The organism is Brucella sp. RRSP16 (assembly GCF_052246815.1).
Lineage (GTDB): Bacteria > Pseudomonadota > Alphaproteobacteria > Rhizobiales > Rhizobiaceae > Brucella > Brucella intermedia.
Map to the genome: position 1 here is coordinate 55,845 of NZ_JBQQAM010000009.1, position 112,537 is coordinate 168,381.

Consider the following 112,537-nt stretch of genomic DNA (forward strand, 5'->3'; position numbering starts at 1 on the left):
GCAAGCTTCAGCATTGGCGAGACGGCCTATACCGACGATGGCGTGATGATCAATTCGCGCTTCCTCGACGGGCTTTCGCCGGAAGCCGCCTTCAATGAAGTGGCGAACCGCCTCGAAAACACCACGCTCGGCAATCGTCCGCAGGCAAGCCGCAAGGTGCAGTTCCGCCTGCGCGACTGGGGCATTTCCCGCCAGCGCTATTGGGGCTGCCCGATCCCGATGATCCATTGCGAGGCTTGCGGCGTCAATCCGGTGCCGCGCGCCGATCTGCCGGTCAAGTTGCCGGATGATGTCGAGTTCGACCGTCCGGGCAATCCGCTCGACCGTCATGCGACCTGGCGTCATGTGAAGTGCCCGAAATGCGGCGGCGATGCGCGCCGCGAGACCGATACGATGGACACGTTCGTCGATTCGTCCTGGTACTATGCCCGCTTCACCGCGCCATGGGAAAACGAGCCGACGGATCGCGCGGTTGCCGACCGCTGGCTGCCGGTCGACCAGTATATCGGCGGCATCGAACACGCGATCCTGCATCTGCTCTATTCGCGTTTCTTCACCCGCGCGATGAAGGTCGCCGGTCATGTCGGCATCGACGAGCCGTTCAAGGGCCTGTTCACGCAGGGCATGGTCGTGCATGAAACCTACAAGGCCAATGGCCAGTGGGTGACGCCTGCCGATATCCGGATCGTGGAAACCGACGGCAAGCGCGTGGCGAGCCTGCTCTCCACGGGCGAGCCGGTGGAAATCGGCTCTATCGAGAAGATGTCGAAGTCGAAGAAGAATGTCGTCGATCCGGATGACATCATCGCTTCCTACGGCGCCGATACGGCGCGCTGGTTCATGCTGTCTGATTCGCCGCCCGAGCGTGACGTGATCTGGACAGAGGCCGGGGCCGAAGGCGCTCACCGCTTCGTGCAGCGCGTCTGGCGTCTGATCTCGGAAGCTGCCGAACAGTTGAAGGACGTTGCGCCCAAGTCCGGTACCGAGGGCGAAGCCCTTGTCGTTTCCAAGGCTGCGCACAAGGCGGTCAAGGCTGTCGGCGACGATATCGAGAAGCTGGCCTTCAACCGTGGCGTTGCCCGTCTTTACGAACTGGTCAACACGGTTGCGGGACCGTTGCAGCAGGTTGCTTCGGGCAATGCGGATGACGCGTTGAAGGGCGCTGTCCGCGACGCCACGGAAAAGCTCATCCTGATGCTGGCGCCGATGATGCCGCATCTGGCCGAACAGTGCCTTGCAGCGCTGGGCGGCAAGGTTGCCGGTCGTGAAACGCTGGTCGCCCGCAGCGCCTGGCCGGTGTTCGATCCGGCATTGGTGGTGGAAAACGAGATCGTTCTGCCGGTGCAGATCAACGGCAAGAAGCGTGGGGATTTGACAATCGCACGCGACGCTGATCAAGCTAGCATCCAGCAGGCGGTGCTCGAACTTGACTTCGTCAAGGCTGCGCTCAACGGGGGCTCGCCGAAGAAGGTTATCGTGGTGCCGCAAAGGATCGTCAATGTCGTTGCCTGACCGCTTTTTCTCCGCAATCAAAGCTTTCCGCGTTGCGATTTTCGCACTCGGGGCCGCGGTTCTCATGGCTGGATGCACCGTGCAGCCGCTTTATTCCTCCGGCGCTGGCGCCGGTGGAACCATAGGCGGCAGCGTGACGCCGGACATGCGCACCAAGCTTGCTTCGGTGGCGATCGATCCGGCTGGCGACGTCTTCAGCCAGCAGGTCCGCAATCGCCTCATCTTCCTGCTCGGCGGCGGTGCGGGTGAGCCGGCCAATCCGGCCTATCGGCTTGGCCTTGGCCTGAGCAGCTACACGCTTGCCGCGGTGAGTGTGGACATTGGCGACCAGACCGACCGTACCGGCCGTCCATCGTCCGGTATCGTCAAGGCGACGTCGAACTTCGTGCTGCGTGACAAGGATGGCAAGCCGCTTGCCGCAGGCACCCGCACGGTCGGCGCTTCCTTCGACCGTCCGCGCCAGGAATTTGCGAACCTGCGCGCCGAACGCGACGCGCGCAAGCGCGCCGCGGAAGAACTGGCCGAACAGGTCTTCCTCGCTCTTGCGCAGAAGTTGTCGAAGCTCTGATTGTTGCGATGGCGTGACACGACACAAGGCGGTACTCTCGGTGCCGCCTTTTGTTTTTTCAGGGGCATTGCTGTCCAGTGTGAATTATCTCGCGGAGAACGCTCCAGGGAAGAATTATGCGGCTCGTTTCATTCTCCGCCAAAGGCTATCGCTCGCTGCGTTCCGTCCGTGTCGATCTCGGGCAGGTAGCGGTTTTTGTGGGTGAGAACGGGGCCGGAAAATCCAATCTCTATCGCGCCCTGCAACTGGTGAAGGCGGCCGCCGAGGGCAATTTCTCAACGGAAATCGTGCGTGAGGGCGGGATGCAATCGGCCATGTGGGGCGGAAACCGCCGCAAGCACGAACCGGCGCGCATCATTCTGGAAGCCCATTTCGAAGATGAAAGACTGGCATCGCGTCTTGCCTATAGCGTCGAGGCGGGACTGCCGCCGCCGGTTTCGGGCGCCTTTCCCTTCGAGCCGCAGATCAAGGAAGAAAGTCTCAGCCTTGATACGGGGCGCCGTCCTGTCGACCTGATGGACCGGCGCGGACCGGTTGTCTTCGCGCGGGACGGGGAAGGGCGGCGCATGGAACATCCCGCACGCTTGCTGACTTCTGAAAGCGGGCTGGCGGTGCTTGGGCAATCCGGCCATTATCCCGAGATCGGCGATTTGGCCGCGCAGATGCGAAGCTGGCGCTTTTATCATGGCTTTCGAAGCGACCGCGATGCACCGGCGCGTCAGCCCTCCATCGCCGCGACCGCTGCTATGCTGGACGAGGATGGCGGCAATCTTGCCTCGGTCTTCGCGACACTTGCCCATATCCGGCAGGATACGGTCGATCTGGACCGACTGGTGGCCGATGCGCTGGATGGTGCGGCGCTGGATATTCCCTTTCCGGGCGAGACGGCGACGTTCGGCCTGAATTTTCCGGCCTTTCCACATCGCGTGTTCCGGGCCGGAGAATTGTCCGACGGGCAGATCCGCATGCTGGCGCTTGCCGGTGCGCTGCTTTCCTATCGCCTGCCGCCGCTGATCGCGCTCAACGAGCCGGAGGCGAGCCTGCATCCCGATATGCTTCCCTCGCTTGCCCGCATGATTGCCCAGGCATCGGAGCGTAGCCAGATATGGGTGGTGACGCATTCCGCCACACTTGCAAGCGCCATTGCAGAACAATGCGGCGCGTGGCCGATCCGGGTGAGCAAGCAGGACGGGGAAACCGTGCTGGAATAAAAAGCGGGCCGATGGCCCGCCTTTCACACGTCTGGCAAGGTCGCCGATCAGGCGATCTTCTGGCCGGTTTTCGCCCAATCGGCGAGGAAGGTTTCGAGGCCCTTGTCGGTCAGCGGATGCTTGACCAGTGCCTTGAGCGTTGCCGGCGGTGCGGTCACGACATCGGCGCCGATGAGGGCTGCTTCCTTGACGTGATTGACGGTACGAACCGAAGCGGCAAGAATTTCGGTGCGGAAATCGTAATTGTCATAAATCGTGCGGATTTCGGCAATCAGTTCCATGCCGTTGATGCCGGTATCGTCGAGGCGGCCAATGAACGGCGAAATGAAGGTCGCGCCGGCCTTTGCCGCCAGAAGCGCCTGATTGGCCGAGAAGCAAAGCGTCATGTTGACCTTGTGACCTTCGGAAGACAGGGCCTTGCAGGCTTTCAGTCCGTCCAGCGTTACAGGCAGCTTGATGCAGATATTGTCAGCGATCTTGGAGATGACGGCTGCTTCCTTCATCATCTGCTCATATTCCGTCGCGGCAACCTCGGCGGAAACCGGGCCCTTGACGATGTTGCAGATTTCCTTGGTCACTTCGATAATGTCCCGACCCGACTTCAGGATGAGGGACGGGTTGGTGGTCACGCCATCGACCAGCCCAAGGTCATTGAGCTCACGGATTTCCTTGACGTCCGCAGTGTCCACGAAAAACTTCATAACAGCGTTCCTCCATAATGAGCGCGGGTGGATTTGAGGAATTTAAAACCATTTAATTCCTGGAAGGTGGCTTTTCTTTAGCGCAAAGCCGCGCCAAGGTCACGCGATCATGTCGAAAGATTCGCACGATATTGCAAACCCAATTTCTGGTCTGTTTCCGGAGCTCGCGCCACGGGTGGTTCCCGTGCTCGTGCCCATGCCCGCGGAGCGGCCTTACTCATATATGGTTCCGGCGGGTATGAACGTCCAGCCCGGATCGATCGTGCGCGTGCCGCTTGGACCGCGTGAGGTGGCGGGGATCGTCTGCGAGGGTGAAACCGATGCGGTCGATGCCAGAAAATTGCGGGAAATTTCCGAGGTCTTCGATTGTCCGCCGGTGGGCGCCGACATGCTGCGCTTCATGCGCTGGGCAGCGGACTACACGCTGTCGCCGCCCGGCATGGTGGCGCGCATGGTCCTGCGCGTGCCGGCCGCATTCGATCCCGAGCCATCGGTGCCGGGCCTTCGTTATTCCGGCGGTGAGCCGGAGCGTATGACCGAAGCGCGGTCGCGCGTGATGGAACTTGCCCGCGACGGGCTTGCCTGGACCAGATCCGGGCTTGCCCATGCGGCGGGCGTCTCGATGACGGTCGTGGACGGGCTGAAGGCGCAAGGCGTTTTCGAGGAAGTCATGCTGCCGCCGCCAGCCGTGGTGGCAAGGCCGGATATCGACTATGCGCGCGCCACGCTTTCGGAAGACCAGCAGGCGGCGGCTGAAATGCTGTCGGAAGCGGTTGAAGCTGGCGGTTTCTCGGTTTCGCTTCTCGACGGCGTGACCGGTTCGGGCAAAACGGAAGTTTATTTCGAAGCGGTCGCCAAGGCGATCGAGCAGGGCAGGCAGGTGCTGATTCTCCTGCCCGAAATCGCGCTGACCCAGCAGTTTCTCGACCGTTTCCATGACCGGTTCGGGGCAAAGCCCGCTGAATGGCATTCCGACCTTGCGCCGCGCACCCGCGAGCGTGTCTGGCGGCAGATCGCGGAAGGGACCGTGCGGGTTGTGGCGGGCGCACGGTCGGCGCTTTTCCTGCCCTTCAAGGAACTGGGGCTGATCGTCGTCGATGAAGAACACGACCCGGCCTACAAGCAGGAGGACCGGGTTTTCTACAATGCCCGCGACATGGCGGTGGTGCGCGGCCACATCAGCGGCTTTCCGGTGGTGCTGGCATCGGCCACGCCCTCCATCGAAAGCCAGGTCAATGCGGAGCAGGGCCGCTACAAGCGAATCAAGCTCTACGGACGCTATGCGGAAGCTGCACTTCCCGACCTGAAGACCATCGACATGCGGCGTTCTCCACCGCCGCCGGGCCGGTTTCTGTCGCCCGCACTGACCGAAGCTGTCGGCAAGACGGTGGAGCGCGGCGAACAGGCGCTTTTGTTCCTCAACCGGCGCGGCTATGCGCCCCTGACGCTGTGCAGGGTCTGCGGCCATCGCTTCCAGTGCCCGCAATGCTCGAGCTGGCTGGTGGAGCACCGCTTTCGCGGGCAGCTCATGTGTCACCAGTGCGGCTATCACGAGCCGGTTCCGCAGGCCTGTCCCGAATGCGGTACGCTGGATCATCTGGTCGCCTGCGGTCCCGGCGTGGAACGCATTGCCGAGGAAGTGGCCGGCACCTTCGACAAGGCGCGAATCATCGTTCTTTCGTCTGATATGGCGGGGGGCGTGAAGCGGCTCAGGCTGGAACTCGATGCTATCGCAAAAGGCGAGGCGGATATCGTGATCGGCACCCAGCTTGTCGCCAAGGGGCACAATTTTCCCAACATGACGCTGGTAGGGGTGGTGGACGCCGATCTGGGGCTTGCCAATGGCGATCCGCGCGCCGCCGAGCGCACCTTCCAGCTGCTCAATCAGGTGACGGGCCGCGCCGGGCGAACCGGGCGCAAGAGCCTTGGCCTTCTCCAGACCTATCAGCCTGACCACCCGGTGATGCGGGCCATAGTCAGCGGCGACGCGGAGGCGTTCTACGCCCGCGAAATCGAGGAGCGAGAGCGCAGCGCGCTGCCGCCCTACGGACGGCTTGCGGCGCTGATCATTTCCGCCGACAACCGGCCCGACGCTGAAAACCATGCGCGGGCGCTGCGTCGCGCCGCACCTTCCTCCCCGGAGGTTTCAGTGCTGGGGCCTGCCGAAGCGCCGCTTGCGCTAGTGCGCGGGAGGCACCGTTTCCGCATTCTGGTGCACGGGACAAAACGCGCGGATATTCAAGGATTTATCCGTGCCTTGCTCGCCAACGGGCCGAAGGAAAAAGGCTCGATCAGGGTGCAGGTGGATATCGATCCGCAAAGCTTCCTGTAGAGCGCATCCGGAAAAGTGGGGACCGGTTTTCGGATAAGACGCGCGATAAACAAACAGATAGAGCATTTCCAACGATTCAGGAAAAACAGGACATGCTCTAACCAGAATCCGAACAGCCTGCACAGGATGGAACGTGACGCCAAATTCCGTTATATGGCCTGAAACGACGAGGGTGCCGAAAGGGGAAATGCGATGGAATTCTATCTTCCTGCCACGACCGGAGAATGGCTCGCCTGGGGCTCTGCGGCCCTGACGGCGCTGGCCGGTCTTGTCATGCTTTTTGCGCCCGGCATAACCATGAAGCTGCTGCGGCTTCAGCCGATCAACGGCCGTCCCGAAGGTTACGGTTCCATCCGCGCGACGCTCGCCGGTCCTTATCTTGGCGTGGGGCTCGGATGCCTTATCTTCGCGCAGCCCTTTCTCTGGGTCGTTCTAGGCGCCGTGTGGGGATTCGCTCTGTTCGGACGCTTCATTTCGATGATGTCCGATGCGGGCGGGCGCAGGGGCGGACCGACCGGCGGGCGCTTCTATGGCAGCCTGGCGGCACTGGTCGAATTCGTGCTGGCCGCCGGTCCGCTGCTCTACGCATTCGGCTTCATTTCCTGAGCGGAACCGGACGGGTTTTGCACGTCAGGCGTGCAGGCTGTGTGAGGGAAGAGTGCATCGCCCAAGCAGATGCGACTTTTTTGACCGCGAAAGGCGGCAAATCTTACACAAAAGTGCCGGATTCGCGTGTTGCGAGTCCTGTTCGTCTATGCTAGACGGCAATCACATTTCGGTGTTGATGTGCTCGCGCGTCAGTGGTTTTCCGGAAACATTCAATAAAATCATCGGCTTGGCGTCCTGAGCAAGATTGGACCCCAAAAGGATGGTTTCAACGTAGAGAGCAGGTTGTTCGTGGCTGAAACGTCTTCGCTCATTTCAGGTGTCGCACAGCGTTACGCCGGATCTCTTTTCGAGCTCGCGCTCGACGCGAAATCCGTTGCAGCTGTGGAAAAAGATCTTGACCGTTTCGAGGCGCTTCTGAGCGGAAGCGAAGACCTCAAGCGACTGATCTCCAGTCCGGTATTTTCCTCGGAAGATCAGCTTCACGCCATCGGCGCTCTCGCCGATAAGGCGGGCATCAAGGGTCTGGTCGGAAATTTCCTGCGCGTCGTCGCGCGGAACCGCCGTCTTTTCGCCCTGCCGGGCATCATCGCCGCTTTCCGCAAGATTGCTGCCGAGCATCGTGGCGAAATCTCCGCCGATGTCGTCTCCGCGCACGAATTGAGCGCGGCGCAGCAGAACGAATTGAAGGCAACGCTGAAGGGCGTGGCCGGCAAGGACGTGACGATCAATGTCACCGTCGATCCGTCGATCCTCGGCGGTCTTATCGTCAAGATGGGTTCGCGTCAGATCGACACGTCCCTTCGCACTAAACTTTCTTCTCTCAAGCTTGCACTGAAAGAGGTCGGCTGATGGACATCCGCGCCGCGGAAATTTCCGCTATCCTGAAAGAGCAAATCAAGAACTTCGGCAAGGAGGCTGAGGTCTCCGAGGTCGGTCAGGTTCTGTCCGTTGGCGACGGTATCGCCCGCGTCTACGGTCTGGACAATGTTCAGGCCGGTGAAATGGTCGAATTCCCCGGTGGCATTCGCGGCATGGCGCTGAACCTTGAAAGCGACAATGTCGGCGTCGTTATCTTCGGTGCCGACCGCGACATCAAGGAAGGCGACGTCGTCAAGCGTACCGGCGCAATCGTGGACGTTCCGGTCGGTCCGGAACTGCTCGGCCGCGTTGTCGATGCTCTCGGCAATCCGATCGACGGCAAGGGCCCGATCAAGGCCAAGGAACGCCGCCGGGTCGACGTCAAGGCGCCTGGCATCATCCCGCGCAAGTCGGTTCACGAGCCGATGTCGACCGGCCTCAAGGCCATCGACGCCCTGATCCCGGTTGGCCGCGGCAGCGCGAGCTGGTCATCGGTGACCGTCAGACCGGCAAGACCGCCATCATCCTCGACACCTTCCTGAACCAGAAGCCGATTCACGATAACGGCCCGGACAAGGACAAGCTGTACTGCGTCTACGTCGCCGTCGGCCAGAAGCGTTCGACCGTTGCCCAGTTCGTCAAGGTTCTCGAAGAACGCGGCGCTCTGGAATATTCGATCGTTATCGCGGCTACCGCTTCCGATCCGGCTCCGATGCAGTATCTCGCACCATTTGCGGGCTGCGCGATGGGCGAATATTTCCGTGACAACGGCCAGCACGCCCTCATCGGCTATGACGATCTGTCCAAGCAGGCCGTTGCTTATCGTCAGATGTCGCTTCTGCTGCGTCGTCCTCCGGGCCGCGAAGCTTATCCGGGCGACGTTTTCTACCTGCACTCCCGTCTTCTCGAACGCGCTGCAAAGCTCAACGACGAAAACGGCGCTGGCTCGCTGACGGCTCTGCCGGTCATCGAAACGCAGGGCAATGACGTTTCCGCCTTCATTCCGACCAACGTGATCTCGATCACCGACGGCCAGATCTTCCTCGAAACCAACCTGTTCTATCAGGGTATCCGTCCGGCTGTTAACGTCGGTCTGTCGGTTTCGCGTGTTGGTTCCTCGGCCCAGATCAAGGCCATGAAGCAGGTTGCCGGTTCGATCAAGGGCGAGCTCGCCCAGTATCGTGAAATGGCTGCCTTCGCACAGTTCGGTTCCGACCTTGACGCTGCAACGCAGCGCCTTCTGAACCGCGGTGCGCGCCTGACCGAACTCCTGAAGCAGCCGCAGTTCTCGCCGCTGAAGACGGAAGAGCAGGTTGCTGTGATTTTCGCCGGTGTTAACGGCTATCTCGACAAGCTTGCCGTCAGCCAGGTTGGCAAGTTCGAAGAAGGTCTTCTCGCTTCGCTGCGCACCGAGCACAAGGATGTGCTCGATGGCATCCGCAACGAGAAAGCCATTACCGATGACCTCAAGGCCAAGCTCAAGGCAGCGATCGACGCTTTCGCCAAGTCCTTTGCCTGAAACTTGTGACGGGATGAACGGATGCCTTCACTAAAGGATCTGAGAAACCGTATCGCCTCGGTCAAGGCGACGCAGAAAATCACCAAGGCGATGCAAATGGTCGCCGCGGCGAAGCTGCGCCGTGCCCAGGAAGCTGCGGAAGCCGCAAGGCCTTACTCGCAGCGCATGGGCGCCGTTCTCGCGAATATCGCGCAGAACGTCACCGGCGAAGATGCGCCGGCCCTGATGGCCGGTACGGGCAAGGACGACGTGCATCTGCTCGTCGTCTGCACCGCAGAACGTGGCCTTTGCGGCGGTTTCAACAGCCAGATCGCGCGTCTTGCGCGCGATCATGCCCGCAAGCTCCTCGCTGAAGGCAAGACGGTCAAGATCATCACGGTCGGCAAGAAGGGCGCGGATATTCTGCGTCGCGAATTTGCCAGCCTGCTGGTCGATCATGTCGATCTGCGCGAAGTCAAGCAGCTCGCTTTTGTGCATGCCGACCAGATCGGCCACAAGATCATCAAGCTGTTCGAGGAAGGCGCTTTCGACGTCTGCACGCTGTTCTACTCCGAATTCAAGTCGGTGATCTCCCAGGTTCCGACCGCACAGCAGCTGATCCCGGCTTCGGCTGGCGACAGTGCGGGCGGCGAGACCGCAGGCGATGCGATCTACGAATACGAACCTGATCCCGCGGCGATCCTGTCGACGCTGATCCCGCGCAATATCTCGGTCCAGATTTTCCGTGCTCTGCTGGAAAATGTCGCGGGCGAGATGGGCGCGAAGATGAGCGCGATGGACAATGCGACGCGCAATGCGGGCGACATGATCAACAAGCTGTCGATCACGTACAACCGCCAGCGTCAGGCGCAGATCACCAAGGAACTGATCGAAATCATTTCGGGCGCGGAAGCGCTCTAGAGTTTGGTTTACCGCATGATTTCCCGGAAAGTCTGCAACTTTTCGGGATCATGCTAACGGAAGGTAAGGATCGATGGCAAAAGCAGCGACCCCGAAAACTACCGCCGCGGCCGAAGCAAAGCCAGCGGCGAAGGCGCCTGCCAAGAAAGCGGCGCCCAAGACCACCGCAGCAGCCAAGTCTGCCGCTCCCAAGACTGCAGCCACTGGCACAGTCGGCCACATTACGCAGGTCATCGGCGCTGTCGTCGACGTCAAGTTCCCGGAAGGCCAGCTGCCGCTGATCCTGAACGCGCTTGAAGTCGACAACCAAGGCAACCGCCTGGTTCTCGAAGTCGCCCAGCACCTCGGCGAAGACACCGTGCGCACCATCGCCATGGATGCGACTGAAGGTCTGGTTCGCGGTCAGGAAGCACGCGACACTGGCGAGCCGATCATGGTTCCGGTCGGCGTCGAAACGCTTGGCCGCATCATGAACGTCATCGGTGAGCCGGTTGACGAAGCCGGTCCGATCAAGACCACGGCAACCCGCGCCATCCACCAGAGCGCTCCGGAATATATCGAGCAGTCGACCGAAGCCGAAATTCTGGTCACGGGCATCAAGGTCGTTGACCTTCTCGCTCCTTACGCCAAGGGCGGCAAGATCGGCCTCTTCGGCGGTGCAGGCGTTGGCAAGACCGTTCTCATCATGGAACTCATCAACAACGTCGCCAAGGCGCACGGCGGTTACTCCGTGTTCGCAGGCGTCGGTGAGCGTACCCGTGAAGGTAACGACCTTTACCATGAAATGATCGAGTCGGGCGTTAACAAGCTCGGCGGCGGCGAAGGCTCCAAGGCAGCCCTCGTTTACGGTCAGATGAACGAACCCCCGGGTGCCCGCGCTCGTGTTGCCCTTTCCGGTCTGACGGTTGCTGAAAACTTCCGTGACCAGGGTCAGGACGTTCTGTTCTTCGTGGACAACATCTTCCGCTTCACGCAGGCAGGTTCGGAAGTGTCGGCTCTTCTCGGCCGTATTCCTTCCGCTGTGGGCTATCAGCCGACGCTGGCAACCGACATGGGCGCCATGCAGGAACGCATCACCACCACAACCAAGGGTTCGATCACCTCGGTCCAGGCGATTTACGTCCCTGCCGACGACTTGACCGACCCGGCGCCAGCCACCTCGTTCGCCCACCTGGACGCAACGACCGTTCTGTCGCGCTCGATCGCTGAAAAGGGTATCTACCCGGCTGTTGACCCGCTCGACTCCACGTCGCGCATGCTCGACCCGAAGGTCGTTGGTGACGAACACTACGCCGTCGCCCGTCAGGTTCAGTCGATCCTGCAGCGCTACAAGGCCCTTCAGGACATCATCGCGATCCTGGGCATGGACGAACTGTCTGAAGAAGACAAGCTCACCGTCGCCCGCGCCCGCAAGATCGAACGCTTCCTGTCGCAGCCGTTCTTCGTGGCCGAAGTCTTCACCGGTTCGCCGGGCAAGCTGGTCGATCTCGCCGACACCATCAAGGGCTTCAAGGGCCTTTGCGCTGGCGATTACGATCATCTTCCGGAAGCTGCCTTCTACATGGTGGGCAGCATCGAGGAAGCTCTCGAGAAGGCCAAGAAGCTGGCAGCAGAAGCTGCTTGATGAATTGAATTTCCCGGTGGGCCGCAAGGCCCGCCGTGAAAGCCAATCATTTTGTTTAAGCATGACTTTTCCGAAAACCGGTTTAATTTTCGGAACCGTGCTTTTGAATTCAAGTGAGAACCATGGCTCAAGCTTTCCAATTCGAACTCGTGTCGCCTGAACGGCTCCTGCTTTCCGCGCAGGTGACGGAAGTCGTCATTCCGGGTAGCGAAGGCTATCTGACGGCTCTCGCCGGTCATTCGCCGCTGATGACGACGATCATGCCGGGTGTCGTTTCGGTGAAGCTTGCCGACGGCAAGTCCGACTCCTACGTGGTCTTCGGCGGTTTCGCTGATATCACCCCGCAGAGCTGCACCGTTTTGGCTGAATCGGCCACCCATGTGGACGATATCAATCCGGCAGACATTCAGCGCCGCATCGAGGAAGCCCGCAAGCATCTGGAAGATGCCTCGACAAACGAGCATCGCACCAAGGCGGAAATCTTCCTGCACCAGCTGATGACGCTGCAGGGAACGATCATGCCGGCCTGATCGGCTGCAATTCTATCGTTTTCGTGAAAGCGGGCTTGTGCCCGCTTTTTCTTTTTCAGATCACTGGCACGGCAGTGAATTTGTTCGCAGAACTGTCATATTGGCGTTAAATCCCATCACGCTTGCGTGAGTTCAGGAAGTTCGCTTGAAAATGGTTCGGCAGCGATCTATCCAAGTTCGCAATCATTAGTTTACTAATATATAAGGCGATTGGCATGGATACGGCGGACCTCAGAGCTGAAATGATTGATGCCATGGCGAAGGTTAATCGCAGGCTTCGCACTGTCTTCGACGCACGGGTGAAGGAGCGGGGCCTGACATTGGCCCGTGCGCGCACCCTGCTTGCGCTGATGGAACAGGAAGGCCTTTACCAGAAGGAACTGGCGGAAGCGCTGGAAATCGAGAATGCGACCATGGTTCGCCTGCTCGATGGTCTGGAGCGGCAATCCTTCATCGAACGGCAGACGGTCCAGGGCGACCGCCGCGCCAAGCGCGTCGTCATGACGGCAGAAGGCAAGATTCTGGCCGAACAGGTCGTGAAGCTTGCCGGAGACGTGCGCGAAGACCTTCTCGAGGGCGTAAGCGACGAGGAGCTGAACATCGCGCTCAACGTGCTTCGCAAGATGTCGGATTCGATGAACAAATCCCATTAATGTTGCCAGTCTCAACAATGACCGGAAGCCGAAGCGACAGCTTCGGCTTTTTCTTTGGCTGATTACGATTTCGTGAGCTGGCGTCTCGAAATTGAACCTGCCGCGCCATCTTTCCGTCGCAGCCGAACGGTCCAATGGTCGCGGTCAATCTCGGAAAGTGTGACGAGCGTGGAAGCGTGATGGGAGCGTTCGAGATGCGTCATTCATCTCAGGCTGTCGTGGGTTTGTGCGCGGTGCTTGCGGTCGCGGCGGTGCAGGCAAAGGATATGGCGCGCGGGACACGGCATGCCTATGCCCAGGCCTTGAATGACGTGAATACCGATGACGGGCTGATCTTTGATACGGCTTTTGCTGCTGCCGTGAATGTGCGGAGCAATGAGCGGTCTCGTCGGTCTTCGCGGGCACGCTGAGCCCCGGGGCCGGAAATCAGGGGGCGAGCGTCCGCAGATAGGCCATGAGTTCGCTGGCCGTGTCGCTCGCCCGTTCCGGCTGGCGGGAAACGATCGCTTCAATCAATGTTGCGTGGGCATTGGCCGAACCGGCTATGCCGCTCGAGGGGCGGAGCCGGTACCAGAAGCGGCGGCTGTGGCTCTGCAAGGGAGCGGCGATACGGGCTGCGTAGGGGTTGCTCGCAGCCGCACCCAGAACGATGTCGAATGCCTTGTCGGCATCCAGAAACAGCGCCACATCTTCATCGGGAATTGCCTGCCGCATGGCTGCTGCCGCCGCTTCGAGCCGTTCATAGTCACGCGGGCTGCCGAAGCGCGCCGCATCGCGCGCCAGAACGCGCTCGACGCCTTCGCGGGCATCCAGCACCTTGATGAAATCTTTCGGGTCGATTGCCGCGATGGCAATGCCTGAACGCGGGCGCACTTCCACAAGGCCCTCCCAGGCGAGCCGTTGAATGGCCTCGCGCATGGGCGTGCGGCCCATGCCGGTCAGCTCGATCAGCGTGCGCTCGTTGACGACCGTCCCCGGTTCCAGTTCCAGCGTGACGATAGACCGTTCCAGAATGCGATAGGCCTGCTCGGCGAGGCTTTCGCTACCCCAGCTGTCCATGGTGGCCAGCGGCATGTTTGCCGGGCTCCGCGTCAGCCTGTCTCGAACGTTCGTTTCTTCCATGCCGTTCATGCCTTGTGGTTACGACGATTGACATAGTTCAATCCTATAGATATATCTCTGATATATCAATAAGAGGCGATTTGCATTGTCGATCCCTAACTTGGCCTTTGTGGCTTTTTCAAGCGATGGCAAGCTTTCAGCACAGCGTCATTCCAAAAAATCGATGGACAGAAATCGGGTGCTGGCGTTGAACATGGCGATTGCCGATTGGCCGAAGCGACGGTCTCTGCCGGTTTTTCGGCAAGACACAAGGCAAAATTGAATCCGGTGGGGAGCCGTATACGATGAAATCTGATCCGCAGGGTCAGCAGGATGTTCTGATTATCGGCGGCGGTATCGTCGGCGTCGCCACTGCGGCCTTGCTTGCCGAGGCGGGGCGTCAGGTTCTGGTTATCGACAGAACCGGCATTTGCGAGGAAACCAGCTCGGGCAATGCCGCGGCGCTTGCTTTCTCCGACATTCTTCCGCTCGCCTCCAAGGGTGTCATGCGCAAGGTGCCGGGCTGGTTGATGGACCCGCTCGGTCCGTTTACGATCCGTCCCTCCTATTTTCCAAAAATGGTGCCCTGGCTTTATCGGTTCTGGCGCGCCAGCAGCGCGGATGCTTTGGCAAGAACCGCGATTGCGCAGGCCGACATCATGCGGCTTGCCGGCAGCGAGATGATGGGCCTGATCGACAGGGCGGGCCTGCGCGATCGCTTGCGCGAAAACGGCAACCTGGAACTTTACGAGAGCGAAGCCGAGCTTGCGGCCTCGCAGCCCGGCTGGGATGTTCGGGAAGATGCCGGAATTGCCTATGAACACGTGCGCGGTGATCGGCTTGCCGAATTGCAGCCGGGCCTGAGCCCGCGTTTCGTAGCCGGAACTTTCGTTCCGGGCTGGAAGAATGTCAGCGATCCGAAGCTGTTCGGCAAGGCGATCTGGGCCTATGCGGAAAGCAGGGGCGCACGCTTCCTTCAAGCAAAGGTCGCGGATGCAAGGCCGGGCAATGGCGGGGCGAGCGTTCGTCTCGATGACGGGACCGAAATCCGGGCGGCGCACCTTGTCCTGATGACCGGTGCCTGGTCACGTGATCTCGCCAAAGGTTTTGGCGATGCAGTGCCGCTCGACACGGAACGCGGTTACAATACGACCCTGCCGGTCGGCAGTTTCGATGTGAAGCGCCAGCTGACTTTCCCCGGCCACGGTTTCGTCATCACGCCGATGGAAACGGGCCTGCGTGTCGGCGGGGCCGTGGAATTCGGCGGGCTCGACCTGCCGCCCAATTTCGCGCGGTCCGAAGCCATGCTAAAGAAGGCTTCCATGTTTCTGCCGGGCCTGCGCACGGAAGGCGGGCGGCAATGGATGGGCTATCGGCCATCCATGCCGGACTCCGTTCCGGTCATCGGCCGGGCCTCGGCGGGCGGCAACATCTATTACGGCTTCGGCCATGGCCATCTTGGCCTCACGCAGTCGGCGGCGACAGGGCGGCTTATCCGCGATCTCGTGACGGGTGCCGCGCCGGCAATCGACATCGAACCTTTCCAGCCACAACGTTTTCGGAACTGACCATCATGGCAAGACATTCCTTCTTCTGCGTCGACGGGCATACCTGCGGCAATCCGGTGCGTCTGGTGGCCGGCGGCGGGCCGAACCTCGAAGGTTCGACCATGATGGAAAAGCGCGCGCATTTTCTGGCGGAATATGACTGGATCCGCACGGGGCTGATGTTCGAGCCGCGCGGCCACGACATGATGTCCGGCTCCATTCTCTACCCGCCCACGCGGCCTGATTGCGATGTGGCGGTGCTTTTCATCGAAACGTCCGGCTGCCTGCCGATGTGCGGCCACGGCACCATCGGCACCGTCACGATGGCGATAGAGCAGGGGCTGGTGACGCCGAAGACACCGGGCAAGCTCAATCTCGATACGCCTGCCGGTCTGGTGGCCATCGAGTATGAGCAGAACGGCCAGTATGTCGAGCGCGTTCGTCTCACCAATGTCCCGGCCTTCCTTTATGCCGAGGGGCTTGAAGTCGAATGTCCAGACCTTGGAAGTCTCAAGGTCGACGTGGCCTATGGCGGCAATTTCTACGCCATTGTCGAGCCGCAAGAAAATTACACGGACATGGAAGATTATTCCGCGTTGCAGCTGATCGCCTGGAGTCCCGTCCTGCGCCAGCGGCTGAACGAGAAGTACAAGTTCCAGCATCCGCTGCTGCCTGACATCAATCGTCTGAGCCATATTCTATGGACCGGCAAGGCCAAGCATCCGGAAGCGCATGCCCGCAATGCAGTCTTTTATGGCGACAAGGCAATCGACCGTTCGCCCTGCGGTACCGGTACGTCTGCGCGCATGGCGCAGCTGACTGCCAAGGGCAAGCTGAAGCCGGGCGACGAGTTCGTGCATGAATCCATCATCGGCTCGCTTTTCCATGGCCGCGTGGAGCGCGCCGCGGAAGTCGCCGGGCGTCCTGCGATCGTGCCGTCAATCGCCGGTTGGGCGCGCATGACTGGCTACAACACGATCTTCATCGACGATCGCGATCCCTTTGCACACGGGTTCACAGTCGCGTAGGGTCTAATGGGGAAACAGGTTTTGGCGCTAGGTATGGGTGAAAATTCTCCAGTTCGGGAACCAAATCCAGCTCAGCCGCGCTTGCAGGCTGGCGCCCCAAAGACCATAAAGTGGGTACGGTCGGTAATTTTCTTAACGACCTCCCTATTTTTTGGCTTTCCGGTCGTGCAAAAAATGTGGAATAAGGCGCCTCGGGTAGGAGAAAAAAACATATACAGGACGTTTGTTAGGGGACATAACTAGTTTGTGGAAGGATGATGCCCTTAGTCTTTTGTCGGAGACAAAAGGGGCTTGCATTCCTCTATACAGCCGTTAGGTGTAAATAGCCGGGAATAAAATGAAGGCGCACGAAATAAAGATGCGTCAAAAAAACCCCGGACGGTAAAATGGGTGGCTTCTCGATGGAATATTTCTTCCAGCAGGTGATCAACGGGCTCGCGCTCGGCTCGATCTATGGCCTGATCGCCATCGGCTACACGATGGTCTATGGCATTATCGGCATGATCAACTTTGCTCATGGCGATGTCTTCATGCTCGGCGCCTTCATGGCGCTGATTGTTTTTCTCATCATCACAACATTCATCGGTGCCTTGCCGATTGCGCTGATGCTTCTTCTGATGATGATCGTCGCCATGCTGCTGACAGGCTTGTGGAGCTGGACGATCGAACGCGTGGCCTATCGGCCGTTGCGCGGTTCGTTCCGCCTCGCGCCGTTGATCACGGCTATCGGCATGTCGATTGCCTTGTCGAATTTCGTTCAGGTTACGCAAGGCCCGCGTAACAAGCCGGTGCCTCAGCTTCTGAACGGCTCCTTCAATCTCTTCGGTACGAATGTGACGATTTCGCTGAAGCAGATCGTTGTCATCGTGGTAACCGCGGTGCTGCTGACGATCTTCTGGTATATCGTCAACCGCACCTCGCTCGGCCGTGCGCAGCGCGCCTGCGAGCAGGACCGGAAGATGGCGGCGCTTCTCGGCATCAATGTCGATCGCGTCATTTCGCTCACCTTCGTGATGGGTGCGATGCTCGCGGCGGTGGCCGGTACGCTCTACCTCTCCTTCTATGGCGTGATTTCCTTTGCCGACGGCTTCATCCCCGGCGTCAAGGCGTTCACGGCAGCGGTTCTGGGCGGTATCGGATCGCTTCCTGGCGCTGTGGTCGGTGGCCTGCTCATCGGTCTCATCGAAGCGTTGTGGTCGGCCTATTTCTCGATCGATTACAAGGACGTTGCCGCGTTCTCGATCCTCGCCATCGTGCTGATCTTCATGCCGTCCGGCATTCTTGGCCGTCCTGAAGTCGAAAAGGTATAATCATGGCTGCACAGTCGAGTTCACGCCCGGATTCCCTTTTTGGCCGGGCCATTCGTGAAGGGTTCTTCGCCGGTCTTCTGGCGCTGGGCCTCTTCTGCCTCATCATCGGTTTCAAGACCGATCAGAACATCAACAATGAACTGGTGCTGCAACAGCGCTGGGGTGCGCTGGCCGTCATCGTCGTGCTGGCCGCCATTGGCCGTTTCCTGTTCGTTGCCTTTACTCAGCCCTGGCTGGAGGCGCGCAAGCTTGCCAAGAGCAAGCAGCAGCCTGCCCTTGCGGTCGAAAGCCCGTCTTTCGTGCGCCGCAACTTCTCGCGCCTCGGCGTCGCCTTCCTTTTCGTCTATCCGATCCTGATCGTCGCCTTCCTCGGCTGGCAGGGTTCGCTCAAATGGGTCGACAATTTCGGCGTCCAGATCCTCATCTATGTGATGCTGGCCTGGGGCCTCAACATCGTGGTGGGCCTCGCCGGTCTTCTCGATCTGGGTTACGTGGCCTTCTATGCAGTGGGCGCTTATTCCTACGCTCTGCTGTCATCCTATTTCGGCCTGTCCTTCTGGATGCTGCTGCCGATAGCGGGCATTCTGGCGGCGACATGGGGCGTCATCCTTGGCTTCCCGGTTCTGCGTCTGCGCGGTGACTATCTCGCCATCGTGACGCTGGCATTCGGTGAAATCATCCGTCTGGTGCTCATCAACTGGACGGATGTTACACGCGGCACCTTCGGCGTTTCCGGCATTGCCAAGGCCACCTTCTTCGGTCTGCCTTTCAATGCCAGCAAGGACGGTTTTGCAGCCTATTTCGGCCTTACCTTCTCGGCCGCGCACTACAAGTTCTTCCTCTATTACGTCATCCTTCTGCTGGCGCTCCTGACGGCCTGGGTCACCATCCGCCTGCGCCGCATGCCGGTTGGCCGTGCGTGGGAAGCGCTGCGCGAAGACGAAATCGCCTGCCGTTCGCTCGGCATCAACACCACCACGACCAAGCTCACGGCCTTTGCCACGGGCGCGATGTTCGGTGGTTTCGCCGGTTCCTTCTTTGCGGCACGCCAGGGCTTCGTCAGCCCGGAATCCTTCGTATTCCTTGAATCCGCCGTCATTCTGGCCATCGTCGTTCTCGGCGGCATGGGCTCGCTGGTTGGCATCGCCATTGCGGCGATCGTCATGATCGGCGGCACGGAAATCCTGCGTGAAATGGGCTTCCTGAAAGCTGTCTTCGGACCGGATTTCACGCCGGAACTCTACCGCATGCTCATCTTCGGTCTTGCCATGGTCGTAGTCATGGTCTGGAAGCCGCGCGGTTTCGTCGGAAGTCGAGAACCGAGTGCATTCCTGCATGAGAAGAAGATGGTGTCGGGTGCCTTTACCAAGGAAGGGCACGGCTGATGGCGGAGATAAACACTATGTCTGGCACTATGTCCGGCAACACTCAGAAAGACACCATCCTTCAGGTCGAGCATCTCTCGATGCGCTTCGGCGGCCTCGTCGCCATCAACGATCTGAGCTTCAATGTGAAGCGTGGGGATATCACGGCGATCATCGGCCCAAACGGTGCAGGCAAGACCACGGTCTTCAACTGCATCACCGGCTTCTACAAGCCGACGGGCGGGATGCTGACGATGAACCGGAAGACGGGCGACAAGTTCCTGCTGGAACGCCTGCCCGACTTCCAGATCACCAAGCAAGCCAAGGTCGCGCGCACGTTCCAGAACATCCGCCTGTTCTCGGGTCTCACCGTTCTGGAAAACCTGCTCGTTGCGCAGCACAACACGCTGATGCGCTCTTCCGGCTATACGATCCTCGGCCTTCTGGGGCTGCCGGGCTACAAGTCGGCGGCGAAGGAAGCGGTTGAAAAGGCGCGTTACTGGCTGGAAAAGATCAACCTGATCGACCGTGCGGACGATCCGGCAGGCGATCTGCCCTATGGCGATCAGCGCCGTCTGGAAATCGCCCGCGCCATGTGCACCGAGCCGGAAATCCTCTGCCTCGACGAACCTGCCGCCGGTCTCAATCCGCGCGAATCGGCGGAGCTCAATAAGCTTCTCCTCGATATCCGCAAGGAAACCGGCACGTCGATCCTGCTGATCGAGCACGACATGTCGGTCGTCATGGAAATCTCCGATCATGTGATCGTGCTGGAATACGGCACCAAGATTTCCGATGGCGCGCCGGAAGAGGTCAAGAACGATCCGCGTGTTATCGCCGCCTATCTCGGCGTCGATGACGAGGAAATCGCCGAACTCATCGAAGAGGCGGACAAGCCTGGTGTTGTCGATCCGGCGCATCTGGTCGCCGCCCAGCTCGCCGAGGAAGCCATCGAGGAGGAAATTGCCGAAGAGAAGGGCGAAACGCCTTCCGCAGGCGTTGACGCAACCGATGATCCGACCGGCGACAAGACTGCTCCCGCGAAGGCTGCTCAGGGTGAGGCTGCCAAGGGTGGTGCGAAACGCGCCAAGTCCCCGGCAAAAGCCTCAACAAAAACTCCGGGCAAGCCCAGGAAGGGAGGCGAATGATGCAGGCTGAAACCATGCAGAAAAAGCAACCGCTTCTGGCCGTCGAGAAGGTTGAAACCTATTACGGCAATATTTGCGCCTTGAAGGGCATCGACCTGACTGTCGACGAGGGCGAGATCGTGGCGCTGATCGGCGCAAACGGCGCCGGCAAATCGACGCTGATGATGACGATTTTCGGCTCACCGAAGGCGCGTACCGGCCGCATCCTGTTCAATGGCAAGGATATCACGTCCATGCCGCCGCACGAGATCGCCAAGCTGCGCATCGCGCAGTCGCCGGAAGGCCGTCGCATCTTCCCGCGCATGACCGTTCTGGAAAACCTCCAGATGGGCGCAAGCCTCGACAATCAGCAATATTTCGATGAAGACGTAAAGCTGATGTTCGACCTGTTCCCACGGCTGAAGGAGCGTATCAACCAGCGCGGCGGCACGCTTTCGGGCGGCGAACAGCAGATGCTGGCAATCGCCCGCGCACTGATGGCGCGTCCGAAGCTCCTGCTTCTGGACGAGCCGTCGCTCGGTCTGGCGCCGCTGATCGTGAAGCAGATCTTCGAGGCGATCAAGGAACTGAACCGCACGCAGGGGCTGACGGTATTCCTCGTCGAGCAGAACGCATTCGGTGCGCTGAAGCTCGCAGACCGCGGTTATGTGATGGTCAACGGCTCGATCACCATGAGCGGCGCAGGCCGCGAACTGCTGGCCGATCCGGAAGTCCGTGCCGCCTATCTCGAAGGCGGAAGGCACTAGGAGGAAATCATGCAAGGTATTCTCTACGAAGAACCGTCATTCTGGTTGTTTTTCCTCATCACCTGTCTGCTTGGCGGCTGGGCTGCCTGGATGACGGGGCGTGCCTGTGCTTCGACCTGGCGCACCTATCCGCAGCTGCTGATCTACCTGATCCCGCTCGGCGCTGCGGTGCGTTTCATCCACTTCGCACTGTTCGAGGGGACGCTTCTTTCGTTCCACTACTATCTGGTGGACACGATCGTCCTGATGATTATCGGCACGGTCGGCTTTCGCTACACCCGCACCAAGCAAATGGTGCGGCAGTATGGCTGGCTTTATGAGAAAGCTTCGCCACTGAGCTGGAAGGCAAAATAATTTCAAAGCTTCGCCGCCATGCGGCGAAGCTTTTTTACAAGATCACGTTGACAGTAATAAGATTCAGCGTAGATATTGCTGAGTAATCAGCAAGAAAATAAGGCGATGCAAAACATCGTTCGGGGTAAATACAATGATGGGAGTTCCAACAATGAAGAAATCACTTTTGGCAGGTGTTGCTCTTGCAGCAGTAATGTCTTTCGGGGGCTCGGCTTGGGCTGATGTAATTCTGGGTATCGGTGCACCCTTGACCGGCCCGAACGCCGTTTATGGCGCACAGATCCAGAAGGGGGCGGAAGCCGCCATCAAGGAAGTCAACGATGCGGGCGGCATCAATGGCGAGAAAATAACGATCTCGCTCGGCGATGACGTTTCGGATCCGAAGCAGGGCATTTCGGTTGCCAACAAATTCGCAGCCGACGGCGTGAAATATGTCATCGGTCACTTCAACTCGGGCGTTTCGATCCCGGCTTCGGAAGTCTATGCCGAAAACGGCATTCTCGAAATCTCGCCTGCCGCGACCAATCCGGTCTATACCGAGCGCCAGCTGTGGAACACGTTCCGCACCTGCGGCCGTGACGACCAGCAGGGCATCGTGGCTGGCCAATACATCTTCGACCATTTCAAGGATGCGAAGATCGCCGTCATTCACGACAAGACCCCATACGGTCAGGGCCTTGCCGACGAAACCAAGAAGAAGCTCAACGAGCTTGGCACCAAGGAAGCCCTCTATGAAGGCGTCAACGTTGGTGAGAAGGACTTCTCCGCTCTGATCGCCAAGCTCAAGCAGGCAGGCGTGACGGTGGTTTACTGGGGCGGCCTGCATCCGGAAGCCGGTCTCATCATCCGCCAGATGGCCGATCAGGGCGTGAAGGCCCAGTTCATCTCGGGCGACGGTATTGTTTCCAACGAACTGGCTTCGATTGCCGGTCCGGCTGTCGAAGGCACGCTCAACACCTTCGGTCCCGATCCGCGCAACAACCCGAACAATGCCGAACTGGTGAAGAAGTTCCGCGACGCCGGTTTCGAGCCTGAAGCCTACACGCTCTATTCCTATGCGGCGGTTCAGTCGCTGGCGCAGGCCTCAAAGGCTGCCGGCAGCAACGACCCGCAGGAAATCGCCAAGGCGCTGAAGGAAAAGGGCCCGTTCAAGACCGTGCTCGGCGATCTCTCCTATGACGAAAAGGGCGATCCGAAGCTCCCAGGTTACGTCATGTACAAGTGGGAAAAGGGCGCTGACGGAAAATATACTTACGTTCAGCAGTAAGTTACGCTTATATTCTTTGCCGATCAGAGGAAATGCCCGGCTTTATGCCGGGCATTTTCGTTTGCGGCGCTCTGTTCCGCATAAAGTCATGCGTGAAACGCAGAATATAGACGAAATCATTACTTTACTTTCAGTCGGAAAGGGAATCTATCTACAATTGCATCCAGATGTAGGGCGATTCTCTATGTTTGGTCTTGCAATCTGGTGGGAGGACCAGTTTCGACGCGGGCAGTTCGAAGCCCAGATAGCGTTCCAAAGGCTGATGTCGGTCTCCCATTCGAATATCGGGTTGTGCGCGGTGCTTCGCTGTGGCTGCGCAGGCCTGCAAAAACGGCGGTCGTCCGATCGGATCGGAACGCCGCTCTGAATGACTATTTTGATGCGCGTTCCGGGAACGGTCAAATTTCCGGGATGCGTTTAGTGGGAGCAACTGAAATGAAGAAATCCTTATTCTGCGGCGTCTGCCTCTCGGCACTGGTTGCAATGGGCGGCGTATCGTTTGCCGACATCCAGCTTGGCGTCGGCGCACCGCTGACCGGCAGCCAGGCGGCTTTCGGCGAGCAGATCAAGCGCGGTGTCGAAGCGGCAGTCGCAGAAGCCAATGCCAAGGGCGGCATGAATGGCGAGCAGATCACGATCGTCTACGGCGACGACGCTGCCGATCCGAAGCAGGGCATTTCGGTTGCCAACAAGTTCGTCGGTGACGGCGTCCAGTTCGTCATCGGTCACTTCAATTCCGGCGTCAGCATTCCGACTTCGGACATCTATGCCGAAAATGGCGTGCTGATGATTGCACCCGGCACCACCAACCCGACCTTCACCGAGCGCGAATTGTGGAACACGTTCCGCACCTGCCGTCGCGACGACAAGCAGGGAATTGTTGCTGGCAAGTACATGGCCGACAATTACAAGGATGGCAAAGTCGCGATCCTTCACGACAAGACGCCTTATGGTCAGGGCCTTGCCGACGAGACCAAGAAGTCGCTTAACGAAAGCGGCATGAAGGAAGCGCTCTATGAAGGCGTGAACCAGGGCGACAAGGATTTCTCGGCGCTCATCTCCAAGATGAAGGCTGCCGGAATCACTGCAGTTTACTGGGGTGGCATGCACCCGGAAGCCGGCCTGCTCATTCGCCAGATGGCTGACCAGGGCCTCAAGGCCCAGTTCATTTCCGGCGACGGCATCGTGTCCAACGAACTGGCCTCGATTGCCGGTGATGCGGTAGCTGGCGTGATGAACACCTTCGGTCCCGATCCGCGCGACGACAAGTCGAATGCCGATCTGATCAAGACTTTCCGCGACAAGGGCTTCGAGCCGGAAGCCTATACCTTCTACGCCTATGCGGGCGTGCAGTCGCTGGTTAATGCCGCCAATGCAGCCGGAAGCAACGATCCGCAGGAAGTTGCAACCGCGATGAAGGAAAAGGGGCCGTTCAAGACCGTGCTCGGCGACATCACCTTCGACGCAAAGGGCGATCCGAGCCTTTCGCCCTATGTGATGTTTGAATGGCGCAAGGGCGAAGACGGCAAGTATAATTACTTCCAGAAGTAATGGAGCATTTCCAGCAAAAGCGCGAAGCGGTTTTGCGTTGGATAATGCGAGAACACAGATGCTTAGAGCGGTTCTGATGATTGCTTCATAATAGGAGCCGCTCTTGTGCCTGATATATTAGCATAATGTGCTGCAAAATTCATCAATCTGCCCGGCTTTTGGTCGGGCATTTTGTTTTTATCTCCCGGTTGCACAGTTTGTTTGCGCTCGTGTCTATTGCAGGTTAAGCAATGGCGCCTTTGTCATTGCAGTTAGGGAGATCTGCCTTGTCTTTCGCCCAAAAGCCTATCCGGAAAATTCTGGTCGCCAACCGATCTGAAATTGCAATCCGCGTATTCCGCGCCGCCAATGAGCTGGGGCTCAAAACGGTGGCCATATGGGCCGAGGAAGACAAACTTTCCCTGCATCGCTTCAAGGCCGATGAAAGCTATCAGGTCGGTCGCGGGCCGCATCTGGGTCGCGATCTCGGTCCGATTGAAAGCTATCTTTCCATTGATGAAATCATCCGCGTTGCCAGGCTTTCGGGCGCCGATGCGATCCATCCGGGCTACGGCCTGTTGTCCGAAAGCCCTGAATTTGCCGAAGCCTGCGCCGAAAACGGCATCATCTTCATCGGTCCGAAGCCGGAGACCATGCGCCGCCTCGGCAACAAGGTTGCCGCGCGCAATCTCGCCATCGAAATCGGCGTGCCGGTGGTTCCGGCCACCGATCCGCTTCCCGACGACATGGAGGAAGTGAAGAAGCTGGCGAGCCAGATCGGCTATCCGCTGATGCTGAAGGCGAGCTGGGGCGGCGGCGGTCGGGGCATGCGCGCGATCCGCGCCGAAGCCGATCTCGCGCGCGAGGTGACGGAAGCCAAGCGCGAGGCCAAGGCGGCTTTCGGCAAGGATGAGGTCTATCTCGAAAAGCTGATCGAACGCGCGCGCCATGTCGAAGTGCAGATATTGGGCGATACCCATGGCAATGCGGTCCATCTTTTCGAGCGCGACTGCTCGATCCAGCGCCGCAACCAGAAGGTCGTGGAGCGGGCGCCAGCACCGTATCTCAATGATGCGCAACGCCAGGAACTGGCAAGCTATGGCCTGAAGATTGCCCATGCCACCGATTATATCGGTGCCGGTACGGTCGAGTTTCTGATGGATGCCGATACGGGCAAGTTCTATTTCATCGAGGTCAACCCGCGTATTCAGGTTGAGCATACCGTCACCGAGCAGGTGACTGGTATCGATATCGTCAAGGCGCAGATTCATATCCTCGAAGGCTTTGCCATCGGAACGCCGGAATCGGGCGTGCCGCGTCAGGAGGATATTCGTCTCAACGGCCATGCGCTTCAGTGCCGCATCACCACGGAAGACCCGGAACAGAATTTCATCCCCGATTACGGGCGCATTCAGGCTTATCGCTCGGCGTCGGGCTTCGGCATTCGCCTCGATGGCGGCACGGCCTATTCGGGCGCGTTCATTACCCGCTATTACGATCCGCTGCTCGTCAAGGTGACGGCTTCGGGCGCAACGCCTCTTGAAGCCATTCGCCGCATGGACCGGGCGCTCCGCGAATTCCGCATTCGCGGCGTGGCGACGAACCTGACCTTCCTCGAAGCGATCATCAATCATCCGAAGTTTCAGGCGAACGACTACACCACGCGCTTCATCGACACCACGCCGGAACTGTTCGAGCAGGTGAAGCGTCAGGATCGCGCCACCAAGCTTCTGACCTATATAGCCGATGTGACGGTCAACGGTCACCCGGAGACCAAGGGCCGGGCAAAGCCGGCCAAGGATGCCGCAAGGCCGCGCGTGCCGTGGTTCGGCGATAAGCCAGTGGCGGATGGCACCAAGCAGCGTCTGGACCAGCTTGGACCGAAGAAATTCGCCGAATGGGTGCGCAATGAAAAGCGGGCGCTGATTACCGATACCACCATGCGCGACGGGCACCAGTCACTGCTTGCCACCCGCGTGCGAACCTATGACATTGCCCGTATTGCCAATTCCTATGCGCAGGCGCTGCCGAACCTGTTCTCTCTGGAATGCTGGGGCGGCGCGACGTTCGACGTCTCGATGCGCTTCCTCACGGAAGATCCGTGGGAGCGTCTGGCGCTGGTGCGTGAAGGCGCCCCGAACCTTCTTCTGCAGATGCTTCTGCGCGGTGCGAACGGGGTTGGCTACAAATCCTATCCCGACAATGTCGTGAAATATTTCGTGCGCGAGGCAGCCAGAGGCGGCATCGATCTGTTCCGTGTTTTCGACAGTCTCAACTGGGTCGAGAACATGCGCGTGTCGATGGATGCTGTGCTGGAGGAAAACAAGCTCTGTGAAGCGGCGATCTGCTACACCGGCGATATTCTCAATCCGGAGCGCGCCAAGTACGATCTTAAATATTATGTCGATCTGGCGAAGGAAGTTGAAAAGGCTGGCGCGCATATCATCGCGGTGAAGGATATGGCGGGCCTCCTGAAGCCCGCCGCCGCCCGTGTTCTGTTCAAGGCGCTGCGCGAGGAAACCGACCTGCCGATCCATTTCCATACGCATGATACGTCGGGCATTTCGGCGGCGACCGTGCTTGCCGCAATCGATGCGGGCGTCGATGTCGTTGACGCTGCGATGGATGCGCTGTCCGGCAACACATCTCAGCCTTGCCTTGGGTCCATCGTCGAAGCCCTGCACGGTTCCGAGCGTGATCCGGGGCTCGATCCGGATTCGATCCGTCGCATTTCCTTCTATTGGGAAGCGGTGCGCAACCAGTATGCGGCCTTTGAAAGCGACCTCAAGGGACCGGCTTCGGAAGTCTATCTGCATGAAATGCCGGGCGGCCAGTTCACGAACCTGAAGGAACAGGCGCGCTCCCTCGGACTTGAAACTCGCTGGCACGAAGTGGCGCAGGCCTATGCAGACGTGAACCGCATGTTCGGCGATATCGTCAAGGTGACGCCGTCCTCGAAGGTTGTCGGCGACATGGCGCTGATGATGGTCAGTCAGGACCTGACCGTTGCCGATGTCGAAAATCCGGCCAAGGACATTGCTTTCCCGGATTCGGTTGTGTCGATGATGCGGGGCGATCTCGGCCAGCCGCCATCGGGTTGGCCGAAGGCGCTGCAGAAAAAGATCCTCAAGGGCGAGGAGCCGTTTACCGTGCGTCCCGGTGCTCTGCTGGAGCCTGCCGATCTCAATGCCGAGCGTGAGGGGTTCGAGCAGGCGGTCGGACACAAGATTTCCGATCAGGAATTCGCATCGGCGCTGATGTATCCGAAGGTGTTCACCGATTATGCAGCGGCGCAGGAAACCTATGGCCCCACGAGCGTTCTGCCGACACCGGTCTATTTCTACGGCCTCAAGCCGGAAGAAGAGGTTTTTGTCGATCTGGAACGCGGCAAGACGCTGGTGATCGTCAATCAGGCGATGAGCGAGACGGACGAGAAGGGCATGGTGACGGTGTTCTTCGAACTGAACGGCCAGCCGCGCCGCATCAAGGTGCCGAACCGCGCCAAGGGCGCCTCTGGCGGTGTCCGGCGCAAGGTGGAGGCGGGGAATGACAAGCATGTCGGTGCGCCGATGCCGGGTGTCGTTTCCACCGTTGCGGTCGCCGCCGGACAGACGGTTTCTCAGGGTGATGTGCTGCTCTCCATCGAGGCGATGAAGATGGAAACCGCCATCCATGCCGAACGCGATGGCACTATCGCGGAAGTGTTGGTGCGTCCGGGCGAGCAGATCGATGCCAAGGATTTGCTGGTCGTGTACTCGTAACCGTTATGGGCTTCAGCCGAGTCTGATCGATCTTCGGATCGCGCTCCAGGTCTCCCTTTCCTCATCCTTTGACAAGCTCAGGATGAGGGAGAAGCGTAGCGGCCCATCAGACCGAAACTGTCGCTTTAAAAGCGTCAGAAACGCAAACGCCGCGGCTGTCAAACGCCGCGGTATTTCTTTGCGCTTGCGCGGGAGGCAAAATCTGATATGCATGTTTATGCCTATTTTTGCATGATTGTGCATGTTGAGGGATAATGGCGACAGAGCTTCTGCTTCACGAAAGACAGGCACGCATCCAGCAGTTGCTGCAGCAGTCGGGGCGCGTGCTGGCGGCTGAACTGGCGGAAAGTTTCGGCGTGTCGGAGGATACGATCCGGCGCGATCTGCGTGAGATGGCCGCCGCCGGGCTTTGCAGGCGCGTCTATGGCGGTGCGCTGCGGGCCGTGCCGGAACCTTCGCCGCTTGCCGAACGGGATTGCGAACGACCGCAGGCGAAGGCCGCGCTCGCCGCGGCGCTGGCGCGGCTGGTAGAACCCGGCATGACGGTGTTTCTCGACGCTTCTTCGGTTAATACGGCGCTGGCGCGGCTTATGGTCGAGCGTGGCGAAGCCATTACCGTCGTCACCAATACGCCGTCCATCGCTGCGATTCTCATGGGTTCGCCCGAGATCGAGCTGATCATGATCGGCGGGCCCATCGACCGGCGCGTGAGTGCCGCAGTCGGCGCGCGCGCCTTGCGCGACGCGGAATTGCTGCGACCCGATCTTTGCGTCTTGGGGGCATGCGGGATCGCCGCCGAAATCGGCGTGACCGCGCTGCATCTCGACGATGCGGAATTCAAAAGGGTGATTGCCGGACGCAGCCGGATGGTGGCGCTTGCCATTACGAGCGACAAGCTCGGCACGGTTGCAGCCCATGATGTTGTTCCCTTGAACGATGTCGGCGTCATGGCTGTCGAATACGATGCGGATGAAGCGGCGCTTGCGCCCTATGCGGCGTCGGGTATGAAGATTTTACGTGCGGCAGCGGACCGCAACTGAGGGACAGATGGAACAGGTTTCCGGACGCGAAGATGCGGCGCCCACGCGTGCGCCGATTGTAACCAGAGAGCGGATCGCCGTGGCGCTCCTCTTCCTGATGAACGGTTATGTTTTCGGCGGATGGGCTCCGAAAATCCCGGAATTCGCCGCGCGTCTGGGTCTCGACAGCGCCGGTATGGGGCTAATGATCCTTGTCTTCGGTCTCGGTTCCCTGGCCATGATGCCGGTCGCGGGTGCTCTTTCGGCGCATCGCGGCTCGGGCATTGTGGTGCGCATGTTTGCGCTCGCCTTCATTCCGGCGCTGCTCATCATCGCAGTGGTTCCCAACGTGGTCACGGCTGTGATCGTGATGTTCTATTTCGGCGGGACCATGGCCGCGATGGACGTGTCGATGAATGCCAATGCGGTCGCGGTCGAGAAAAAGATGCGCCGGGCGATCATGTCGTCCTGCCACGCCTTCTGGAGCCTTGGCGGCCTGATTGGCGCTGCAAGCGGGGGCTTTCTCATTGCGCAATTTGGATCGACCGTTCATGCGCTGGTGACGACCGTTGTCGCCGCCATCCTGATCGCGGTTGCATGGCCTTCGATCATAGCGGACACGGTGCATCATCATTCGGGGGCTGAAAAGCAGAAGCTCACCCTGCCGCGCAATCCCCTGCCATGGCTTGTCGGCGTCATGGCGCTGTTTTCCATGGTGCCGGAAGGCGCGATTATCGATTGGGGCGCTTACCATATGCGTCAGGATCTGGGCGCTTCGGTCACGGTGGCAGGCTTCGGCTTCGCGGCGTTTTCAGGGGCCATGGCCATCATGCGCTTTGCGGGCGATCTGGTCCGCGACCGGTTCGGCGCGGTCAAAACCCTGCGCGCCTGTACGACTATCGCCATTATCGGCATGTTGATCGTCGGTCTCGGAAACAGTTCCACAACGGCGATCATCGGCTTCGCTATCTGTGGGATTGGCATTTCCAACATGGTGCCGATAGCCTTCTCGATGGCAGGCAACATGCCGGGCGTCAACCCGAGCGTCGGCCTGTCCATCGCGACGACGCTTGGCTATTCGGGAATGCTGGTGGCGCCGTCGCTGATCGGTTTTGTCGCCAAGCATAGTGGTTTCGGCGTGGTGTTTCTGGCGCTTCCGGTTTTGCTTCTGGTCGTGCTGGCCTTCTCAAGCCTGGCCCGATACGCCGACCAAAAGCATTAAGCTTTCTTATGCCGTGCATCTTATCCGAAAACCGGTTCCCACTTTTCGGGATGCGCTATCCGGCCGTCCAGCCGCCATCGACAGGAATGGCGGCGCCGTTGATCTGCGCCGCCGCATCGCTTGCGAGGAAAGCGGCGATGGCGCCGATCTGCGCAGTGGTGACGAATTCCTTGGTCGGCTGCTTGTCGAGCATCACTTCGCGGATCACGGTTTCACGATCCATATGATAGGCCTTCATCTGGTCCGGGATCTGCGCCTCGACGAGCGGGGTCAGTACATAGCCCGGGCAGATGGAATTGGCGGTGATCTTTGCGGTCGCAAGCTCCAGCGCCAGGGTCTTGGTGAAGCCGACAATGCCGTGCTTGGCGGCGACATAAGCCGATTTGAACGGCGATGCCACGAGGCCGTGCGCGGAGGCGATGTTGATGATGCGGCCCCAGCCCGAGTTGCGCATATGCGGGATCGCGGCAGCGGATGTGTGGAAGGCCGAAGTCAGGTTGATCGCGATGATGCGGTCCCATTGCTCAGGCGGGAACTCTTCCACCGGTGATACATGCTGGATACCGGCATTGTTGACGAGAATGTCCACGCTGCCGAACTGTTTCACGGTGGCCGCGATGAGTTCCCGGCAGTGGCCGGCCTTCGACATGTCGGCTGCGATATAGACCACGCTCACGCCGTGCTCTTCACCGAGTTTCCGCGCAAGCGCGTGATCCTCGTCACGGTCGGTGAACGAGTTGATCACGACGTTGTGTCCCGCCGCCGCCAGCGCATGGGCTATACCGAGGCCGATCCCGGAATTCGATCCGGTGATGATTGCGGTCTTGCGGGCAGATGCATCGGTCATTGGCAGACTCCTCCTTGTCGTCACGACATAATGAGAGGGCGACATTGCCTCGGCAAGCGATTATATAAACCGAAAGCCGGATATACGCGGGCCGTGGAAATGCAGACGTTGACATTCGCGTCGCGCTGCGCCACCTGAAAACAGGTACAGTTAAGAACAGAGCAAAATGTCTTCCGAGACCGTCAGCTATTTTTCGCATCCATTTCCCCGCCGCCAGTCGGTTGGTGTCAGTGTCGGTGGCGTTGTCGTCGGCGGCAGTGCACCCGTTGTCGTGCAGTCCATGACCAATACGGACACGGCGGATGTGGACTCCACGGTGGCGCAGGTGGCGGCACTGCATCGCGCCGGTTCGGAAATCGTGCGCATTACGGTGGATCGCGATGAATCGGCTGCCGCCGTGCCGAAAATCCGCGAACGGCTGGAGCGTCTTGGTCATGATGTGCCGCTGGTCGGCGATTTCCATTATATCGGCCACAAGCTGCTCGCCGATCATCCCGCCTGTGCGGAGGCGCTTGCAAAATACCGCATCAATCCGGGCAATGTCGGCTTCAAGGACAAGAAGGACAAGCAGTTCGCGGATATCGTCGAAATGGCTATCCGCTATGACAAGCCGGTGCGCATCGGCGTGAACTGGGGTTCGCTCGATCAGGAACTCCTGACCACGCTGATGGATCGCAATCAGGCCGAAGGCGCACCGCTTTCCGCGCAGGAAGTCATGCGCGAAGCAATCGTGCAGTCGGCGCTCATATCTGCCAATCTTGCCGAAGAGATCGGGCTTGGCCGCGACAAGATCATCCTGTCGGCCAAGGTCAGTCAGGTTCAGGACCTGATTGCCGTCTATACGATGCTGGCGCAGCGTTCCGACCATGCGCTGCATCTCGGACTTACCGAAGCCGGCATGGGCACCAAGGGCATCGTTGCCTCCTCCGCCGCCATGGGCATTCTGCTGCAGCAGGGCATCGGCGACACAATCCGCATTTCGCTGACCCCGGAGCCGGGCGGCGACCGCACCCGCGAGGTGCAGGTTGCGCAGGAATTGCTGCAGACCATGGGTTTCCGCCAGTTCATTCCTATCGTTGCAGCCTGCCCCGGTTGCGGCCGCACGACCTCGACCGTGTTTCAGGAACTGGCGCAGACCATTCAGGACGACATCCGCCGCAACATGCCGGTCTGGCGCGAGAAATATCCCGGCGTGGAAGCGCTCTCGGTTGCGGTCATGGGCTGCATCGTCAACGGGCCGGGCGAATCCAAACATGCCGATATCGGGATTTCGCTTCCCGGCACGGGCGAAACGCCGTCCGCACCGGTCTTTGTCGATGGCAAGAAGGTCACGACGCTACGTGGTCCTGCCATCGCCGAAGAATTCCAGAAGATGGTTGCCGATTACATCGAAAACCGCTTCGGGCTTGAGCAGAAGGTGGCATCCGGCCAGAACTAAGCCGTACGGATGACCGCGCGTGTCGCGGCTTCCGGCGTGGTTTTCAGTGTCGCCGCCCAGAAGATGAGCGTGACGAGGCTGATGCCTGCGCCAAGCAGGCAGACACCGTTCCAGCCTGCATGCGCATAGATCCAGGTTGAAATCGCCGAACCGCTGGCACTGCCGATGGAATAGAAGACCATATAGGCGGCGGTGAGCCTGTTCTGCGCATCCGGGCGCACGCGGTAGATCATCGCCTGATTGGTCACGTGCACGGCCTGAAGGCCGAAGTCGATTACAAGCACGCCCGCGATCAGCCAAAGCAGCGAATGTCCAAGCAAGGCTATCAATCCCCACGAGACGAACATCAGCATCAGGGCGAAGCCGGTCATGCGCTGGGCATGGCCGCGATCGGCGGCGCTTCCGGCGCGGGAGGCGGCGAGTGCTCCTGCTGCACCCGCAAGACCGAACAGCCCGATCTGGGCATGGCTCAGTTCAAACGGCGGGGCGCTGAGCGGCATGACCAGTGGTGCGAGCAAAGTGGTGATATTGGCGAAGATCAGCATGGCGATGATGGCGCGAATGCGCAGCACCGGCTCGGAGCGAAACAGTGTCACGAGCGACAGAATGAGTGCGGCATAGCGGACGCTGGTCGGCTGCCGCTTCTGGTCAGGCAGGCTGCGCCAGAGCAGGAGTGCGATCGAAAGGGTGAGAACGGCGGAAACGAAATAGACGCTGCGCCAGCCGCCAATATCGGTAAGGGCGCCCGCGATGGCGCGCGCCAGCAAAATGCCCAGCACGATACCGCTCGTTACGATGCCGACCACATGGCCGCGCCGCGCAGGTTCCGCCAGACTGGCTGCATAGGCGACGAGCGCCTGTGTGACGACGGCGAGCAGGCCCATGATGGCCATGGCAACCAGAAGCACCGTAGCATCGGCCGCAAAGCCGATTGCGATCAGCGACAGGACCGAGAGCAGGAAATGGGCGAGGATAAGCTTGCGCCGGTTGAACAGGTCGCCGAGCGGAACCAGGAAGATCAGGCCAAGCGCATAACCGATCTGGCTGGCGGCGACGATAAGGCCCGCTGTCGATCGCTTGAGGCCGAGATCGTCTGCCATCACATCGAGAAGCGGGTGAGCGAAATAGACATTGGCCACCGCCAGCCCGCTTGCGGCGGCGAACAAAAGAAGGGTAGCCGAAGAAAGCGGACGTGCATCAGGGTTCGCGGACAGCGCTGCTGCCGCGTCGGTTGAAGGGTGCATGGGTGTGCTCCTGCAAAATGGTTTTAAAATGAAACCATTTTGCTTGTAGCGAAAAAGGTTTTATATTGCAACCAGATTGCAATTTGTGGAGTGAACATGGTTCGAAAGAAAAGCCTGAAAGGCGACTATTGCCCCAGTGCCCGGGCGCTTGACGTCATCGGCGACTGGTGGTCGCTGCTGATCGTTCGCGAGGCTTTTGATGGCGTGACCCGTTTCAGCGCCTTTCAGAAGAATCTGGGGATCGCCCGCAATATTCTTTCGGACCGTCTGCGCAAGCTGACGGGGGAGGAAATCATGGAATCCGTGCCGGACCCCAACGGAGGTGCACATCAGGAATATCGGTTGACGGCAAAGGGACGCGATCTGCTGCCTGTCGTCGTGTCGCTCCGGCAATGGGGAGAAAAGCATCTTTTTGCGCCAGGCGAGACGCATTCACGCCTCGTCGATAGCGTTTCGGGCGAGGATGTGGCTCTGCTTGAGGTGCGCGCCCGGGATGGGCGCAGGCTTTCCTCGGATGATGTCGTCATCGTCAAGGTTCGCGAGGACGATCTTTAGCGGACTGTTTTCCGCATGTCTTATCCCGAACCGGTTTCCGCTTTCGGGCGATATGCTCTAGCTCTGGCGTTGGGCAATGAAGCGGGCGGCCTGCTTCAGAATATCGGCGTCCTTGCCGAAAGGCGCCAGCAGGCTTTCCGCCTGGGCAACGAGGCCGGACAGCTGCTTGCGCGTCCAGTCGACGCCATGAAGTGAAACAAGCGTGGCTTTTCCGGCAGCGGCATCCTTGCCGGTCGCCTTGCCCATTGCCTCGGCATCTGCGGTCACGTCCAGAAGATCGTCCGCCAACTGGAAGGCGAGGCCGATGGCCGAGCCGAATTCGGCCATGCGTTCGCGATCTTCGGTGGAGGCGTTGGCGATGATGGCTCCCGCCTCGCAGGCAAAGCGGATCAGCGCTCCGGTCTTCATCGCCTGCAGCGTGATGATACCGGCTTCGTCGGGCTTGCTGGTTTCGGCCATCAGATCGAGCGCCTGTCCGCCTGCCATGCCGCCGAGGCCCGATGCGCGGGCAAGTGCAGAAACCAGCCGCACGCGGATTGCCGGATCGAGATCGGTTTCATCCGACGAGACGATATCGAAAGCGTAGGTCAGCAGGCTGTCGCCAGCCAGAATGGCGGCTGCTTCATCGAATGCCTTGTGCACGGTCGGCTGGCCGCGCCGCAGGTCGTCGTCGTCCATGGCCGGCAGGTCGTCATGGACAAGCGAATAGCAGTGAATGCATTCGAGTGCGGCGGCAACGCGCAGAACGGCATCCCCGCCCTTGCCGAAGAGGGCGGCACTTTCGACGACCAGAAAAGGCCGGAGGCGCTTTCCGCCGTTCAGGACACCATGGCGCATGGCGGCGAGCAGCCTTTCCGGCCGGGCGATTTCTCCCGTCCGCAGGCGCTGGTCCAGAAGGCCCGTCAGTGCCATTTCCACTTCCATGGCGCGAAGGTTGAGAGCGGCGGTGAAATCGGTCGACAGCTTTTCCATGGCAAAGGGGATGGACGAAAGCGCCGGATTGGTCAACTGGCCACGTCGATCAGCACAGGCTTTTTCATTTGAACGTCATGAAACGGCGCGTTTCGACTTGTTTCCCCGGTCCGATTATGGAATCCGGTTCAAACTTATTAAGGAATGGTTTATGTCGCTTGAGGAAGGTAGCAGGCGGTGGCAGTGGCAAAAATCATCATCAAGAGCAAGGATGGACGCAATTATCTGGCAGATCCCGTCTGGGGTGCCCGGATTGCTCTGGCGCTCAAGATTCTTGTGATTCTGGCCGTGCTGCCGATTTTCCTGCTGCTGGTCTATTCACTGCCGTTCGTCCGCCCGATCTCGACCTTGATGGTCAAGGACTATGTTCTGCTGCAGGACGTCGATCGCCGGTGGGTCAGTATCGATGATATCGCGCCGGTTCTGGTCAATTCCGTGATGATGGCCGAGGACGGCCAGTTCTGCAGCCATGGCGGCGTGGACTGGCACCAGTTGGGGCTGGTCCTGGACGATGCGGGCGAGGGCGGTCCGAGCCGTGGGGCTTCCACGATAACCATGCAGACGATGAAGAATCTCTTCCTCTGGAACGGGCGTTCCTATGTTCGCAAGGGGCTTGAATTCCCACTGGCGCTGGCCGCCGATGGGCTTCTGTCCAAAAAGCGCATAATGGAGATCTATCTCAACATTGCCGAGTGGGGGCCGGGCATTTACGGGATCGAGGCCGCCGCCCAGCATTATTTCAATCGCCCGGCGGCAAAGCTCAACGCCCAGCAAGCCGCATTGCTTGCCGTCGCCCTGCCCAACCCGGCATTGCGCAATCCCGCCAAACCGACACGCAACATGCAGCGCATTGCCCGCATCGTGGCCGGACGCGCGGCGCGGTCGGGGCCCTATGTGGTTTGCGTGCAATAAATCGATGATACGAAAAAAAGATAAGACTCCCGCTGGTCAAACGCCGTGAGAGCGTGTATAGGCACGTGACTTTCCGGAATTTTGTCCGATGTGACAGGCTCTTCGGGGCCGTGCCGGACGTTTATTGACCGATCAGTGGAGCTGGATCCATGGCAGTACCAAAACGAAAAACGTCTCCGTCGAAGCGCGGCATGCGCCGTTCGGCTGACGCTCTCAAGGCCCCGACCTATGTCGAGGACAAGAACTCGGGCGAACTTCGTCGTCCGCATCATATCGATCTTAAGAGCGGTATGTATCGCGGCCGTCAGGTCCTCGAAGCCAAGGAATAAGTCTGACGCTGCATTGCAGCCGAAAGATGGTTTTCAAAAACGCCGTTCCCGCCTGTCGGGAGCGGCGTTTTCTTTGTGGATCCTGTGCAAGGCACATGAAAAAGGCTGCATGAAGCAGCCTTGATCGCGTGGTTGGTTCAAGGTCAGCCTGCGTCCGAGGCGAAGCCTGCACCTTCGATACCGGCGATGGCTGCAATTTCGTCATTGTCCGATGTGTCGCCGGAAATGCCGACTGCGCCGAGAATCTCGCCCGCTGCGTCCTTGATCAGGACACCGCCCGGAACGGGCACGATCTTGCCGCCCGACACGCCTGACAGTCCTTCCAGGAAATGCGGACGGTCCTTCGCCTGATTATGCAGCCAGCGTGAACCTGTACCGACCGCCAGCGCACCGAAGGCCTTGCCCGAGGCAATTTCGAAGCGCAGGATTGAGGTTCCGTCCTGCCGCTGGAACGCTTTCAGATTTCCGCCTGCGTCAAAGACCGAGACGGCCAGCGGCTTCAGTTTCAGTTCTGCTGCCTTGGCAAAGGCCCCGGCGATGATCGTATTGGCTCGTTCGAGCGACAATGAAGGCATTGGATATCTCCTGATATATAGCTGAATGTAGTCTAGCGATCATGACCGCGGATGCACACTCCAATGCTGCTGTCGGCGGGCAAAACACTTTATCGATTTTCATGAAGACGGCTGGAGCGATGCAGCAAAGCTTGCCAAGGGCAAAAATTTGGTCTTTGTGTTGCGCAACATTTTATGGAGGAAAGAATGTCCGAACCGAAAGCCATCGTCATCGCCAGCGCGGCCCGTACTGCGGTGGGCGCTTTCAACGGTGCGTTTGCCACTATCCCGGCGCATGAACTGGGCGCGACGGTCATCAAGGGCGCGCTGGAACGCGCCGGTGTCGACGCGACGGATGTGGACGAGGTTATTCTCGGACAGGTGCTGACGGCGGGCGAGGGGCAGAACCCCGCACGACAGGCAGCGATGGATGCCGGTTGCCCGAAGGAAACGACAGCGTTTTCCATCAATCAGCTCTGCGGCTCCGGCTTGCGGGCGGTTGCGCTCGGCATGCAGCAGATTCTTTCCGGCGATGCGAAAATCATCGTGGCGGGCGGTCAGGAGTCCATGTCGATGGCGCCGCATTGCGCGCATTTGCGTTCGGGCGTGAAGATGGGCGACTTCAAGATGGTCGACACCATGCTGAAAGACGGCCTGACCGATGCCTTCAATGGCTATCCCATGGGGATCACCGCTGAAAACATCGCCCGCCAGTGGCAATTGACCCGTGCCGATCAGGATGAATTCGCTTTGGCCTCGCAGCAGAAGGCCGAAGCCGCACAGAACGCCGGAAGGTTCGAGGATGAAATCGTTCCGGTGACCGTGAAAGGCCGCAAAGGCGATGTGGTTGTCTCAGCGGATGAATATATCCGCCCCGGCACGACGATGGAGGCCTTGGCCAAGCTGAAGCCGGCCTTCGACAAGGAAGGAACGGTTACCGCAGGCAACGCATCCGGAATCAACGATGGCGCGGCAGCGGTTGTTCTGATGGACGCGGACGAAGCGGCGAAACGCGGTGTAAAGCCGCTGGCGCGCATCGTTTCATGGGCAACGGCCGGTGTCGATCCGGCGATCATGGGAACAGGTCCGATTCCGGCTACGAAGAAGGCGCTGGAAAAGGCAGGCTGGAGCGTCGGCGATCTCGATCTGGTCGAGGCCAATGAAGCTTTTGCAGCGCAGTCATGCGCCGTCGTGCGCGATCTCGGTCTTGATCCGGATATCGTCAACGTCAATGGCGGGGCAATCGCGATCGGCCATCCGATCGGTGCTTCGGGCGCCCGCGTGCTCACAACGCTGCTCTATGAAATGCAGCGCCGCAACGTCCGGCGCGGTCTGGCGACGCTTTGCATCGGTGGGGGCATGGGCGTTGCCTTGTGCGTCGAGCGCGACTGACTTTCTGCGTCATTGAAACAGGGGCGGGCGGAGAATTAGCTCCGGCCGCCTTTTTGTTTCCGCAATGAGGCGTTTGAAATCGGTGCCTCGTATTGATGGAATTGCCGTAAAAGTTAACGGAAAACCGGTGGAAGTGGCATCGATGCCGGTTCACGTCCCGGTTTTCTAGCGCCTGCCGGGAGCATCGACCACCAGATGTTGTGAGAACAAACAAGGAAACTTTGAGGATCAGCGATTCGTCGCCGATTCGTTCCGGCTTTGGCCTGAAGGTTAACGAAAAACGGGGTTTCACGCGTTCCGGCGTTAACGAAGTATCAGTAATCATTAAGATTTCCTGAGAAACAGCGTTGCCGTGGATCAGTCTGTTGACAGGTTTTGCCAAAGGTTAACGATCACCGCCGTCTCGCGTCAGGAGAACACCGATAAGCGGAACATTTGATTCATCATGTTGTGGGCATTTGTGCTAGGCTTACTATATGTTGCCGTGAACAAATAGCGAAGCTGTCGGAGTCAGCGATTCGTCGCCGATTCGTTCCAGAGTCGTTCCAATTGTTAATCGACAAGTTATTGACCGGCTTCACATCGGTCGTCGACATATCGGCAATTGGCCCATACTTAAACTTAACAGGAGCGCTTTCGGTGCAGGTCGTATAGTGCTATCGCAGAACCAGCATCCAGCCCGTGAAGGGCGCTTGTACCGGGAATCCGATTATTGGCATGAACCAACTCCCTGCCCATGATTTGCCGCTGACCCTGAGTGGCCGCGATGTGACCGCCGTGCTTGGGCCGACCAACACCGGCAAGACGCATCTCGCCATTGAACGCATGTTGTCGCATGGAAGCGGCATGATCGGCCTGCCGCTGCGCCTTCTGGCGCGCGAGGTCTATAACCGTGTCGTGGAACGGGTCGGTGCGGCCAATGTTGCGCTGGTGACGGGCGAGGAAAAGATCGTGCCGCCCGGCGCGCGCTATTCCGTCTGCACGGTCGAGGCCATGCCGCGCCGTACCGATGCCGCTTTCGTGGCCATCGATGAAGTGCAACTTGCTGGCGACCTTGAGCGCGGCCATATCTTCACTGACCGCATCCTGCATTTGCGGGGGCGGCAGGAGACGCTGCTGCTCGGTGCCGGAACCATGCGCGGGATTCTGGAAAAGCTTCTGCGCGGCATCAATGTGGTGACGCGTCCGCGCCTGTCGCATCTGGCCTATGCCGGTTCCAAGAAGATTACCCGCCTGCCGAACCGTTCCGCCATCGTCGCCTTTTCCGCCGATGAGGTTTATGCGATTGCCGAACTGATCCGCCGCCAGCGCGGCGGGGCGGCCGTGGTCATGGGTGCGCTCAGCCCGCGCACGCGCAATGCGCAGGTGGAGCTTTACCAGTCCGGCGACGTGGATTTTCTGGTGGCGACCGATGCCATCGGCATGGGGCTTAACCTGGATGTGGATCATGTCGCCTTCGCGCAGAACCGCAAGTTCGATGGCTATCAGTTCCGCGACCTGACGCCCGCCGAAGTGGGGCAGATCGCAGGACGCGCGGGCCGGCATCTGCGTGACGGCACATTCGGTGTGACGGGGCAGGTGCGTCCTTTCGACGAGGAACTGGTCGAACGGGTGGAGGCGCATAATTTCGATCCGGTGAAAGTCCTGCAATGGCGCACGGCGCGTTTCGACTTTTCGTCGCTCGATTCCCTGCGATATTCTCTGGAAACACCCGCGCCCGTCGAGGGGCTCGCCAAGGCTTTGCCGGCGGTCGATCAACAAGCGCTTGAAAATTTGTCGAAAGACGAAGAGATTGTGCGGCTTGCGACGACACCGGCGCGGATCGAGCTTTTATGGGACGCCTGCGCGCTGCCCGACTATCGCAAGATCGCGCCGGCGCAGCATGCCGATATCATTGCAACCATCTACCAGGATCTTGTCCGCCGAGGGAGCGTCGATGAAGATTATATGAGCGAACAGGTGCGCCGCGCCGACAGCACAGAGGGGGAAATCGACACCCTGTCGCATCGCGTGGCGCAAATCCGCACCTGGACTTTCGTGTCGCACAGGCCGGGATGGCTTGCCGATCCGACACACTGGCAGGAAAAGACGCGCGAAATTGAGGACAGATTGTCCGACGCGCTGCATGAAAGGTTGACGAAACGCTTTGTAGACCGCAGGACAAGCGTGCTTATGAGGCGCCTGAGAGAGAATGCCATGCTTGAAGCAGAAATCAGCCCTGCCGGAGACGTGATTGTCGAAGGCCACAATGTCGGGCAACTGGAAGGATTCCGTTTTACCGCTGACGTTCAGGCCGAGGGGCCTGACGCCAAGGCGGTGAAGTCGGCTGCACAAAAGGCGCTGGCCGCCGAGTTCGAACGTCGCGCGGAGCGCTTTGCTGCTGCGCCGAACGGCGATTTCGCACTGGGCTCGGATGGCGTGATGCGCTGGGTTGGCGCAACGGTCGCAACGCTGGTTGCGGGCGATGACCTGCTGAAGCCGCGTGCGGTGATCCTCGCCGACGAACAGCTTACGGGAGCAGCGCGCGACAAGGTTGCCGCGCGCATCGACCGTTTCGTCGCGCATCATATCGAAACCGTTCTGAAGCCGCTTACCGACCTGGCCGCCGCCGATGCCCTGACCGGCATGACACGCGGCCTCGCATTCCAGATCGTTGAGAACCTGGGCATTCTTCCACGTCGCGATGTGGCGGAGGAAGTGCGCGGTCTCGATCAGGATTCGCGTGCAGCGCTTCGCCGTCTCGGTGTGCGTTTCGGTGCCTATCACGTCTTCATGCCCATGCTGCTGAAGCCGGCCCCGGCTGGCCTCATCACGCTGCTGTGGGCGCTTAAGAATGATGGCCGCGAACGCGCCGGTTACGGCGATGTCGTGAATGTACTGGCCGCTGGCCGCACCTCGGTCGTGGTCGATCCGGCTTTCGACCACCAGTTCTATCGTCTGGCAGGCTATCGCGTGCTGGGCCGTCGTGCCGTGCGCATCGATATTCTGGAACGCCTTGCCGATCTCATTCGCCCGGCGCTTGCCTGGCGTCCGGGTTCCGGTGCGCGTCCGGATGGCGCTTATGACGGCGGACGTTTCATCGTCACGCCTGCCATGATGTCCATTTTGGGTGCGACAACCGAGGACATGGAAGAAATCCTGCGCAGCCTTGGTTATCGCCACGAGGCGATGGAAGCTGCTGCCGTGACGGCGAAGCTTGCCGAGCTCGACGCTTTCGCAGCCGAAGCTGCCGCCAAGGAAGCTGGCGTTTCTCCGGTTGCGGAAGCTGAAAAGCCCGCTGTTCCGGCGGCTGAACCCGTGCCGGCACCGGTCGTGATTGCCGAGGAAGAGGTCGAAGCGAAGGCGGACGAAGCTGCTCCTGCGGCGGAAGAATCGGCCCCGGCCGCTGAAACGGCAGAAGCTGTGGCTGAAGAGCCAAAGCCTGTCCTTCTCTGGCGTCAGGGTCGCTTCGAGGGTCGTAACCGTAACCAGGACCAGAACCGTCAGCGCCAAAATCGCGGCAACCAGAATCGCGGTCATCAGAACCGCGACCAGGGTGGCGAGGCACGCAAGTCCGACGGCGCAGAGCAGCAGGCTCGCAACGATCGCGGCGGCAAGCGCTTCGACAAGCCAAAGCGTCATGACGGCGATGGTAAGCGCGAAGGTTCCAACAAGGGGGACTTCCGCGGCGGCAACCAGCGTCAGCAGAAGCGCGATCACGGTCATCCGGCTGGAAAGCGCGTCGAGCAGGAACGTCCTGCACGCATCGACCCCGACTCGCCTTTCGCCAAGCTTCTGGCTCTGAAAGAGCAGATGAAGAAGTAAGATGACGGCAGAAGCGGGCGCAAGACAGCGAATCGACAAATGGCTGTTCTTCGCGCGCGTGGTCAAATCAAGATCGCTGGCGGCGAAACTCGCCGTCGGCGGCAAGGTCCGGGTCAATCGCGACAAGATCGAGCAGGCTGCCCATCAGGTGAAGGTTGGCGACGTACTGACCATCACGCTGGACCGGCGCATCCTCGTCTACAAGATACTGGCTCCCGGAGAGCGTCGCGGCCCGGCGCCGGAAGCCCAGCTTCTCTATGAAGATCTTTCGCCGCCACCCGTGCCAGCTTCGGCGGTCGTGCCGGAGGCCGCAACGCCGCAGCGCGAGAGCGGCGCGGGAAGGCCGACCAAGAAGGAGCGGCGCGAAACGGATCGTTTGCGCGGAAACTGACATGGACGCGTTGCCGCAGGTCTCTTGCGGCGGTGATGGAAATTGCTCACCGAACCGTTCCGGCGAAAGCCTTTTCCAAGCGAAAGCTCTCAAACGAAATGCTGTTTCAGACGTGAGTGACTTCGTGACATTGCGGCGTTTGCACCCTTGTCATGGCGGGATAAAATCGTTACCTCACGCATTGTCATAAAAGGGCATGGGCTGATACCCGCAACCATTTCCGTGCACAGTGACTTCGTGGCGAGATATTCCGAAGCCCCAAGCCGGTTGCTGGCCGGTTGCTGGCCGGTCGCTGGCCGATTGTCGGCTTGTCGGAGTATCGGCGCAAAGCTTTAGGATAGATAAGCTGCCTGTTCAGTAATTCGGGCGGCAACAGGAGTTCGACGATGACGTATGTCGTGACCGATAATTGCATTCGCTGCAAATATACGGACTGCGTCGAGGTCTGCCCGGTCGATTGCTTCTACGAAGGCGAAAACATGCTCGTCATCAATCCCGATGAGTGCATCGACTGCGGCGTATGTGAACCGGAATGCCCTGCCGAGGCGATCAGCCCCGACACCGAGCCGGGCCTCGACAAGTGGCTGGAACTGAATACGGAATATGCGGCAAAATGGCCCAATATTACCGCGAAGAAGGACGCCCTTCCCGAAGCCAAGGAGATGGATGGCGTAGCTGGGAAGCTGGAGAAGTATTTCTCTGCCGAGCCGGGCAGCGGTGACTAATACCGGCATGGTATTGCAGTCCCGGCTATCAGGCTGCTGCAAGCATGACGGTATTATATAAGTATCTCGTTGTTTCCGAAGACTTCGCACTTCTGGAACACCATAGGTTATCCTGTTAAGACTGACAGGGTAACCGGCATTACGGAAAAGCAGGATTTATCACTTGCATTTTCTGCGATGCACCGGCAAAAGACGAATGAAATCACGGGAAAACGCCCATCTTTTAGGTGTGTTGCGTTGCCGGATACGGCATATCCGGCAATTTGTTGATTCTTGCGCGAAATTGTGTTAGGTTGTCACAATAATTTCGGTGACTGGACGTCAAGTCGTGGCGCTATGCGTTAATCTCTGAAAGGGCTGATCTTTAGTACCGGGCTGAATGGCACCGGGGAAGATGATTGCGATCTGGCGTCGTCCCCCTCACCGTACACCCGGTCGGTTAGATTTGCCGTCAGACACGTTTTCAGTTGCAAACCGACAAGCAACGTCCGTGCTTCATTTCTCCGGAGCGCGGTCGACCATCATGTGTCAACCGGCGGGTCGCGCCGGGCACAACAGGGAGTAATGAAGCGTATGTCATCCCAGCAGAAAAAGTCTCCAGTAGCGCGTGGCGGTTTCAAGGCCGGTGAGGCCATCGTATATCCGGCTCATGGCGTCGGCCAGATCGTAACGATCGAAGAGCAGGAAGTGGCAGGTCACAAGCTCGAACTCTTCGTGATCGATTTCGAAAAAGACAAGATGCGCCTGAAGGTGCCGGTCGCCAAGGCCGCCTCCATCGGCATGCGCAAGCTGTCGGAGACCGATTATGTTGAACGTGCATTGAAGGTCGTTCAGGGCCGCGCACGTGTAAAGCGCACCATGTGGTCGCGCCGCGCGCAGGAATATGATGCAAAGATCAATTCCGGCGATTTGATCTCGATCTCGGAAGTCGTTCGCGATCTTTTCCGTGCTGAAAACCAGCCGGAACAGTCCTATTCGGAACGCCAGCTTTACGAAGCTGCCCTCGATCGCATGGCGCGCGAAATCGCTGCCGTGAACAAGCTTTCGGAAACCGAAGCTGTTCGTCTTATCGAAGCCAATCTCGCCAAGGGACCGAAGCGCGGCAAGGCCGATGCCGAGGCCGATCTTGACGACGATGAAGTTGAAGCCGCATAAGCTTTACTTCCCTTCTTTTTAAAAGGCCCGGCTTTAGCCGGGCTTTTTATTTGCCTCAGTCAAGAAAAGCCGGGTCGGCCTCGTTCCCCATGAGGCTGCCCGCAATATCGTTCTGGTTAAAATTCTATCGATCTTTGCAACCTCTCCTTAACCTTTCCGGACATTATCCCGCTTGGTCCGAGAATTATCCTGATCGATAGGGAACCTGATCGCCGCTGGTGCGTTTTCCCAGACACCAGTTCGTAAACGGGTTTGTTTTGCGGCGTAATCATGTTGGCCAAAGAATAGGCCTGGCGGGGAGTTTTGGGCGAATTCGCTAGCTCGTCCAATGAGTCTTTGTGGGACTGGCATATCCTTCCACTGAACGCCCGACGGGCGTGAGTTCAGAACAGGAGAACCAGATGAAGCAGTCATCCATGAGCAGTTCTTCCACAGTTCCGGCCAATCGCATGCCTATGGTTGCACGCAGTCTCCCGGCGACAGCAGCCTCTTCCCAATCCATGATCCGCAGCGCGATGTCGGCTCCCTATCTGGAGCGCGAAGAGGAACGCGATCTCGCCATCCGCTGGCGTGAACTGAAGGATCAGGAAGCCCTTCACCGCATCACATCCGCACATATGCGTCTGGTTATTTCGATGGCGGGCCGCTTTCGCAAGTTCAAGCTGCCCATGAACGATCTCATCCAGGAGGGTTATGTCGGCCTTCTGGAAGCTGCAGCCCGCTTCGACCCCGAGCGGGAAGTGCGTTTCTCCACCTATGCGTCCTGGTGGATTCGAGCCTCCATGCAGGATTATATCCTGCGCAACTGGTCCATCGTGCGCGGAGGCACCAGTTCGGCACAGAAGGCGCTATTCTTCAACCTGCGCCGTCTACGTTCGAAATTGGCCCAATCCGACGATACCATGAGCAAGGCCGAGATTTACCGGGAAATTTCCGATCAGCTGGGTGTTTCGACGAGCGACGTCGAGATCATGGACAGCCGGCTGTCGGGGCCGGATAGTTCGCTTTCGGCACCTGTGAACAGTGAAGAATCGGGCGCGTCGCGCCGCATGGATTTTCTGGTGGACGACCATCCCTTGCAGGACGAAATCGCCGAAAGCTCCATTGATATGGAGCGCCGTAACCAGTGGCTCAATGTGGCGCTCGACACGCTGAACGAGCGCGAACTGCACATTATCCGTGAACGCCGCCTCGATGACGACGGGGTGACGCTGGAGGCTCTGGGTGAAAAGCTCGGTATTTCCAAGGAACGTGTACGGCAGATCGAAAGCCGTGCGATGGAAAAGCTGAAGATCGCCTTGTTGAGCCAGCACGAACTGGCAGCCTATCAGGCGTAGTTCGCGAAGGTCGGGAAACCAAGAAGAGGGGCCAGGCGGCTCCTCCTTAGTTTTGTGGTTCGGTTGTCTTGCCTTCGAGCCTGGAGGACCAGTCCTCGACCTTGCGATTTTCAAGACGGCGCACGGCATAGCGCTTCCAGCTGTCGGCGAGGTGCGAAAGCCCGGCCATCAAGGCCAGTTCGTCATAGTTCAGCGTATCGACATAAAGCAGATGCCAGACGCGATGCAGCGTCCATTCCGGTGAAGGGCGGTCGACAAGCGTCAGCGAATCGCCGGCTTCCACATGACCTTCTTCCAGAACGCGGTAGTACCAGCCCGTCCGTCCCGTCTTCTGGACGCGGACCGCCATATCCGCTGTTGCAAAACGCTCGTTCAGTTTCCAGCAAGGCTGGCGTCCCTGCGATACTTCCACAAGCGCACTGCCAAGGCGAAACCGGTCTCCCACGGCGACATTGCGTTCATCGAGACCGGAGGTCGAGATGTTCTCGCCAAAGGCGCCCCTTGCGCCGAGACGCGGATTGTCACCGATTTCTTCGCGCCAGAGAGCGTAATGGTCATGCGGATAATGGTGGAGCGCCTTTTCCGGTCCGCCATGCACCTTTCGGTCGCCTTGCGCGTCGCAGTCCAGCCCTTCGAATGTCACACGAACCTTGCCGGATACCGGCTGCTTGTCGATGCCGCTTGGGACGCCACGGCTCCCGAGAGGGGCGACTTTTCCGGCCAGCACTGAGTGGACAAGTGTTTCCGTCATTCTGTCTTACTCGCTTATCAGCTTCACGCGGTCGCCGACCGAAACCGTCGCCCCCGCAGACATGGCATTGAGAAGGCGGAATAGTTCCAGCTTGCGCGTCGTACCCTGCATGCGTGCCGACAGGCTCGCCAGCGTGTCACCGGGCTTCACCGTTACGACGCGGATACGAAGCGGCTTGATGGAGTTCTGTTCGGCAGGCGACAGCAGGCGGAACGATTGCGTGACAGTTTGTGAGGCGGGCAGAAGGGCATTGCTGCCTTTCGGTGCCGCTGTCAGGAAGCGATAGACCTTGTTATTGGCGCCGATGACCACAATGTCGAACTGCCAGCGATCGGCGCTGGCACGCGCGGTCGCGGCGGGCAAGCCGTTGATGGTGGTGGTCTGGATCGAACTGTCGTCGAGACCTGTCACCCAGCCGGAGCGGATATAATCGGCTAGATTCGAGCCCGCTGGAAGAGATGCGCCATCGAAACGGATGGCCACTTCGCCGGGGCCGCTGGCCATGACCGCATTGGCTGAATTGTCGATGCTGAAACCATCCGGCGCGCGGAAGGTGACGCCGAGCTTCGGGTGGATGAAGGTCTGTTCGCGGACATAACCCTCACTGGGCGAGTCGCCGTAAAGAAGACCATCAATGCCGTCGAGGAAGGAATCGCGATCGGTCGTGCCGACACCCGGTGCGCCGATGCGGCGTGCATGGCCAAGCGCAAGCTGGATGCGCTGTGGCGTTGCCGGGTGGCTTGCGAGAAAGTCGAGGCTTGCATCGGTCGCGCCGGAAACCGAACGGAAGCTCTGATAGGCTTCCATCGACTGGAGGAAACGTGCCGAAGCGAACGGATCGTAACCAGCTTCACCGATCATCTTGATCCCGATGGCATCCGCCTGCAATTCCTGATTACGCGAGAACTGGGCAAGCCGCAGCTTGCCGCGCAGCTCTTCTTCACGGCTGGCGGATTCATTATGCAGCACTTCGCTTGCAACACGACCGGCAATGGCCGTCTCCGCCTCCTTCTCCTGGCGCAAAATGCCATGGTTGGCGATGACATGGCCCATTTCATGGGCGATCACGGCCGCAACTTCGGAGGAGTCGTTGGCGAGCGCGAGCAGGCCGCGCGTGACATAGAGATAGCCGCCCGGCAATGCGAAGGCGTTGATATTGGGGCTATCGAGAATGGTGATGCGATAGGTCTGGTCCGGCTTGTCGGTAACCGTCGTCAGCTTGCCGACGATCTTGGCCACCATGCGCTCAAGCTTCTGGTCCTTGTACTCACCGCCATAGGTCGCGAGAATGCGCGGATGCTGCTGGGCGCCGAGCTGCGCGAGCCGATCGTTGCGCGTCACATTGTCGACCGTCACGGGATTGTCGGACGGCTGCAATCCCAGATCCTTGCTGGAATTGATCGACTGGCAACCGGAAATCAGGGCGACCGCAAGCAAGCCAAGGCCGATGGCTGGTTTCCGCCAATTTTGCTGCGTCCATTCTGGCAGGGAGATGGGTAGACACAGGAAGGCCCGGGAACGGGTCGATTGACGGAACAGTATTTTATCCTCGCTTCTGAATCAGATTGCTTGATCCGTGGCCAAATCTAGTCACAGACCAGAACGCATACAAGCAGTACAAGAAATCTGCAGCGGTTCTTCCGGCAGATTGCGAACAAAATATGTCCGCAACCGTAACTCTATTTGAGGTTCAGCCCGAATTCCGCTTTTCGCCGATATAGCGCCGCAGGGCCTCCGGTCCAGTCGGGGAAAGCAGTTCAACAGCAGGCCCCATCGCGGAAATGCGGCCAGTGTCGAGAAAAAGCAACACCGCGTCGAGGTAAATTGCATCTTCCGGCGTGTGGGTGACCATCAGCACCGTCATGCCGGTTTCAAGCTGAAGCTCCCTGACCAGTTCCAGCATTTGATGCCGCAGCGCGGGGCCCAGCGAGGCAAAGGCTTCGTCAAGGAGTAGAACAGGGCGCTGGCGTATGAGCGCGCGGGCAATCGCCACGCGCTGCCGTTCGCCGCCGGACAGCGCTTCAGGCTTGCGCTGTTCCTTGCCCGCAAGGCCGACGCGCGACAGAGCTTCCGCGATGTCGGCACGATCCTTTGCGGAGAGTTTCAGGTTTGGCGAGCGTCCGAGACCGACATTCTGCTCGACGCTCAGATGGGCGAACAGGTTGTTTTCCTGGAACACCATCGAAACGGGCCGGTCTGCCGGTGAGAATTCGCTGACGTCGTTGCCACTGATCAGGATGCGGCCGGATTGCGGAAATTCAAAACCGGCAATCAGGTTAAGAAGCGTCGATTTGCCCGAACCGCTTGGCCCGACAATCGCTGCAATGACGCCGCCTTTTATCGTCGCCTCGAAATGCATGGCGGTTTCGCCATAGCTGAACTGAACGTTATCGAGGCGGATTTCGGTAGCCGGGTTCATCGGGGCATTCATAGAGAAGGCGTTTCCTTTCGGGATGCGCGATCCGCGATCATCATCAGTGCGAGGCACAGCAACCCGAGAATGAGCGCCAGGCCCGCCGCATCGAATGTGCGATAGCTGCCCATGCGCTGCAAGAGAAGATAGGGGAGGGTCAAAAGCGCGTCGCTGCCAAACAGGGCAATCGTGCCAAGGTCGCCAAGGGAAAGCGCCATGGCGAAAGCAAAGGCCATGCCGAGGGGCTTGCGGATCGAAGGCCAGTCGATGAGCCGGAAACGATTGAGGCCATGAATGCCCAACTGTGCGCAAAGCCGGTTGTGGCGGCTTGCTGCCGTGTCCCATGCCGGGCGCAGGAGACGCACGGCGAAGGGCATGGCCATGGCGGCATTGACGGTGACGACCATGAAAGGCGCCATTGCGAAAGGATTGGTGAAATGGCGAAGCAGGATGAACCAGCCGGCACCGATCACGATGGGCGGCATGACGAGGATCAGGCTCGCGCCGGTATCGAAGATGTTGGCGAGTTTACGTTTTTTCGCCGCTTCCCGTGCCGACACAAGCGCAAGCGACAGAATGACCGATAGCAGTGCCGCTGAAAAACCGAGGGCAAGGCTGGTGCCGATGGCGCGCCAGACTGTTTTCTCGGTCAAGAGCCGCACCAGATCGGCGGCGAGGCCGGAGACGACAACGCCTGCGATCGGCAGCGCGACATAGAGAAAGCCTATCCCGATGAAGATGATGTTGACGGCGCGTTCAGCCGGAGGGGCCTTACCGTAGCGTCGCGGCGTTGCCGCATGGGTAAAGCCTTCTTCGGACGGGCTTCCGGTGAAACGGAGGGCCAGAAGTACGAGCAATGTCAGCGCAAGCTGCGTGAAGGTGAGCGCGACGGCGCGGCCCGGATCGAAATCGAAATGCAGGCTTTGATAGATCGCAACTTCCAGCGTGGTGGCGCGGGGGCCGCCGCCGAGCGTCAGCACGGTCGTGAAGCTCGTCACGCAGAGCATGAAGATGAGGCCGATCATGCCCGGCAGGTTGCGGCGGATCACCGGCCATTCGATGAGCCGGAAGCGGGCCCGATTGCCCATGCCAAGCTGCGCGGCAAGCTTCCAGTAATCGGTTGGTATCGATTCGTAACCAGCCAGAATGAGACGGACTGCGAGCGGCATGTTGAAGAAAATATGGGCGATGAGGATACCGGTGATGCCGTAGATGTCCGGCTGGAACGGATGCCCCGCAGCTTCTGACAGATGGGCAATGAACCCGTTGCGGCCATAGATGCTGGTGACGCCCAGCACGGCGACAAGGGCTGGCAGAGCAAGCGGCAGGGCAAACAGGCGCAGGATCAGCCCGCGCCCCGGAAAACTTGCTTCGGCATAAAGTGCACGGGCGACGGGCACGGCAAACAGCACGGATAGCAGGCTCGAAGCGATTGCCTGCAGGATCGTGAAGCGCGCAACCCGCCACAGATAGGCGTCGAAATTGGCCGCGGTATCAAAACCGCCGCCGCCTGCTTCGAATGCAAGCGCGACAAGCGCGCCACCGGCAAGCACCACCAGAAGGCAAAGCGCCACCATGCCCGCGACCGGTCTGGCGGCGAATATATCTTTCGAGCGTTGCTGTGCCGGAAATGCCGTCATTTGCTGGTCGCGGCCAGCCATTCATCGACCCACGCCTTGCGGTTCCTGGCCACTTCGTCCGACGGGATGAGAAGCGTTTTTTCCGGCTTCGGCATCGCATCGAAAGCCGCTGGAAGCGGAGCGGAGGTCTTGCCTGCCGGGTACATCCAGTTGGTTTCGGGGATGGCGTCCTGAAAGCCGGGACCGGTCATGAAAGCCAGAAACTTTTGCGCCAGAGGATTCTTCGCGCCGGTGGTGGTCTGGGCGGCGAGTTCGATCTGGAGATAATTGCCCTCGGGATAGGCGAGGGCCTTATAGCGATCCGTCTTTTCCGCGATCATGTGATAGGCGGGAGACGTCGTATAGGACAGCACCATCGGGGCCTCGCCCTTGGTGAAGAGACCATAGGCCTCCGACCAGCCGGGCGTGACGGTGAGAATGCGCTTTTGCAGTTTCTGCCAGGCCGCTTCCGCTTCGTCTCCATAGACCGATTTCATCCAAAGCAGCATGCCAAGCCCCGGCGTCGAGGTACGCGGGTCCTGCAGCACGATCTTCTGGGAAGGATCGCCTTCGACCAGTTCCTTCAGGCTCTTGGGAGGATTGGGCAGCTTTTCGGAATCGTAGACCACGGCGAAATAGCCATAATCATAGGGAACGAAGATATCGTCCCTGAAGCCGCCCGGAACGTTTACATTGCTCTGGTCGATGCCGCTTGGAGCAAAAAAACCGGTGGCTCGCGCTTCGGTCGTCAGGTTGGTATCGAGACCAAGCACGATGTCGGCTTTGGTATTGCTGCCCTCAAGCTTGAGGCGATTGAGCAGGGCAACGCCGTCGGCGGAAGCAATCCAGTCGACTTCGCAATCGCATTCCTTTTCGAAGTTTTCCTTGATCTTCGGCCCCGGACCCCATTCGGAAACGAAGCTGTCATAGGTATAGACGGTGAGCTTGTCTTTCGCCTCAGCCGAAGGCACAAAGGCGACGGCTGCGGAAAATGAAAAAGCCAGCAAAGACAAAAGCCGCATCACGGCACTTCCTTTCTTTCTACACAAGAGGATTGAGCGCCGTTTATGGAGCATCTAATCCCTCCGCCGGTGCAAACCGGATCAGGTTCAGCGGGTTGGTCGTTTTATTCAGCATTTCCGGGCGCAAAACCGTTTTACACTTTTGCTGGAAATGCTCTTTGGACCTCTCAGCCGTCCGCGAAAGCAGACGGCACCCCGTTAGAGCGATTGCGACAATAATCTTTCAGGCGAGGAATGGCAACGGCAGCGAATGCAGGCTTCCGGCCCGGATTTACCCGTGTTATGAGCGGCTTATGAGCACATTCGTCATTCTTCTTGGTGGCGATCTGGTCGTGACCGATCGCCTGAAACGCCAAATTGCAGGTGCGCGTATTCTCGCTGCCGATAGCGGGATTCGCCACGCTGCCGCTCTCGGTTTTGAACCGGAGCTCTGGCTTGGCGATTTCGATTCGACCTCTGCCGAGCTGCGCGCGCAATATGGTCACGTGCCGCAGAAGACGTTCCCGTCCGCCAAGGATATGACGGACGGTGAACTGGCCGTCGAGGAGGCTTATGCGCGGGGCGCGGATCGCGTAATCCTTTGCGGCGCCTTCGGCGGGCAGCGTACCGACCACACGCTTCTGCATCTGACCATGGCGACAGCGCAGGCTGCAAAAGGGCGGGACGTGCTTCTGTCCAGCGGGTCGGAGGAGGCCTGGCCTCTGCCACCCGGCGATTATGTTTATGATTTTCCGGACGGGACGCCGTTCAGTGTTATCAATTTCAGCACGGTAGAAGGTCTTTCGATCACAAATGCGGAGTGGCCGTTAGATAATGTTACACTGCCGTTCGGCTCTTCCTGGACAGTTTCCAACGTCGTTCGTGGAACGCTTCGCGTTACTGCGCATTCTGGACTAGCGATACTTATCGCCAATCTGGCGATGGAGGATCAACCGCACTGAGGCTGCTAACCTTATCAATCGAAAGAGCTTGACGCTGACAATTGAAACGTATTGTAAATGGGTCAAGCGGGTGTCATCTGCTTTACGCCGAAATTGGGGACGCAAAGTCGGTGATTAGTTCAACTCTTGTAGGAGATGTTTCAATGAAGTCACATCTTACGATGATTGCTGTTGCTGGCGTGCTCGCGTTCTCGACGGCTGCATGCACGACGAATGAACAGCGCACGGCCGGTTACGGTGTTGGTGGCGCGGCAATCGGTGCTCTTGCCGGTGGCGCAATCGGCGGCAATGGCCGCGGTGCACTCACGGGTGCCGCGATCGGTGCGGTTGCCGGTACGCTGCTTGGCGCAGCCCAGACCCGCAATGGCGTGCAGTATTGCCGTTACCGCGATCCGTATGGCCGCGTGTACGAAGCGCCTTGCCAGTAATTGCTGGATAAATAAGTTTTGCGGACAGGCCGGGGGAAACCCGGCCTGTTTGTTTTTCACGGGCCTTTTGGTGCCGTTCCATTTGACAGAACGGCTTTTGTCGCGGACAAGCAGGGCGGAATTTTCAATCCTGTTTATCGTAGAGAACCATGGCACCACCACTCCTTCGCCTCGACCAGATCAAGCTCACCTTCGGGGGCACGCCGCTTCTGGAGGATGCAAGCCTTTCGGTGAGCGAAGGCGACCGCATCGCGCTGGTCGGGCGTAATGGTTCGGGTAAATCGACCCTGCTCAAGATTGCTGCCGGTATGGTGGAAGCGACATCGGGCGAGGTTTTCAAACATCCCTTTGCAACTATCCGCTATCTGCCACAGGTGCCGGACATGGACGGCTTCGCCAATGTGCGCGCTTATGTGGAAGCAGGGCTGGGGCCTACCGACGACCTGCATCGCGTCACCTATCTTCTCGAACATCTGGGGCTGACCGGCGAAGAGAAGCCGGATCATCTTTCCGGTGGTGAGGCGCGGCGTGCTGCCCTTGCGCGGGTGATCGCGCCGCAGCCGGACGTGCTTCTGCTCGACGAGCCGACCAACCATCTGGATCTGACCACCATCGAATGGCTGGAAGGCGAGTTGCGCCAGATACGCTCAGCCATCGTCCTGATCTCGCACGACCGGCGCTTTCTGGAAAATGTCAGCCGGGCGACCGTCTGGCTCGATCGTGGCATAACGCGCCGTCTGGAGCAGGGTTTTGGCCATTTCGAGGAATGGCGTGACAACGTGCTGGAAGAAGAAGAGCGCGATCATCACAAGCTCGGACGCCAGATCGCGCGTGAGGAACACTGGTTGCGTTACGGCGTCACGGCGCGCCGCAAGCGCAACATGCGCCGTCTTGGCGAATTGCATTCGATGCGGGCGGATTTCCGCAATCATCGCAAGGCGCAAGGGACGGCGGTACTGGCGGCAAGCGATGCGAAGGAATCCGGCAAGCTGGTGATCGAAGCCAAAGGGCTGAGCAAGGCCTATGGCGAGCGCGTACTGGTCAAGGATTTTTCGATCCGCGTGCAGCGCGGCGACCGCATCGGTCTTGTTGGTCCCAATGGTGCGGGAAAGACGACGCTTCTGTCGCTTCTGACCGGCAAACTGGAACCGGATTCGGGAACCTTGCGGCTTGGCGTCAATCTCGAAATGGCGGAACTGGACCAGAAGCGCGAAAGCCTCAATCTGGACGAGACGCTGGCCCATTATCTCACGGATGGGCGCGGCGAAAGCCTCGTCGTCAACGGCGAGCAGCGGCATGTCGTGTCCTATATGAAGGACTTTCTGTTCCAGCCCGAACAGGCACGCACGCCCATTCGCGAGCTGTCCGGCGGCGAACGCGCCCGCCTGATGCTGGCCCGCGTCCTGGCGCGCCCCGCCAACCTGCTGATCCTCGATGAGCCGACCAACGATCTCGACATGGAAACGCTCGATCTGCTGCAGGAGCTGGTCGCAGGTTTTCCCGGCACGGTCATTCTGGTCAGCCATGACCGCGATTTTCTGGATCGCACCGTTACTTCGGTTATTGCGCCGGAAGGTGACGGGCGCTGGCTCGAATATGCGGGCGGCTATGCCGACATGATGGCGCAGCGCAAGGAGCAGGCCTTGAACCGGCGCTCGGTCAAGGCTTCTGGCGGCAGAAGTGACGAGAAGCCGGAAGAGGACGCACCGCAGCCCAAGCGTGAGGAAAAGCGCAAGCTCTCCTACAAGCAGAAATTTGCGTTGGAAACGCTGCCGGGCAAGATGGACGCTCTTGCGAAGGAAATCGCCGTGCTGGAAGGCAAGCTCGCCGATCCGCAGCTTTATGCCAAGGACCCGACGCTTTTCGCCAAGACCGCCGATTTGCTTGAGAAGAAGCGCTCCGAAAATGCAGCCATGGAAGAAGAATGGCTGGAGCTGGAAATGCTGCGAGAGGAAATCGAAGGGTAAGACTACCCTTCGATGGATGCTCTGAAGTTTAACGGCTTGCTTCGTTCAGCAAGGCGATTTCATCCTCGCTGAGTTTCAGTTCGGCTGCGGCGATCAGTTCGCCCAGCTGGGCCGAGCGTGTGGCGCTGGCAATAGGGGCTGTGACTGACGGCTGTGCAATGAGCCAGGCGATCGCAACCTGAGCAGGCGTGACATCGAGATTGCGGGCCACGTCATCAAGTGCCGCAATGATCCGCGACCCGCGATCCGTCAGATATTTTTCGACTGATTTTCCACGCGCGCTTTGCCCGAGATCGTCAGCGGAACGGTATTTTCCGGTCAGGAATCCCGCAGCCAGCGAATAATAGGAAATTACGCCGAGCTCGTTGTCACGACAGATTTTTGCCAGCCCGTTTTCGAAATCCCCGCGATCATAAAGATTATAAAGCGGTTGCAGGCTTTCGTAGCGCGGCAGGTCATGTGAATGGGCGACGTTCAGCGCCTCGGTCAGTCGCTCCGGCGTAAGATTGGACGCACCGATGGCCCGCACCTTGCCGACCTCCATCAGCTCCTTATAGGTGCCGAGCACATCTTCGAACGGTGTTTCCGGGTCATCCCAGTGCGATTGATAGAGATCGATGTAATCCGTCTGCAGTCGCTTGAGGGAAGCATCCACCGCCTTGCGGATATAAGCCGGGGAAAGGCCCTTTTCGTCAGGGCCCAATTCGCCACCGACCTTGGTGGCGATGACCACCTTGTCGCGCAGGCCGCGGGATTTCAGCCAGTTGCCGATAATGGTTTCGGATTCGCCGCCCACATTGCCGGGCGCCCAGGCGGAATAGACATCGGCTGTGTCGATGAAATTGAAACCGGCATCGACAAAACGGTCGAGAAGCGAGAACGATGTCGCTTCATCGACCGTCCATCCAAATACATTGCCGCCGAAGCAGAGCGGCGAAACATTAAGTTCGGTACGTCCGAGCTTTCTGAACTCCATAGATACTGTCCCCTTCCTCTGAGTGTCCGATTCAAAAACCACCATGCCTTGCTGCAATGGCGCTTTTTCTCAGACACTGAATACGGATCGCGAATGATCCGTCGGGTTTCGATTTCAGGAAGAGGAGAGGCTCCGGGAAGAGCCGAAATCAGCTCATGCCAAGTGCATCCATATAGAGCTGCAGCATGGCTTCTTCTTCCTGACGTTCATGGTCTTCTTTTTTACGCAGACGAATAATGGTCCTCACGACCTTGCTGTCAAACCCCGAACCCTTCAATTCCGCGTAAACTTCCTTGATATCGTCGCCGATGGTCTTTTTTTCTTCTTCAAGCCGCTCGATGCGCTCGATGAAAGCACGCAACTGGCCGACAGCAATCGTTTGGGCTTCGCTGGTAATGTCGTCGCTCACGAGGAGTTCTCCAATTCAAATTCAATGATGATGCGGTCGCGCATGGCGCGAAACCGCTTCTCGAAAGTCTGGACCGTTTTTCCCGCGAGTCGCAGGCAAAATTAAGAGCCTTTTTCGATGCACGACCCGATTTGGCGGGTCAAGCCCTGTGGATAGCGGGCAAAGCCTCTCCTGACAGGCCCGTTATCCGATGCGATCGGCGCGCGAGCCGAAATGCCGGACAATGTGGATGTGGGGAAGTGTGTTGATTTGCGCGATCATGGGGGCAAGCCGGTTGGCCCATTCAGCCGCTCCCTTGTCATCGGCAATCAGGTCCTGCCGCACTTCGATCAGGACATGGGCGAAGCCCTTCGCGGTCGCATGCCGGTACATGGCGTCGTTCTTGAGCGCGCCGTCATAAGGTTCGTTATCGCCGACCGTCAGGTCAGGGTTTTCACGCAGCAGCGACAGAAGCGGCTTTACGGCGCGGTCGTCCTTGTCCCAGAGAAGGCCGATCTGCCAGGGGCGGGCCTTGTGCTTCCAGCGCGGCGTAAAGGAATGGATCGAAACGATGAATGGCGCAGCCCGGCTTTCGGCGGCCACGCGTTCACTCGCCCGGGCAACCGCGTCGTGATAGGGGCGGTAGAAGCGTTGGAGGCGTTCCTCACGCTCGCCTGCGGACATCGGATAGTTGCCGGAGATGACTGCCCCGTCGGACAGCTGCATGATCAGCGTCGGATCGTCCTCCCCGCGATTGGGATCGATCAGGAGGCGCGAAAAACCACCGAGGACCGCCGGCGCGTTCAGACGGCTGGCGAGCCTGCGCGTCAAGTTCTCGACGCCGATATCATAGGCGATATGACGGTCGAATTCACTTTTCTGCAAACCAAGCGTGCCATATTCGGCTGGAACATCGCGCCGTGCATGGTCGGCGGTCAGGAGCAGGCCGAGGCTGAAATCTCCGTCGACAGTGTATACCGGTGAGAATTGCGTCGAAGCGATTGATCCGGATTGAAGCGGCATAGGGCGGAATCCGAGGCTGAACTTTGAGATTATTTCTGTGTTGTGCGGGAAGCTGTTTCAGGTCTGTCATGAGAAAGCCGGGATTGCAACGATCATTCTTCGATTGAGAGTACCTGTAATCAATGGGATTGCGTTGACATCAAAGGCGAAACTGCCGAAAAGAGAGCGACCCGAAACGGGATGTCCCCGAGATGGATTTCCTTGTGCAATATAAATTGTTCGATAAAACCGATAGCGGGCTGAAGGGGTTCTGCGTATGCGACTTCCACGATCTCTAGTTTTGTTTGCCGGTGTGCTGATGACTGCGCTGGGCATGACATCCATAGAGGCCAGGGCGGATTTCCGCGTATGTAACGCAACCCAGAACCTGGTCGGCGTTGCCATCGGCTACCGCGCCAAGACCGGCTGGGTGACCGAAGGCTGGTGGCATATTGAAGGCGCTGCCTGCAAGACGCTGCTCGAAGGCCCGCTTTCATCCCGCTACTACTACCTCTACGCCGAAGACGCCCAGGGCGGCGGGCGCTGGGAGGGCAAGGTCAACATGTGCGTGGCCGAAAAAGAATTCCGTATTACTGGCGTCCAGGATTGCTTCGCGCGCGGTTTCCAGCGCAACGGCTTCCAGGAATACGACACCGGGGAACAATCGAGCTGGATGGTTCAGCTCACCGATGAAACGCCGACAGAAAACCCCACTGTTACAGGAACGAATAGTCAATGAAGCGCAACCGCAAGGTCAAGATTCTCGCCACGCTAGGTCCGGCGTCAGGCGAGGAAGCCGTCATCCGCAAGCTGTTTGAGGCAGGCGCGGATGTGTTCCGCATCAACATGAGTCACGCCGACCATGATCTGATGCGCACCCTCGTCAAGCGCATTCGCAATGTGGAAAAGGAACTGGGCCGTCCGATCGGCATTCTGGCCGATCTTCAGGGTCCGAAGCTGCGCGTCGGCAAGTTCAAGGACGGTAAGGTCGATCTCGTTCCCGGCCAGACCTTCACTCTCGACAATAACGAAGCGCCCGGCGATGAAACCCGCGTCTATCTTCCGCACCCGGAAATTCTTGAAGCTGTCGAGCCGGGTCATCGCCTGCTGATCGACGATGGCAAGCTGCACCTCGTAGCCGAGGCAAGCGACGGCAAGTCGATCCGCTGCAAGGTGATCTCCGGAACGCGCATTTCGGATCGCAAGGGCGTCAGCCTCCCGGATACGACGCTGGGCGTCGGCGCGCTGACGGAAAAGGACCGCAAGGACCTCGATGCCGTTCTGAAGGAAGAAATCGACTGGGTTGCGCTTTCCTTCATCCAGCGTCCGGAAGACCTGGCCGAGGTGCGCAAGGTTTCGCGCGGCAAGGTCGGCCTGATGTCGAAGATCGAGAAGCCGCAGGCCGTGACGCGTCTTGATGAAATCATCGAGCTTTCTGACGCATTGATGGTTGCACGCGGCGATCTCGGCGTTGAAATGCCGCTTGAAAGCGTTCCCGGCATCCAGAAGCAGATCACCCGCAAGGCACGCCGCGCCGGCAAGCCGGTCGTGGTGGCCACGCAGATGCTGGAATCGATGATCACTGCTCCGGTTCCGACCCGCGCCGAAGTTTCCGACGTTGCGACCGCGGTGTTTGAAGGTGCGGATGCGATCATGCTTTCGGCTGAATCCGCCTCCGGCCAGTATCCGGTCGAAGCGGTCGCCACCATGAACCGCATCGCGGAGCAGGTGGAAAAGGAACCGACCTATTCGACCATCATCGATGCGCAGCGGGCAGCGCCGGAGCCGACTGGTGCCGACGCAATCTCGCTCGCTGCACGCCAGATCGCGGAAACGCTGAAGCTTTCGGCCATCGTCACCTATACCGCGTCCGGCACGACCGGCCTGCGCGCTGCCCGCGAGCGGCCGCGCACGCCGATTATCGCCCTGTCGCCGGTTGTCGATACCGCCCGCAAGCTGTCGCTCGTCTGGGGCCTGCATTGCGTTGTTACCGATGATGCGCACGACCTTGAAGACATGGTCAACCATGCCTGTGAAATCGTCTTCCACGAAGAGTTCGGCAAGGCAGGCGACCGCGTCATCATCACCGCCGGTGTCCCGTTCGGAACCCCGGGCGCGACCAACATGCTGCGCATCGCCTATATAGGGCCAGATGGAAAATCGGGCATCTAGAATGGCGATATTCCGGCCGTGACGGCCTGCAAATGGCGTCGTTTTGCGCTTCCGGTGCTCATGTGCATTCTTCAACGCAAAGTCTAATCCGAAAAGCCTGCAACTTTTCGGGACTATGCGTTGAAGTACATTCCGCTCCGGTTCTCAAACTCCACCATTTTCGACTCGCCACAGCCGCATCTCATCCAGTCACGGCAGACGGCATCCAAAAAAACGCGCTCTTTCAGGGCGCGTTTTTCTTTGAGCAGAGATGAATTGGAGGAGGCAGGGACGCTCTAAGTCCGAGTGTCGGACAGTTCGTCAGCCAGATCATTGAAGTTCTTCTGTGCGTCGCGCATCATCGGATAAACGATCAGGGCCTGTTCATAGGCTTTTAGCGCCTGTTCTTTGAGGCCGCGCAGGCGCAATATGGCCGCCATGCCGGTCAGGGCGCCATAATGGCGCGGTTCCAGTTCCAGCGTACGATTGATGTCGTACATGGCATGGGCATAATCTTTTTTAAGGAAATAGACCGTGGCGCGGCGATTCCATGCTTCCGCATATTCTGGGTCAAGCGCGATCGCTTCGTTCAGGAAGTCGATGGCCGAAGGATAGCGCTGCTCCAGCATCGCCGCGTTCGCCCATTGCATGAGGAGATCGACTGTTGCGCTGCCGGATTGCGACCACAGCGTATTGATCTGCGAAGCAATGCGCCGCGCCTTGGTTTCATCCGTTGTACGGCGAAGATCCGCAAAGAGCTTGTCGAGGCGCTCTTCAGGCGTTTGGGCTGCATTAGGCGCAGGTTTTTCCGGGGTCGGTTTCTGTTCGCTGTCGGGGCCGGTCTGAACGGGCGTCAGCGGTGCGGTAAGCGGCACCTTGCCGGGCGCGACTTCGGCATAAGCCGACAGCACCGTTGCACCCAGCGATGCGACCACAGAAAAAGAAATCAGACATGCAAAAACGTTCCGCATGCGCATAGATTTTATCATGCGCAGCGAAACGTCAAATGCTAAATCAGAAATAAGATTAGCCCTGGCGAGCCTTGTAGCGCGGGGCGGTCTTATTGATGATGTATACGCGGCCCTTGCGGCGGACCAGCTGGCAGTCGCGATGACGGGCCTTAAGCGCTTTAAGCGAGTTCTTGATCTTCATGTCAATCACCGGTCTTGTTGGCCCGTTGACGTGCAGATGCCGCGGGGCTTCATAAAAACAGGCGCCCGAGGCGCCAATTGGTTACAGGCACTGTTAGATGCCCGAAGGGTTGGCCGAAATACACAAGGTTTCAGGCAAATGTCAACTCCTGAGCCGCAGATTCAGGGTGCTGGAGCTGAAATTCTTGGCAGGCGGCAAAAGATTCATCGGGAATCGACGGGATTCCCGATGAACATCATTTCCTGCGAGGCTGGATGCGCGTCACATGGCCCATTTTGCGGCCCGGACGTGCTTCTTTTTTACCGTAAAGGTGCAGCACGGCATTGTTTTCGGAGAGAATCGCTGGAACCTTGTCGACGTCGTCGCTGATCAGGTTTTCCATTACGCAATCGGAATGGCGTTCGGTGCTGCCGAGAGGCAATCCGGCAACGGCGCGGATATGCTGTTCGAACTGCGAAATGGCGCAGGCTGCTTCTGTCCAGTGGCCGGAATTATGGACACGCGGGGCAAACTCGTTTGCCAGCAGCGTTCCGTCCTTCAGGACGAAGAATTCGAGCCCCAGCACGCCGACATAATCAAGCGCATTCAAAAGCTTTGTAGCGGCTTTGCGGGCAGCTTCCGCTGTGTTCTCGGAAATCGCAGCCGGAACGGTCGAGGTGGCAAGGATGCCGTCCTTGTGCACGTTTTCGGCAATATCGAAGATTGCGACGTTTCCAGACCGGTCGCGCGCTGCAATCACCGAGACTTCGCGTTCGAAATCGACGAAGCCTTCGAGGATCGCCGGGGCGCGATTGATGGCAAGAATCGCCTTGTGGGCTTCGCTCTCGTCGAGCGAGGTCAGGCGGACCTGTCCCTTGCCGTCATAGCCCAGACGTCGCGTCTTGAGGATGCCGCGCTCGCCAAGCGCTCCCAGGGCCGCGATCAGGGATTCTTCATCGTCCACGAGGCGCCAAGGAGCCGTCTCGATATCGCTTTGATTGAGGAACTGCTTTTCGGCAAAACGATCCTGCGAGACTTCAAGCGCTGCGGGCGGCGGCAGGACCAGAGCGGTTTCTGCCAGCCGGTCGGCGGCGCTCACCGGCACGTTCTCGAATTCGTAGGTAATGACATCGGAAGCTGCGGCAAGCTCCGCAAGCGCCTTCGGATCGTCATAGGCCGCGACGATCTGGCGATTGGCGACCTGTGCTGCCGGGCAATCGGCCTGCGGCTCCAGAATCACGGTTTGAAAGCCGAGCCGCGCTGCGGCCATGGCAAGCATCCTGCCGAGCTGCCCGCCGCCGATAATGCCGATGGTTGCACCGGGCTTCAGTACAGACTTGTTCATATCAGGCCTCGTTTGAAGGGCGTTCAGCCACGCTTTGCGTCTGTGCCGTGCGCCATTCGTCAAGGCGGGCTGCAAGCGCCTCGTCGTAAAGCGCCAGGACGGCTGCTGCGAGCAGTGCGGCATTGACCGCACCGGCGCGGCCGATCGCCAGCGTACCGACAGGGATGCCGGCCGGCATCTGGACGATGGAAAGAAGCGAGTCCTGGCCTGAAAGCGCCTTGGACTGGACTGGAACGCCGAAGACGGGAAGCGGCGTCATGGCTGCCGCCATGCCTGGCAGATGGGCTGCGCCCCCTGCGCCCGCGATGACGACCTTGAAACCTTCTGCCTTGGCGCCTTTGGCAAAGGCAACGAGACGATCAGGGGTGCGATGCGCGGAAACGATCCGGGCATCGAAGGAAATGCCGAGTGCTTCGAGTGTGTCCGCTGCATGGCGCATGGTTTCCCAGTCGGACTGGCTTCCCATGATGATGGCGACATCGGCAGTAACGCTCATTGATCTTCCTGCTCCGCTTCTTTCATGTAGTTGGTGGAATGATGCTGAAAAGATAAAGCCGGGCGAACCCCGGCTCTAATTATGGATGGTCATGGACATTCAGGCGATGATGTCGGGGATCACCCGATCTTCCATTTCCTGCAGCTTGTCCTTGATTGCGAGCTTTTTCTTTTTCATGCGCTGGACGCGCAATTGGTCGCAGCCAACCGCTATCATGGCGTTTATGGCAGCATCGAAGTCCGCGTGTTCCTGTTTCAGACGTGCGACGGCCAATCTGATTTCGGCCTGTTCCTGATCGGACATGCGGTGCCCCGTTCTGTTAAATAGTTTTACGGGCTGCGCCAACCCATGAAAAGGTGCGGCGTCAGCCCGTTTCCGGCGAAGCCCTTATCACATTTTTCGCGTCAGGAAAATGCTACCACGACAAAATCGACTTTGCATCAAACTCATGCCAAACTGTCATGGTTCTGTCATGAACGCGGCTGTCGAAGGCGACAAACACCACCGCATCCTTGGCAGCCGGGACTGCGTGTTTGGCCCGGAAATACAGGAGATGTGCCGGGCGCTCATGCAGGTTGAATGGCGGGATGGCGGGCAAACAAGGTCCACGCCGTTCCGTAAATCAGGGAAATCAACCAAAGGAGATCTGATGATGGCTATCGAGTCCCATCTTGCCACGCTCGAAAAGAAGCACGGCGCTCTGGAGCAGGAAATTTCCGAAGCCCTGGCGTCACCGGCAATGGATGACCTGCACGTTGCATCTCTCAAGCGCAAGAAGCTTATGCTCAAGGACCAGATCGAAAAACTGAGATCCCAGGTAACGCGTCACTGACAGGGAAGCCGCGTTTTGATCGCGGTTGGATAGGGCGTATCAAACCAAAGACTTCGGCTGTTGAAAGGCTCTCGCGAGCCTGAATTGCCTTGTCGCGGACATGGAATGTTGCACGGGCAGTGCGCTTTTCCGTGTCATGGTCATGACGCTGGATTGCTGCATTGGCGGCTGTGCCACAGCCGCCGAACATAGTGATTCAATTATTTGATTGGTTCTGTTTGTTTTAACGCCGTCAACCTTCCGTCTCCGCTCTCGGGTCAAGGTTCAGCGCTTCCGGCGTAGCACCGCGTTCCGACGGCATGCTCATGAACTGGTCCTTGTTCTCTTTGGGAACCGAAGCGCGCCTGCGGGAGCGGAACAGCGCATAACTGGTGATGGAAATATGCGCGAGCATGGTGATGGCAAAGAGGCCTGAGGGCCAGAAAATATCCATCGCCGCAGCCGCCAGAAGCGGTCCGAGCATCGTGCCGAACCCGTAAAGCAGCAGAAGTCCGCTCGACACTTTCACGAAGCTTTCCGATGTTGCATGGTCGTTCGCGTGGGCGACCGCAACGGGATAGAGCGCATAGGCGAGCGCGCCGTAGCAGCCGGTCATCGCGATAATGACGGAGCCGCTGGTAGGCGCGACGAGAAAGGCTATCAGGCCAACCAGTGCCGCCAGAGCCGCAACGCTGGCCAGTACGAAACGCCGGTCCACCAGATCGGAAATGCGACCGATCGGAATCTGCATCAGGGCACCGGCTGCGATGGTGACGCTGACCATCAAGGCGATCTCGGTGGTCGAGATCCCCGATTTCGCGCCAAATACCGCTCCAAGCGTACCCCAGGCGCCATTGGCGATGCCGATCAGGATGCAGCCGACAAAGGCTGCGGGGGAATTGTTATAGAGCGCCTTCAGATCGAGCTGCACTTCCGTCAGTGGCTTGGGGCTGACAGCCGTGGAAATCGCGGTCGGGATAAGTGCCAGGCAGAAGAAGACGCCGCTTATCATGAACAGATGATCGGAGCGCACATCGCCCGCGGCCACCAGCATCTGCCCGGACATGGTGGCCCCATAGTTGACCATCATGTACATCCCGAAAATCTTGCCGCGCGATTCGTTGGTTGCTCGCTCATTCAGCCAGCTTTCGATGACCATGAAGGCACCGGCCATGGAAAAGCCGGTGAAAGCGCGCAGGATGACCCAGATGGTTGCATCCACGAAGACGCCGGAAAGCAGGGCGATGATCGCAGCCGATGCTGCAAAACATCCGAATGCCCGTACATGGCCGACGCGGCGCACCAGGCGCGGCGCGAACAGGCAACCCGCAACGAAACCGCCAGCCCAGGTGGTGCCGAGCATGCCCAGCGATGTGACCGAAAATCCTTCCGCGCCACCACGCAGGGGCAGCAGGAGACCATGAAGTCCGGAGGCGATGAGGAGAAAGGCTGTGCCGCAAAGGAGGGCCAGAACCTGAATGTAAATGCGCAAAATTCTATTCCCGCAACTTGAAGCTGGGCCGTCGATGTCAAGCGGCCAATGCGATCAGTGACTATTGTTCCTAAACATTTCGTCCGGAAATGGTTCCGGCGATTTTGCTCCGGCATCCATTTCCGCTGACGAGTTTCCCCTATCGAAACAATGCTTCCGCCGCCGCGCGGCTGTCGCCCTTCTTGAGGCGTTCTGCCTTCAATCGCTCTATTTCGGATTGCAACAGGGCAATGCGCTGGTCGATCTCGGTGACCGAAAGCAGCGACAGTTCCTCCTCGCTCAGCGCCACGCTGCTGCGGGGCTTCGCCACATCCTCATCGAAACCGCTCATAGCCGTCCTCCGTGGTCAATGATGGCTCAGAAAAGATTTAACACCTTGAATCGTCGCATATATATTTGGGAAAATCGATGACGATTTCCCTAACGCGGTGTCTTGCATCCGTCATGCGGCATTTGTGCGACGGTGCCGATGAAGCACCTGACCACGGCGTAGGGTACGAAATCTGAATGGAGTCTTGAGCATGATGACCGACCTTCCTTCCCAGATGACCGCTATCGAAATTTCCGAACCGGGCAGACCCCATATGCTTCGCCCTGTTCAGCGCTCGGTGCCGGAACCCAAGGAAAGTGAAATTCTGGTGCGGGTGCGTGCCGCGGGGGTCAACCGCCCGGATGTCTTGCAGCGGCTGGGACAATATGCGCCGCCGCCCGGCGCGTCCGATATTCCGGGTCTGGAAATTGCCGGTGACATTGTAGCCGTCGGCAGCGGTGTCAAGCGTTTCAAGCTCGGCGATCAGGTCGTCGCATTACTGGCTGGCGGTGGCTATGCCGAGTATGCCGTCGTGCATGAAACCAATGCTCTGCCCCTGCCTTCCGGCTATGGCTACATCGAAGCGGCTGCGATCCCGGAGACTTTCTTCACCGTCTGGCACAATGTTTTCGAGCGTGGAGGGCTGAAGAAAGGCGAGACGTTTCTTGTTCATGGCGGCTCGTCGGGGATCGGCACGACGGCTATCCAGCTAGCCAAGGCATTCGGCGCGACCGTCATTGCGACTGCCGGCTCCAAGGAGAAGTGCGACGCCTGTCTGAAGCTAGGGGCTGATCGCGCCGTCAATTATAGGGACGAGGATTTTGTCGAGGTCGTCAAGGACGTGACCAAAGGTAGAGGTGCCGATGTGATTCTCGATATGGTCGGCGGTGACTACGTCGATCGCAATTACAAGGCTGCGGCCGAAGATGGCCGCATCGTGCAGATCGCCTTTCTCAATGGGGCGAAAGCCACGGCCAATTTCGCGCTGTTGATGACCAAGCGCCTGACCCATACGGGCTCCACGCTTCGTCCGCGGCCGGTCGAGTTCAAGGCTGGCATTGCGCGTGAACTGGAGGCAAAGATCTGGCCGCTTCTGGCGCAGCGCCGCGTCGCACCGGTTATGGATATGATCTTTTCGCTGAAAGATACCTGGCGCGCGCATGAACGGATGGAGGAGGGGAGGCATATCGGCAAGATCGTACTCGATATTGCCTAGAGCCGTTCCAAAGCCGTCCTGTGTGGCGGCAAATGGAGCTTTGTGGTTCAGGCTCTTTAGCTTGAGAGCCATTCTTGCTCTGGCGACAAAAAAACGATATATAGGCCGTGATTTCCCGGAAATTGTGGTTTTGCCCACGTCCCGCGCCACCGGAGCGGACGAACAGAAGGATTATATCTAATGGCCACCCAGCTTCTTATGCCGAAGGCAACGGCCGTTTGGCTTGTCGATAATACGGCCCTGTCGTTTGACCAGATTGCCGCTTTCTGCAAGCTGCACCCGCTGGAAGTGAAGGCTATTGCCGACGGTGAAGCTTCGCAGGGTATCAAGGGTCTCGACCCGGTCATTACCGGCCAGATTTCGCGTGAAGAAATCGCGAAGGGCGAAAAGGACCCTTATTATCGCCTGAAGCTTGCCGAACCGAAGGTTCGTGTTCCCGAAGCCAAGCGCAAGGGCCCGCGTTATACGCCGCTTTCCAAGCGTCAGGATCGCCCGAATGCGATTCTCTGGCTGGTACGCAATCATCCTGAACTGAAGGATGCACAGATTTCCCGCCTGATCGGCACGACCAAGTCGACCATCGAGCAGATTCGCAACCGCACGCACTGGAACTCGGCAAATCTGACGGCGATGGACCCGGTTACCCTCGGCCTCTGCTCGCAGATCGATCTCGACATCGAAGTCGAACGTGCGTCGCGCAATCGTCCGGCCGCGCCCGAAGCGGACAGCACCCTGCTGCCAGCTTCTGCGACCGAGAATTTCGACTATCGTGACGAGCAGCCTGCGGAAGACGAGCTCGATGCCGACAAGGTTTTCGCTAAGCTCTCTTCGCTCAAGGGCGCGAATACAGACGACGAAGACGAGGAAGAATAGTCGGGAAGCGACATTGCTTGCCGAAATGCAAGAAGCCCGGTTTCGCCGGGCTTTTTTGTTGGGTCAAGCTGCCGCCTCGCTGTCGGGAGTGGACGTCGCGGCGATCCAGACTTTGAGGGCGTTCACATAGCGGTTGGCCGCATCCTCCAGCGCTTCGGTTGATATCTTGTCGGCGGCATACAGCACAAACGGCGCTGCCCAGCCGAGCCCGCAACGGTTCGCTGTTGCCCGCAATGGGGCGAAAAGCTCGATCATCGGGAACATGTTGCGCCCGCCTTCGCGATAGGCTTCGGGGACATTTCCTGCCGTCGCGGCGATCAGGAGCGGCGTCCCTTCGAGCTTGCGGCCCTCCCGCTCATAGGCAACGTAGAACATGCGGGTCAGGACGGCATCTTGCCACGCCTTGAGAAGGGGCGGTGTGGAATACCATTGGACCGGAAATTGCAGGACAATGCGATCAGCCGACAGAAGTCGCGATGCTTCACGCTCGCTATCCTTCAAGAAATCGATCCCCTGCGGATAAGCGGCCTGCATGTCGACGATCTCCACGCCGGGTAATTTTGCAGCTGCGGCGGCAAGCGTTGCGTTGGCGCGGGATCGTGTCAGATCGGGATGAAAAAGTAAGATCAGTGTCTTGGACATGGTGCCTCCTTCGGGCTGACGGAGACGATGCCACTAGTAATTAAATTGCTCCAATTTATAATAGATATATACTATTATTGATCTCATGAATTTGCGTTCGCTCGATCTCAATCTTCTCGTCATACTGGATGCCCTTCTCGATGAAGCGCATGTGAGCCGGGCCGCCGACCGGCTTAACCTGACGCAGCCTGCTGTATCGAATGCTTTGCAGCGCTGCCGCGCCTTGTTCAACGACCAGCTCTTGGAACGGACGCGCGGCACGATGCGGCGCACTCCGAAAGCGGAAACATTGCGTGCTCCCCTGAAAACTTTGCTGGCAGGGGTGGTCGATCTGGTTGATCCGCCCGAAGTGCCGCTTGTGTCGCTGCAGCAGACGATACGCGTCTGCATGGCGGATTATCCTGCCATCTTCGTCATAGGGCCTCTATTGAAGGCGCTTGCGCACACTGCGCCGGGGATCAATATCATTGTCCAACCGTGGCATGGTGCCGAGGCGGCGCGGGTGGCGCTCGTGACAGGAGAAAGCGATCTTGCCCTCTCCGTCTTTCCTGATGCTGATAAGGAGCTTCAGCGCCGCCTGCTGCTGGAGGAGAACTACATTATTGCAATGCGCCGGGATCATGCGGCAGCAAACGCATTCTCGCTGGAGAGCTGGCTTGCATATCCGCATATCCTCGTCTCCGGGCGCGGAGACGACAGCAGTCCGGTCGACCGCACGCTCGCGGAGCGGGGATTGAGCCGCCGGGTGGGCGTGGTTGTACCGAATTTCGGCATGGTGCCGGAATTGCTGGCCAACACCGATATGATCGCCATGCTGCCATCGCGTTGTATGCCCGAGGACACGTCTTCCCTCGCGGCTTTTCCGCCGCCGATTCCCGTTGCAGGTTTTCCGTTGCATATCGCCTGGCACAAGCGCCGTCAGGAAGATCGCGGGGTACAATATGTGATCGAGCAATTGGTCAGGATCATGATGGAAAAGAGAATCGGCTCGACAGGTCTGTTGTGAACAGACCGCCGAACCGGTTCAAGCGACGGTTGCTTGGGAGTGGCCGAAGTGTTCAGTCCTTGAAGGCGTTATACTCGCTCAATTCCATGAGGCGGTAGAAATCTGCCAGCGTCTTGCCGCGTTCGGCTCGGAAGAGGCGGCCTGCGTCGCTCGCTTCCACGATGCGGTCGGTGCGGAATGTGCGGAAAGCATTGCGCAATTCGCACCAGCCGATAACCGTCCAGACCTTGCCCCAGAACCAGAGGCCGAGCGGACGAATATCACGCTCGCTTTCGCGCGATTCCAGATCGCGATAGCGGATGTTGAGGACATTGCCCTGATCGACGGCGCGTTCCACCGCGTCGATGATGCGGCGCTCGTCCATGCTGATGCGCGCCGTTGGCGCGTGAATCTGCGTGCTGGTGATGCGGGCGCGCTCTTCCTTGGGCAGCACGGCTTCGATCTTGACGAGAGCCTCTTCCGCGCCCCGCGCCATGGAAACACCGCCCCAGGCGCGGATGAGGCGCGCGCCCGCGACAAGCGCCACGATTTCGTCGCGCGTGAACATCAGCGGCGGCAGCTCGAAACCCTGCCGCAGAATGTAGCCGACGCCTGCTTCGCCATCGATGGGCACGCCGGTCGATTGCAGGTCGGAGATGTCGCGGTAGATGGTGCGTTCGGAGACTTCCAGCCGTTCGGCCAGCTGGCGCGCGGTGACAAGCCTGCCACCGCGCAGGTGCTGAACAATCTGGAAAAGGCGGTCTGCACGGCGCATTCCGTTTTATTCTCCGTTGCAATATCTGGTTTTGCGCTGTTCCAGATAACGATCCGGCCAGCCCAGATCCTTGCGCAGGTCTTTTGGCAGACCGTCGATGACGCGCTGTGTGCGGATAAACCGGCGGCGTTCGTCCTGCCTGCGCTTGTATTCCTTCAAGACTGCGATCAATGGTGCGATTGCGAGTGCCATGGTGAAAACTCCCTCATCCTTGGATACGCAGTATCGCACACCCCTTCTGACAGCTATCTGTCAGGAGCAAATCCGTCCTTTATTATCGTCCCAATGGAACGGGATCGCAACGTCACGCCTTGTAGCGCGGTGCTGCCGTATAGCTGAGAGGGAGGCGTCCGCCATCAGCATAGATGGTCTGGCCTGTCACATAGCTCGCCTCCCGCGATGCCAGAAATGATGCTATCGAAGCAATTTCAGATGCTTGGCCGATACGACCAAGCGGCGTTCGCGACAGGATCGCGTTGCGGGCATCGGCGTCCGTGTTCACGGCGGAAAGCATGTCGGTCTCTATGGAACCCGGGCCGATCGCATTGACGCGAATCCCCCAGCGAGCGAGCGCTACTGCCATGGAGCGTGTCAGTTGGTTCAATCCGCCCTTGGAAACGGAATAGGCGAGTTGCTCGGGCAGGCCGAAGATGGCGTTGATCGACGACATGTTGATGATTGTGCCCGGATCGCCGCCCGATTCGACGCGCTCCACCATGCGTTTGGCCACGGCCTGTCCGCACAGAAACGCACCCTTGAGATTGACCCGCATCACGCGGTCGAAATCTTCTTCCTTGAGATCAAGGAAATCCGCCTGATGCACGATACCGGCATTATTGACGAGAATATCGATCTCGCCGAGGTTGGTTATGGTGAAGGTCAGGAGATTGTGAATGTCGAGCTTGTCGCCCACGTCGGCAGCCATGGGATGCACCGGGCCGAACTGCTCCAGATCCCTGGCTGCGCGCATGGCTGCGGCATTGTCGATGTCGGACAGGACAACGCTTGCACCGTCCAGCAGGAAGCGTTTTGCTATGGCATAGCCAATACCGCGGGCAGCGCCGGTGACGATGGCCACCTTGCCTTCTAATTGCATGGTCGATCTCCAGTTTGCGTGGAGATTGGACCGGCGGAAACCGCCGGTCAATAGTTCGGGAATGGATCAGGCGAAGGCGAGGCCAGTGTGACGCTCGCGCAGAACAGTGCTGATTTCGTCCAGAATAGCCGGGTCGTCAATTGTGGCTGGCATCTTCCATTCTTCGCCGTCAGCGATCTTCTGGATCGTGGAACGCAAAATCTTGCCGGAGCGCGTCTTCGGCAGGCGTTTGACGGTCAGCGCCAGCCGGAAGGCGGCAACAGGGCCGATGATGTCCCGCACCATGCTGACGCACTCCTTTTCGACCTCCTGGGGATCGCGTTCGATGTTGGATTTCAACACCAGGAAACCGCAGGGAACCTGCCCCTTGAGGGGATCGGAAATGCCGAGCACCGCGCATTCGGCAACGTCGGGATGGCTTGAAAGCACCTCTTCCATCGCGCCCGTCGACAGGCGGTGGCCGGCGACATTGATGATGTCGTCGGTGCGGCTCATGATGTAGAGATAGCCGTCCTCGTCCATGTAACCCGCATCGGCGGTTTTATAGTAGCCCGGAAATTCGTTCAGATAGGCCTTGCGGAAGCGCTCATCCGCATTCCAGAGCGTCGGCAGGCAGCCCGGCGGCAGCGGCAGCTTGATGAGGATATTGCCAAGCTGGCCGCGTTCGAGTTCATGGCCTTCATCGTCCAGCACGCGGATATCATATCCCGGCAGGCAGACGGCCGGTGAACCATATCTCGTTTCCAGAAGCCCGAGGCCAAGCGGATTGGCGACCATGGGCCAGCCGCTTTCCGTCTGCCACCAGTGATCGATCACCGGACAGCCCAGCAGGTTTTCGGCCCAGTGAATCGTGTCCGGATCGGCGCGTTCACCAGCAAGATAAAGGGCGCGGAACTTCGAAAGGTCGTAGCGGCGCACGAAATTGCCGTCCGCGTCATCCTTCTTGATGGCGCGCAGCGCCGTCGGTGCGGTGAACATCACCTCGACGCCATGCTCCGCGATGATGCGCCAATAGGTGCCCGCATCCGGTGTGCCGATCGGCTTGCCCTCGAACAGGATGCTGGTCGCGCCATGGATCAGCGGCCCATAGACGATATAGGAATGGCCGACGACCCAGCCCACATCGGATGCCGCCCACCATACCTGACCGGGCTCCACGCCAAAAACATGCTTCATGGACCAGGCGAGCGCCACCATATGCCCGCCATTGTCGCGCACGACGCCTTTGGGCTCCCCGGTCGTACCGGAGGTGTAGAGCACATAAAGCGGATCGGTTGCCTCGACGGCCACGCAGGGGACATGGCGGCCACGCGCGGCATCGACGGCTTCGCGATAGTCGATGTCGCGGCCCGCCACCGGCTCGTGCCGGTGCTGTTCGCGCTGCAAGATGATGCAATGATCGACTTTATGGTGCGCGAGTGAAATCGCTTTATCCAGCATGGCCTGATATGGCACCACGCGCGTCGGTTCGATGCCGCAGGACCCGGCGATGATCATTACCGGCTTGGCGTCGTCGATGCGGGTTGCAAGCTCATTGGCGGCAAATCCGCCGAAAACCACGGAATGGACGGCGCCGATGCGGGCCGCAGCCAGCATGGCGACGGCTGCTTCGGGAACCATCGGCATATAGATGAGAACGCGGTCGCCTTTCGTCACACCATTGTCGAGCATGACGGCGGAAAGCGCCTCCACTTCCTCCAGCAGTTCGCGATAGGTGAATTTCCGGACCTTGCCGGTGACAGGGCTTTCATAGATCAGCGCGACCTGCTCGCCGCGCCCGTTGGCGACATGGCGGTCGAGCGCATTATAACAGGTATTGCACTCAGCACCCTTGAACCAGCGGCCATAGACACCTTCGTCGCCCGCAAAAACCTGATCCCATGGCTTGAACCAGTCGATTGCCTGCGCCGCTTCAGCCCAGAAGCGTTCAGGATCGGCCTGCCATGCGGCATAGGTTTCGGCATATTTCGAAGTCATGCTCTTCCTCCCAGAAGCACGCGCAACGCCAGCGGGCGGGCGCATGATTAGTCTGCTGACGAAAGCGCAAGATCGGCCCCCTGCGGCCCATCTCCTCCATGCGCCTTTCATCACCTCCGCGTACAGTTTATGCCGCCCAACGGTAATTCGTCCATGAAACTTAAGATGAAGGCGAAGCATGCCGGTAAAACGGTTGTGTCTGCTGTGCGCGTCTTGCGGCGATCACCTGTCTGCTTCACAAGGAGGCAGAGAGGTGATCTGTGACAAAAATCCTGCCCGTGCTCCTCGTTCTTCTGATGGGCCTGCACATCATCAAACCGCTCGGCTTGCCCGGCCTGAAGCGGCGCGGCGATTTCTGGAAAATCGCCGCCATCGCCATTCTGGTGATGGCGCTGGCGGTCGGCTTTCATCTGCACGAGGGATGAAAGGCGGCTCAGGCCGCCTTTTCCAGTTCCTTTTTCCAGCCGCCGGTGGCAGCAAGGCCGTTCATCTTTGCGCGATGCGCGAAAGCACGCTGACCGGCTGCGATATTCTCATCCCTGCCGCCCCAGGCTTCCAGTGCCGCCGCCTGCAACGCCCGGCCATAGGAAAAGGTCATTTTCCATGGCATGTCGAAACCAGCATTCATGGCGGATAGATGGGCTGTCGCTTCTTCGCCCGTCTGGCCGCCGGACAGGAAGGCGATGCCGGGCACTGCTGCCGGAACGGTGTTGCGGAAACAGCGGACGGTCTTCTCCGCCACTTCTTCCACGGAAGCCTTGCGGGCATTCTTGCCGTCGATGACCATGTTCGGCTTCAGGATCATGCCTTCGAGCCGGACGCGGGCATCGTAAAGTTCCGTAAACACCGTCTTGAGAACCCATTCCGTCACGTCATAACAACGGTCGATGGTGTGATTGCCCGGCTTGCCGTCCATCAGCACTTCGGGTTCGACAATCGGTACGATGTTTGCTTCCTGACAGAGGGCGGCGTAGCGGGCGAGAGCCTGCGCATTCTGCTTCACAGCGCCCCATGAGGGAAGGCCGTCGGAAATCGAGATCACCGCGCGCCATTTGGCGAAACGTGCGCCAAGCGCATGATATTCATTGAGCCGCTCGCGCAGGCCATCCAGCCCCTCGGTGATGGTTTCGCCTTCAAAACCCGCGAGGGGTTTTGCACCCGCATCGACCTTGATGCCCGGGATCGCGCCAGCGTTGCGGATGATGTCGACAAGCGGCGTGCCGTTCTTGGCCTTCTGCCTTATGGTTTCATCATACAGAATGACACCCGAAATATAGTTCTTCATCGCTTCGTCCGCGCGGAAGAGCATTTCGCGATAGTCGCGGCGCGTGTCTTCGGTGGATCCGAGATCGATCGCGTCAAAACGCTTCTTGATGGTGCCTGAACTTTCATCGGCGGCGAGAATGCCTTTTCCTGCCGCTACCAGTGCAATCGCAATATCTTCAAGACGTTCGGTCATATGCAACGCTCCTTCTATCAAGGCGATGAGGGAGTGTTGGTTAAAACTATGGCGAGCGCAAGTCATTGAAACGTTTGAAATATTTTTCAAACGGTTTAGGTCTTTCATACGGGCATCGCATGTTTTTGCCGAAACTGGTTTTATATCCGGGTTGCGAACCCCATGTAAGAAACCATTGAGGAAACCCCGCCTGTTTCCGTCGATGAGATTGGAGGAGGAAATATGCGACGCGTCCTTTTTAGCCTGCCGTTTGTTCTGGCTGCATCGATGGTCGCCCTGCCGGTGGTGAACGCTTCGGCTGAGAGTGTCAACGCCGGCGACAGGCAGGCCGCAGCAAATGCTCCGTTTGCGGTAACGCCGGTGGCCGAATTCGATACGCCATGGGCGATCGCCTTTCTGCCCGATGACAGGCTGCTTCTGACAGAGAAGGGCGGCAAGATTTTCATCGTCACGCAAACGGGTGACAAAATTGCCGTCGATGGTGTACCGGAAGTCGCTTTCGGTGGTCAGAACGGTCTGCTTGATATCGCGCCCGCACCCGACTTCGAGAAGAGCAAAGCGGTCTATTTTTCCTATAACGAACCGGCGCAGAGCGGCAGCAGCGTGGTGCTGGCACGCGCTGTTCTGGATGAAGGTGACGGCAAGGCGGCGCTGAAGGACAGGACCGCCATCTGGAAGCAGGATGCGGCGGCGCGTGGCGGACAGCCGGGCGGCATTATCGCATTTGCGCCGGACGGCAAGCATTTGTTCTTCTCCGTCGGTGATCGCATGTTGCCTGCAAGCGCGCAGGACGATGCAGCGCCGATGGGAAAAATCCTCCGCATGAATCTCGACGGGTCCGTTCCGAAGGATAATCCTCATGCCGATGCGGATGGTGTGCGGGCACTGACCTGGTCTACCGGCCATCGTAACCCCTACGGGCTGGCCTTCGGTCCCGATGGAAAGCTCTGGGAGCATGAGATGGGGCCGCGCGGCGGCGACGAGTTCAACCTCATCAAGCCCGGTCTCAATTACGGCTGGCCGCTTGTCTCGAACGGCGACAATTACAGTGGCCGACCGATCCCGCGCCATAGCACACGTCCGGAATTCGAGCCGCCATTGGTGTACTGGACGCCGGTTATCGCTCCGGCCGGGCTTGCCTTCTACGAGGGGGACATGTTTCCCGAATGGCGCGGATCGGCGCTCATCGGCGGACTTTCGGTCATGTCGCTGGTGCGTGTCGTGATCGACAAGAACGGCAAGGCGGACGAAGCGGAACGCTTTGAAATGGAAAACCGTATCCGTGATGTGGCGGTGGGCCCAGATGGCGCCATCTGGCTGATCGAGGACGACAATCCGGGCCGGTTGCTGAAGCTGACACCAAAAAAATAAGCCCGGCGGAACCGGGCTTACTGAAACCTGATGTGGGGTGTTATTTCTTCAAGACATCGACGCCGGGGAGAGGCTTGCCTTCCATCCATTCAAGGAAGGCGCCGCCCGCGGTCGAGATATAGGTGAAGTCGTCGGCAACGTCCGCATGATTGAGGGCAGCGACCGTATCGCCGCCGCCGCCAACCGAAACCAGCTTGCCTGCCTTGGTGCGGGCTGCGACATGCTTTGCAGTCTTGACCGTGGCGGCGTCGAAGGGGCGCAGCTCGAAGGCACCGAGCGGGCCGTTCCAGACGAGCGTGGCGGCGTCATCGATAGCCGAGGCGATCAGATCGGTCGAAAGTGCGCCTGCATCGAGAATCATGCCATCGCTTGGCACGGCATCGACGCCATAGGTCTGGTTCGGCGTGTCGGCTGCAAAGTGCCAGCCCACGACAGCATCGACAGGCAGGATGATCGCGCACTTTGTGGTTTCGGCCTTGGCCATGATTTCGCGGGCGGTGGAAGCAAGTTCGTGCTCGCAGAGCGACTTGCCGACATCATAGCCCTTGGCGGCGAGGAAGGTGTTTGCCATGCCGCCACCGATGACGAGCGCATCGACCTTCTCGATCAGGTTGGACAGGAGGTCGAGCTTGGTCGAGACCTTTGCGCCGCCGACGATGGCCACAACCGGGCGAGCCGGATTGCCAAGGCCCTTTTCCAACGCTTCAAGCTCAGCCTGCATGCCGCGGCCCGCACAGGCGGGCAGGACATGGGCAAGCCCTTCCGTCGAGGCATGCGCGCGGTGGGCAGCCGAAAACGCGTCATTCACATAAAGATCGCCATTGGCTGCCAGAGCTGCGACGAATTCCGGATCGTTCTTTTCCTCGCCCTTGTGGAAACGGGTGTTTTCCAGAAGCAGGACATCGCCGTCCTTCAACGCATCGACCGCGGCCTTTGCCTTGTCGCCGATGCAGTCTTCGGCAAAATGAACCCCGTGTCCAAGCACCTTGGCGAGAGGTTTCACGACATGCTTCAAAGAGTTTTCATCCGAAGCCACGCCTTTGGGGCGACCGAAATGGGCGAGCAGAATAACCTTTGCGCCTTTCCTGGAAAGTTCGGCAATGGTCGGAACGATGCGTTCGATACGGGTCAGGTCGGTGACTTCGCCATTCGCCATTGGCACGTTGAGATCAACGCGGACCAGTACGCGCTTGGACTTGACGTCGGCATCGTCGAGAGTGCGGAAACTCATGATCTTTCTCCCAGAACTGTCTTTCGGGTGCCGGTGGAGCAGTGTGCTCAAACAGGCAGGCGCCGGAAAAGGGTTGGATAGTCGGTGACAAGCCCGTCCTCGTCGACGGGCAATTCGGCGGTGAAGGTGCGGTCGGCTGCCTCGTAGCGATAGCGCCGTCCTTCCTCGATACAGGTATAGCGCTGCTGGTCGCGCAGCGGGCGGAAACTGTCGAAAGGCACGTAAAGCATGTCGAGCTGTACGGCGCCGCTTTCCGGCGTCAGGCCAAGGCGGCGGATGGGCAGCGTGTTGGTGAAGGGGGTTCCCGCCAGATCGATATCGATGCAGCCGTCGAATTCAGGCAGTGCATCGCCAGCCATCGTGTTCCAGTGGCCGGTGCCATCGGAAACCAGCTCCAGCCGGTGGCCGGACGTGGTTTCGATCAGGAAATGAAGGACATGCCAGGCGCTGTTGCAGTCGATGCTGTAGCGCACGCCGTAGGGGACGCCGCCGCGATCGCCAATCACCACGCTTTCGGCACGGATCGTGCGGCCGGTAGGGCCGAGATTGAGATGTTCGAGCCCTTCTCCTTCCAGCGGACGCCAGCGCGCAGCGGTGGGGAGAAGGGCGCGAAACATGATCGGCGCTTAGATCAGCTTGCCGAAGGCGACAGCAGTATCGCCCATGCGGCTGGAGAAGCCCCACTCATTGTCGTACCACGACAGGATACGCACCATGGTGCCTTCCATGACCTTGGTCTGGTCCGTGTGGAAGACCGAGGAATGGGAGTCATGGTTGAAGTCGTGCGAGACGAGCGGTTCGTCGGTATAGCCGAGGATGCCCTTCAGGCGGCCATTGGCGGCTGCACGGATTGCATTGTTGACTTCATCGACAGTCGTTTCGCGCTTGGCGATGAAGGTGAGGTCCACGACCGAGACGTTCGGAGTCGGAACGCGGATGGCGACGCCATCGAGCTTGCCCTTCAGTTCCGGCAGGACGAGGCCGACGGCCTTGGCTGCGCCCGTCGAGGTCGGGATCATGGAAAGAGCGGCTGCGCGGGCGCGGTAGAGATCCTTATGCATGGTGTCCAGCGTCGGCTGTCGCCCGTATAGGAATGGATCGTGGTCATGAAGCCCTTTTCGATGCCGATGGCATCGTTGAGGACCTGAGCCACCGGCGCAAGGCAGTTGGTGGTGCACGAAGCGTTGGAAATGACCAGATGGTCCTTGGTCAGCTTGTCGTGGTTGACGCCATAGACGACGGTCAGGTCGGCACCATCGGCAGGAGCCGAAACGATGACGCGCTTGGCGCCTGCTTCCAGATGCATGGCGGCCTTGTCACGCGAGGTGAAGATGCCGGTGCATTCCAGAGCGATATCGACGCCTTCTTCCTTCCACGGCAGTTCAGCCGGGTTGCGGACGGCATGAACCTTGATCGGGCCATAACCGACATCGATGGTATCGCCGGCGACCTTCACTTCCTTGGGGAAACGGCCATGAACGCTGTCATAACGCAGAAGATGCGCGTTGGTTTCCACCGGGCCGAGATCGTTGATGGCGACGACCTGGATATCGGTGCGGCCAGATTCGACGATGGCGCGGAGGATGTTACGACCGATGCGGCCAAAGCCATTGATTGCGACGCGAACTGCCATTTTCTCTTATTCTCCCGATTGGGTTCTGCATCTTGCGATGCGTCTCATTAGAACTGGTAGGTTCAAACATTGAAACGCCGACGTTTGTGTGACGCCGGCGTTTCCTTAAATCATGCGGCGTTGAGCTTCTTCTCCGCGGCTTCGGCGGCATGTTCTGCCGTGATGCCGAAATGCTTGTAGAGATCGTTGATCTCACCCGAAGCGCCGAAGCCCTTCATGCCGATGAAGATGCCGTTTTCGCGGATGAAGCGTTCCCAACCGAGCGAGATTGCCGCTTCAATGGCTACTTTCACCGGCGCGTCGCCGATGGTTGCCGTCTTGTAGGCGTCGCTCTGCTGTTCGAAAAGCTCGAAGCATGGAACGGAAACGACGCGGGTCGCGATGCCCTTGCCTTCCAGAAGGTCGCGGGCCTTGAGCGCGATTTCCACTTCCGAGCCGGTTGCGAAGATCGTCACCCTGGCGTCCTTGCTTGCGGCAGCAAGCTCATAGGCGCCGTAAGCCGACAGGTTTTCGTCGCGATGCTCGGTGCGGACCGTCGGCAGGTTCTGGCGGGTGAGCGCCAGCGTCGAAGGGGTCTTCTTCGATTGAAGGGCGATCTGCCAGCATTCGGCGGTTTCCACCGCATCGGCAGGACGGAACACATTGTGGTTCGGAATGGCGCGCAGCGCAGCCAGATGTTCGACCGGCTGGTGGGTCGGGCCATCTTCGCCAAGACCGATGGAATCATGGGTCATGACATAGATGGTGCGGATGCCCATCAGCGAGGAAAGACGCATGGCCGGGCGGCAATAGTCCGAGAAGGTCAGGAAGGTGCCGCCGTAAGGGATGAGGCCGCCGTGCAGCGTCATGCCGTTCATGGCGGCAGCCATGCCGTGTTCACGGATGCCGTAATGGACATAACGCTGGCCGTAATCTTCCGGCGTTACAGCCTTGGTCTGGCTCGTCTTGGTGTTGTTGGAACCGGTGAGGTCGGCAGAGCCGCCCACGGTTTCCGGCACAACGCCATTGATGACTTCAAGAGCCATTTCCGAAGACTTGCGGGTCGCAACCTTCGGCTTGTCGGCGGAAAGCTTCTTCTTGTATTCGATGATGGTCGCATCGAAGTTTGCAGGCAGGTCGCCACGCATCCGCCGCTCGAATTCGGCGCGGGTTTCAGCGTCGGCCGCAGCAAGGCGCTTTTCCCATTCCTGACGCTTCTTGGCCGCATTGAGGCCAGCCACACGCCATGCGTCCAGCACTTCAGCCGGAACGACGAAAGGTTCCTCACTCCAGCCCAGAGCCTTGCGGGTAGCGGCAATTTCTTCAGCGCCGAGCGGCGAGCCATGCACCTTGTTGGTGCCGGCCTTGTTCGGCGCGCCGAAGCCAATGGTGGTCTTGCAGGCGATGAGCGTCGGCTTGTCGGAAACCTTGGCCAGTTCGATGGCCTTGGCGATTGCGTCCTGGTCATGACCGTCGACAGCCATGGTGTTCCAGCCGGAAGCGGCGAAACGGGCAGGCTGGTCGGTATTGTCGGACAGCGTGACAGGGCCGTCGATCGAAATGTTGTTGTCGTCCCAGAACACGATCAGCTTGTTCAGCTTCAGATGACCGGCAAGCGCGATTGCTTCCTGGCTGATGCCTTCCATAAGGCAGCCGTCACCGGCGATCACATAGGTGTAATGGTTGACGAGGCTGTCACCGAACTGCGCATTGAGGATGCGTTCGGAAAGCGCCATGCCGACGGCATTGGCGATGCCCTGGCCGAGCGGGCCGGTCGTCGTTTCGATACCGGCGGCGTGGCCATATTCCGGATGGCCAGCGGTGCGCGAGCCGAGTTGGCGGAAATTCTTGATCTCGTCGATGGTGATGTCTTCGTAGCCCGAAAGATAGAGCAGCGAATAAAGCAGCATCGAGCCGTGGCCTGCGGAAAGCACGAAACGGTCGCGATCCGGCCAGTGCGGGTTCTGCGGGTCGTGCGAGAGGAAACGGGTGTAAAGCGTCGTCGCTATATCGGCTGCGCCCATCGGCAGGCCGGGATGGCCCGAATTGGCTTTCTCGACCGCGTCCATGGAGAGGAAGCGGATTGCGTTGGCCATCTGGTTTTGTTTGTCGGAATTGGTCATGGTCTCAGCCGTCTTTCCTTGGGAGGGGTTAACGGGGTTGCGGCGATGCCTTTTGCCTGAGCACGATCCGTATCGAAAACGGTTTCATGCGTTTTAGGATCACGCTCCAGAAGGCACCGGGACACATAGCACCTGCACATAAGGAGTCAATAAACCGATGAGTTTTGGGTAATAAACTGTCCGCGACTAATCGATTGAGTAGCGCTGACAGCTTATATGCAACCACTGAAAAGCCGTTTTTGCACCGATAACGGTGTATGAACGCTCGTATATGCCCCTCATTTGTTGCTTATCGGGCAGTCGATTATTACAATCTTTTCAAAGATGCCCGTCCCGCAGGCGCGATTCGATGTCCCTGAATTGGGCTTGCGATTGGCATTGGAAAGGACATGGATGGCACCCGATACGACCCTCAGGCAAGTCTTGGAACGGCTGGAAAAGGCACTCAACGCGCTTGAACAAGCGGTCGATCTGCGGCTGGACAAGGAAGGCGATTTCGCCGAAGCCGAGGAAGAGGTGCAGCGCATGAATGCGGATCGCAGCCGTCTCGCCCAGGAACTCGACCAGTCCGAAGCGCGCGCGGAGCGGCTTGAAGCCGCCAACCGCGAGGTTTCACGCCGCCTCGTGACTGCGATGGAGACAATCCGCGCCGTTCTGGACCGATAGGAGGCTACCATAGCGACCGTAACCGTTACCATTGATGGCAAGGCCTACCGGATGGCCTGCGACGAGGGGCAGGAAGAACACCTCTCCGGGCTCGCCCACCGTTTCGACCAGTATGTGACCCATCTGAAGTCGTCCTTCGGGGAGATTGGTGATCTGCGCCTGACCGTCATGGCCGGGATCATGGTGATGGACGAGATGGCGGAGATGCAGAAGCGCATCAACGGTCTGGAGAGCGAAGTCGACACGCTGCGCCGTGCCCGCGATGAAGCTCTCGGACGCGCCGACAGCAACGATGCCGCCCTGACCGGCCTGCTGACGGATGTGGCATCACGCATCGAGCAGGTGGCCTCGCGCATCGCGCCGCGAAGCAGCTAGAGCATTTCCAGCAAAAGTGTGAAACGTCTACGCGGGGAAATCAGTTCACTGGACTGATTTCCTGTCCCGCTTCGATGCGTTGGATAATGCGATAAAACAAATAGTTAGAGCGGTTCCGGCGTTTTTGTTAGAACAGGAACCGCTTTAGGGTCAGGACCCGTGGTCCTGCCCACATCGCAGTTCAGATTTTTCTGAAAAGATTTCCTGTTGAGCTGGTACAAGCCACTGGCGTTCCCGTCCGGCAGATACTATATTGGTCGCTGGCGAACTGCGCTTCCCGACAGGTGTAACAGCATCCCCGGGGCCTTATTGATCTCTAAGGGAGCTGTCCCTGTGAAGGCTTGCGGGCTTTCGCATATGGCGCCCACCTACTTTGTAGGTTCCCGGGATCAATCACTACCATCGGTCGTCGTGGTCGCCGCTTTCTTTTCCGGGCTTGTAGCGTGTTCGCTATAAGCTTGATCTTACGGACAATTTGTTCGTAAACAGGCGCAAAACTCCAACCATTTGCGCATCTTGATGAAATCTCCCGAAACAGCATCGCCCGATTCATCGGAAAGACTGGCCGTCGCGATACCCGTCGCATTCGTTTACGGGCTTCTGCTTTATGTCATGATCTGGTCGCGCCATTACATGGACGCGATGCCGGTCATTGCCGGGCTTGCCCTGTTGCCGATGGCGGTTGCGAGCCTCGCCTCCTGCCTGTCGGACCCGCGCGCGCAAAAGGGGCTTTGGCGTCATGTGCGCATGGGCTGGGCCATCATTGGCGGGCTTGTCGTCACCAGCATGGTGCTTTTCCACGAGGCGGGCATTTGCGTGGCCATGGCGGCTCCATTTTTCATGGTGTTTTCGGCTCTCGGTTCGGCGGTGACATTGTGGATCATCCGGCAGTTCCGCTCGCGGCGCTCGACCACTCTGGTCATTGCGCTGCCGCTGCTGGTACTGCCTGCCGAGCTTCAGATGACCTATGCTCCACACGACAGTTACGTCACGACGGTAGTCGAAATCGCAGCACCGCCGGAAGTTGTCTGGCGGCAGACGGTCGAAATCCGCGATGTGCGGCCCCACGAACTGTCGTGGACATTCAGTCATGGCATATTGGGTGTGCCGCAGCCGGTGGATGCGCGGCTTGAAGGAGAGGGCATCGGGGCGGTGCGCCAGCTCCGGTGGACACATGGCGTCAATTTTCAGGAAATTGTCACACAATGGGAAGAAAACCGGCTTCTGGCGTGGGATTTCCGCTTCGGCCCGGGGTCCATACCGCCCGAGGTCGAGGCGCATATCAAGGTCGACAGCACCTATCTGAAGCTTGCCCAGGGCAACTACAGTCTCGAACCGCTGGCGAACGGCCATACGCGCCTTACGCTGACGACCCACTACCGGATCGCAACGCCGATCGATTTCTATTGCGACCTGTGGGGAAAATTGTTCCTGAATGATTTCCATGGCGTCGTTTTGAAGGTCATCCGCGACCGTTCCGAGAAGATCGCCCAAGGGGCGGGCGGAGTCACTTGACGGATTGTCATATTGCGGTTCCACTGCATGGCGAAACACGGCAGCAGGGAGTGGCTTGGCATGACGGCAACGGAGCGTAGCCCCGGTCTGGAAAAGCAGGAGCTGAGACGCAGGATTCTTGCAATCCGCGATGCGCTTGATCCGCGCTTTCATTACGAGGCTTCTCTGGCGGCTGCCAAAAAGGGGGAGGCCGCAATCGACGTTCCCGAAGGCACCCTGATTGCAGGCTACTGGCCGATCCGGTCAGAAATCGATCCGCGTCCCCTTTTGTCCGCCTTCCGCGCCAAAGGCGCACGGCTTTGCCTGCCCGTCGTTCTGGACAAGGAAACGATAGCCTTTCGTGAATATCTGCCGGACGCGGAACTGGTGCAGACTGGTTTCGGCACGATGGGACCGGGGGAGGACGCGCCGGTTGTCGATCCGGCGATCATGCTGATGCCGCTTGCCGGCTTTGACCGGCGTGGCCACAGGCTCGGCTACGGTGCCGGGCATTACGACCGCGCGCTGGCACGCTTTACCGAGCGCGGTTTGCAGCCGCTGCTGATCGGCATGGCCTTCGACTGTCAGGAAGTCGAACATGTGCCCGATGAGCCGCACGATATCGCACTCAACCAGATACTGACTGAAAGCGGCCTGCGTTCGCTTGGAACAGGGCCGGCGCTCTAGTTTTTGCTCCTGCATTTATGCGATGCCAGGGGATGCCGCCTGACTGCAAAATGCCCTGACCGGCTTGCGTTCGCTTGGCGCAGGTTTATAAGGCAATCTCATGAGATTGCTTTTTCTTGGTGATATGGTGGGCCGGTCGGGCCGTGCCGCGGTTTATGAAAAGCTGCCGGGGCTGATTTCCGATCTGAAGCTGGACTTCGTTATCGTCAACGGCGAGAACGCCGCTGGCGGTTTCGGCATTACCGAAGAGATTTTCCACGACACCATTCGTGCGGGTGCCGACGTGGTGACGACCGGCAACCATGTGTGGGATCAGCGCGAGGCGCTGGATTTCTCCAGGCGCGAAGATCGCTTCCTGCGCCCGGCCAATTTCCCGAAAGGGACGGCGGGCAAGGGTGAAGGGCTTTATATCGCCAAGAACGGTGCCCGTGTTCTGGTTTCGAACATCATGGGCCGGGTGTTCATGCATCCGGATCTCGACGATCCTTTCATCGCTGCCGAGAAAATTCTGGAAGCCTGTCCGCTTGGTGAACAGGCCGATGCCGTCTTCTTCGACTTCCATGCCGAAGCGACCAGCGAAAAACAGTGTTTCGGCCACTTTGTCGATGGCCGCGCAAGCGCGGTTGTCGGCACGCACACGCATGTGCCGACGGCCGATTGCCAGATATTGCGCAATGGCACGGCCTATATGTCGGATGCGGGCATGTGCGGCGATTACGACTCGTCGCTCGGCATGGATAAGGAAGAGCCGCTCAACCGCTTCCTGTCCAAAGTGCCGAAAGGACGGTTCGAGGCGGCGAACGGCCCTGCCACCATCTGCGGCGTCGGCATCGAGATTTCGGACCGCACAGGGCTTGCAGAAAAGGCCGCTCCCCTGCGCATCGGCGCGCATCTGGAAGAGACGATACCGGCGTTCTGGAGTTAACCGTTTCAGCAACGGCTTTCGGTTGCAGAAACAGGGGCGGTGACTTTCACGCCCTCGAAATTTTCCGGCCCCGCAATCCGGGTGCACAGATCAGACCATTCGCAATGTTCGCAGGCCGCGCGCAGCGTGCCATCGGCGAAGCTCGAGCGCATTGCTGCCAGCCGCTCCGCATCGAGCGTGAACGGGGAAGGCGTGGTAAGTACCGTTCCCAGAAGTTCGCCCACGGTCTTAAGCGCCAGTGCGTCGCGTCTCCTGACGCTTGCTTCATAACAATGACAGTCGCCCCCGCAGAGCAGGGGCGCGCAGACGTCATCGGGACCATCGACCAGAAGAATATCTTCTCCCCGGCTCAACCGCCCGGCAATCGCATCGTAGTTTTCCACGAAAGCCGGGCTGTAGCCCTTGCCGACATAAGTCAGCATGCAAAGAAGATGATGGCCACGCAGACGTATGGTCAACGGTTCGGCGCTACAGCCTTGAGGATCGCTGCGCCGAGAGCCGACTTGATGAGACCGCCGAGCAGGAACGGCGTCACGCCGAAGGCGATGGCCTTTTCAGCGCCGATGAGGGTGGACAGCCAGACTGCACCGAGAGCGAGGCAGATCATGTTGGCAGCAAGGAACGAGACGAATGCGAGGCCGACGCGGTTGCCGTTCCAGCCGCGTTCGGCCAGATAACCGGTCAGTGCAGCAATAATCGGGAAGGAAACGAGATAGCCTGCAGTCGGGCCTGCGAAATGTGCAAGACCACCGGCGCCGCCTGCGAGAACCGGAAGGCCCATCATTGCTTCTCCAAGCCAGGCCAGAACCGTGGCCATGCCAAGACGCCAGCCATAGAGCGCGCCGATCAGCGGAACGATCAGGGTCTGCAGCGTGATCGGAACCGGAATCATCGGAACTTCGATCTGTGATGAGACGGCGAGAACCAGCGTGCCAAATGCTACGGCCGCGAGGCGCATTGCCGGGGAGCGGGCTTCGAGATTAAGCGGGCTAAAGGATGGGCGGGTGTGAATGATAGTCGACATGGTTACCTCGAATTATAGATAAAATTGAGATTCGATCTATATCTTTTTAAAGCTCGTGACGATAAACGCAAGAGCCGAACGAACGGCACCATCCCTTGCTGTGGAAGTTGCGCGCAAAAAGCCCGTTCCGCCGCCTGAAATCCGCGTGGGTATAGAGATACGTTAAAGCCGAAAGAAGCGCGTGCGATGGCGTCAGCCGACGATCGCGAACGAATCGCGCGTCTTGCCTGATGCCGTCTTGACCGGGCGGTGTCCGATCCATTGCACGTGCCGGGCGAGGATCGTGGCGGCGCTGTCGACATCGTTCTGGCGCAGCGCTTGCAATATCGCCCGGTGGTCATGGTCGGTGCGGGCTTCCCATTCCGAACGCCACGTGGCGAAAAGGAACCGCGCGCTGGCGGCATGAAGATCATCGATTGCGGCGAGCAGGCGCGGCATTTTGCAGGGTTCGAGTATGAGCCGGTGAAAGCGGCGGTTGGCGTCTTCCCAGCTTCTGACGTCGCGCGACTTGTCGCCTTCCAGCGTTGCCTGTTCGGCGGCGTCGAGCGTTGCCTGCGTGATGTGCGGTGCCGCGTGGCGGAGCGCCAGAACTTCCAGAGCGGCACGCATTTCCGCAACTTCCCTGATCTCACCAATATCGAACGACGCAACCCGGACGCCGCGTCTCGGTTCCGATACTGCAAGGCCCTGAGCCTCCAGTCGTCGGAACGCTTCGCGGACCGGCACATGGCTGGTCTCGAACTCTTCCGCGATGTGATCCTGTCGCAGTTTGGTGCCCGGCTCGATCTCGCCCGCAATGATGCGGTCGGCAAGGATGCGGCTGATGCGGGCTGCGATGGTTTCGCCGGGGGTGTTGTGGGGAGGCTGAATCATGAATTTATAGATAATCGGCTTTGCCCGCCGGGTCGAGTGATATTGCCTTTATTGACAGGGAATCGATGTTTGTAGCGCTTTTGCTGGACGAATGGGCCTGAATTCCTTATAACGCCGCCATTCTGCACGGAAAGCACTGTGGCCCGACCGCGGCCCTTCTCTGCTTGATCTCTGTTTCATGCGTGACGCTTCCGTGCGCAGCATTTTAAACAGAACAGGGGTGCCATGGCCGGCCATTCACAGTTTAAGAATATCATGCACCGCAAGGGCCGTCAGGATGCGGTGCGGTCGAAAATGTTTTCCAAGCTCGGGCGCGAAATCACCGTCGCTGCCAAGCAGGGTCTGCCTGATCCTGCGATGAACCCGCGTCTGCGTCTGGCGATCCAGAACGCCAAGGCGCAGTCCATGCCAAAGGACAATATCGAGCGCGCCATCAAGAAGGCTGCCGGCAATGACGGCGAGAACTATGATGAAGTGCGCTACGAAGGCCGTGGTCCCGGCGGCGTATCGGTCATCGTGGAAGCGCTGACGGACAACCGTAACCGCACGGCATCCAATGTCCGTGCAGCCTTCACGAAGTCGGGCGGTGCGCTGGGCGAAACCGGTTCGGTTTCCTTCATGTTCGATCGCGTTGGGGAAATCATCTACAAGTCGTCTGTTGGCGACGCCGACAAGGTGATGGAAGCAGCCATCGAAGCTGGCGCTGACGACGTGCAGTCCGGCGAAGAGGAACACGTCATCATCTGCGCGTTTGAAGACATCGGCGAAGTGTCGAAGGCTCTGGAAGCTGCTCTCGGTGAAGCCGAATCGATCAAGACGATCTGGAAGCCCCAGACCAATACCGAACTGGACGAGGAAAAGGCGCGTTCTGTTCTCAAGCTTCTCAACGTGCTTGAAGACGATGACGACGTGCAGAACGTCTACACGAACTTCGAAGTCAGCGACGAAGTGATGGAAAAGCTGAGCGCCTGATCCGGTCCTCAAGATTGTTTTTGAAAAATCCCGGCCTTGTCCGGGATTTTTTGTGCCTGGCGAAACGAAAAAATCGGGCAATAAAAAACCCCGCCGAGGCGGGGCTTTTCAACCAGATGCAATATCGGATCAGATGCCGAGATTGCCGAAACGGTTCTTGAACTTCGTAACGCGACCGCCGCGATCGAGCAGGGTCTGCGAACCGCCCGTCCAGGCCGGATGGGTGGTCGGGTCGATATCGAGGTTCATCGTATCGCCTTCCTTGCCCCAGGTCGAGCGGGTCGTGTATTCGGTGCCATCGGTCATCACGACCTTGATGGTGTGGTAGTCGGGATGGATATTGGCTTTCATCTTCTCAATCCTGAAAGTCTGGGGTGAAAAGCGCAGCCTTGACTATCGAAACTGCGGCACTTTCGCCCAATGGCAGATATGAAGACCCATTACCTGCAGGCAACGGCTTCCAAAAGGGTTGGCGAACCTATACATCAGGCGCACGGCAATAACAAGGGCGCAAACACAAGAATGGCCGACCGGGATACTGAAATTGATATGAATCATGAATTGACCGCAAAAGAAAGCCGCCAACGCCGTTCGCTGAAGCCACTCAAGAGAGTGGCGCCGTTCCTCGCGCCCTATAAGGGACTGGTTGCAGGTGCGCTCTTCTCGCTGGTGCTTGCCGCCGTGACGACCCTTGCCGTGCCGGTCGCGCTGCGCCGCATGATCGACCATGGCTTCACCGGTTCGAATGCGATCTTCGTCAATAATTACTTCGGCATGCTCGTGGCGCTGGCGCTCATTCTCGCGCTTGCATCGGGCCTGCGCTACTTCTTCGTGATCTCGCTTGGTGAGCGGGTGGTGGCCGATCTGCGCAATGCGGTCTTTTCGCATGTGACGGCGCTTTCGCCGGAATTTTTCGACCGGTCGCAGTCAGGAGAAATCGTTTCGCGCCTGTCATCCGACACGGTGCAGATCAAGTCTGTGGTCGGCGCGACGGCCTCTGTTGCGCTGCGCAACATGATTCTGGGTGTCGGCGCGCTGGCGATGATGGTTGTCACGAGCCCGAAACTTTCGGCGCTGGTCATCGCGGCCATTCCGGTCATCGTCATTCCGCTTATCGCCTTCGGGCGTTCCGTGCGCCGCCGCTCGCGCATGACACAGGACATGCTGGCGAAAGCCAACGCCTATGCCAGCGAACAGATCGGCGCGATGCGCACATTGCAGGCCTTCACCAACGAGGAAATGGTGGTGGGTCGATTTGGCAGCGCCGTGGAAAAGTCTTTCCAGGCAGCACGCTCTTCCATTCAGGCGCGCGCGGTTCTGACTGCTTTTGCCATTTTCCTGATCTTCTCCAGCATCGTGGCCGTGCTATGGTTCGGTTCGCGTGACGTGCTGGCCGGTACGATGTCAGCCGGTACGCTCGGCCAGTTCGTGCTCTATGCCGTTTTTGCAGGGAGTTCCTTCGGGGCCTTGTCGGAAGTTGGCGGCGAGCTGGCGCAGGCCGCAGGCGCGACGGAGCGGCTTGTCGAAATTCTCGATGAGCAGCCGGGTATTGCCCCGCCTTTGAAGCCCGTTGCCATGCCGGTGCCGCCACGGGGCGAGATCGTGTTCGATTCCGTGCACTTCTCCTATCCGACGCGACCGGATGCGCCGTCGCTCAACGGTGTCAGCTTTACGGTGAAGCCCGGCGAGACGGTTGCGATTGTCGGCCCCTCAGGCGCGGGCAAGAGCACGATCTTCGCGCTGGTCATGCGCTATTATGATCCCCAGTCGGGCAGAATACTCATCGACGGCGTTGCCTTGCCTGATGCCGACCCGCAGGCCGTTCGCGCGCGCATCTCGACCGTGCCGCAGGATGTGGCGATTTTCGCCACCAGCGTGCGCGAAAACATCGCGTTTGGTAGGCCAGGCGCAACCGACGAGGAAATTATGGCGGCGGCAAAAGCCGCCCTCGCGCATGATTTCATCATGGCGCTCGACAAGGGCTATGACACGGAAGTGGGCGAACGCGGGGTGACGCTGTCGGGCGGCCAGCGCCAGCGCATCGCCATCGCGCGGGCAATCCTCCGCGCCGCGCCCATCCTTCTGCTTGACGAGGCGACATCGGCGCTCGATGCCGAGAGCGAAATGCTGGTGCAAAAGGCTCTGGACGGCCTGATGGCTGACCGCACGACACTTGTCGTCGCTCATCGGCTTGCGACCGTGCTCAAGGCCGACCGCATCCTCGTGCTCGACCATGGCCGCATCGTCGAAGAGGGGACGCATCAAACCCTCGTCGAGAAGGGCGGTATCTATGCCCGCCTCGCCAAACTGCAATTCGATGCGGGGCTAGTGGATTGAATTTGACGTTTGAATCCCGACTGAAGGAGATGCGGTTTCAAACGTCAAATTCGAAAAATCCATTAGATACATAAAGTGACCAGAGGTCTTCGTCGCCAAATAGACGGGGACGGCTTCTCCCCGTTTATGCTTCTATCTCTCCGTCAGTTTCAGCTCGATGCGGCGGTTCTTGGCGCGGGCATCGGCGGTGTCCGAGGCATCGAGCGGCTGATATTCCCCGAAGCCCGCGGCAACGAGCCGGTTGGCCGGGACACCATTGGCGATCAGGAATTTGACCACAGCGGTGGCGCGGGCCGATGAAAGCTCCCAATTGTCGCGGAAGCGCCCGGTGCCTGCCAGCGGCACATTATCGGTATGGCCGTCGACACGCAGCACCCAGTTGATGTCGTCCGGGATTTCCTGATTGAGCTGGTTTACCGCATCGGCGAGCTTTTTCATTTCATCCTGACCGGCGGGATTGATATCAGACGAGCCTGTGGGGAACAGCACTTCCGACTGGAAGACGAAACGGTCGCCGACAATGCGGATATTTTCCTTGTCGGACAGGATTTCACGCAGACGCCCGAAGAAGTCCGACCGGTAGCGGTTCAGTTCCTGCACCCGCTGGGCCAGCGCAACGTTCAGGCGGCGCCCCAGATCGGCGATCTTGGCGTTGGATTCGCGGTCGCGGCTTTCAGAAGCGTTGAGCGCATCTTCAAGTGCCGCGATCTGGCGGCGCAGAGCCGAAATCTGCTGGTTCAGCAGTTCCACCTGACTGAGCGCGCGGGCGCTGACCTGCTTTTCGGCATCAAGGCTTGCCGACAGTTCCCCGGCGCGCTTTTCAGCGGCGGCACCTGCGCCACTTCCTTCCTTCAGCAGGCTTTGCAGGCGCGAACGCTCGCTTTCCGCCGTGGACAGCGAAGCTTGCAGATTGGCGATGGTGTCCTGCATGTCCTGCGAATTGCTGCGCTCCAGCGACAGGAGCTGGGTCAGCTCCTGAATCTGGCTGTTGAGGCGGGCAAGCACGCTGTCCTTGTTGTTGACCTCACGGCTGAGCAGGAACTGCGCCAGCACGAAAACGGTCAGCAGGAACATGATTGCCAAGAGCAGCGTCGTCAGGGCATCGACGAAACCCGGCCAGTAATCGACATGCCTTTGGGTGCGGCGGTTGCGGGCAAGAGCCATGGGAATTACTCCGCCTTGTCCGTGCGGTCGGACTTGCGGTCATGCGGACGCTCTCCGATGGCCCGGGTGAGGCGGTCGAGCGTCTGGCGGATCGCCTTCTGCTCGTCGGCCTGCTTTTCCACCCAGTCGCGCATGATCTGCTGTTCGCTGCGCATGTTCTTGACGAGGCCCTGTATGCCTTCGGCAAGATTGGCAAGTGCTGCCGTTGTGCGCTGCGTGGATGCATCGCCGCCATGCATGTTCTGCAGCCGGTCGGCCAGATTACGGATTTCTTCCGTGCCGCCGTGCTGGTCCGCGTCCGAGCCGAGATCGGTGACGGAGGAAAGCCAGTTTTCCAGTTCCGTATAGAAGCGGTTCTGTGCGCGGCCCGCTTGCAGGTCGAGGAAGCCGAGGATCAACGAACCAGAAAGGCCGAACAGCGACGACGAAAAAGCCGTGCCCATGCCCGAGAGCGGTGCCTGAAGCCCGGCTTTCAAGGCATCGAGAACATCGCCGGTGCTGCCCGAATTGGGATCCAGGGTCTGGATGGTGCGGCCGATGGAACCGACGGTTTCCAGAAGGCCCCAGAAGGTGCCGAGAAGGCCGAGAAAGACCAGAAGCCCGATCAGATAGCGGGATATATCGCGGCTTTCATCGAGGCGGGTTGCGATGGAATCGAGAATCGAGCGCATGGAGGCGGTGGAAAGCGCCATCGACTGGCGACGCCCGATGAGTGCGCGCATCGGCGCCAGCAGCACGGGCGGGCGCGCGGTGCCCTCGCGGTCGCCGTCGCGGAATGAATTGACCCAGCGGATTTCCGGCAGCAGCCGGAGCACCTGTCCGAAAGCGAGCAGGATGCCGACCAGCAGAACGCCAAGAATAAGCCCGTTGAGCCCGGGATTGGTGACGAAGAACGTGTGAATCTGCCGCATGAGGATTGCAGCCAGAAAGGCTACAATAATAAGGAAGATCGCCATGGTGAGAATGACAATGCGCGGGCTCGAAAGGCGGTAGGGGTCGTAATCGCGTCCCTCATCCAGACGTTCCCGGGAAAGTCTCAAATCGCTCATGCGTTGCGCTCCATGGTCGCGTGTTTGCACAGGAGCCTACTTCATTAATTCGTGAAGCGGAATCGTCTGGTTACGAAAAAATGAAGGCAGAAATGCTTCAGCGCGCCGCTTTCATGCGACGCGCTGATTCACAATGCGAATAATGCTGGCAATGTCAGATGGGCTTTTTGATCGTCTTGAGAAGCGCGCTGTGAATGGTTTCGTTGCCGGCGACGATCGAGTGATTGGTGAACATATCCTGTCCGCCATTCTTGTCCGAGACGAAACCGCCAGCCTCGCGCACCATCAGGATGCCGGCGCCGAGATCCCACGGATGCATGCCATCTTCCCAGAAGCCGTCCAGGCGGCCGCCCGCGACATAGGCGAGATCGAGCGCGACAGCACCCATGCGGCGGATGCCTGCGGTTTCGGCCATGACATTGCGCAGCTCGACCAGATAATGGCCGTGATGACCGCGGCCCAGATGCGGGATGCCGGTGCCAATGACAGAATCGACCAGCTTGTTGCGCGATGCGACGCGCAGGCGGCGGTCGTTGAGGAATGCGCCGCCACCGCGTTCTGCGGTGTAAAGCTCGTCCATGGCCGGATTGTAGATGACGCCGGCGACGATCTGTCCCTGACGCTCAAGTGCGATGGAAACAGCAAAAACTGGAATACCGTGCAGGAAGTTCGTGGTGCCGTCGAGCGGATCGACCAGCCAGCGGTGCTGTCCGTCCTTGGATTCAATCTCGCCGGATTCTTCCATCAGGAAGCCGTAATCCGGGCGGGCGCGGCTCAATTCCGTGTAGACGATCTTTTCGGCGCGTCGGTCTGCCTGGCTGACATAGTCGCCGGGGCCCTTGAGAGAAACCTGAAGATTCTGGACTTCGCCAAAATCGCGAGCGAGGCTGCGGCCGGCCTTCATAGCGGCCTGTACCATAACGTTGAGAAGGGCTGAGCGGGCCATTTCATTGTCCTTGTAAGCACGATCCCTAAGCGTGGAGTTTAAAGAGGATCATGCATTTCGTTAAAAAGAGAGGGCGAACATCCAGCCGCGAACATATACGGCGGACGGTCAGGGAATTGAGCGATCTGAGAAAGAACGGTCGCAAGGATGCGACATGCGGCGCCCCGGCGGGACGCCGCCATAGTCAGAGACGGATCAGGCGCGGCTGACGTAGGTCAGTTCGTTGGTATCTACGATCACGCGTTCGCCCGATTCGATGAATGGCGGAACGAGGATGCGGATACCGTTTTCAAGCACCGCCGGCTTGTAGGACGAAGCGGCGGTCTGGCCCTTGACGACCGGATCGGCTTCGGTGATGGCGAGCGTGACCTGATCCGGCAGGCGGATCCCGATCGGCTTTTCTTCGTAAAGTTCGACAGTGACCATCATGCCGTCCTGCAGGAAGGCGGAGCGGTCGCCGACGAAATCCTTGGCCAGCTCGAGCTGCTCGTAGGATTCGGTGTCCATGAAGATCAGCGCTTCGCCCTGTTCGTAGAGGAACGAGAAATCCTTCTGTTCCAGACGAACGCGCTCGACGGTTTCGGCGGCGCGGAAACGTTCGTTGAGCTTGGTGCCGTTGATGAGGTTCTTCAGTTCGACCTGATTGTAGGCGCCGCCCTTGCCGGGCTTGACGGCATTGGTCTTGACTGCAACCCACAGGCCGCCAGCATGTTCGATGACATTGCCGGGGCGGATTTCGTTACCATTGATCTTCATGAGCTTGATCCGGAATGAAAATGTGAAACTATGTGCGGCCCGGCTTTATTTCGGGGATTGCCTGAGCATCTCATATTCGAGCCGCGATAATCGCGTTTCCAAGACCATAAAACGACGCTTTGTGCAAGCCTGACCACGAAAAGAGGGTCGGTCCGGTTTGAAAAAACCGCTCAAAAATCAGCGGACGCGCAGGTTATTGGCGGTTTCTATGGCTTGCTTGATCTGATCGTCAGCCAGTCCGTCCATCATGTCGTTGAGGTCCGGCGCGCGGAAACCGGCCCGCTGTGCGACGATATACCAGGCGGCGGCCTTCACCAGATCGCCTTCGGTGCCGATGCCATCGCGGTAGAGACGCGCGAGCCATGCCTGCGCCATAACCATGCCGCGCTGCGCGCCAAGCTGCATCCAGCCGAAACCCTGTTCGTAATTGCGGTCGCCGCCGCGCCCCTCGATCAGCCAGCGGCCAAGGTCGAATTGTGCGGTGTCATAGCCTTGCGCCGCTGCGAGCAGGAGATAGACGCGCGCCTTCTTGTCGTCGCGAGGAATGGTCGGGGTGCCATTGGCATAAACCTGGCTGACCGCATATTGCGCATCGGCAAGCTTCGCCTCGGCTGCCTTCTCGAACCACGGGAAGGCGAGGTCGAGGCCGGGCTTGCCCGGCGTCTTCACCATCAGCATCTGGCCGTAGTTGAACTGCGCCATGGCGTTGCCGCCCTCGGCAGCCTTCTTCATCAGCTCTTCCGCCTTGACGGGGTCTTTCGCGGTATAAGTGCCCTGAAGCAGAAGAGCCGCGTAGCGAAACTGTGCCTCGACAACACCGTTATTGGCCGCCTTCTCGTACCATTCTGCCGCCAGTTTCTGGTTGGCGGGAATGCCGAGACCGCGCGCATAAATCTCCGCGATGAGCGTCTGCGATGCCGGGTCGCCCTTTTCGGCCTGAGGTTTGGCCAGATTGAAGGCGGTCAGATAAAGGCCGCGCTGGAATGCACCGAAAGCCTCGTCCGCCGGCTTGTCGCCGAAACGGCTCGGATCGATATGCGGCATCGGTTCCGTGGTTGCCGGTTGCGGCAGCATGACCGGCTTGGCAGGCTTGTCGGCCTTCGTGCCCTGATGATTGCCCTGCTTGCCGCTCTTCTGGCCGTGCACCGGCTCGCCGGCTGCCAGAACAGGCAGCACCGGCAGCGCGAAAGACATAACGGCAGCGAGAAGAAATTTGTTCTTCATGGGCATCGGCAAGACCTTGATGAGGTATCAGTTTTCAAAGCGCGGCGCTTTTTCGTCGAGCAGCCGGTTGGCTTCCGCAACTGCCTGCGCCGGGTCTTCGGCATCGAAGACGGCACGTCCGAGCGCCACGAAATCCGCGCCGGTTTCGGCGGCCGGGATAATGCTTTCCAGCGCGCTTCCGGCCTGCGCAATGCAGGGTATCTCCACCATCTGCGCCCACCATTCGGCGAGCGACAGGTTGCGCGGATGAGCGTCCGGCTTGTTGTCCGCACCGATTTTTCCGAAGAACACATAGTCGGGCTGCAATTCGCCGATTTCCATCGCACCATGGCGGTCGCGCAGATTACCGGTGCCGACAATCATCTTCGGCGTATGCTTTTCTATCGCCTCGGCCAGATCGGCAGCCTTGCCTTCGATATGGATGCCGTCGGCCCCGACGCGACCTGCAATGCGCGTATCATTGAGGATGAGTGCGGCAGCGCCCTTTTCCTGAATGACGGGGATCGCCTTTTCGGCGGCGGCCTGAAAAGTGGCCTCGTCGAGATCGCCGGTGTCGAGAATGACGCTTGCAACGTCACCGCCCGAAAGCGCAGCCGTCAACAGTTTTGCGAGCGCCGAGCCGTCGGCAAGCGGGGGCGCAACCAGCACGATGCGGCAGCGGTCGGTTTCAGTCTGGTGAGCGGGCGTGTTCATGAACGAAGCCTAACGGGAAAAACGTGATGGAATTCGGGCAACAGAGGCGTTCTGTTTACCGGAAACGGAAGCGGCTCTCTATCTATTTGTTTTATCGCATTTATGCGACCCAACCGCGCTTCGGCAAGTATTCATTGGCGAAACACGTTCCCGGTCAGGCCAGTCCGGACTGGCATAATGTTATCCACTGGAACGAAAGTTGATCGGAACCAACCCGGTTCTGCACGAATTTACGGATATATAACCCACACCAAGACCGGGCACTGAACGCCCCGGCAGAACGTGTGAAACCGTTCCGGCCACCCATCCGGAATGACACGAAGAAGATTGGAAAGTCCTCGCAATCCCAAGTGCGGGTGCTTTCCTGCAAGGATAGGCAGGCTGGTAAATGAATATTGCGACCGCTGGAGAAGCGATGCACGCACCCAATGCGAAAATGCGCGATACGCGCATTGACGTGTTCCGTGCGCTCGCGCTGCTAACGATCTTCATCAACCATGTACCCGGCACGATCTACGAGAATCTCACACACAGGAATCTCGGATTTTCCGATTCGGCCGAAGCCTTCGTGCTGATTTCCGGCATGGCCGTCGCGCTTGCCTATGGATCGAAGTTCGCTCCCGGCAATCGCCTGCTTCTGTCGCTCAAGATGTGGCGCCGCGCCGGTGTGCTTTATACCGCGCATATCATGACGACCATGGCGACCATCGCCATCTTCGCGGCCGCTGCCCTTTTCCTCAAGCGTTCGGAACTCCTGACGCAGATCAACATCGCTCCGCTGGTCAAGCATCCGGTCGAAGCGCTGTTCGGCATCGTCACGATGGGCCACCAGCTCGGCTATAACAACATTCTGTCCATGTATGCCGTGATGCTGGTCCTGACCCCGGTCCTGCTTCTGTTGGCGCGCATCAGCCTCCCGCTGATGCTCGGCGTTTCCGGCACGGTCTGGTTGCTCTCGGGCCTCTATCACGTGGCACCGGTCAATTATCCGACCGAGGGCGTCTGGTTTCTCAATCCGCTGTCCTGGCAGTTCCTGTTCGCAATCGGTATCGCAGTCGTGATGCATGTGCGTCGCGGAGGCGAACTGCCGAAGCATCCGCTGCTGATCGGCCTTGCCGTCGGCTATCTGGTGCTGGCGTTGGCGTGGGTGCGCATCCCGCTCTGGGGTATCGATGCATCGATGGGAATGCCGATGGTCATCACCGGCTTTGACAAGACGTTTCTGTCGGGTCCCCGCCTGCTGCACGTGCTGGCCATTGCCTATCTTATTGCCGTGGTCCCCACGCTGAACAACATCGCCCGCACCGCGCCCGACAATCCGCTCGCCATTCTCGGCAAGCATTCGCTGCCGGTCTTCATTGCCGGTACGCTGCTGGCGATGGTGGCGCAGGTGATGAAGCTGGTGAACCCCGGCGGCCTGCCATATGACACGCTGCTGATTGCAACCGGAATCGTGATGCAATTCGCATTGGCCTATTATCTGGAATGGCTGCCGACCATCGGCTGGAGCAAGAAGGGCGCAGCCGCTTCGGTCAAGCCCGGCGTTCCCGCTGCCGAACCCGTCAAGATGCAACTCGCCACAAGCGGCAAGCCTGCGATGCAGCGATATTGACCACGGATAAGCCGCCCGCTCGGGGCGGCTTTTCTTTCGGTGGAAGCGCGGAATCATTTGAGATTATCCACAGAGCGGAGCGGAAATTAACCATTCATTAATCTTAAGAATGTTAAATGGTTTACATCCAGTTCGGCTGGATTCTTACCGAGTGGTTTAGCCACTCTGTTTGACGCCTCCCTGTTAAACTCCTGAGAGCCGCCCTTGCGGCTCTTTTTTTATGCGCTTTTTGCTGCATACCCCGGAAATATCGGCTTTCCACGCGCCGCAACATGGAACGAAATCATCTGCCGATCCGTTCTATTTGCGGACTTTCTTTAAAAGCCCCTGAAAATGTTAACCGAACGTTAAACATAAACTTGCGCGACGGTGCATGAAAGTGCAGTTTGTCGTGGACTTGTTTAGCACAGCTGTTCCGTCTCAGCCTCCCCCATGGTCGAACAGCGGTTCAATGGTTTCATTCGTATCCGTCCGGCAAATCCCACCGGAGGGCTACGGCAACGGAATGGGCCGCCGATGCCGGCGGTCATGCAAGGTGGCAGAGCAGTGATTAGCGAACAGGGTCAGATGCCGAGCAATATGATCAGCCTCGCGGAGCGCATGGTCTTCTCGGATTCGTTCAAGCCGATCTATACGCAAGGCATGGATATGGTCGAGGAAGCCGCAAGCTACCTTGATGGCGAGGGCCGTGAGGATGCGCGCAATCTGTCGCGCGTGGCCGCGACGCTCTATGCCGCCGAATCGATGCGGCTGACCACGCGCCTGATGCAGATTGCTTCCTGGCTGCTGCTCCAGCGCGCCGCGCGCAGCGGAGAAATGTCCCGCCAGCAGGTTGCCGCCGAAAAGGCCAAGGTGCGCCTCGACACGCCGTCCGCGGGTGAAGCCGCACAGGGCTGGTCCGAACTGCCCGCCGCATTCGTGGAACTGGTTGAACGCTCGATGCGCCTTCAGGCCCGCGTGCGCCGGATGGATCGCGAGGTCTACGGTGAAGTGGTTTCGCTGCAGGGCATCCCGCGCGGCAATCCGGTTTCCGAACAGATCGTGTTGCTGAAAACTGCCTTCGGTGCTTCCTGACATTGAATAACCGTTGAGCATCGGCGCCCTTCGGGGCGCATGTTTCTCTTTTGTTCACTTTTCTGCTGTCAAGTGAATCCGTCTGAGGATAGGGTTCGCTTATGAAAGAAACGATTCGCATCATTGGTATCGATCCGGGCCTGCGCCGCACCGGCTGGGGCATTGTCGAATCGCTTGGCAATTCACTGCATTTCATCGGCTCGGGGACCGTGACCTCGAATGCCGAGATGGATCTCGCATCGCGCCTCTGCCAGCTCCATGAAGGGCTTTCCAAGGTCCTGCATGAATTCATGCCGCACGAGGCGGCGGTCGAACATACTTTCGTTAACAAGGACGCAACGGCGACATTGAAGCTTGGTCAGGCGCGGGGCATTGCCTTGCTGGCTCCGGCGCAAGCTGGCCTGCCTGTTGCCGAATATGCGCCGAATGCCGTGAAGAAGGCGGTCATCGGCGTCGGTCACGGTGAAAAGCAGCAGATCCACATGATGGTGAAAGTGCTGATGCCGCGTGCATCGTTCGATACGAGCGACGCCGCCGATGCGCTTGCCATTGCCATTTGCCATGCGCACCATCGTCAGAGCATTGTAAGCGCCCGCCGGATGCAGGCGCTGTTAGCGGGGTGAGACAGAATGATCGGCAAGCTTAAAGGCGTGATCGATGAAATCGCCGAGGATCATGCGGTCATCGATGTGCATGGGGTCGGCTATGTCGCGTTTTGCTCGGCGCGGACACTGGGCAATCTCGGTGGCGCGGGCGAGGCGGCGGTGCTGTTCATCGAAACCTATGTCCGCGAGGACATGATCCGTCTTTACGGATTCGCCAATCAGCTTGAACGAGAATGGTTTCGTTTGTTGCAGAATGTGCAGGGCGTCGGCGCCAAGGTGGCGCTTGCGGTGCTTGGCACGCTGTCGCCGTCCGAACTCGCCAATGCGATCGCATTGCGCGATATCGCCATGGTGTCGCGCGCGCCGGGCGTCGGCAAGAAGGTTGCAGAGCGCATCGTGACTGAACTGAAGAACAAGGTGCCTGCCTTTGCCGGCGATGCGAGCGGCACGATCGGGCTCAAGCAGGAACTTGGCGCGGGCGCCGCGCCTGCGCCGGTGGCCGATGCGGTGTCGGCGCTTTCCAATCTCGGTTATTCCCGGGATCAGGCAGCCAACGCCGTTGCAGCCGCACTGAAAGAGGCGGGAGAGAATGCCGATTCGGCAAAGCTTATCAGGCTGGGTTTGAAGGAATTGTCGCGGTGAGAGCCTGTTCCAAAAGTCGCCATGCCGGTCTGCAAACGGCGCTTTCCTGCGTTCCGGTGCTCATGTACATGAAGTACACTCCGCTCCGGTACTCGAAAATCGCCATTTTCGCCACGGCCTGCCGCTTTTTGATTCAGGCTCTGCGCAGCTTGCCTGAACATGATGTTCGTGCGAGGAGGAAGGCATGAGCGACCGCAACCCTCTCATCGATGCCGACAGACGCGTGGACGAAGACAATACGCTGCGCCCGCAAATGCTCGACGATTTCGTCGGCCAGGCGGCGGCGCGCGCCAATCTGAAAGTTTTCATCGAAGCGGCCAAGGTGCGGGGTGAGGCGCTTGATCATGTGCTGTTCGTTGGCCCTCCGGGTCTCGGCAAGACGACATTGGCGCAGATCATGGCCAAGGAACTGGGCGTCAATTTCCGCTCCACGTCCGGCCCGGTCATTGCCAAGGCGGGCGATCTTGCAGCACTTTTGACCAATCTCGAAGAGCGCGACGTTCTTTTCATCGATGAAATTCATCGCCTGAGCCCGGCAGTGGAAGAAATCCTCTATCCCGCCATGGAGGATTTTCAGCTCGATCTCATTATTGGTGAAGGCCCTGCCGCCCGTTCGGTGAAGATCGATCTTGCCAAGTTTACGCTCGTTGCGGCAACGACCCGTCTCGGCCTTTTGACCACGCCATTGCGCGATCGTTTCGGCATTCCGGTGCGGCTCAACTTCTATACGGTCGAGGAACTGGAATATATTGTGCGCCGTGGCGCGCGCATCATGCAGATGGGTATTTCGCCGGATGGTGCGCTGGAAGTGGCGCGGCGTTCGCGCGGCACCCCGCGCATCGCCGGGCGGCTGTTGCGCCGCGTTCGCGATTTTGCGCTGGTGGCGGGCGCCGATGTCATCGATCGCAAGATAGCCGATGAGGCATTGTCGCGTCTTGAGGTGGACAATCGCGGACTGGACCAGCTCGACCGGCGCTATCTCAATATCATTGCGCGCAATTTCGGTGGCGGGCCGGTGGGGATCGAAACCATCGCTGCCGGTCTGTCCGAGCCGCGTGACGCGATTGAAGACATTATCGAACCCTATCTGATTCAGCAGGGTTTCCTGCAACGCACGCCGCGCGGCCGCGTCCTGACCGCCGTTGCATGGCAGCATCTCGGATTGCCTGCGCCCGCTGAAATCATCCAGCAGTCGCAATACGGCCTCTTCATGGAAGACGAATGACGGAACGACAGGAACAATTGGCGCAGGCTGCCGTATCGGGCGAACTGAAGGACGGCGCGCATCTGCTCTATGCACGCATCTATTATGCCGATACGGATTTTTCCGGCTTCGTCTATCACGGCCGCTATCTGGAATTCTACGAACGCGGGCGCACGGACTTTTTGCGCTTGCAGGACGTTCACCATATCGAACTGGCGGAAGGCGCGCTTGGCGAAGAAATGGTGTGGGTCGTTCGCCGCATGGAGATCGACTACAAATCGCCGGCCAAGATGGACGACCTCATCCTGATCGAAACCCGCGTCAGCGAAATTCGCGGGGCACGGGTCATCATGGCGCAGAAGATCACCTGTGGAGAGCGGCTGCTTTCGGAAGCAAAGGTGGAAGCCGTAATGATTACCAAGGAAGGCCATCCGCGCCGCATTCCGGATGAATGGCGAGAGGCCTTCACCAACAGCCGCGAGGGCTGAGCTGCGGATTATTCCGCCCGAAATCGTTGGCACTTTTTTGGGGTGCGTTCTATTTAGGCAAATGCTAACGCATCTTTAACCATAATATTCCATTAATCACCCTGACGGAATCGGTAGAGAGGCTGGCTGGCAGCGCAGCGCCTTCCTTTCACCAAAATTAACCGTAACAAGCGCCTGATGGATTTAAAGTTGAAATCCGGGATGGCGGTTGCGGTGCGAAGTGTCGGCCGCTCGTCGGGCAGGTACGGCTTCACGTTGAAAAGCTGCGCAAGGTTAGAGTGTCTGTTTTCAGACGCTGGGTAACGGATTTGCGATACCGCCCGGTCATGTGGCCGGGCGTTTGGATTCGAGGACGGTAGATCGATGGAAAATGTTGCGTTAGCGGCCCCCGCCGCCGATGTTACCCTCTGGGGCCTGTTCATGCAGGCGAACTGGGTCGTCAAGCTGGTTATGCTTGGCCTGCTGTTCGCTTCAATCTGGACCTGGGCTATCATCGTGGACAAGACGATTGCTTACGGACGGGCGCGGCGCGCGATTGATCGCTTCGAGCAGACGTTCTGGTCCGGCCAGTCGCTGGAAGAACTTTACCGCAATCTCGGCGAACGCCGCACCACCGGCATGGCATCCATCTTCATGGCCGCAATGCGCGAGTGGAAGAAATCATTCGAAAAGGGCGCCCGTTCCCCCATCGGTCTCCAGATGCGTATCGACAAGGCCATGGACGTGGCGCTGGCGCGTGAAGGCGAAAAGCTGGAATCGCGACTGGGCTTTCTGGCAACCATCGGCTCTGCAGCTCCCTTCATCGGCCTGTTCGGCACGGTTGTCGGTATCATGACCTCGTTCCAGGCAATTGCAGCCTCCAAGAACACCAGCCTTGCCGTTGTTGCGCCGGGTATCGCCGAAGCGCTTCTTGCAACGGCCATCGGTCTTCTCGCCGCTATTCCTGCCGTTATCGCATACAACAAACTGTCTGCGGATGCCGGCAAGATCGGCGGGCGGCTGGAAGGTTTTGCGGACGAGTTTTCCGCCATACTGTCGCGCCAAATTGATGAGAAGCTGACGCCGCGTAATTAAGCGGCATCAAGCATCGAGTGTAGTTTCAGCCTTCGGGAATCTTGCAATGGGCATGTCGGTCGGAAATCAGGGAATGCAGTCGGGCGGACGCCGCAGGCGCGGTCGCAAGAAGGCATTGATGAGCGAAATCAACGTGACGCCGTTCGTCGACGTGATGCTCGTTCTCCTCATCATCTTCATGGTCTCCGCGCCTCTTCTGACGGTCGGCGTGCCGATTGATCTGCCCGATACGCAGGCCAAAGCCATGAACGCCGACACGCAGCCGATCACCGTTTCGGTCAACAGCGAGGGCAAGATCTACCTGCAAGAAACCGAAATCCCGATCGAAGAAGTGGTGCCGAAGCTCCAGGCCATCGCCAAGACGGGCTATGAGGAGCGCATTTTCGTGCGCGGTGACAAGGCTGCCGATTACGGCACAGTCATGAAAGTCATGGCCCGCATTTCCGCCGCCGGTTTCAAGAATATCGGCCTTGTGACCCTCCAGGAGCAGGATAGCTGACGCCATCATGAAGGCTGGCCTGACATCTTCTGTTGCCTTGCATGCCGTTGCGGTCGCGCTGGCAGTGGTTTCGTTTTCCTCGCCGAAGGCTTTCGACGTGCAGGATTCGGAATCGTTCCCGGTCGATATCGTGCCGATTGAATCGCTGACGCAGATCCAGCAGGGCGAAAAGACTGCGCCCATGAAGGAAAAGTCGGCTCCCGTGCCGACAACCAAACCGCAGACAGTTCCCAACGCCGAGAATTTCGGCGATCAGGATATCGACACCAAGACACCACCGAAGCCTGACCCGAAGGCCAAGCCGATCGAGGCAGCGGAAGAGCCAAAGGCGCAGCCGGAGCCGGTGAAAAAGCCCGAACCGAAGCCGGAGCCTAAACCGGAACCGAAGCCCGAGCCCAAGCCGACGCCGGTTCCCGCGACGGAAGTGCAGACCAAGCCGGTGGAAAAACAGGAAGTGAAGCCCGATCCGGTGGCGGAAGCCATCGACAAGCAGGCTGAATCGCCTGACGCCCAGACGCCGAAGCTGCCGGACAAGGTTCCCGCACCGGAAGCCAAGCCGAAGCCGCCGCAGGCGCAGACCGCCAAGACGCCGGATCGCAAGCCGACCGAGGAAAAGAAGCCGACGCAGAGCGCGTCCCAGTCGTCGCAGTCCAAGAACGATGCGATTGCAGACGAGGTTGCGGCCCTTCTCAACAAGCAGAAGGCGGCAGGCGGCGGCGCCAAGCGGTCCACCGATCAGGCATCGCTGGGGGGCAAGAAGAATACCGGCGGCTCCAAGCTCAGCCAGAGCGAAATGGATGCGCTGCGCGGTGCGATTTCGAAGTGCTGGAACGTTCCCGCCGGTGTGGCGGATGCGCCGGGGCTGATCGTAACCGTCAAGATGAAGCTGAACCAGGACGGCTCCATTCAGGGCGTTCCGGAGGTGACATCGGGCGGCGGCGGCGATGGTGTGGGGCGAGCAGCAGCCGAGAGCGCCAAGCGCGCTGTCGCACGCTGCGCACCGTACAATCTGCCAGTCGACAAATATGATTCATGGTCGGAAGTGATCGTCAATTTCGACCCAAGCGAAATGTTCTGACCGGGTTCCGGTCGCCAACCACTGCAAGGACAAAGAGGTCCCAGAAGACATGAAAATCGGCATCATCAATACAAAGATCCGGACGGTCTTTTCGGCTTTCGCGTGTATGATTGCCGCAAGCCTTGTCTGCACCATGCCGCGCGCGCCGTCGTGGAAATCAACATCAACAAGGGTGTGATCGAGCCGCTGCCGATCGCCATCACCGATTTCCTTTCGGCCGACCAGCTCGGACCGAATATCACCTCGGTCATCGCGGCTGATCTGGAACGGTCGGGCCTGTTCGCACCCATCGACAAGGGCGCCTTCATCGAGAAGATTTCCAACCCGGACGCGGCTCCGCGTTTCGAGGACTGGAAGGTCATCAACGCGCAGGCGCTCGTCACGGGCCGCATCACCAAGCAGCCGGATGGCCGTCTCAAGGCCGAGTTCCGCCTGTGGGATACGTTCGGCGGCCAGCAGATGATCGGCCAGCAGTTCTTCACCACGCCGGACAACTGGCGCCGTGTCGCTCACATCATCGCCGATGCGATCTATGAGCGCCTGACCGGTGAAAAGGGCTATTTCGATACGCGTGTCGTTTTCGTCGACGAATCCGGTCCGGCACAGAAGCGCGTGAAGCGTCTGGCCATCATGGATCAGGACGGCGCCAATGTGCGTTATATTTCGGACGGCCGCGCCATTTCCCTGACGCCGCGTTTTTCGCCGAACCGTCAGGAAGTCACCTATATGTCTTATGAAGGCGGTACGCCGAAGGTGTATCTGCTGCAGTTGGAAACCGGCCAGCGCGAGCTCGTCGGCAACTTCCCCGGCATGACCATTGCTCCGCGTTTCTCGCCCGATGGCCAGAAGGTCGTGATGAGCCTGCTTCAGGACGATGGCAGCGCCAATATCTACACGATGGACCTGCGCAACCGTTCGACCACGCGCCTGACCAACAGCCAGGCCATCGACACCGGCGCGTCCTATTCGCCGGACGGCTCGCAGATTGTGTTCACCTCGGACCGCGGCGGTCGCCCGCAGCTCTATGTGATGGGTGCAGACGGCTCCAACCCGCGCCGCATCTCGATGGGCGACGGCAGCTATTCCACGCCGGTCTGGTCTCCGCGCGGCGATCTCATCGCCTTCACCAAGCAGTCGCAGGGCCAGTTCTCCATCGGGGTGATGAAGACCGACGGTTCCGGCGAACGCCTCCTGACCTCCGGCTTCCACAATGAAGGTCCGACCTGGGCTCCGAACGGTCGCGTGCTGATGTTCTTCCGCAAGGCGGCGGGTGCAGGTGGTCCGAAGCTGTTCACCATCGACCTGACCGGCCGTAACGAGCGCCAGATCCAGACGCCGAACTTCGCGTCCGATCCGGCATGGTCGCCGCTGCTCGAATAGAGCAGTTTCGACGATTCAGTCGAACTGGAAATGCTCCGGTTATGGAAAGTGAAGGCGCGAAACCGGTGTTTCGCGCCTTTTTCATGGCAATGCGCCACAATCCTTGCCGGAAAGCCGTGTTTCTGCCGTATTTTGCCCCCAAGGGCTGAGGCAGCAAGAAAATATTAACCATACTTCTTGAGCCTGTCTTAACCTCAATATGATTATTGGATGGTTACGCAGGAACATCAAATCTTAAGGAGCTCCGGCCCATGCGCCGTATCCAGTCGATTGCACGTAGCCCGATCGCTATCGCCCTTTTCATGTCGCTCGCCGTTGCTGGCTGTGCGTCCAAGAAGAACCTTCCGAACAATGCCGGTGATCTGGGTCTCGGTGCAGGCGCCGCAACGCCAGGTTCCGCACAGGACTTCACGGTCAATGTCGGCGATCGCATCTTCTTCGATCTCGATTCTTCGCTGATCCGCGCCGATGCACAGCAGACGCTTTCCAAGCAGGCCCAGTGGCTGCAGCGTTATCCGCAGTACTCGATCACGATCGAAGGCCATGCCGACGAACGCGGTACGCGTGAATACAACCTCGCTCTCGGCCAGCGCCGTGCAGCCGCCACCCGCGACTTCCTCGCTTCGCGCGGCGTGCCGACCAACCGTATGCGCACCATCTCCTACGGCAATGAACGTCCGGTCGCAGTTTGCGATGCCGACTCGTGCTGGTCGCAGAACCGCCGCGCCGTTACCGTTCTCAACGGTGCGGGGAGCTGATCTGCCAATATCAGATAGTGTTACGGAAAAGCGGCTTTCGGGCCGCTTTTTTCGTTTTAGGCCGATTGTTTGGGCGTTTCGACAAACTTTGGCCGAAGTCACCCCTGTCATAGTGAGCGCCAGGAAGCCTTCGCTTTTCGCATTTTGCGGCGCAAAACCGCTTCGCACTTTTGCTGGAAATGCTCTAAAAGCGGAGCTGATCGTGCGGCAAACGCATTCAGCGTCTGTTCAGGCGCGGCACTCGATCATCCGGTTCGCGTGAATTGGATGGGTGAATTTGCAGGGGCAAAGGGAATGAGGAAACCAATGAGGAAAGTGACGCTGGCAATTGCCATGCTGCCGCTTTTGGCGAGTGCTCCGGCTCTGGCGGCATCTGTTTCTTCGCAAGGGGAAATTCAGCTCGCGCAGGCAGGTGCTCCCGGCGGAGATCAGTTTTCGCAGCAGGTCTGCAATCTGGCACATCAAAATGCCCAGTCCTATGCGCGCATCTTGCAGCTTCGCGACAAGATGCTGAAAATCCAGCGCGACAATGAAGTGCGTTTCCAGGCATTGGAAAAGGGGCGCGGGGGTTCACAGCATCGCGTCAGCATCGGCTCGACGGCCATTCTCGACGAAGCGATGCGGGACAATGGTGGCGGCAGCGGGCAGGGCGGCGGCTATCAGAGCCCCGGCTTGCAGCAGGAACTGGTGCGCAACCTGACCGGCAAGGTCGAGGATGTGGACGCCCAGATTTCGTTCACCGACAATCAGCTGCAAAAGACGCAGGAAGACAATGAATTCCGGTTTGAAGAACTGGAAAAGAAGAATGGCGTAACCTCGCCTGCTTCGAGCAGCGCGGCTCAGCCTGCGCCCGCTGCAGCATCGCCGGGCGCCGATCTCTGCGCACAGGGCGTCGGTAACGCGGCCGCGATTGCCGATGCGTTGAGCGCGCGGGCGGAAGCCATGAACTTCCAGATCCTCGAAATGCAGGATCAGATGCAGAAGATGCAGGAAGCAAACGAAACCCGCTTCCAGTTTCTGGAAACCGGGAAACGCGCCGATACGGAAATTCAGCAGGCTGGCGGCGACACGTCGCTGGCCGCTGCCGGTTCCGATCAGGGCAGCAACGGAAACCTCGATGGCGGGGTTTCCGGAAGCGCCCCGCAGAATGGCGGATATGACGCTTCCACGCAGGCTGCGGCCAGCCAGTCGTCTGGCGCCGATTCCATGGCTATTGGTTCGAATGCGCCCGCACAGGGCGGACCGGCACGTGGCGAGCCGCCGCAAACGCTGGGCTCCATCCGCTTCGACGCCAGTGGCAATGTAATCGGCGAGACACTCGACGCCACGCCGCGCACGGTACAGCCGGGCGCAGCACCGGGAACCGCCCCAGGCGGAACGGCAGCAGGCGATGCGGTTGCATCGCTTCCGACCGACGATAATCCCGGTTCGCTCTATCAGGCATCCTATCAATATCTGATGTCGGGCGACTACAAGGCAGCTGAAACCGGCTTCCGCGAGCATGTGAAGCGCTATCCGGCTGATCCCAGCACGGCTGAAGCACGCTTCTGGCTTGGAGAATCGCTTTACGGTCAGGGCCGTTATCCGGAAGCCGCCACGGTGTTCATCGATACGCAGCGCGATTATCCCGATTCGAAGCGCGCGCCGGAAAACATGTTCAAGCTCGGCATGACGCTGGAAAAAATGGATAATCGCGATGTTGCCTGCGCGACCTTCGCGCAGATACCGGAACGCTACCCCAAGGCGGCGCCTGCCATATTGAAGCGCGTTGCCGATGAGCGCACGCGCGCAAAGTGCTAGAGCGGTTCCCGTTAGAACACAGCCGTCGAACCGCTCTAACTATTTGTTTTATCGCATTATTTAATGCAAAACCGTTTCACGCTTTTGCTGAAAATGCTCTAATGGCGGAGTTAATTCGTGGGGCTTAGCCCAAGCAATATTTTCAAATTATTCGAGCCATTCGGATTTGAGCAGGCCAGGGCCGTGATTGCCGCCGTGTCAGGCGGCAGCGATTCTCTCGGCCTGCTTTTTCTCCTCCGGGATTACATGGCCATGCTCAAGGACCCGCCCCGGCTGATCGCCGTGACGGTGGATCATCAATTGCGCGCAGAATCCAGGGCCGAGGCAGAAAATGTCGGTCGGCTTTGCCGGGATTACGGGATCGAGCACCGTATTCTCACCTGGGATGAGGCGAAACCGACGAGCGGACTTGCCGCGGCTGCGCGCACGGCGCGTTATCGCCTGTTGTCGCAGGCGGCGCAGGAGGCAGGCGCTGCCTTCATCGTCACCGGCCATACGCAGGACGACCAGATCGAAACCTTTCTGATGCGCAGGGAGCGCAGCGCCGATGCCGAAGCAAGGGGGCTTGCCGCCATGTCATCGCGCTCGTTACTGGGCGGCCTCGGGCGGGTGGGATCGGTCGAACTCGACCGCCCGTTGCTTTCCATTTCCCGGCAGGTCTTGCGGGAGGAGTTGCGGGACAGGAGCATCGGCTGGATCGATGATCCCAGCAATGCCAATACGGACTATGAACGGCCACGGGTTCGTCTGGGCGTCGCGGCGAAGGCGGACAGACAGGCGGTGCTCGACCAGATTGCCGAGGCCGGAGCCGCGCGCGAGCGGGACAATGCCGTTCTGATTGCCGCACTCGCCGACCCGGCGAGCCTGCGCATCGATGCGAACGGAGCTTTGCTGGTCGATCCGCAGCTTTGCGCCGCGCTTCCCGACAACGCCAGGCGACTGTTCGCCGGATTGCTGGCGGCGATTGCGGGCGGACGCCGTTTCCTGCCGGGCAACAGCGAGCGCTCACGCATCGAACGGGTTCTTTCGGGGGAGGATGACAATCATCGCCTGACTGTGTTCGGCGCGCTGATCGAGCGCGGCGCGGACGGCTCGCCGCATCGGTTTCTTCGCGAAAAGCGCAATCTCCCCAAGCTCCATCTGGAGCCGGGCAAGCCAATCGTCTGGGATGGACGCTTCCGTTTCTTGAATGAAGGCTCAATTGATTTCGAGCTCGCTGCACCGGGACGGCAGGAACTCGCCGATTTCCTGAAGGCGCAGAACATCGAGATAGAATCCCGTAAACGTGAGGCCCTGCTGGTTTCGCCCGCCCTTTACAGGGATGGCAGGCTTTATGCCCTGCCTTTCCGGCGGGAAGGGGATTTTCCGAAAGACATTCGTGTCGAACGGCATTTTGCGATCTTCGATCACGTGTTGCCGGGGCATGATTTCGATCTTGCAATGGCTGTTGAAGCTCGCATCGGGCGCGTCTGCGCCGAATCGAAGCGGGATGAAAAATCAGTCCAGTGAACTGATTTCCCCGCGTAGACGCTTCGCACTTTGGTTGGAAATGCTCTTTTTATAAACCAGAGTGCGAAGAATCGAGGATGCGGGGGCAAACGCGCCTTGGCAAGGCCATCCTTCGATCCTATGTTAGACCGAAACATCGTTCCGTGCCCGCGGAATGGCCGTGGTATCGATTGGACCCGATATGAATCCGAACTATCGCAACTTCGCCCTCTGGGCGATCATTGCTCTTCTTTTGATCGCGCTGTTCAACCTGTTCCAAAGCCCAGGTCAGCGCTCCAATTCCCGTGAAGTTTCCTATTCGCAATTTATAGACGACGTATCCAACGGTCGCGTAAAATCGGTGACGATCACCGGCCAGCGGATCACCGGTACATTTGCTGACAACGGTTCGACCTTCCAGACCTATTCGCCGGGCGATACGGGTCTCGTTTCGCGCCTTGAAGACAAGGGTGTCGCGATCACCGCACGCCCGGAAACCGATGGCTCCAGCTCGCTGATCGGCATTCTCCTGTCGTGGCTGCCGATGATCCTGATCCTCGGCGTGTGGATTTTCTTCATGCGCCAGATGCAGGGCGGCTCGCGGGGCGCGATGGGCTTCGGCAAGTCCAAGGCCAAGCTTCTCACCGAAGCGCATGGCCGCGTGACCTTCCAGGACGTCGCTGGCGTGGACGAAGCCAAGCAGGACCTTGAGGAAATCGTCGAATTCCTGCGCGATCCGCAAAAATTCCAGCGTCTGGGCGGCAAGATTCCGCGTGGCGTTCTGCTCGTTGGCCCTCCCGGCACCGGTAAGACGCTTCTGGCGCGTTCGGTTGCGGGCGAAGCCAATGTGCCGTTCTTCACGATTTCCGGTTCGGACTTTGTTGAAATGTTCGTCGGCGTCGGTGCGAGCCGCGTCCGCGACATGTTCGAGCAGGCCAAGAAGAATGCGCCCTGCATCATCTTCATCGACGAAATCGACGCAGTCGGCCGTCATCGCGGCGCCGGTCTCGGCGGCGGCAATGACGAACGCGAACAGACGCTCAACCAGCTTCTGGTCGAGATGGACGGCTTTGAAGCCAACGAATCGATCATCCTGATCGCGGCGACCAACCGTCCCGACGTTCTCGATCCCGCGCTGCTGCGTCCGGGCCGTTTCGACCGTCAGGTCGTGGTGCCGAACCCGGATATCGTCGGCCGTGAACAGATTCTCAAAGTGCATGTGCGCAACGTGCCGCTTGCACCCAATGTCGATCTCAAGGTTGTCGCACGCGGCACGCCGGGCTTCTCCGGTGCCGATCTCGCCAACCTCGTCAACGAAGCCGCCCTAATGGCCGCGCGCCGCAACAAGCGCCTCGTGACCATGCAGGAATTCGAGGACGCCAAGGACAAGATCATGATGGGTGCGGAACGCCGCTCCGCCATGACTCAGGAAGAAAAGGCCAATACGGCCTATCACGAGGCAGGCCATGCCATCGTTGCGCTCAACGTGCCGAAGGCAGACCCGGTTCACAAGGCAACCATCATTCCGCGCGGCCGTGCGCTCGGCATGGTGATGCAGCTTCCGGAAGGCGACCGTTACTCGGCCACCTATACCTGGATGGTGTCGCGCCTTGCCATCATGATGGGCGGTCGTGTGGCCGAAGAGCTGAAATTCGGTAAGGAAAACATCACCTCCGGTGCTTCCTCCGATATCCAGCAGGCCACCAAGCTCGCCCGTTCCATGGTTACGCAATGGGGCTATTCGGACAAGCTCGGCCGCGTGGCCTATGGCGACAATCAGGAAGAAGTCTTCCTCGGCCATTCGGTTTCCCGCACGCAGAACATTTCGGAAGAAACCGCGCAGATCATTGATGCCGAAGTGCGTCGCCTGATCGATGAGGCCTATGCCGAAGCGACCCGCATCCTGACCAAGAAGAAGAAGGACTGGATCGCGCTTGCCGAAGGACTGCTCGAATATGAAACGCTCTCCGGCGACGAGATCAAGGAACTGATCGCGGGCAACAAGCCGTCGCGCGATCAGGGTAGCGATACGCCGTCGCGCGGTTCTGGTGTGCCGAAGGCTGGCAGCCCGCGCAAGCGCAAGGGCAGTGAGCCTGGCAGCGAAGCGGGTATGGAGCCGCAGCCGCAATAAGCTGCTTGAAAAGAAATGCAGAAAGCCGGGCTAGTCCCGGCTTTCTGTTATCCGGCTTTATGGGGCTTGTCGCAAAGGCTCGTTAAGGATTTCGGCGCATCATACTGCACCAGCTTACGACTTTGGACGGGGGAAGGACGAACTTGCCGCCAAAGACGAAATTGCATTTGTGAAGGTTTTCGCGTTAAGAACAGCGAAAATCTGCTGCCTGGCCAACCGGCAGCCATTGCTCGCCGATCATTTTGGGCGGCATATATTTGAAGACAGAGAGCAGTTCATGGCTCAGCGCAAGGCGAAACAGATGGCACGCAAATATTTTGGAACCGATGGCATTCGCGGACAGGCCAACAGCTTTCCGATGACCCCGGAAGTCGCCATGAAAGTCGGCATGGCGGTGGGTCACATCTTCCGCCGCAAGGGTCAGGCTTCGCGCGTCGTGATCGGCAAGGATACGCGCCGTTCGGGCTACATGCTGGAAAACGCGCTGGTGGCCGGTTTCACTGCCGCAGGCATGGATGTTTTCCTGCTTGGCCCGATCCCGACGCCTGCCGTTGCGATGCTTTGCCGCTCGCTGCGCGCCGATATCGGCGTGATGATCTCGGCATCGCACAACCCGTTCTACGACAACGGCATCAAGCTTTTCGGCCCAGACGGATACAAGCTTTCCGACGAGATCGAATTGAAGATCGAGGCGATGATCGACGGCGATCTCTCTCCATATCTCGCCAGCCATGGCGATGTCGGTCGCGCCAAGCGCGTCGATGGTGATATCTATCGCTATATCGAATTCGCCAAGCGCACGCTGCCGCGCAATATCGACCTGAACGGTCTGCGCGTCGTGGTCGAT

105 protein-coding genes, 1 other RNA gene, 4 pseudogenes and 1 riboswitch (2 of these 111 only partly in view) are annotated in these 112,537 nt (G+C 59.3%); of the genes and pseudogenes, 69 read left to right on the plus strand and 41 right to left on the minus strand.

Annotation, left to right across the window (positions count from 1 at the left end; all coding sequences use genetic code 11):
• The 3 genes from leuS to ACS5UA_RS15230 all read left to right on the plus strand — a co-directional run.
• Positions 1 to 1,512, plus strand: the 3' portion of a protein-coding gene (gene leuS / locus ACS5UA_RS15220; RefSeq protein ID WP_443101492.1) for a leucine--tRNA ligase. It extends 1,122 nt beyond the left edge of the window; only the last 1,512 of its 2,634 coding nucleotides appear in the window; its start codon lies beyond the left edge, outside the window; its stop codon occupies positions 1,510 to 1,512.
• Entirely contained in the window at positions 1,499 to 2,080 is a 582-nt protein-coding gene (gene lptE / locus ACS5UA_RS15225) for an LPS assembly lipoprotein LptE (protein WP_253177175.1), read from the plus strand. Before leuS ends, lptE begins: the two co-directional genes overlap by 14 nt.
• Before the next feature lie 116 nt (positions 2,081 to 2,196).
• Positions 2,197 to 3,291, plus strand: coding sequence for an AAA family ATPase (locus ACS5UA_RS15230; protein ID WP_273772233.1), 1,095 nt, complete (start codon positions 2,197 to 2,199; stop codon positions 3,289 to 3,291).
• A 47-nt stretch (positions 3,292 to 3,338) separates the two neighbouring features.
• On the opposite strand, the gene fsa is transcribed toward ACS5UA_RS15230, so the two are convergent.
• The gene (gene fsa, locus ACS5UA_RS15235) at positions 3,339 to 3,992 is read right to left on the minus strand and encodes a fructose-6-phosphate aldolase (RefSeq protein WP_006467816.1); all 654 of its coding nucleotides are present in this window, start codon (positions 3,990 to 3,992) and stop codon (positions 3,339 to 3,341) included.
• Positions 3,993 to 4,101: 109 nt separating this feature from the next.
• On the opposite strand from fsa, the gene ACS5UA_RS15240 reads away from it, so the two are divergent.
• From ACS5UA_RS15240 to ACS5UA_RS15280, 9 genes and pseudogenes are all read left to right on the plus strand, one after another.
• Entirely contained in the window at positions 4,102 to 6,324 is a 2,223-nt protein-coding gene (locus tag ACS5UA_RS15240; protein WP_253177177.1) for a primosomal protein N', read from the plus strand.
• A gap of 192 nt (positions 6,325 to 6,516) precedes the next feature.
• Positions 6,517 to 6,930 (plus strand): AGROH133_08824 family phage infection protein, encoded by a 414-nt coding sequence (locus tag ACS5UA_RS15245; protein WP_006467814.1) that lies wholly within the window; start codon positions 6,517 to 6,519, stop codon positions 6,928 to 6,930.
• A gap of 291 nt (positions 6,931 to 7,221) precedes the next feature.
• On the plus strand, positions 7,222 to 7,782 hold the full coding sequence (locus tag ACS5UA_RS15250; RefSeq protein ID WP_031347290.1) for a F0F1 ATP synthase subunit delta: 561 nt from the start codon (positions 7,222 to 7,224) through the stop codon (positions 7,780 to 7,782).
• Positions 7,782 to 9,310 (plus strand): annotated as a pseudogene (atpA, locus tag ACS5UA_RS15255) (F0F1 ATP synthase subunit alpha). Before ACS5UA_RS15250 ends, atpA begins: the two are co-directional and overlap by 1 nt.
• Positions 9,311 to 9,331: 21 nt before the next feature.
• Positions 9,332 to 10,210: a F0F1 ATP synthase subunit gamma gene (locus tag ACS5UA_RS15260; protein WP_006467810.1), complete on the plus strand. Its 879-nt coding sequence runs from the start codon at positions 9,332 to 9,334 to the stop codon at positions 10,208 to 10,210.
• 73 nt (positions 10,211 to 10,283) lie between these two features.
• The gene (gene atpD / locus ACS5UA_RS15265; protein WP_006467809.1) at positions 10,284 to 11,834 is read left to right on the plus strand and encodes a F0F1 ATP synthase subunit beta; all 1,551 of its coding nucleotides are present in this window, start codon (positions 10,284 to 10,286) and stop codon (positions 11,832 to 11,834) included.
• Between the two features lie 122 nt (positions 11,835 to 11,956).
• Entirely contained in the window at positions 11,957 to 12,364 is a 408-nt protein-coding gene (locus ACS5UA_RS15270) for a F0F1 ATP synthase subunit epsilon (RefSeq protein ID WP_006471254.1), read from the plus strand.
• A gap of 215 nt (positions 12,365 to 12,579) precedes the next feature.
• Positions 12,580 to 13,017 (plus strand): MarR family winged helix-turn-helix transcriptional regulator, encoded by a 438-nt coding sequence (locus ACS5UA_RS15275; RefSeq protein ID WP_006467807.1) that lies wholly within the window; start codon positions 12,580 to 12,582, stop codon positions 13,015 to 13,017.
• Between the two features lie 194 nt (positions 13,018 to 13,211).
• Positions 13,212 to 13,427 (plus strand): hypothetical protein, encoded by a 216-nt coding sequence (locus tag ACS5UA_RS15280; protein ID WP_253177178.1) that lies wholly within the window; start codon positions 13,212 to 13,214, stop codon positions 13,425 to 13,427.
• A 16-nt stretch (positions 13,428 to 13,443) separates the two neighbouring features.
• On the opposite strand, the gene ACS5UA_RS15285 is transcribed toward ACS5UA_RS15280, so the two are convergent.
• Entirely contained in the window at positions 13,444 to 14,139 is a 696-nt protein-coding gene (locus tag ACS5UA_RS15285; RefSeq protein ID WP_063620198.1) for a GntR family transcriptional regulator, read from the minus strand.
• Positions 14,140 to 14,423: 284 nt separating this feature from the next.
• Here ACS5UA_RS15285 and ACS5UA_RS15290 point away from each other — a divergent pair, with 284 nt between their 5' ends.
• From ACS5UA_RS15290 to ACS5UA_RS15345, 12 genes are all read left to right on the plus strand, one after another.
• A complete protein-coding gene (locus tag ACS5UA_RS15290; RefSeq protein ID WP_266033572.1) occupies positions 14,424 to 15,686 on the plus strand; it encodes an NAD(P)/FAD-dependent oxidoreductase in 1,263 nt (420 codons plus the stop codon).
• Between the two features lie 5 nt (positions 15,687 to 15,691).
• A complete protein-coding gene (locus ACS5UA_RS15295; RefSeq protein ID WP_253177180.1) occupies positions 15,692 to 16,693 on the plus strand; it encodes a 4-hydroxyproline epimerase in 1,002 nt (333 codons plus the stop codon).
• A 401-nt stretch (positions 16,694 to 17,094) separates the two neighbouring features.
• Positions 17,095 to 18,003 (plus strand): branched-chain amino acid ABC transporter permease, encoded by a 909-nt coding sequence (locus ACS5UA_RS15300; protein ID WP_006471258.1) that lies wholly within the window; start codon positions 17,095 to 17,097, stop codon positions 18,001 to 18,003.
• Between the two features lie 2 nt (positions 18,004 to 18,005).
• Positions 18,006 to 19,388, plus strand: a complete 1,383-nt coding sequence (gene livM, locus ACS5UA_RS15305; RefSeq protein ID WP_253177181.1) for a high-affinity branched-chain amino acid ABC transporter permease LivM — start codon at positions 18,006 to 18,008, stop codon at positions 19,386 to 19,388.
• A gap of 29 nt (positions 19,389 to 19,417) precedes the next feature.
• Positions 19,418 to 20,515, plus strand: coding sequence for an ABC transporter ATP-binding protein (locus tag ACS5UA_RS15310; RefSeq protein ID WP_253177253.1), 1,098 nt, complete (start codon positions 19,418 to 19,420; stop codon positions 20,513 to 20,515).
• Positions 20,515 to 21,261, plus strand: a complete 747-nt coding sequence (locus ACS5UA_RS15315) for an ABC transporter ATP-binding protein (RefSeq protein ID WP_031347285.1) — start codon at positions 20,515 to 20,517, stop codon at positions 21,259 to 21,261. Before ACS5UA_RS15310 ends, ACS5UA_RS15315 begins: the two co-directional genes overlap by 1 nt.
• Before the next feature lie 9 nt (positions 21,262 to 21,270).
• Positions 21,271 to 21,615: a DUF6867 family protein gene (locus tag ACS5UA_RS15320; RefSeq protein ID WP_006467798.1), complete on the plus strand. Its 345-nt coding sequence runs from the start codon at positions 21,271 to 21,273 to the stop codon at positions 21,613 to 21,615.
• Positions 21,616 to 21,766: 151 nt separating this feature from the next.
• The gene (locus ACS5UA_RS15325; RefSeq protein ID WP_443101493.1) at positions 21,767 to 22,882 is read left to right on the plus strand and encodes a branched-chain amino acid ABC transporter substrate-binding protein; all 1,116 of its coding nucleotides are present in this window, start codon (positions 21,767 to 21,769) and stop codon (positions 22,880 to 22,882) included.
• A gap of 435 nt (positions 22,883 to 23,317) precedes the next feature.
• Positions 23,318 to 24,433 (plus strand): branched-chain amino acid ABC transporter substrate-binding protein, encoded by a 1,116-nt coding sequence (locus ACS5UA_RS15330; protein WP_253177182.1) that lies wholly within the window; start codon positions 23,318 to 23,320, stop codon positions 24,431 to 24,433.
• Positions 24,434 to 24,699: 266 nt separating this feature from the next.
• A complete protein-coding gene (gene pyc, locus ACS5UA_RS15335; protein WP_253177183.1) occupies positions 24,700 to 28,173 on the plus strand; it encodes a pyruvate carboxylase in 3,474 nt (1,157 codons plus the stop codon).
• Positions 28,174 to 28,427: 254 nt separating this feature from the next.
• Positions 28,428 to 29,213: a DeoR/GlpR family DNA-binding transcription regulator gene (locus tag ACS5UA_RS15340; RefSeq protein ID WP_021588051.1), complete on the plus strand. Its 786-nt coding sequence runs from the start codon at positions 28,428 to 28,430 to the stop codon at positions 29,211 to 29,213.
• A 7-nt stretch (positions 29,214 to 29,220) separates the two neighbouring features.
• Positions 29,221 to 30,414, plus strand: a complete 1,194-nt coding sequence (locus ACS5UA_RS15345; RefSeq protein ID WP_006471264.1) for an MFS transporter — start codon at positions 29,221 to 29,223, stop codon at positions 30,412 to 30,414.
• Between the two features lie 55 nt (positions 30,415 to 30,469).
• On the opposite strand, the gene ACS5UA_RS15350 is transcribed toward ACS5UA_RS15345, so the two are convergent.
• A complete protein-coding gene (locus tag ACS5UA_RS15350) occupies positions 30,470 to 31,261 on the minus strand; it encodes a 3-hydroxybutyrate dehydrogenase (protein WP_021588050.1) in 792 nt (263 codons plus the stop codon).
• 166 nt (positions 31,262 to 31,427) lie between these two features.
• On the opposite strand from ACS5UA_RS15350, the gene ispG reads away from it, so the two are divergent.
• A complete protein-coding gene (gene ispG / locus ACS5UA_RS15355; protein WP_021588049.1) occupies positions 31,428 to 32,699 on the plus strand; it encodes a flavodoxin-dependent (E)-4-hydroxy-3-methylbut-2-enyl-diphosphate synthase in 1,272 nt (423 codons plus the stop codon).
• Here the strand turns inward: ispG and ACS5UA_RS15360 are convergent.
• Positions 32,696 to 33,943 (minus strand): MFS transporter, encoded by a 1,248-nt coding sequence (locus ACS5UA_RS15360; RefSeq protein WP_021588048.1) that lies wholly within the window; start codon positions 33,941 to 33,943, stop codon positions 32,696 to 32,698. The two genes, ispG and ACS5UA_RS15360, sit on opposite strands and share 4 nt — an antisense overlap.
• Before the next feature lie 96 nt (positions 33,944 to 34,039).
• Here ACS5UA_RS15360 and ACS5UA_RS15365 point away from each other — a divergent pair, with 96 nt between their 5' ends.
• Positions 34,040 to 34,498 carry a winged helix-turn-helix transcriptional regulator gene (locus ACS5UA_RS15365; protein WP_021588047.1) on the plus strand — a complete coding sequence of 153 codons (459 nt, stop codon included), beginning with the start codon at positions 34,040 to 34,042 and terminating at the stop codon, positions 34,496 to 34,498.
• A 57-nt stretch (positions 34,499 to 34,555) separates the two neighbouring features.
• Here ACS5UA_RS15365 and ACS5UA_RS15370 read toward each other — a convergent pair whose 3' ends face one another.
• Positions 34,556 to 35,470 carry a polyprenyl synthetase family protein gene (locus ACS5UA_RS15370; protein ID WP_443101515.1) on the minus strand — a complete coding sequence of 305 codons (915 nt, stop codon included), beginning with the start codon at positions 35,468 to 35,470 and terminating at the stop codon, positions 34,556 to 34,558.
• Positions 35,471 to 35,653: 183 nt separating this feature from the next.
• On the opposite strand from ACS5UA_RS15370, the gene mtgA reads away from it, so the two are divergent.
• Both mtgA and rpmF read left to right on the plus strand, forming a co-directional pair.
• The gene (gene mtgA / locus ACS5UA_RS15375) at positions 35,654 to 36,382 is read left to right on the plus strand and encodes a monofunctional biosynthetic peptidoglycan transglycosylase (protein WP_031347284.1); all 729 of its coding nucleotides are present in this window, start codon (positions 35,654 to 35,656) and stop codon (positions 36,380 to 36,382) included.
• Between the two features lie 149 nt (positions 36,383 to 36,531).
• A complete protein-coding gene (gene rpmF / locus ACS5UA_RS15380; RefSeq protein ID WP_006467787.1) occupies positions 36,532 to 36,711 on the plus strand; it encodes a 50S ribosomal protein L32 in 180 nt (59 codons plus the stop codon).
• 143 nt (positions 36,712 to 36,854) lie between these two features.
• Here rpmF and ACS5UA_RS15385 read toward each other — a convergent pair whose 3' ends face one another.
• On the minus strand, positions 36,855 to 37,286 hold the full coding sequence (locus ACS5UA_RS15385) for a GlcG/HbpS family heme-binding protein (RefSeq protein WP_006471270.1): 432 nt from the start codon (positions 37,284 to 37,286) through the stop codon (positions 36,855 to 36,857).
• 186 nt (positions 37,287 to 37,472) lie between these two features.
• Between ACS5UA_RS15385 and ACS5UA_RS15390 the strand changes: the two genes are divergently transcribed.
• The 6 genes from ACS5UA_RS15390 to ACS5UA_RS15415 all read left to right on the plus strand — a co-directional run bounded on the left by ACS5UA_RS15390 (position 37,473) and on the right by ACS5UA_RS15415 (position 46,069).
• Positions 37,473 to 38,657 (plus strand): acetyl-CoA C-acetyltransferase, encoded by a 1,185-nt coding sequence (locus tag ACS5UA_RS15390; protein ID WP_006471271.1) that lies wholly within the window; start codon positions 37,473 to 37,475, stop codon positions 38,655 to 38,657.
• A 717-nt stretch (positions 38,658 to 39,374) separates the two neighbouring features.
• Positions 39,375 to 42,461, plus strand: coding sequence for a helicase-related protein (locus ACS5UA_RS15395; protein WP_021588044.1), 3,087 nt, complete (start codon positions 39,375 to 39,377; stop codon positions 42,459 to 42,461).
• Between the two features lies 1 nt (position 42,462).
• Positions 42,463 to 42,852: an RNA-binding S4 domain-containing protein gene (locus ACS5UA_RS15400; RefSeq protein WP_021588043.1), complete on the plus strand. Its 390-nt coding sequence runs from the start codon at positions 42,463 to 42,465 to the stop codon at positions 42,850 to 42,852.
• A gap of 386 nt (positions 42,853 to 43,238) precedes the next feature.
• Positions 43,239 to 43,577, plus strand: a complete 339-nt coding sequence (gene fdxA, locus ACS5UA_RS15405; RefSeq protein WP_006467781.1) for a ferredoxin FdxA — start codon at positions 43,239 to 43,241, stop codon at positions 43,575 to 43,577.
• Between the two features lie 573 nt (positions 43,578 to 44,150).
• Entirely contained in the window at positions 44,151 to 44,732 is a 582-nt protein-coding gene (locus tag ACS5UA_RS15410) for a CarD family transcriptional regulator (protein ID WP_006471273.1), read from the plus strand.
• Between the two features lie 401 nt (positions 44,733 to 45,133).
• Entirely contained in the window at positions 45,134 to 46,069 is a 936-nt protein-coding gene (locus ACS5UA_RS15415) for an RNA polymerase factor sigma-32 (protein WP_006471274.1), read from the plus strand.
• Between the two features lie 46 nt (positions 46,070 to 46,115).
• On the opposite strand, the gene ACS5UA_RS15420 is transcribed toward ACS5UA_RS15415, so the two are convergent.
• From ACS5UA_RS15420 to thiB, 5 genes are all read right to left on the minus strand, one after another.
• Positions 46,116 to 46,820: an MOSC domain-containing protein gene (locus tag ACS5UA_RS15420; RefSeq protein ID WP_031347283.1), complete on the minus strand. Its 705-nt coding sequence runs from the start codon at positions 46,818 to 46,820 to the stop codon at positions 46,116 to 46,118.
• Positions 46,821 to 46,826: 6 nt separating this feature from the next.
• Positions 46,827 to 48,308, minus strand: a complete 1,482-nt coding sequence (cdlP, locus tag ACS5UA_RS15425; protein ID WP_031347282.1) for a cell division protease CdlP — start codon at positions 48,306 to 48,308, stop codon at positions 46,827 to 46,829.
• 202 nt (positions 48,309 to 48,510) lie between these two features.
• On the minus strand, positions 48,511 to 49,239 hold the full coding sequence (gene thiQ / locus ACS5UA_RS15430; protein ID WP_443101494.1) for a thiamine ABC transporter ATP-binding protein: 729 nt from the start codon (positions 49,237 to 49,239) through the stop codon (positions 48,511 to 48,513).
• Positions 49,240 to 49,247: 8 nt separating this feature from the next.
• Positions 49,248 to 50,873, minus strand: a complete 1,626-nt coding sequence (thiP, locus tag ACS5UA_RS15435; protein ID WP_031347280.1) for a thiamine/thiamine pyrophosphate ABC transporter permease ThiP — start codon at positions 50,871 to 50,873, stop codon at positions 49,248 to 49,250.
• Positions 50,870 to 51,874: a thiamine ABC transporter substrate binding subunit gene (gene thiB / locus ACS5UA_RS15440; protein ID WP_021588039.1), complete on the minus strand. Its 1,005-nt coding sequence runs from the start codon at positions 51,872 to 51,874 to the stop codon at positions 50,870 to 50,872. The genes thiP and thiB overlap by 4 nt, the downstream gene beginning before the upstream one ends.
• Before the next feature lie 41 nt (positions 51,875 to 51,915).
• Positions 51,916 to 52,082: riboswitch (TPP riboswitch) on the minus strand.
• 85 nt (positions 52,083 to 52,167) lie between these two features.
• Between thiB and ACS5UA_RS15445 the strand changes: the two genes are divergently transcribed.
• The 3 genes from ACS5UA_RS15445 (at position 52,168) to ACS5UA_RS15455 (ending at position 55,210) form a co-directional block, all read left to right on the plus strand.
• The gene (locus ACS5UA_RS15445; RefSeq protein WP_021588038.1) at positions 52,168 to 52,815 is read left to right on the plus strand and encodes a thiamine diphosphokinase; all 648 of its coding nucleotides are present in this window, start codon (positions 52,168 to 52,170) and stop codon (positions 52,813 to 52,815) included.
• A 143-nt stretch (positions 52,816 to 52,958) separates the two neighbouring features.
• On the plus strand, positions 52,959 to 53,243 hold the full coding sequence (locus tag ACS5UA_RS15450; protein ID WP_443101495.1) for a glycine zipper domain-containing protein: 285 nt from the start codon (positions 52,959 to 52,961) through the stop codon (positions 53,241 to 53,243).
• Positions 53,244 to 53,392: 149 nt separating this feature from the next.
• Positions 53,393 to 55,210 (plus strand): ABC-F family ATP-binding cassette domain-containing protein, encoded by a 1,818-nt coding sequence (locus ACS5UA_RS15455; protein ID WP_443101496.1) that lies wholly within the window; start codon positions 53,393 to 53,395, stop codon positions 55,208 to 55,210.
• A 28-nt stretch (positions 55,211 to 55,238) separates the two neighbouring features.
• Here the strand turns inward: ACS5UA_RS15455 and ACS5UA_RS15460 are convergent, their stop codons facing one another.
• The 3 genes from ACS5UA_RS15460 to ACS5UA_RS15470 form a co-directional block, all read right to left on the minus strand.
• Positions 55,239 to 56,186 carry an aldo/keto reductase gene (locus tag ACS5UA_RS15460; RefSeq protein WP_021588036.1) on the minus strand — a complete coding sequence of 316 codons (948 nt, stop codon included), beginning with the start codon at positions 56,184 to 56,186 and terminating at the stop codon, positions 55,239 to 55,241.
• 148 nt (positions 56,187 to 56,334) lie between these two features.
• Positions 56,335 to 56,595, minus strand: a complete 261-nt coding sequence (locus tag ACS5UA_RS15465; RefSeq protein ID WP_002964837.1) for a DUF2312 domain-containing protein — start codon at positions 56,593 to 56,595, stop codon at positions 56,335 to 56,337.
• Positions 56,596 to 56,778: 183 nt separating this feature from the next.
• Positions 56,779 to 57,597: an N-formylglutamate amidohydrolase gene (locus ACS5UA_RS15470; protein WP_021588035.1), complete on the minus strand. Its 819-nt coding sequence runs from the start codon at positions 57,595 to 57,597 to the stop codon at positions 56,779 to 56,781.
• Between the two features lie 256 nt (positions 57,598 to 57,853).
• Here ACS5UA_RS15470 and ACS5UA_RS15475 point away from each other — a divergent pair, with 256 nt between their 5' ends.
• Positions 57,854 to 58,315, plus strand: a complete 462-nt coding sequence (locus tag ACS5UA_RS15475; RefSeq protein ID WP_025090863.1) for a DUF1036 domain-containing protein — start codon at positions 57,854 to 57,856, stop codon at positions 58,313 to 58,315.
• Positions 58,312 to 59,748, plus strand: a complete 1,437-nt coding sequence (gene pyk, locus ACS5UA_RS15480; RefSeq protein WP_006467768.1) for a pyruvate kinase — start codon at positions 58,312 to 58,314, stop codon at positions 59,746 to 59,748. Before ACS5UA_RS15475 ends, pyk begins: the two co-directional genes overlap by 4 nt.
• A gap of 275 nt (positions 59,749 to 60,023) precedes the next feature.
• Here the strand turns inward: pyk and ACS5UA_RS15485 are convergent, their stop codons facing one another.
• The 5 genes from ACS5UA_RS15485 to ACS5UA_RS15505 form a co-directional block, all read right to left on the minus strand.
• Positions 60,024 to 60,716, minus strand: coding sequence for a tetratricopeptide repeat protein (locus tag ACS5UA_RS15485; protein ID WP_031347279.1), 693 nt, complete (start codon positions 60,714 to 60,716; stop codon positions 60,024 to 60,026).
• Positions 60,717 to 60,753: 37 nt separating this feature from the next.
• Positions 60,754 to 60,879, minus strand: coding sequence for a type B 50S ribosomal protein L36 (gene ykgO, locus ACS5UA_RS15490; RefSeq protein ID WP_006467766.1), 126 nt, complete (start codon positions 60,877 to 60,879; stop codon positions 60,754 to 60,756).
• Positions 60,880 to 61,114: 235 nt separating this feature from the next.
• Positions 61,115 to 62,203 carry a 5-(carboxyamino)imidazole ribonucleotide synthase gene (locus tag ACS5UA_RS15495; RefSeq protein ID WP_021588032.1) on the minus strand — a complete coding sequence of 363 codons (1,089 nt, stop codon included), beginning with the start codon at positions 62,201 to 62,203 and terminating at the stop codon, positions 61,115 to 61,117.
• A 1-nt stretch (position 62,204) separates the two neighbouring features.
• The gene (gene purE, locus ACS5UA_RS15500; RefSeq protein WP_021588031.1) at positions 62,205 to 62,699 is read right to left on the minus strand and encodes a 5-(carboxyamino)imidazole ribonucleotide mutase; all 495 of its coding nucleotides are present in this window, start codon (positions 62,697 to 62,699) and stop codon (positions 62,205 to 62,207) included.
• A 99-nt stretch (positions 62,700 to 62,798) separates the two neighbouring features.
• Positions 62,799 to 63,002, minus strand: a complete 204-nt coding sequence (locus ACS5UA_RS15505; protein WP_006471281.1) for a YdcH family protein — start codon at positions 63,000 to 63,002, stop codon at positions 62,799 to 62,801.
• Positions 63,003 to 63,348: 346 nt separating this feature from the next.
• Here ACS5UA_RS15505 and ACS5UA_RS15510 point away from each other — a divergent pair, with 346 nt between their 5' ends.
• A complete protein-coding gene (locus tag ACS5UA_RS15510; protein WP_021588029.1) occupies positions 63,349 to 63,531 on the plus strand; it encodes a YdcH family protein in 183 nt (60 codons plus the stop codon).
• Between the two features lie 232 nt (positions 63,532 to 63,763).
• On the opposite strand, the gene ACS5UA_RS15515 is transcribed toward ACS5UA_RS15510, so the two are convergent.
• Together ACS5UA_RS15515 and ACS5UA_RS15520 are read right to left on the minus strand one after the other, a co-directional pair.
• Positions 63,764 to 65,002 (minus strand): MFS transporter, encoded by a 1,239-nt coding sequence (locus tag ACS5UA_RS15515; protein ID WP_021588028.1) that lies wholly within the window; start codon positions 65,000 to 65,002, stop codon positions 63,764 to 63,766.
• Between the two features lie 139 nt (positions 65,003 to 65,141).
• Positions 65,142 to 65,333: a DUF1192 family protein gene (locus ACS5UA_RS15520; protein WP_006467760.1), complete on the minus strand. Its 192-nt coding sequence runs from the start codon at positions 65,331 to 65,333 to the stop codon at positions 65,142 to 65,144.
• Between the two features lie 190 nt (positions 65,334 to 65,523).
• Between ACS5UA_RS15520 and ACS5UA_RS15525 the strand changes: the two genes are divergently transcribed.
• Both ACS5UA_RS15525 and ACS5UA_RS15530 read left to right on the plus strand, forming a co-directional pair.
• The gene (locus tag ACS5UA_RS15525; RefSeq protein ID WP_021588027.1) at positions 65,524 to 66,528 is read left to right on the plus strand and encodes an NAD(P)H-quinone oxidoreductase; all 1,005 of its coding nucleotides are present in this window, start codon (positions 65,524 to 65,526) and stop codon (positions 66,526 to 66,528) included.
• A gap of 180 nt (positions 66,529 to 66,708) precedes the next feature.
• Positions 66,709 to 67,401, plus strand: coding sequence for a DUF1013 domain-containing protein (locus ACS5UA_RS15530; RefSeq protein WP_006467758.1), 693 nt, complete (start codon positions 66,709 to 66,711; stop codon positions 67,399 to 67,401).
• A gap of 63 nt (positions 67,402 to 67,464) precedes the next feature.
• On the opposite strand, the gene ACS5UA_RS15535 is transcribed toward ACS5UA_RS15530, so the two are convergent.
• Positions 67,465 to 68,043: an NAD(P)H-dependent oxidoreductase gene (locus ACS5UA_RS15535; protein ID WP_021588025.1), complete on the minus strand. Its 579-nt coding sequence runs from the start codon at positions 68,041 to 68,043 to the stop codon at positions 67,465 to 67,467.
• 85 nt (positions 68,044 to 68,128) lie between these two features.
• Here ACS5UA_RS15535 and ACS5UA_RS15540 point away from each other — a divergent pair, with 85 nt between their 5' ends.
• The gene (locus tag ACS5UA_RS15540; RefSeq protein ID WP_021588024.1) at positions 68,129 to 69,049 is read left to right on the plus strand and encodes a LysR family transcriptional regulator; all 921 of its coding nucleotides are present in this window, start codon (positions 68,129 to 68,131) and stop codon (positions 69,047 to 69,049) included.
• Positions 69,050 to 69,101: 52 nt separating this feature from the next.
• Here the strand turns inward: ACS5UA_RS15540 and ACS5UA_RS15545 are convergent, their stop codons facing one another.
• The 4 genes from ACS5UA_RS15545 to ACS5UA_RS15560 all read right to left on the minus strand — a co-directional run bounded on the left by ACS5UA_RS15545 (position 69,102) and on the right by ACS5UA_RS15560 (position 72,876).
• Complete coding sequence (locus tag ACS5UA_RS15545; protein ID WP_006467756.1) at positions 69,102 to 69,803, minus strand: helix-turn-helix transcriptional regulator; 702 nt, start codon at positions 69,801 to 69,803, stop codon at positions 69,102 to 69,104.
• A gap of 6 nt (positions 69,804 to 69,809) precedes the next feature.
• Positions 69,810 to 69,995: a hypothetical protein gene (locus ACS5UA_RS15550; protein ID WP_021588023.1), complete on the minus strand. Its 186-nt coding sequence runs from the start codon at positions 69,993 to 69,995 to the stop codon at positions 69,810 to 69,812.
• 112 nt (positions 69,996 to 70,107) lie between these two features.
• Positions 70,108 to 70,899, minus strand: a complete 792-nt coding sequence (locus ACS5UA_RS15555; RefSeq protein WP_021588022.1) for an SDR family NAD(P)-dependent oxidoreductase — start codon at positions 70,897 to 70,899, stop codon at positions 70,108 to 70,110.
• Between the two features lie 66 nt (positions 70,900 to 70,965).
• Entirely contained in the window at positions 70,966 to 72,876 is a 1,911-nt protein-coding gene (locus ACS5UA_RS15560) for a propionyl-CoA synthetase (RefSeq protein WP_021588021.1), read from the minus strand.
• Positions 72,877 to 73,136: 260 nt separating this feature from the next.
• Here ACS5UA_RS15560 and ACS5UA_RS15565 point away from each other — a divergent pair, with 260 nt between their 5' ends.
• The gene (locus tag ACS5UA_RS15565; RefSeq protein WP_021588020.1) at positions 73,137 to 73,301 is read left to right on the plus strand and encodes a hypothetical protein; all 165 of its coding nucleotides are present in this window, start codon (positions 73,137 to 73,139) and stop codon (positions 73,299 to 73,301) included.
• Between the two features lie 8 nt (positions 73,302 to 73,309).
• Here ACS5UA_RS15565 and ACS5UA_RS15570 read toward each other — a convergent pair whose 3' ends face one another.
• Positions 73,310 to 74,335: a class I fructose-bisphosphate aldolase gene (locus ACS5UA_RS15570; RefSeq protein ID WP_443101497.1), complete on the minus strand. Its 1,026-nt coding sequence runs from the start codon at positions 74,333 to 74,335 to the stop codon at positions 73,310 to 73,312.
• A 222-nt stretch (positions 74,336 to 74,557) separates the two neighbouring features.
• Between ACS5UA_RS15570 and ACS5UA_RS15575 the strand changes: the two genes are divergently transcribed.
• Complete coding sequence (locus tag ACS5UA_RS15575; RefSeq protein WP_021588018.1) at positions 74,558 to 75,706, plus strand: PQQ-dependent sugar dehydrogenase; 1,149 nt, start codon at positions 74,558 to 74,560, stop codon at positions 75,704 to 75,706.
• Positions 75,707 to 75,746: 40 nt separating this feature from the next.
• Here the strand turns inward: ACS5UA_RS15575 and ACS5UA_RS15580 are convergent, their stop codons facing one another.
• The 4 genes and pseudogenes from ACS5UA_RS15580 to tkt form a co-directional block, all read right to left on the minus strand.
• Complete coding sequence (locus tag ACS5UA_RS15580) at positions 75,747 to 76,937, minus strand: phosphoglycerate kinase (protein WP_021588017.1); 1,191 nt, start codon at positions 76,935 to 76,937, stop codon at positions 75,747 to 75,749.
• Between the two features lie 47 nt (positions 76,938 to 76,984).
• Positions 76,985 to 77,554: a putative glycolipid-binding domain-containing protein gene (locus ACS5UA_RS15585; protein WP_021588016.1), complete on the minus strand. Its 570-nt coding sequence runs from the start codon at positions 77,552 to 77,554 to the stop codon at positions 76,985 to 76,987.
• A gap of 9 nt (positions 77,555 to 77,563) precedes the next feature.
• Positions 77,564 to 78,570: pseudogene (gene gap, locus ACS5UA_RS15590) on the minus strand (type I glyceraldehyde-3-phosphate dehydrogenase).
• 110 nt (positions 78,571 to 78,680) lie between these two features.
• Positions 78,681 to 80,672: a transketolase gene (tkt, locus tag ACS5UA_RS15595; RefSeq protein ID WP_021588014.1), complete on the minus strand. Its 1,992-nt coding sequence runs from the start codon at positions 80,670 to 80,672 to the stop codon at positions 78,681 to 78,683.
• Between the two features lie 393 nt (positions 80,673 to 81,065).
• Here tkt and ACS5UA_RS15600 point away from each other — a divergent pair, with 393 nt between their 5' ends.
• The 6 genes from ACS5UA_RS15600 to ACS5UA_RS15625 all read left to right on the plus strand — a co-directional run bounded on the left by ACS5UA_RS15600 (position 81,066) and on the right by ACS5UA_RS15625 (position 84,819).
• Positions 81,066 to 81,338 (plus strand): DUF4164 domain-containing protein, encoded by a 273-nt coding sequence (locus ACS5UA_RS15600; RefSeq protein ID WP_006473231.1) that lies wholly within the window; start codon positions 81,066 to 81,068, stop codon positions 81,336 to 81,338.
• A 9-nt stretch (positions 81,339 to 81,347) separates the two neighbouring features.
• Positions 81,348 to 81,713: a cell division protein ZapA gene (locus ACS5UA_RS15605; RefSeq protein WP_031347278.1), complete on the plus strand. Its 366-nt coding sequence runs from the start codon at positions 81,348 to 81,350 to the stop codon at positions 81,711 to 81,713.
• A gap of 262 nt (positions 81,714 to 81,975) precedes the next feature.
• Positions 81,976 to 82,134, plus strand: a non-coding RNA gene (gene ssrS, locus ACS5UA_RS15610) — 6S RNA.
• Between the two features lie 98 nt (positions 82,135 to 82,232).
• Entirely contained in the window at positions 82,233 to 83,228 is a 996-nt protein-coding gene (locus ACS5UA_RS15615) for an SRPBCC family protein (protein ID WP_112669486.1), read from the plus strand.
• A gap of 60 nt (positions 83,229 to 83,288) precedes the next feature.
• Positions 83,289 to 83,894 carry a 5-formyltetrahydrofolate cyclo-ligase gene (locus tag ACS5UA_RS15620; protein WP_021588011.1) on the plus strand — a complete coding sequence of 202 codons (606 nt, stop codon included), beginning with the start codon at positions 83,289 to 83,291 and terminating at the stop codon, positions 83,892 to 83,894.
• Between the two features lie 100 nt (positions 83,895 to 83,994).
• Positions 83,995 to 84,819, plus strand: coding sequence for a TIGR00282 family metallophosphoesterase (locus ACS5UA_RS15625; RefSeq protein ID WP_021588010.1), 825 nt, complete (start codon positions 83,995 to 83,997; stop codon positions 84,817 to 84,819).
• Between the two features lie 5 nt (positions 84,820 to 84,824).
• Here the strand turns inward: ACS5UA_RS15625 and ACS5UA_RS15630 are convergent, their stop codons facing one another.
• The 3 genes from ACS5UA_RS15630 to ACS5UA_RS15640 form a co-directional block, all read right to left on the minus strand.
• Positions 84,825 to 85,277: a DUF1284 domain-containing protein gene (locus ACS5UA_RS15630; RefSeq protein ID WP_021588009.1), complete on the minus strand. Its 453-nt coding sequence runs from the start codon at positions 85,275 to 85,277 to the stop codon at positions 84,825 to 84,827.
• Positions 85,274 to 85,843: a biotin transporter BioY gene (locus tag ACS5UA_RS15635; protein WP_031347277.1), complete on the minus strand. Its 570-nt coding sequence runs from the start codon at positions 85,841 to 85,843 to the stop codon at positions 85,274 to 85,276. The genes ACS5UA_RS15630 and ACS5UA_RS15635 overlap by 4 nt, the downstream gene beginning before the upstream one ends.
• Positions 85,844 to 86,035: 192 nt before the next feature.
• Positions 86,036 to 86,716: a GntR family transcriptional regulator gene (locus tag ACS5UA_RS15640; RefSeq protein WP_021588007.1), complete on the minus strand. Its 681-nt coding sequence runs from the start codon at positions 86,714 to 86,716 to the stop codon at positions 86,036 to 86,038.
• A 225-nt stretch (positions 86,717 to 86,941) separates the two neighbouring features.
• On the opposite strand from ACS5UA_RS15640, the gene ACS5UA_RS15645 reads away from it, so the two are divergent.
• Entirely contained in the window at positions 86,942 to 87,688 is a 747-nt protein-coding gene (locus ACS5UA_RS15645; protein WP_006467737.1) for a YebC/PmpR family DNA-binding transcriptional regulator, read from the plus strand.
• A 129-nt stretch (positions 87,689 to 87,817) separates the two neighbouring features.
• Here the strand turns inward: ACS5UA_RS15645 and rpmE are convergent, their stop codons facing one another.
• Positions 87,818 to 88,039, minus strand: a complete 222-nt coding sequence (gene rpmE, locus ACS5UA_RS15650; protein WP_006467736.1) for a 50S ribosomal protein L31 — start codon at positions 88,037 to 88,039, stop codon at positions 87,818 to 87,820.
• A gap of 69 nt (positions 88,040 to 88,108) precedes the next feature.
• Between rpmE and ACS5UA_RS15655 the strand changes: the two genes are divergently transcribed.
• The gene (locus tag ACS5UA_RS15655; RefSeq protein ID WP_021588006.1) at positions 88,109 to 90,025 is read left to right on the plus strand and encodes an ABC transporter transmembrane domain-containing protein; all 1,917 of its coding nucleotides are present in this window, start codon (positions 88,109 to 88,111) and stop codon (positions 90,023 to 90,025) included.
• Positions 90,026 to 90,157: 132 nt separating this feature from the next.
• Here the strand turns inward: ACS5UA_RS15655 and ACS5UA_RS15660 are convergent, their stop codons facing one another.
• From ACS5UA_RS15660 to ACS5UA_RS15685, 6 genes are all read right to left on the minus strand, one after another.
• On the minus strand, positions 90,158 to 91,189 hold the full coding sequence (locus tag ACS5UA_RS15660) for a peptidoglycan -binding protein (protein WP_021588005.1): 1,032 nt from the start codon (positions 91,187 to 91,189) through the stop codon (positions 90,158 to 90,160).
• A gap of 5 nt (positions 91,190 to 91,194) precedes the next feature.
• Positions 91,195 to 92,238 (minus strand): MotA/TolQ/ExbB proton channel family protein, encoded by a 1,044-nt coding sequence (locus ACS5UA_RS15665; protein WP_006473228.1) that lies wholly within the window; start codon positions 92,236 to 92,238, stop codon positions 91,195 to 91,197.
• 154 nt (positions 92,239 to 92,392) lie between these two features.
• A complete protein-coding gene (locus ACS5UA_RS15670) occupies positions 92,393 to 93,184 on the minus strand; it encodes an inositol monophosphatase family protein (protein WP_031347274.1) in 792 nt (263 codons plus the stop codon).
• Between the two features lie 195 nt (positions 93,185 to 93,379).
• Entirely contained in the window at positions 93,380 to 93,940 is a 561-nt protein-coding gene (gene efp / locus ACS5UA_RS15675) for an elongation factor P (RefSeq protein ID WP_006467724.1), read from the minus strand.
• A gap of 177 nt (positions 93,941 to 94,117) precedes the next feature.
• Positions 94,118 to 95,164 (minus strand): tetratricopeptide repeat protein, encoded by a 1,047-nt coding sequence (locus ACS5UA_RS15680; RefSeq protein WP_025090971.1) that lies wholly within the window; start codon positions 95,162 to 95,164, stop codon positions 94,118 to 94,120.
• A 27-nt stretch (positions 95,165 to 95,191) separates the two neighbouring features.
• Positions 95,192 to 95,857 (minus strand): thiamine phosphate synthase, encoded by a 666-nt coding sequence (locus ACS5UA_RS15685; RefSeq protein ID WP_443101498.1) that lies wholly within the window; start codon positions 95,855 to 95,857, stop codon positions 95,192 to 95,194.
• A gap of 415 nt (positions 95,858 to 96,272) precedes the next feature.
• Here ACS5UA_RS15685 and ACS5UA_RS15690 point away from each other — a divergent pair, with 415 nt between their 5' ends.
• From ACS5UA_RS15690 to glmM, 16 genes and pseudogenes are all read left to right on the plus strand, one after another.
• The gene (locus ACS5UA_RS15690) at positions 96,273 to 97,469 is read left to right on the plus strand and encodes an OpgC family protein (RefSeq protein WP_021588000.1); all 1,197 of its coding nucleotides are present in this window, start codon (positions 96,273 to 96,275) and stop codon (positions 97,467 to 97,469) included.
• Between the two features lie 567 nt (positions 97,470 to 98,036).
• Complete coding sequence (gene rcdA / locus ACS5UA_RS15695) at positions 98,037 to 98,543, plus strand: protease adaptor protein RcdA (protein WP_025090968.1); 507 nt, start codon at positions 98,037 to 98,039, stop codon at positions 98,541 to 98,543.
• 101 nt (positions 98,544 to 98,644) lie between these two features.
• A complete protein-coding gene (ruvC, locus tag ACS5UA_RS15700) occupies positions 98,645 to 99,166 on the plus strand; it encodes a crossover junction endodeoxyribonuclease RuvC (protein WP_002964793.1) in 522 nt (173 codons plus the stop codon).
• A gap of 6 nt (positions 99,167 to 99,172) precedes the next feature.
• Entirely contained in the window at positions 99,173 to 99,790 is a 618-nt protein-coding gene (gene ruvA / locus ACS5UA_RS15705) for a Holliday junction branch migration protein RuvA (protein ID WP_021587997.1), read from the plus strand.
• Positions 99,787 to 99,936: pseudogene (locus ACS5UA_RS15710) on the plus strand (flagellar basal body P-ring protein FlgI); the annotation flags it as partial. The gene ruvA and the pseudogene ACS5UA_RS15710, both read left to right, overlap by 4 nt.
• A gap of 38 nt (positions 99,937 to 99,974) precedes the next feature.
• The gene (ruvB, locus tag ACS5UA_RS15715; protein WP_021587996.1) at positions 99,975 to 101,015 is read left to right on the plus strand and encodes a Holliday junction branch migration DNA helicase RuvB; all 1,041 of its coding nucleotides are present in this window, start codon (positions 99,975 to 99,977) and stop codon (positions 101,013 to 101,015) included.
• Positions 101,012 to 101,482, plus strand: a complete 471-nt coding sequence (locus ACS5UA_RS15720) for a YbgC/FadM family acyl-CoA thioesterase (protein WP_021587995.1) — start codon at positions 101,012 to 101,014, stop codon at positions 101,480 to 101,482. The genes ruvB and ACS5UA_RS15720 overlap by 4 nt, the downstream gene beginning before the upstream one ends.
• A 363-nt stretch (positions 101,483 to 101,845) precedes the next feature.
• Entirely contained in the window at positions 101,846 to 102,556 is a 711-nt protein-coding gene (gene tolQ / locus ACS5UA_RS15725; protein ID WP_006467714.1) for a protein TolQ, read from the plus strand.
• A gap of 46 nt (positions 102,557 to 102,602) precedes the next feature.
• Positions 102,603 to 103,055, plus strand: coding sequence for a protein TolR (gene tolR / locus ACS5UA_RS15730; RefSeq protein ID WP_006467713.1), 453 nt, complete (start codon positions 102,603 to 102,605; stop codon positions 103,053 to 103,055).
• Between the two features lie 7 nt (positions 103,056 to 103,062).
• Positions 103,063 to 104,133 (plus strand): hypothetical protein, encoded by a 1,071-nt coding sequence (locus ACS5UA_RS15735; protein WP_006467712.1) that lies wholly within the window; start codon positions 103,063 to 103,065, stop codon positions 104,131 to 104,133.
• A 49-nt stretch (positions 104,134 to 104,182) separates the two neighbouring features.
• A pseudogene (tolB, locus tag ACS5UA_RS15740) lies at positions 104,183 to 105,513 on the plus strand (Tol-Pal system beta propeller repeat protein TolB).
• 251 nt (positions 105,514 to 105,764) lie between these two features.
• Entirely contained in the window at positions 105,765 to 106,271 is a 507-nt protein-coding gene (gene pal, locus ACS5UA_RS15745) for a peptidoglycan-associated lipoprotein Pal (RefSeq protein WP_006473326.1), read from the plus strand.
• A 294-nt stretch (positions 106,272 to 106,565) separates the two neighbouring features.
• Entirely contained in the window at positions 106,566 to 108,071 is a 1,506-nt protein-coding gene (gene ybgF / locus ACS5UA_RS15750; protein ID WP_036593157.1) for a tol-pal system protein YbgF, read from the plus strand.
• Between the two features lie 117 nt (positions 108,072 to 108,188).
• Complete coding sequence (gene tilS / locus ACS5UA_RS15755; protein ID WP_443101499.1) at positions 108,189 to 109,580, plus strand: tRNA lysidine(34) synthetase TilS; 1,392 nt, start codon at positions 108,189 to 108,191, stop codon at positions 109,578 to 109,580.
• Between the two features lie 181 nt (positions 109,581 to 109,761).
• Positions 109,762 to 111,690 carry an ATP-dependent zinc metalloprotease FtsH gene (gene ftsH / locus ACS5UA_RS15760; RefSeq protein ID WP_443101516.1) on the plus strand — a complete coding sequence of 643 codons (1,929 nt, stop codon included), beginning with the start codon at positions 109,762 to 109,764 and terminating at the stop codon, positions 111,688 to 111,690.
• A gap of 301 nt (positions 111,691 to 111,991) precedes the next feature.
• On the plus strand, positions 111,992 to 112,537 hold the start of the coding sequence (glmM, locus tag ACS5UA_RS15765) for a phosphoglucosamine mutase (RefSeq protein ID WP_006473329.1). 810 nt of this gene lie beyond the right edge of the window; only the first 546 of its 1,356 coding nucleotides appear in the window; it begins with the start codon at positions 111,992 to 111,994; its stop codon lies beyond the right edge, outside the window.

Bases quoted from the DNA above. Each gene is read 5' to 3' on its own strand.
- ACS5UA_RS15530 (WP_006467758.1), top strand. From the start codon at position 66,709: ATGGCCACCCAGCTTCTTATGCCGAAGGCAACGGCCGTTTGGCTTGTC.
- ACS5UA_RS15665 (WP_006473228.1), bottom strand. From the start codon at position 92,238: ATGAGCGATTTGAGACTTTCCCGGGAACGTCTGGATGAGGGACGCGAT.
- ACS5UA_RS15385 (WP_006471270.1), bottom strand. From the start codon at position 37,286: ATGCCTTCATTGTCGCTCGAACGAGCCAATACGATCATCGCCGGGGCC.
- ACS5UA_RS15670 (WP_031347274.1), bottom strand. From the start codon at position 93,184: ATGGCCCGCTCAGCCCTTCTCAACGTTATGGTACAGGCCGCTATGAAG.
- ruvB (WP_021587996.1), top strand. From the start codon at position 99,975: ATGAGCGACCGCAACCCTCTCATCGATGCCGACAGACGCGTGGACGAA.
- ACS5UA_RS15275 (WP_006467807.1), top strand. From the start codon at position 12,580: ATGGATACGGCGGACCTCAGAGCTGAAATGATTGATGCCATGGCGAAG.
- ruvA (WP_021587997.1), top strand. From the start codon at position 99,173: ATGATCGGCAAGCTTAAAGGCGTGATCGATGAAATCGCCGAGGATCAT.
- ACS5UA_RS15230 (WP_273772233.1), top strand. From the start codon at position 2,197: ATGCGGCTCGTTTCATTCTCCGCCAAAGGCTATCGCTCGCTGCGTTCC.
- ACS5UA_RS15340 (WP_021588051.1), top strand. From the start codon at position 28,428: ATGGCGACAGAGCTTCTGCTTCACGAAAGACAGGCACGCATCCAGCAG.
- ACS5UA_RS15615 (WP_112669486.1), top strand. From the start codon at position 82,233: ATGAAATCTCCCGAAACAGCATCGCCCGATTCATCGGAAAGACTGGCC.
- tkt (WP_021588014.1), bottom strand. From the start codon at position 80,672: ATGACCAATTCCGACAAACAAAACCAGATGGCCAACGCAATCCGCTTC.
- ACS5UA_RS15395 (WP_021588044.1), top strand. From the start codon at position 39,375: ATGAACCAACTCCCTGCCCATGATTTGCCGCTGACCCTGAGTGGCCGC.
- ftsH (WP_443101516.1), top strand. From the start codon at position 109,762: ATGAATCCGAACTATCGCAACTTCGCCCTCTGGGCGATCATTGCTCTT.
- thiB (WP_021588039.1), bottom strand. From the start codon at position 51,874: ATGCGGCTTTTGTCTTTGCTGGCTTTTTCATTTTCCGCAGCCGTCGCC.
- ACS5UA_RS15470 (WP_021588035.1), bottom strand. From the start codon at position 57,597: ATGCCGCTTCAATCCGGATCAATCGCTTCGACGCAATTCTCACCGGTA.
- rpmF (WP_006467787.1), top strand. From the start codon at position 36,532: ATGGCAGTACCAAAACGAAAAACGTCTCCGTCGAAGCGCGGCATGCGC.
- thiQ (WP_443101494.1), bottom strand. From the start codon at position 49,239: ATGAACCCGGCTACCGAAATCCGCCTCGATAACGTTCAGTTCAGCTAT.
- ACS5UA_RS15560 (WP_021588021.1), bottom strand. From the start codon at position 72,876: ATGACTTCGAAATATGCCGAAACCTATGCCGCATGGCAGGCCGATCCT.
- ACS5UA_RS15420 (WP_031347283.1), bottom strand. From the start codon at position 46,820: ATGACGGAAACACTTGTCCACTCAGTGCTGGCCGGAAAAGTCGCCCCT.
- ACS5UA_RS15270 (WP_006471254.1), top strand. From the start codon at position 11,957: ATGGCTCAAGCTTTCCAATTCGAACTCGTGTCGCCTGAACGGCTCCTG.
- ACS5UA_RS15485 (WP_031347279.1), bottom strand. From the start codon at position 60,716: ATGATAAAATCTATGCGCATGCGGAACGTTTTTGCATGTCTGATTTCT.
- thiP (WP_031347280.1), bottom strand. From the start codon at position 50,873: ATGACGGCATTTCCGGCACAGCAACGCTCGAAAGATATATTCGCCGCC.
- ykgO (WP_006467766.1), bottom strand. From the start codon at position 60,879: ATGAAGATCAAGAACTCGCTTAAAGCGCTTAAGGCCCGTCATCGCGAC.
- ACS5UA_RS15535 (WP_021588025.1), bottom strand. From the start codon at position 68,043: ATGTCCAAGACACTGATCTTACTTTTTCATCCCGATCTGACACGATCC.
- ACS5UA_RS15570 (WP_443101497.1), bottom strand. From the start codon at position 74,335: ATGACCGAACGTCTTGAAGATATTGCGATTGCACTGGTAGCGGCAGGA.
- atpD (WP_006467809.1), top strand. From the start codon at position 10,284: ATGGCAAAAGCAGCGACCCCGAAAACTACCGCCGCGGCCGAAGCAAAG.
- ACS5UA_RS15735 (WP_006467712.1), top strand. From the start codon at position 103,063: ATGAAGGCTGGCCTGACATCTTCTGTTGCCTTGCATGCCGTTGCGGTC.
- ACS5UA_RS15620 (WP_021588011.1), top strand. From the start codon at position 83,289: ATGACGGCAACGGAGCGTAGCCCCGGTCTGGAAAAGCAGGAGCTGAGA.
- ACS5UA_RS15640 (WP_021588007.1), bottom strand. From the start codon at position 86,716: ATGATTCAGCCTCCCCACAACACCCCCGGCGAAACCATCGCAGCCCGC.
- ACS5UA_RS15240 (WP_253177177.1), top strand. From the start codon at position 4,102: ATGTCGAAAGATTCGCACGATATTGCAAACCCAATTTCTGGTCTGTTT.
- ACS5UA_RS15350 (WP_021588050.1), bottom strand. From the start codon at position 31,261: ATGACCGATGCATCTGCCCGCAAGACCGCAATCATCACCGGATCGAAT.
- ACS5UA_RS15525 (WP_021588027.1), top strand. From the start codon at position 65,524: ATGATGACCGACCTTCCTTCCCAGATGACCGCTATCGAAATTTCCGAA.
- purE (WP_021588031.1), bottom strand. From the start codon at position 62,699: ATGAGCGTTACTGCCGATGTCGCCATCATCATGGGAAGCCAGTCCGAC.
- ACS5UA_RS15685 (WP_443101498.1), bottom strand. From the start codon at position 95,857: ATGAACACGCCCGCTCACCAGACTGAAACCGACCGCTGCCGCATCGTG.
- ACS5UA_RS15720 (WP_021587995.1), top strand. From the start codon at position 101,012: ATGACGGAACGACAGGAACAATTGGCGCAGGCTGCCGTATCGGGCGAA.
- ACS5UA_RS15660 (WP_021588005.1), bottom strand. From the start codon at position 91,189: ATGGCTCTTGCCCGCAACCGCCGCACCCAAAGGCATGTCGATTACTGG.
- ACS5UA_RS15370 (WP_443101515.1), bottom strand. From the start codon at position 35,470: ATGGAAAAGCTGTCGACCGATTTCACCGCCGCTCTCAACCTTCGCGCC.
- ACS5UA_RS15625 (WP_021588010.1), top strand. From the start codon at position 83,995: ATGAGATTGCTTTTTCTTGGTGATATGGTGGGCCGGTCGGGCCGTGCC.
- ACS5UA_RS15575 (WP_021588018.1), top strand. From the start codon at position 74,558: ATGCGACGCGTCCTTTTTAGCCTGCCGTTTGTTCTGGCTGCATCGATG.
- ACS5UA_RS15585 (WP_021588016.1), bottom strand. From the start codon at position 77,554: ATGTTTCGCGCCCTTCTCCCCACCGCTGCGCGCTGGCGTCCGCTGGAA.
- ACS5UA_RS15260 (WP_006467810.1), top strand. From the start codon at position 9,332: ATGCCTTCACTAAAGGATCTGAGAAACCGTATCGCCTCGGTCAAGGCG.
- ACS5UA_RS15520 (WP_006467760.1), bottom strand. From the start codon at position 65,333: ATGAGCGGTTTCGATGAGGATGTGGCGAAGCCCCGCAGCAGCGTGGCG.
- ACS5UA_RS15580 (WP_021588017.1), bottom strand. From the start codon at position 76,937: ATGAGTTTCCGCACTCTCGACGATGCCGACGTCAAGTCCAAGCGCGTA.
- ACS5UA_RS15365 (WP_021588047.1), top strand. From the start codon at position 34,040: ATGGTTCGAAAGAAAAGCCTGAAAGGCGACTATTGCCCCAGTGCCCGG.
- ACS5UA_RS15400 (WP_021588043.1), top strand. From the start codon at position 42,463: ATGACGGCAGAAGCGGGCGCAAGACAGCGAATCGACAAATGGCTGTTC.
- livM (WP_253177181.1), top strand. From the start codon at position 18,006: ATGGCTGCACAGTCGAGTTCACGCCCGGATTCCCTTTTTGGCCGGGCC.
- ACS5UA_RS15475 (WP_025090863.1), top strand. From the start codon at position 57,854: ATGCGACTTCCACGATCTCTAGTTTTGTTTGCCGGTGTGCTGATGACT.
- fdxA (WP_006467781.1), top strand. From the start codon at position 43,239: ATGACGTATGTCGTGACCGATAATTGCATTCGCTGCAAATATACGGAC.
- ACS5UA_RS15410 (WP_006471273.1), top strand. From the start codon at position 44,151: ATGTCATCCCAGCAGAAAAAGTCTCCAGTAGCGCGTGGCGGTTTCAAG.
- ACS5UA_RS15445 (WP_021588038.1), top strand. From the start codon at position 52,168: ATGAGCACATTCGTCATTCTTCTTGGTGGCGATCTGGTCGTGACCGAT.
- ybgF (WP_036593157.1), top strand. From the start codon at position 106,566: ATGAGGAAACCAATGAGGAAAGTGACGCTGGCAATTGCCATGCTGCCG.
- ACS5UA_RS15415 (WP_006471274.1), top strand. From the start codon at position 45,134: ATGAAGCAGTCATCCATGAGCAGTTCTTCCACAGTTCCGGCCAATCGC.
- ACS5UA_RS15320 (WP_006467798.1), top strand. From the start codon at position 21,271: ATGCAAGGTATTCTCTACGAAGAACCGTCATTCTGGTTGTTTTTCCTC.
- ACS5UA_RS15285 (WP_063620198.1), bottom strand. From the start codon at position 14,139: ATGGAAGAAACGAACGTTCGAGACAGGCTGACGCGGAGCCCGGCAAAC.
- tolR (WP_006467713.1), top strand. From the start codon at position 102,603: ATGGGCATGTCGGTCGGAAATCAGGGAATGCAGTCGGGCGGACGCCGC.
- ACS5UA_RS15655 (WP_021588006.1), top strand. From the start codon at position 88,109: ATGGCAGATATGAAGACCCATTACCTGCAGGCAACGGCTTCCAAAAGG.
- fsa (WP_006467816.1), bottom strand. From the start codon at position 3,992: ATGAAGTTTTTCGTGGACACTGCGGACGTCAAGGAAATCCGTGAGCTC.
- ACS5UA_RS15450 (WP_443101495.1), top strand. From the start codon at position 52,959: ATGAAGTCACATCTTACGATGATTGCTGTTGCTGGCGTGCTCGCGTTC.
- lptE (WP_253177175.1), top strand. From the start codon at position 1,499: ATGTCGTTGCCTGACCGCTTTTTCTCCGCAATCAAAGCTTTCCGCGTT.
- ACS5UA_RS15310 (WP_253177253.1), top strand. From the start codon at position 19,418: ATGTCCGGCAACACTCAGAAAGACACCATCCTTCAGGTCGAGCATCTC.
- ACS5UA_RS15315 (WP_031347285.1), top strand. From the start codon at position 20,515: ATGCAGGCTGAAACCATGCAGAAAAAGCAACCGCTTCTGGCCGTCGAG.
- ACS5UA_RS15550 (WP_021588023.1), bottom strand. From the start codon at position 69,995: ATGGCACTCGCAATCGCACCATTGATCGCAGTCTTGAAGGAATACAAG.
- ACS5UA_RS15345 (WP_006471264.1), top strand. From the start codon at position 29,221: ATGGAACAGGTTTCCGGACGCGAAGATGCGGCGCCCACGCGTGCGCCG.
- ACS5UA_RS15325 (WP_443101493.1), top strand. From the start codon at position 21,767: ATGAAGAAATCACTTTTGGCAGGTGTTGCTCTTGCAGCAGTAATGTCT.
- ACS5UA_RS15645 (WP_006467737.1), top strand. From the start codon at position 86,942: ATGGCCGGCCATTCACAGTTTAAGAATATCATGCACCGCAAGGGCCGT.
- ACS5UA_RS15330 (WP_253177182.1), top strand. From the start codon at position 23,318: ATGAAGAAATCCTTATTCTGCGGCGTCTGCCTCTCGGCACTGGTTGCA.
- ruvC (WP_002964793.1), top strand. From the start codon at position 98,645: ATGAAAGAAACGATTCGCATCATTGGTATCGATCCGGGCCTGCGCCGC.
- ACS5UA_RS15635 (WP_031347277.1), bottom strand. From the start codon at position 85,843: ATGTCGACTATCATTCACACCCGCCCATCCTTTAGCCCGCTTAATCTC.
- pal (WP_006473326.1), top strand. From the start codon at position 105,765: ATGCGCCGTATCCAGTCGATTGCACGTAGCCCGATCGCTATCGCCCTT.
- ACS5UA_RS15390 (WP_006471271.1), top strand. From the start codon at position 37,473: ATGTCCGAACCGAAAGCCATCGTCATCGCCAGCGCGGCCCGTACTGCG.
- ACS5UA_RS15510 (WP_021588029.1), top strand. From the start codon at position 63,349: ATGATGGCTATCGAGTCCCATCTTGCCACGCTCGAAAAGAAGCACGGC.
- ACS5UA_RS15555 (WP_021588022.1), bottom strand. From the start codon at position 70,899: ATGCAATTAGAAGGCAAGGTGGCCATCGTCACCGGCGCTGCCCGCGGT.
- ACS5UA_RS15460 (WP_021588036.1), bottom strand. From the start codon at position 56,186: ATGGAGTTCAGAAAGCTCGGACGTACCGAACTTAATGTTTCGCCGCTC.
- ACS5UA_RS15290 (WP_266033572.1), top strand. From the start codon at position 14,424: ATGAAATCTGATCCGCAGGGTCAGCAGGATGTTCTGATTATCGGCGGC.
- pyk (WP_006467768.1), top strand. From the start codon at position 58,312: ATGAAGCGCAACCGCAAGGTCAAGATTCTCGCCACGCTAGGTCCGGCG.
- rpmE (WP_006467736.1), bottom strand. From the start codon at position 88,039: ATGAAAGCCAATATCCATCCCGACTACCACACCATCAAGGTCGTGATG.
- ACS5UA_RS15505 (WP_006471281.1), bottom strand. From the start codon at position 63,002: ATGTCCGATCAGGAACAGGCCGAAATCAGATTGGCCGTCGCACGTCTG.
- ACS5UA_RS15545 (WP_006467756.1), bottom strand. From the start codon at position 69,803: ATGCGCCGTGCAGACCGCCTTTTCCAGATTGTTCAGCACCTGCGCGGT.
- ACS5UA_RS15360 (WP_021588048.1), bottom strand. From the start codon at position 33,943: ATGCACCCTTCAACCGACGCGGCAGCAGCGCTGTCCGCGAACCCTGAT.
- tolQ (WP_006467714.1), top strand. From the start codon at position 101,846: ATGGAAAATGTTGCGTTAGCGGCCCCCGCCGCCGATGTTACCCTCTGG.
- ACS5UA_RS15495 (WP_021588032.1), bottom strand. From the start codon at position 62,203: ATGAACAAGTCTGTACTGAAGCCCGGTGCAACCATCGGCATTATCGGC.
- ACS5UA_RS15540 (WP_021588024.1), top strand. From the start codon at position 68,129: ATGAATTTGCGTTCGCTCGATCTCAATCTTCTCGTCATACTGGATGCC.
- ACS5UA_RS15300 (WP_006471258.1), top strand. From the start codon at position 17,095: ATGGAATATTTCTTCCAGCAGGTGATCAACGGGCTCGCGCTCGGCTCG.
- rcdA (WP_025090968.1), top strand. From the start codon at position 98,037: ATGCCGAGCAATATGATCAGCCTCGCGGAGCGCATGGTCTTCTCGGAT.
- ACS5UA_RS15280 (WP_253177178.1), top strand. From the start codon at position 13,212: ATGCGTCATTCATCTCAGGCTGTCGTGGGTTTGTGCGCGGTGCTTGCG.
- efp (WP_006467724.1), bottom strand. From the start codon at position 93,940: ATGAAGATCAATGGTAACGAAATCCGCCCCGGCAATGTCATCGAACAT.
- ispG (WP_021588049.1), top strand. From the start codon at position 31,428: ATGTCTTCCGAGACCGTCAGCTATTTTTCGCATCCATTTCCCCGCCGC.
- ACS5UA_RS15600 (WP_006473231.1), top strand. From the start codon at position 81,066: ATGGCACCCGATACGACCCTCAGGCAAGTCTTGGAACGGCTGGAAAAG.
- ACS5UA_RS15690 (WP_021588000.1), top strand. From the start codon at position 96,273: ATGCACGCACCCAATGCGAAAATGCGCGATACGCGCATTGACGTGTTC.
- ACS5UA_RS15455 (WP_443101496.1), top strand. From the start codon at position 53,393: ATGGCACCACCACTCCTTCGCCTCGACCAGATCAAGCTCACCTTCGGG.
- ACS5UA_RS15680 (WP_025090971.1), bottom strand. From the start codon at position 95,164: ATGAAGAACAAATTTCTTCTCGCTGCCGTTATGTCTTTCGCGCTGCCG.
- ACS5UA_RS15295 (WP_253177180.1), top strand. From the start codon at position 15,692: ATGGCAAGACATTCCTTCTTCTGCGTCGACGGGCATACCTGCGGCAAT.
- ACS5UA_RS15245 (WP_006467814.1), top strand. From the start codon at position 6,517: ATGGAATTCTATCTTCCTGCCACGACCGGAGAATGGCTCGCCTGGGGC.